Genomic DNA, 113,715 nt, shown 5'->3' with positions numbered 1-113,715 from the left:
CGACCTCGCGGGCCACGCGGGTGACCTCGTCGGCGAAGGCGGAGAGCTGGTCGACCATGGTGTTGATCGTCGACTTCAGCTCCAGGATCTCGCCCTGGGCGTCGACGGTGATCTTCTGGCTCAGGTCGCCGTTGGCGACGGCCGTCGTCACCTGGGCGATGTTGCGGACCTGCGAGGTCAGGTTCGACGCCATGAAGTTGACGTTGTCGGTGAGGTCCTTCCAGACCCCGGAGACGCCACGCACCTGGGCCCGGCCGCCGAGGCGGCCCTCCGTGCCGACCTCACGGGCCACCCGCGTCACCTCGTCGGCGAAGGCGGAGAGCTGGTCGACCATCGTGTTCACGGTCAGCTTCAGTTCGAGCAGCTCGCCGGTCGCCTCGACCGTCACCGTGCGGGTCAGGTCGCCGCGCGCCACCGCCGTGGTGACCAGGGCGATGTCACGGACCTGGGCGGTCAGCCGGGACGCCATCGTGTTGACCGCCTCGGTCACGTCCCGCCAGCTTCCCGAAAGGCCCGTCACCTTGGCGCGCCCGCCGAGGCGGCCCTCCGTGCCGACCTCGCGCGCCACCCGGGTCACCTCGCCCGTGAACAGGGACAGCTGGTCGACCATCTTGTTGACGGCCCGGCCCAACCGGCGCAGGTCACCCCGGAGTTGACGGTTCCCGTCGTGCAGGTCGACCCGCTGCGTCAGGTCGCCGCCCGCCACCGCGTCGAGGACGCGCGTCGCGTTGGCGGCCGGTGCCACCAGGGCGTCGAGCAGTTGGTTCACGTCGTTGATCCGGGTCGTCCAGTGGCCCTGGCCGGGGCTCGCGGAGAGCCGCTCGTCCAGCCGGCCGTGGCGCACGATCTCCCGGCGGACCCGCTGGGCCTCCGCGTTGAAGTGCAGACTCCGGTCCAGGATCTGGTTGAAGACCGTGCTCAGTTCGGCCACCATGCCGTGCCCCGTCTCGGGCACCTTGCTGAAGTCACCGTCCCGGGCGGCGGTCATGGCGGCGAGCAGCTGACGCAGATCCGAGGCCCGGATCTGTCCGTCTCCGGGCACATGCGTAGCACTGTTCTCACTCATGGTGGCCCACTTCGGTAACTCGGTGCTTATGGGCGTGGCCAGTCTGTCACTCTGTCCGCATCGCCTGAGGCGTAATCGTCCGAACTGCTCCGGGAGCCGCACAGTGGGCGCCATACCGACGCAACGGGAGTTCCTGCCCCGCGCTCCTGGGGTCGCGGTGCGCCCGCACACGGTGGCGCGCACGTCGTTACCGGGCAATCCTCTCGCGCCGGGCGCGGCCCGCAGGTTCGTCCGCGCCGCGCTGGCGGACTGGACCGAACTGGCCCTGCCTGGCGCCGAGTCGCTCACCGATCGGCTCGTCGGTGACGCCATGGTGGTCGTCAGTGAACTCGTGACGAACGCCGTCGTGCACGCCGGCACGGACGTGGAGCTGCTGTGCCGGCTCGACAACTGCACGGAGGGCTGCCCGGGGGCCGCGCCGGGAGGCACGGCCTCCGCGTTTCCGGGACCGGCGGCCGTCCCGGCGGCCCGGACGGCAGCCTCCCGCAACGGAGCGGGCAGCGCGGACGGTCCGGGCCCCACCAACGGGACGGGCCCGATGAACAAGCCGGGCAGTCCGAACGGACCGGGCACCCCGAGCGGACCGGGCACCGCGAACGGGGCCGGTCCCACCCACACCACAGGCCCCCAGCACAGGCCGGTGTCCGAGGGCGGGCCCGGCGCGGGCGCCCTCGTCATAGAGGTCTCCGACCACCACCCCGCACGCGTCGTCCGCGACGACGGCGCCGAGCCGCCGCACGACACCGTCGAGTACGGCCGAGGCCTGCGCCTCGTCTCCGCGCTCGCCGACGCCTGGGGCATCACCTACCGCACCGGCGTCAAGACCGTGTGGGCGCGGCTGTCCGTCGAGGGGGTCGCGGCCGCCGAGGAGGTGGAGGCCTACGCGGGCGAGCACGCCCTGCGGCGCGGACAGCGGGCCTCCGAGATCCTCGCCCCCGCGCCCCGGCGCAGCGTGCAGGACCAGGAGTGGCTCAACCGCGGCGCCCTGTCCTTCCTCGCCGAGGCCTCCGACCTGCTCGGCGGGCAGCTCGACGAGGACCTGGTCGCCGCGCTCACCGGGCAGCTGCTCGTGCCGCGGCTCGCCGACTGGTGCGCGGTGTGGCTGGAGGACGAGACCCCGGGCCGCTCCGACGGGGGCGCCGCCGGAGCACCGCGGCTCGCCCGCGTCTGGCACGGCAGCGAGAACCGCATGGAGGAACTGCGCCGGTTCCTGGAGAAGGACCCGCCCGAGCTGCCCGAGTCGGCGCGCTCCGGGCCCGTACCCGTGCCGTGGCCCGCCGAGGCGCTGGGTGTGGGCGCGGACGACGGATCGGCCCTCGCCTACCGGCTGGTCGCGGGCGGCAGACCGCTGGGCACCCTCGTCATCGGGCGGGCCGGCCTGGACCGCTTCCCCGACGAGATCACGGGGCTCGTCGAGGACCTCAGCCGCCGGGTCGCGCTCGCCATCGGAGCTGCCCGGCAGTACGCGCGCCAGGCCACCATCAGCCGCGTACTGCAGCGCGGGCTGCTGCCCGGCGCGGTCGCCGAGATCCCCGGTGTGCGCAGCGCCCTCGTCTACGAACCGTGCGACAAGGGCGGACCGAGCGGGGACTTCTACGACCTCTTCCCCGCCGGAGACGGACGCTGGTGCTTCGCCCTCGGCGACGTACAGGGCAAGGGGCCCGAGGCGGCCGTCGTCATCGGCCTCGCCCGGCCCTGGCTGCGGCTGCTGGCCCGTGAGGGCTACGAGGTGCCCGACGTCCTCGACCGGCTCAACCAGCTCCTCCTCGACGACGCCACCGAGACCGCGGACGCGGCGGCCCGCGCCCTGGTCGCGGCGGGCGGCCGGGGGCTCGCCGGCGAGGGACCGCAGACCCGCTTCCTCTCCCTTCTCTACGGCGAGCTCGTACCCGTCGAGGGCGGCGGGGTGCTGTGCACGGTGGCCTCCGCGGGGCACCCGCTGCCCCTGCTCCTGGAGCCCGGCGGGAAGGTCGCCGAGATGGCCCAGCCGCAGACCCTCCTCGGCGTCTTCGAGGACGCCGGCTACCGCTGCGGGACCTTCGAGCTGCGGCCGGGCGACAGCCTCCTCTGCGTCACGGACGGTGTGACGGAGCGGCGCAACGGACACCGGCAGTTCGACGACGACGACGGACTCGCGGTCGCCCTCGCCGGCTGCGCGGGCCTGAGCGCCGAGCTGATCGCCGAGCGCATCCGACGGCTGGTCCACGAGTTCGGCGGAAAGCCGCCCGAGGACGACCTGGCCCTGCTGGTGCTGCAGGCGGAGTAGGCACAGCCGTCCGTACGGGACAATGGAGGACATGCCTTCCGCACTTCCCGACGGCGAGCCCGTCCCCGACGACGGGGCGCTGCCCGCGCACGCCCTGGCCGGCGCGGCCGACCGTCCGCTCGGGTTCTACCTCCATGTCCCGTACTGCGCGACACGCTGCGGCTACTGCGATTTCAACACGTACACGGCGACGGAGCTGCGGAGCTCGGGGGGCGTGCTGGCCTCCCGCGACAACTACGCCTCGATGCTGACCGACGAGGTCCGGCTGGCCCGCAAGACCCTCGGCGACGATCCGCGGCCCGTCCGCACGGTCTTCGTCGGCGGCGGTACGCCTACGCTGCTGGCCGCCGACGATCTCGTACGGATGCTGGGGGCGATCCGGGACGAGTTCGGGCTCGCGGACGACGCGGAGATCACGACCGAGGCGAACCCGGAGTCCGTGGACCCGGCCTACCTGGCCACCCTGAGGGCCGGCGGCTTCAACCGGATCTCCTTCGGCATGCAGAGCGCGCGGCAGCACGTGCTGAAGGTGCTGGACCGCACCCACACCCCCGGCCGGCCCGAGGCCTGCGTCGCCGAGGCCCGCGCGGCCGGCTTCGACCACGTCAACCTCGACCTCATCTACGGCACGCCCGGGGAGAGCGACGACGACTGGCGGGCCTCGCTCGACGCGGCGATCGGTGCCGGGCCCGACCACGTCTCGGCGTACGCGCTGATCGTCGAGGAGGGCACGCAGCTCGCGCGCCGCATCCGGCGCGGCGAGGTTCCGATGACGGACGACGACGTCCACGCGGACCGGTACCTGATCGCGGAGGACCGCCTCTCCGCGGCGGGCTTCTCCTGGTACGAGGTCTCCAACTGGGCCACGTCGCAGAGCGGCCGCTGCCTCCACAACGAGCTGTACTGGCGCGGGGCCGACTGGTGGGGGGCCGGGCCCGGCGCCCACAGCCATGTGGGCGGGGTGCGGTGGTGGAACGTCAAGCACCCGGGGGCGTACGCGGCGGCCCTCGCGGCGGGACGCTCGCCCGGGGCCGGGCGGGAACTCCTGTCGGACGAGGACCGGCGGGTGGAGCGCATCCTGCTGGAGCTCCGGCTCCTTGAGGGGGCGCCGCTGTCGCTGCTCCACGCGGACGGTCTCGCGGCTTCGCGGCGGGCGCTGTCCGACGGCCTGCTCCAGCCGGAGCCGTACGAGCGCGGGAGCGCGGTGCTCACCCTGCGGGGGCGGCTGCTCGCGGACGCGGTGGTGCGGGACCTGGTGGACTGAGTCACACCCCGGAGGGGCTGAAACCAGCCCCTCCAGCGGGTGAGGACGAGGCTGTGCGGGCCGACAGAGGGGTCCGGGGGCGGCAGCCTTCAGGGACGTGTTGCGGATCTCACTCCGGCGCCGTCACGAAGTCGATCAACTCCTCCACCCGGCCCAGCAGTTCCGGCTCCAGGTCCCGGTAGGAGTGGACGGACCCGAGGATCCGCTCCCACGCCGCACCCGTGTTCTCCGGCCAGCGCAGAGCCCGGCAGACGCCCGTCTTCCAGTCCTGCCCGCGCGGCACCCGGGGCCACCCCGGGATGCCCACGGACGCGGGCTTCACGGCCTCCCAGACGTCGATGTACGGATGGCCCACGACCAGCGCGTGCTCGCTCGTCACGGCCTCCGCGATCCGCGACTCCTTCGAGCCGGGGACCAGGTGGTCCACGAGGACCCCCAGCCGTGCGTCCGGCCCCGGACCGAACTCGTCGACGATGGCGGGCAGGTCGTCGACGCCCTCCAGATACTCCACGACGACCCCCTCGATGCGCAGGTCGTCACCCCACACCCGCTCCACCAGTTCGGCGTCGTGGCGGCCCTCGACGTAGATGCGCCCCGCCCGGGCCACCCGGGCCCGCGCCCCCGGCACGGCGACGGACCCCGACGCCGTACGCGTGGGGCGCACCGGCCCGGCGGACGGGCGTACGAGCGTCACCACGCGCCCCTCCAGCAGGAAGCCGCGCGGCTCCAGCGGGAACACCCGGTGCTTGCCGAAGCGGTCCTCCAGCGTGACCGTGCCCGCCTCGCAGCGGATCACGGCACCGCAGAACCCGGTCCCGGGCTCCTCGACCACGAGTCCCGGCTCGGCCGCGACCTCGGGCACGGGCTTGGGCTTCTTCCACGGAGGGGTCAGGTCCGGTGAGTACTGGCGCATTCGGATGACGATAGGAGAAGGCCCCGGCCAGGTGCGCCGACCCCCCTCGCGACACGCCGGAAGGTCGTCTACGACACGCCGAAACGCCGTGCCAGCGCGTCCCGTTGGGCCCGGACGAACGCCGCGTCCACCACCGCCCCGTGCCCGGGCACGTACACCGCGTCCTCGCCCCCGAGGTCGAGCAGCCGGTCCAGGGCCGCCGGCCAGTGCGAGGGCACCGCGTCGGGGCCGGCCTGGGGCTCGCCCGACTCCTCGACCAGGTCACCGCAGAAGACGATCTCGGGGGAGTCCGTGCCGGGCCCCGCTGACACCAGTACGGCCAGGTCATGGGCGGTGTGTCCCGGACCGACGTTCGCCAGCAGCACCTGCCGGCCCCCGCCCAGGTCGAGCGTCCATTCTCCCGAGACGAGGTGCCTCGGCCGGACGAGGAGGTCCGCCGCCCCGGCCGCCTCCTCCGGATCGGCGCCGTTGCGCACCGCGTCCGCGCACAACTCGTCCCGGCCGTCGGCGAGCACCCGCTCAAGACCCACCGCGCCGAACACCTCGACCCCCGCGAACGCCGACGCCCCGAAGACATGGTCGAAGTGCGGGTGCGTGAGCGCGAGATGCGTGATCCGCCCGCCGCCGAGCAGCCGTCGCGCCCGTGCCCGCAGCCGCGCGCCCTCCCGCACACTCGATCCCGCGTCGATCATGAGCGCCGCGTCCTCGCCCACCACGAGCCCGACCGTGCAGTCCCAGACCGGCAGGCGGAACCGGCCGGCGTAGGCGGCCAGCTCCTCCCATCCGGACTCTTCCCGCCCGGCCTCTTCCCAAGTCACCGTCATGCGCCGACGCTAACCCCATGTTCCCGACAGAGCGGGACAGCCCCGTACACGTCGCCGCGACATCGCAGGCCCGCCCTTGCCCGGGTCGTACCAACCGGCCGTACACTGGGCCGGGGATGCTGGCACTCGTGCGCGCTGAGTGCCAGGCGAAGGCGATCGAAGGCCGGTCGACGGCCGCGGGGAAACCATCTGGAGGTGTGCGCGATGCTCAGTGAACGCAGGCTCGAAGTACTGCGCGCCATCGTCCAGGACTACGTGGGCACGGAGGAGCCGGTCGGCTCCAAGGCGCTCACGGAGCGTCACCGGCTGGGTGTCTCACCGGCGACCGTCCGCAACGACATGGCGGTCCTGGAGGACGAGGGCTACATCGCCCAGCCGCACACCAGCGCCGGCCGCATCCCCACGGACAAGGGCTACCGGCTCTTCGTCGACAAGCTCGCGGGTGTCAAGCCGATGACCGCGCCGGAGCGGCGGGCGATCCACCACTTCCTGGACGGCGCCGTCGACCTCGACGACGTCGTGGGGCGGACCGTGCGGCTCCTCGCGCAGCTCACCCGGCAGGTCGCCGTCGTCCAGTACCCCTCGCTCACGCGCTCGACCGTGCGTCATGTGGAGCTGCTGTCGCTGGCCCCGGCCCGCGTCATGCTCGTACTGATCACGGACACCGGCCGCGTCGAGCAGCGCATGGTGGACTGCCCGGCCCCCTTCGGGGAAGCCTCACTGGCGGACCTGCGCGCGCGGCTCAACAGCCGGGTCGCGGGCCGCCGTTTCGCGGACGTCCCGCAACTGGTGCAGGATCTCCCCGATGCTTTCGAGGCGGAGGACCGGGGTACGGTCGCGACGGTGCTCTCGACTCTCCTGGAGACACTCGTCGAGGAGACCGAGGAGCGGCTGATGATCGGCGGCACCGCCAATCTGACCCGCTTCGGACATGATTTTCCCCTCACCATCCGTCCGGTGCTGGAGGCGTTGGAGGAGCAGGTCGTGCTCCTCAAACTCCTGGGTGAGGTCAATGATTCGGGCATGGCCGTACGGATCGGTCACGAGAACGCCCATGAGGGACTCAACTCCACTTCGGTGGTCTCCGTCGGCTACGGTTCGGGCGGCGAAGCAGTGGCAAAACTCGGCGTGGTCGGACCGACGCGCATGGATTACCCCGGAACGATGGGAGCGGTACGAGCGGTGGCACGGTACGTAGGACAGATCCTGGCGGAGTCGTAAGTGGCCACGGACTACTACGCCGTACTCGGCGTGCGCCGCGACGCGTCCCAGGACGAGATCAAGAAGGCATTCCGGCGGCTCGCACGCGAGCTGCACCCGGACGTCAACCCCGATCCGAAGACGCAGGAGCGCTTCAAGGAGATCAACGCCGCGTACGAGGTGTTGTCGGACCCGCAGAAGAAGCAGGTCTACGACCTCGGCGGCGACCCGCTGTCCCAGGCGGGCGGCGGTGGCGCGGGCGGCTTCGGCGCCGGCGGCTTCGGGAACTTCTCGGACATCATGGACGCGTTCTTCGGTACGGCGTCGCAGCGGGGCCCGCGGTCGCGCACGCGGCGCGGCCAGGACGCGATGATCCGGCTGGAGGTCGAGCTCGACGAGGCGGCCTTCGGCACGACGAAGGACATCCAGGTCGACACGGCCGTCGTCTGCACCACCTGCAGTGGTGAGGGCGCCGCTCCCGGCACGTCCGCGCAGACCTGTGACATGTGCCGCGGTCGCGGCGAGGTGTCCCAGGTCACGCGGTCCTTCCTGGGCCAGGTCATGACGTCCCGGCCGTGTCCGCAGTGCCAGGGCTTCGGGACGGTCGTTCCCACGCCGTGCCCCGAGTGCGCGGGCGACGGGCGCGTCCGCTCGCGCCGGACCCTGACCGTGAAGATCCCCGCGGGTGTCGACAACGGCACCCGGATCCAGCTCGCGGGCGAGGGCGAGGTCGGCCCCGGCGGCGGCCCCGCCGGTGACCTGTACGTGGAGATCCACGAGCTGCCGCACAACATGTTCCAGCGGCGCGGCGACGACCTGCACTGCACGGTCACCATCCCGATGACCGCGGCGGCGCTGGGGACGAAGGTCCCGCTGGAGACGCTCGACGGGCTCGAAGAGGTCGACATCCGTCCGGGCACCCAGTCCGGTCAGTCGATCCCGCTGCACGGGCGCGGGGTCACGCACCTGCGCGGCGGCGGGCGGGGCGACCTCATCGTCCACGTCGAGGTCATGACGCCGACGAAGCTCGACCCCGAGCAGGAGCGCGTCCTGCGGGAGCTGGCCATCCTGCGGGGCGAGGAGCGGCCCACGGGGCAGTTCCAGCCGGGGCAGCAGGGATTGTTCTCCCGGCTGAAGGACGCCTTCAACGGCCGTACCTGAGCGGTGACCGCCGGGCTCGCCGCGGGATGATTCCTGTGGCTTATGCCCGGCGGAAGGCCGGATTCGGACTTGTACGGAGGACGTGACAACATGCCGTCATGTCCTCCGCGCTGACCGGTCTTTTCCCTCACCCGATCGTGCAGGCCCCCATGGCGGGCGGCGTCTCCGTGCCGCACCTCGCCGCGGCGGTGTCCGAGGCCGGAGGGCTCGGTTTCCTCGCCGCCGGGTACAAGACGGCCGACGGCATGTACCAGGACATCAAGCAGCTGCGGGGGATCACGAGCCGCCCGTTCGGCGTGAACCTGTTCATGCCACAGCCCGAGTACGCCGACCCGGCCGCCGTCGAGGTCTACGCCCACCAGCTCGCCGGTGAGGCCTCCTGGTACCAGACCGAGCTGGGCGACCCCGACAGCGGACGCGACGACGGCTACGACGCCAAGCTCGCCGTCCTCCTCGACAACCCGGTGCCGGTCGTCTCCTTCCACTTCGGCTGCCCCACGCGCGACGTCCTGGACTCCCTCAGCCGGGCCGGCACCCTGACCCTGGTCACGGCGACCACCGCCGAGGAGGCACAGGCCGTGCAGTGGGCGGGCGCCGACGCGGTGATCGTGCAGGGCGTCGAGGCCGGGGGCCACCAGGGCACCCACCGCGACAACCCGGAGACCGACGGCTCCGGCATCGGACTGCTCTCGCTCGTCGCGCAGGTCCGCGAGACCGTGCAGATCCCGATCGTCGCGGCCGGCGGCATCATGCGCGGCAGCCAGATCGCCGCCGCGCTCGCCGCCGGCGCGGACCTCGCCCAGCTGGGCACCGCCTTCCTCGCCACACCCGAGTCCGGCGCCCACGCCGTGCACAAGCAGGCACTGACCAACCCCCTCTTCGTACGTACGCAGCTGACGCGCGCGTTCTCCGGCCGGCCGGCGCGGGGGCTGATGAACCGTTTCATGCGCGAGCACGGGCCGTACGCGCCCGCCGCCTATCCCGAGATCCACCACCTCACCTCCGAGCTGCGCAAGGCGGCGGCCAAGGCGGGGGACGCGCAAGGGATGGCGCTGTGGGCCGGGCAGGGGCACCGGCTCGCCCGCGAGCTGCCCGCGGGGCAGCTGGTGGAGGTGCTGGCGGCCGAACTCGCCGCCGCCAGGACAGCGTTGTCTTCCCGGCCGGGCGGGGGCGTGGCCCGATGACCGCCCCCGTGTTCGTGGTCGACGCGGTGCCCGGCGGGCCCGAGTTCGTGCTCGACGGCCCCGAGGGACGGCACGCCGTGTCCGTGAAGCGGCTGCGGTCCGGCGAGGACGTGGTGCTCACCGACGGGGACGGCCACTGGGCGGAGGGCGTCGTCAAGGCGGCCGAGGGCAAGGACCGGCTCGTCGTGACCGGCCTCCGGGTGCACGAGGAGCCCGTCCCGGCGCCCCGCATCACCGTCGTGCAGGCCCTGCCCAAGGGCGACCGCGGCGAACTCGCCGTCGAGACCATGACGGAGACCGGCGTCGACGGGATCGTCCCCTGGTCGGCGTCCCGCTGCATCACGCAGTGGCGGGGCGAGCGGGGCCTGAAGGCGCTCGGGAAGTGGCGGGCCACCGCCCGCGAGGCCGGCAAGCAGTCACGGCGCGTGCGTTTCCCGCGGGTCGCGGACGCGATGACGACCCGACAGGTTGCCGCGTTTCTCGCCACAGCGGACTTCGCGGCGGTACTGCACGAGGACAGGGAGTACCCGGGCGAGCCGCTCGCGACGGTCGAACTCCCCTCCACCGGCGAGATCGTGCTCGTCGTCGGCCCCGAAGGCGGCGTGTCCCCCGAGGAGTTGGAGACCTTCACGGCGGCCGGGGCGCGGACCTGCCGGCTGGGCCGCAGCGTGCTGCGCACATCGACCGCGGGGACGGCGGCGGTGGCACTGCTGCTGGGCCGCACGGGCCGCTGGTCCTGAACCTGAGGGGATGCCTTGGAACTCGCACAAGTACGGCTGCTCGTCTCGGACTTCCGCGCGTGCTACCGCTTCTACGCCGAAGTGCTGGGGCTCAAGTCCCAGTCGGGCGCGACGGACGGCCCGTACGAGAAGTTCAGTCCCGTCACGGGGTCGGCGGGCATCGCCCTCCAGGACCGGGCGGCGATGGCCGAAGTCCTCGGAGAGCTGGGGGACTCGGCCACGGGACACCGCTCTCTGGTGGTCCTGCGGGTCGACGACCTCGACGCGTACTGCGCGGCGGTGCTCGCGCGCGGAGCGGTCCTCCAGCGGGAACCCGCCCAGCTGACCGACCGTATGCGGGTGGCGTACCTCAAGGACCCCGAGGGGAACCTGGTGGAGCTGCAGGAGTGGCTGCTGCTGCGCGGCTGAGCATGGCCGCATGCGGTCTACCGCCGGTCGGCGACCGGTGGCACGCTGCCGTCCATGGGGGCAATGAGGCGCAGGCGTGCACGGCACCGCGGACCGGTGATGGCCGCGGCCGCGACGGCGGCCGTGTTCGCGCTGGTCGCGTGCGAACCGGGAAACGGCATGAGCACCGCCGCCGTGGCGATCACCACCGACCAGGCGGGCACCCGGGAGCTGGAGAGACAGGGCGTCGACGTGCAGTGGCTCACCTGCACGGCCTCGTACGGGGAGAAGGGCGCGACGGTGGGTGCCTCTCCGAGCGTGCGGAGCGTCGCGGTCGTCGACTGCCTGGGCGAGACCGGGGACGGGCGGGACATCACCATCAAGGGCAAGGTGACCCAGGAGGTCAACGGCACCTGCGTGCGGGGCGATCTCACCGCCGAGGTCGGCGGCAAGGAGTGGTTCCGCGCGGACGTGCTCGGCAACTGCAGGGCCGGCACGCCGCCCGCCGGCCACCGGACGACTCCGCCTCCTCCGAAGCCGGGGGCGACCGTCACCGTCACCCGGACCGTGACCGAGTACCCGCACCCCTCGTGCTCCTGCTTCCAGGGGAAGTGAACGGCCCGCGGACGAACGGCCCGGGGAACGTGACCAACCCGGCGAAGTGATCGAAAGCTCTGGTCGCGGGAGAGACGGCTGCATAGGGTGATCGGGTGACACAGCCTGCATCCGCCGCATCTTCCGCGTATCTCCGGTACCCGCACCTGCACGGCGACTTGATCGCCTTCACCGCCGAGGACGACGTCTGGGTCGCGCCCCTCGACGGCGGCCGTGCCTGGCGGGTCAGTGCCGACAACGTCCCGGTGAACCATCCACGGATCTCCCCGGACGGGACGGCCGTCGCCTGGACGTCGACCCGCGACGGCGCCCCCGAGGTGCATGTCGCCTCCGTGGACGGCGGACCCGCCAAGCGCCTGACGCACTGGGGCAGTTGGAAGACCCAGGTGCGCGGCTGGACCCCGCAGGGGCAGGTGCTCGCGCTCAGCACGCACGGCGAGGCCAGCCTGCGCCGCAGCTGGGCCCGGGCCCTCCCGCTCGACGGCGGACCCGCGACCACCCTTCCGTACGGACCCGTCGGCGACGTGGCCTTCGGGCCCGCGACCGTACTGCTGTCCGCGCCCATGGGACGCGAGGCCGCCTGGTGGAAGCGCTACCGGGGCGGCACGGCGGGCAAGCTGTGGATCGACCACGAGGGCGACGGGGAGTTCGTACGGCTCCACGCGGACCTCGACGGGAACCTGGAGTACCCGCTGTGGGTGGGGGAGCGGGTCGCTTTCCTCTCCGACCACGAGGGCGTGGGGGCCGTGTACTCGTCCCTCGCCGACGGCTCGGACCTGCGGCGGCACACGGGAGTCGAGGGCTTCTACGCCCGGCACGCCTCGACCGACGGGACGCGCGTCGTGTACGCGTCCGCCGGTGAGCTGTGGATCCTCGACGACCTCGACGGGGCCGAGCCACGGCGGCTCGACGTCCGGCTCGGCGGCCAGCGCGTCGACCTGCAGCCCCATCCGGTGAACGCGGCACGCTGGTTCGGGGCCGCCGCCCCCGACCACACCGGCCGCGGCAGCGCCGTCTCCGTGCGCGGGGCCGTCCACTGGATCACCCACCGCTCCGGGCCGGCCCGCGCGCTCGCCGCCGAACCGGGCGTACGGGCGAGGCTGCCCCGCACCTTCCGCGCCGACGGCGAGGAGCACGTGGTGTGGGCGACGGACGCGGAGGGCGACGACGCACTGGAGTTCGCCCCGGCGACGGGCATGGCACCGGGGGCGACCCCGCGCAGGCTCGCCGCCGGGCAGCTGGGCCGCGTGCTCGGGCTCGCCATGGCGCCCGACGGCAGCCGTGCCGCGGTCGCCTCGCACGACGGACGCGTCCTCCTCGTCGAGCGGGAGACCGGCGAGGTCCGCGAGGTCGACCGCAGCGAGGACGGCGAGGTCTCCGGGCTCGTCTTCTCACCCGACTCGGCCTGGCTCGCCTGGTCGCACCCCGGACCGCGCCCGCTGCGCCAGCTCAAGCTCGCCAACGCCGCCGACCTGTCGGTGACCGAGGCGACCCCGCTGCGGTTCCGCGACTACGCGCCCGCCTTCACCCTCGACGGGAAGCACCTCGCGTTCCTGTCGGCACGGTCCTTCGACCCCGTCTACGACGAGCACGTCTTCGACCTCGCCTTCGTCGGCGGTTCGCGGCCGCATCTCATCACCCTCGCCGCGACCACCCCCTCGCCCTTCGGGCCGCAGCGGCACGGGCGGCCCTTCGAGGCCCCCGACAAGGACGAGACACCCGACAGCGAAGGCTCCCCGGCCACGCGGATCGACCTCGAAGGGCTCGGCGACCGCATCGTGCCCTTCCCCGTGGAGGCCGCCCGCTACACGGGCCTGAAGGCGGCCAAGGACGGCGTCCTGTGGCTGCGGCACCCGGTGCGCGGCGTGCTCGGCTCCTCCCGCGCCACCCCGGACGACCCGGACCCGAAGACCGACCTGGAGCGCTACGACCTCGCCCAGCAGCGCATCGAGCATCTCGCCTCGGACGCCGACGGCTTCATGGTCACCGGCGACGGCAAGCGGATCCTGCTGTGGACCGACGGCAAGCTCAAGGTCGTACCGAGCGACCGGCGCGCCTCGAACGACGACGAGAGCGACACCAACATCAGCGTCGACCTGTCGCGCATCCGCCAGACCGTCGACCCGGCCGCCGAGTGGCGGCAGATGTACGACGAGACCGGCCGCCTCATGCGGGACAACTTCTGGCGCCCCGACCTGGGCGGCACCGACTGGGACGCCGTACTGGACCGCTACCGGCCCGTCCTCGAACGGGTCGCCACCCATGACGACCTGGTCGACCTGCTCTGGGAGGTGCAGGGCGAGCTCGGCACCTCGCACGCCTACGTCATGCCGCGCGGCGGCTACGGCGGCGGCGAGCGGCAGGGCCTGCTCGGGGCCGACCTCTCCCGTCACGAGGACGGCCCCCAGGGGACGGCACTGTGGCGCATCGACCGCATCCTGCCCTCGGAGACGTCCGACCCCGACGCGCAGTCGCCGCTCGCGGCGCCCGGGGTCGCCGTGCGTGCCGGGGACGCCATCGTGGCCGTCTCGGGGCGGCCCGTCGACCCGCTGACCGGTCCCGGACCGCTGCTCGTCGGCACGGCGGGCAAGCCCGTCGAGCTGACCGTCTCCCCGGCGGGCGGCGGCGATCCGCGGCACGCGGTGGTCGTGCCGATGTCCGACGAGGAGCCGCTGCGCTACCACGCGTGGGTCGCCGACCGGCGGGCCTACGTCCACGAGAGGTCCGGCGGACGGCTCGGATACCTCCACGTGCCCGACATGCAGGCGCCCGGCTGGGCGCAGATCCACCGCGACCTGCGGATCGAGGTGGCCCGGGAGGGCCTCGTCGTGGACGTCCGCGAGAACCGCGGCGGCCACACCTCGCAGCTGGTCATCGAGAAGCTCGCCCGTCGCATCGTCGGCTGGGACCTCGCGCGGGGCATGCGGCCCACCAGCTATCCGGAGGACGCGCCGCGCGGGCCCGTCGTCGCCGTCGCCAACGAGTTCTCCGGCTCCGACGGCGACATCGTCAACGCCGCCATCAAGGCGCTCGGCATCGGTCCCGTCGTCGGCACCCGCACCTGGGGCGGTGTCATCGGCATCGACAGCCGCTACCGGCTCGTCGACGGCACGCTCGTCACCCAGCCCAAGTACGCGTTCTGGCTGGAGGGTTACGAGTGGGGCGTGGAGAACCACGGTGTCGATCCGGACGTCGAGGTGGTCCAGGCTCCGCAGGATCACGCCGCCGGGCGGGACGTTCAGCTCGACGAGGCGATCCGGATCGCGCTGGCCGCGCTGGAGGAGAACCCGTCGAAGACGGCTCCCGAGTTGCCGGAGGCGTAGGCACCCGGGGGCGGGTGCCGCCGTCCTCGGGGACTCTGCCCCCAAGCCCTCGTCCCGGTCCGGTACTTGCGGCACTTCGGCTGCGAGTCGGTGGGTGCCGGTCGCGCGGTTCCCCGCGCCCCTGACGGGGCGTGGGTGTGGGCGTGTGTGGAGGGGTCGTGCCGTTCTCCGCGGGCCTTGTGCGGTGCTCGGTACCATGCCGGGGCAACGATCATCCAGCGTGAGGAGGCCGCGCATGGCAGGGGAACCGCAGGACGACTGTCTGTTCTGCAAGATCGTCGGGGGGAAGATCCCGGCGACCGTCGTCCGCGAGACCGACACGACCGTCGCCTTCCGGGACATCAGCCCGCAGGCACCCACCCATGTCCTGGTGATCCCCAGGGCCCACCACCCGGACGCCGCCTCCCTCGCCGTCGCGGAACCCGGGGTCCTCGCCGACGTCGTGCGGGAGGCCGGCGAGGTCGCCGCGGAGGAGCAGCTCGACAGCTACCGCATCGTCTTCAACACCGGCAGCGGAGCGGGCCAGACGGTCTTCCACGCGCACGCCCACGTGCTGGGCGGCCGCGGCATGCAGTGGCCCCCCGGATGACCGCACTACTCGGAAAGCTCGGATAACTCGACGTGTCCGTACGCGAACTGGTGGTCCTCGGCACCGCCAGCCAGGTCCCCACCCGGCACCGCAACCACAACGGCTACCTGCTGCGCTGGGACGGCGAGGGCATCCTCTTCGACCCCGGCGAGGGCACGCAGCGGCAGATGCTGCGTGCCGGGGTCGCCGCGCACGACCTGCACCGGATCTGCGTCACGCACTTCCACGGCGACCACTCCCTCGGACTCGCCGGGGTGATCCAGCGGATCAACCTCGACCGCGTGCCGCACGAGATCAGCGCGCACTACCCGCGCTCCGGGCAGCGCTTCTTCGACCGGCTGCGGTACGCGACCGCCTACCGCGAGACGGTCCCGCTCACCGAGGCGCCGGCCGACTCCGACGGCGTCCTCGCGTCCACGGCGTCGTACACGCTGGAGGCCCGCAAGCTCTCCCACCCCGTCGAGTCGTACGGCTACCGGATCGTCGAGCCCGACGGGCGCCGGATGCTGCCCGAACGGCTCGCCTCGTACGGGATCAGGGGCGCGGACGTGAGGCGGATCCAGCGGGAGGGGGCGCTGGGGGACGTCGTGCTCGACGACGTCAGCGAGGTGCGGCGCGGACAGCGGTTCGCGTTCGTCATGGACACCCGGCTGTGCGACGGGGTGCACGCGCTCGCGGAGGGCTGCGACATGCTCGTCATCGAGTCGACGTTCCTGGACGAGGACGTACAACTCGCCGTCGACCACGGGCACCTGACCGCAGGTCAGGCAGCGGGAGTGGCCCGGGACGCAGGTGTGCGGCACCTCGTGCTCACCCACTTCAGCCAGCGCTACTCCGAGCCCGAGGAGTTCGAGCGGCAGGCGCGGGCCGCCGGCTTCGAGGGGGAGCTGACGGTGGCACACGATCTGCAGAGGGTGCCGGTTCCGAAGCGTCGGTGAAACGCCCGTACCATGCTTCGATGCCCCTCCCCAAAGCTGAACTGCACCTCCATATCGAAGGCACTCTCGAACCCGAGCTGGCTTTCTCGCTGGCCGCCCGCAACGGGATCGCGCTGCCCTACGCCGATACGGAGGAGCTCCGCAAGGCGTACGAGTTCTCCGATCTGCAGTCGTTCCTGAACCTGTACTACGAGCTCATGGCGGTGCTCCGCACCGAGGACGACTTCGCGGACCTCGTCGACGCATATCTCGCGCGCGCCGCCGCGCAGGGCGTGCGGCACGCGGAGATCTTCTTCGACCCCCAGGCGCACGTCTCACGGGGCGTCGCGATCGGGACCGTGGTGGAGGGGCTCGGGCGGGCGCTCGACCGGAGCGAGGCCGTGCACGGGATCTCCACCCGGCTGATCATGTGCTTCCTGCGGGACGAGTCCGCCGAGTCCGCGCTGGAGACCCTGGAGGCCGCGAAGCCGTATCTGGGCCGGATCATCGGCGTCGGACTCGACTCCGCCGAGGTCGGACACCCGCCGGCCAAGTTCCGCGAGGTGTACGAGGCCGCCGCCGCGCTCGGCCTGCGAAGGGTCGCCCACGCGGGCGAGGAGGGGCCGCCCGCGTACATCACCGAGGCGCTCGACGTGCTCGGCGTCGAGCGGATCGACCACGGGCTCCGGTGCATGGAGGACCCCGCGCTGGTGGCCCGGCTGGTGCGTGACCGGGTGCCGCTGACGGTGTGCCCCCTGTCCAACGTGCGGCTGCGGGCCGTCGACGTCCTGGCGGAGCACCCGTTGCCCGCGATGCTCGACGCGGGACTGCTGTGCACGGTCAACTCGGACGACCCCGCCTACTTCGGCGGATACGCCGAGGACAACTTCGCCGCCGTGCGGACGGCGCTGGGGCTGTCGCCGGAGCGGCTGCGTTCGCTGGCCCGCAACTCGTTCCTCGCGTCGTTCCTGGAACACGACGAGGAGCGGCGGGCCCGGTACATCGCCGAGGTCGACGCGTACGAGTTCCCGTAGCCGGGGGCTGGGGCAAAGATTGCGCAGTTCCCCGCGCCCCTGATTCAGGGGCGCGGGGAACCGCGCGAACGCCCACGACGGACCCGCCCGTCCCCGCCGACACGTCACCCTGAGCGCCCCGGCGGAGCGTCTGGTGCACACTGGCCTGAATCCGCACCACCGCATGGGAGCGCACAGTGACCGCGTCCAACGGGAAGGGACCGTACCGCCAGGCCCAGTTCGACCCCCTCGCCGAACTGCGCCGCTCCGACGACCCGCCCTGGGACGTCTACCTCACCGGGACCGTCTTCCTCGACATCATCTTCACCGGACTCGACTCCGCCCCCGTCCGCGGCACCGAGTCCTGGGCCCGCGGAATGGGCTCCAGCCCCGGCGGCGTCGCGAACATGGCGACCGCGCTGGCCAGGCTGGGCCTGCGGACGTCACTCGCGGCGGCCTTCGGGGACGACCACTACGGGGAGTACTGCTGGGACGCCCTGGAGCAGGGTGAGCACATCGATCTGTCCGCGTCCCGCACCGCTCCCGGCTGGCACTCCCCGGTGACGGTCTCGATGGCGTACGAGGGCGAGCGCACCATGGTGAGCCACGGACACGAGCCGCCGCCGGAGGAGCCCGCCCCCGACTGTTCGCCGCGTGCGCAGGCGGCCGTCGCCTCGCTGACGCCCGGCACGCGCGCGCCCTGGATCGCCGACGCCGCGACCAGGGGCACGCGGATCTTCGCCGACGTCGGCTGGGACGACACGGGACGCTGGGACCTCGCGGGACTGCCCGACCTGCGGCACTGCGAGGCCTTCCTGCCGAACGCCGAGGAGGCCATGCGGTACACGGGCGCCTCGTGCCCGCGCGCGGCCGCGCACGCGCTCACCGGACACGTGCCGCTCGCGGTCGTCACTCTCGGTGCCGAGGGCGCGTACGCCGTGGACGGCCGGACCGGCGAGACCGCGGAGGTTCCGGCCATCGAGGTCGAGGCGATGGACCCGACCGGCGCCGGGGACGTCTTCGTCGCCGGGTTCGTCACGGGCACGCTGGCCGGCTGGCCCCTCGCCGACCGCCTGGCCTTCGCGGGCCTCACCGCGGCCCTGTCGGTCCAGGAGTTCGGCGGGTCCCTGTCCGCGCCCGGCTGGTCGGAGATCGCCGCGTGGTGGCGACGGGTGCAGTCCTACCACCACCAGGATCCCGCCGCGCTCGGCCGGTACGCCTTCCTGGAACCCCTGCTTCCGGAAACCACCCGGGCGTGGCCCCTGAGACGGGCCGTACCGACGATCGGATTCCGCAGTTCCGCATGACGTGACGCATGAGGCCACAGGTGCGGCGGAAAAGTCCTACGGCGTTGTCGGTGCCCCGACGTACTCTTGGAAGCACAAGGCTGCCGTAACAGGCAAGCGTGCCTCACGGAGGAGGATGAGCAGGCCTACAGAGCCGGCCCATGACTCAGACACCCACAGCACAGACCCCCGCTCAGGGGCAGGCGCGAGCGCAGTTCACCGTCCCGGCCAAGCACCCCATGGTGACCCTGCTGGGCTCCGGAGACGCCCTCCTGCGCGTGATCGAGAAGGCCTTCCCGGCGGCCGACATCCACGTCCGGGGCAATGAGATCAGCGCCGTCGGCGACGCCCTTGAAGTGGCCCTCGTCCAGCGCCTGTTCGACGAGATGATGCTGGTGCTCCGCACCGGACAGCCGATGACGGAGGACGCTGTGGAACGGTCGATCGCCATGCTGCGGGCGAGCGAGAACGGGGAGGGCGACGGCGAGGAGACCCCGGCCGAGGTCCTGACCCAGAACATCCTGTCCTCGCGCGGCCGCACCATCCGCCCCAAGACGCTCAACCAGAAGCGGTACGTCGACGCCATCGACAAGCACACCATCGTCTTCGGCATCGGTCCGGCCGGTACGGGCAAGACCTACCTCGCCATGGCCAAGGCCGTGCAGGCCCTGCAGTCGAAGCAGGTCAACCGCATCATCCTGACCCGCCCGGCGGTCGAGGCCGGAGAGCGCCTCGGCTTCCTGCCCGGCACGCTCTACGAGAAGATCGACCCGTACCTGCGCCCGCTGTACGACGCGCTGCACGACATGCTGGACCCGGACTCGATTCCGAGGCTGATGGCGGCGGGGACCATTGAGGTGGCGCCGCTCGCATACATGCGGGGCCGCACCCTGAACGACGCCTTCATCATCCTGGACGAGGCCCAGAACACGAGCCCCGAGCAGATGAAGATGTTCCTCACCCGGCTCGGCTTCGAATCGAAGATCGTGATCACCGGTGACGTGACGCAGGTCGACCTGCCGAGCGGCACGAAGTCCGGTCTGCGTCAGGTCCAGGACATCCTGGAGGGCCTCGACGACGTCCACTTCTCCCGGCTCACGTCCCACGATGTCGTACGGCACAAGCTGGTCGGCCGTATCGTCGACGCGTACGAGAAGTACGACAGCGAGAACGGTACGGAGAACGGCACCCACCAGGGCGCCCGTAACAAACGGAAGTAGACCAGCGCGACCATGTCGATCGACGTCAACAACGAGTCCGGAACCGAGGTCGACGAGCAGGCGATCCTCGACATCGCCCGCTACGCGCTCGCGCGGATGCGCATCCACCCGCTCTCCGAACTCTCGGTGATCGTCGTGGACGCCGCCGCCATGGAGCAGCTGCACATCCAGTGGATGGACCTCCCGGGCCCGACGGATGTCATGTCGTTCCCGATGGACGAGCTGCGGCCGCCGACGAAGGACGACGACGAGCCGCCGCAGGGCCTGCTCGGCGACATCGTGCTCTGCCCGGAGGTCGCCGAGCGGCAGGGCAGGGAAGCCGAGACGCAGCACTCCATGGACGAGGAGCTCCACCTCCTCACCGTCCACGGGGTGCTGCATCTGCTCGGCTACGACCACGAGGTGCCGGACGAGAAGGCCGAGATGTTCGGTCTGCAGGCGGCCATCGTGGACGGCTGGCGTGCGGAGAAGGGCCTGACCGGCCCGTCCCCGGCTCCGACCGTCTCATGAGCCCCCAACTCGTGCTGGGCGCCATCGCCCTGGTCGTGATCGCCTGGCTCGCCGCCTGCGCGGAGGCCGGTCTCGCCCGCGTCTCCAGCTTCCGGGCCGAGGAGGCGGTACGGTCCGGCCGCCGCGGCAGCGCCAAGCTCGCCCAGGTCGCCGCCGACCCGACCCGCTACCTGAACGTGGCACTGCTGGTGCGCGTCACCTGCGAGATGGCCGCCGCCGCACTCGTCACGTACGCCTGCCTGAAGGAGTTCGCCGAGACCTGGGAGGCGCTGGCCGTCGCCATCGGGGTGATGGTCCTCGTCTCGTACGTCGCGGTCGGGGTCTCGCCCCGCACCATCGGCCGCCAGCACCCGCTGAACACGGCCACGGCCGCCGCCTACGTGCTGCTGCCGCTGGCCCGGATCATGGGCCCCGTCCCGCCCCTGCTCATCCTCATCGGCAACGCCCTCACGCCCGGCAAGGGCTTCCGGCGCGGCCCGTTCGCCTCCGAGGCGGAGCTGCGGGCGATGGTCGACCTCGCCGAGAAGGAGTCGCTCATCGAGGACGAGGAGCGCCGGATGGTGCACTCCGTCTTCGAGCTGGGCGACACGCTGGTCCGGGAGGTCATGGTCCCGCGTACGGACCTGGTGGTCATCGAGCGCCACAAGACCATCCGGCAGGCGCTGACGCTGGCCCTGCGGTCCGGTTTCTCGCGCGTCCCCGTCACCGGGGAGAGCGAGGACGACGTCGTCGGGATCGTGTACCTGAAGGACCTGGCCCGCAAGACCCACATCAGCCGGGACGCGGAGAGCGAGCTGGTGTCCACGGCGATGCGGCCCGCCGCGTTCGTCCCGGACACGAAGAACGCCGGTGACCTGCTGCGCGAGATGCAGCAGGACCGCAACCACGTCGCCGTCGTCATCGACGAGTACGGCGGCACGGCCGGCATCGTGACCATCGAGGACATCCTCGAGGAGATCGTCGGCGAGATCACCGACGAGTACGACCGCGAGCTGCCGCCGGTGGAGGACCTCGGCGACGACCGCTACCGCGTGACGGCCCGGCTCGACATCGGGGACCTCGGAGAGCTGTACGGCTTCGAGGCCTACGACGACGAGGACGTCGAGACGGTGGGCGGCCTGCTCGCGAAGGCACTGGGGCGTGTGCCCATCGCGGGGGCCTCCTCGGTGGTCGAGCTTCCCGACGGGCGGGAACTGCGGCTGACGGCCGAGGCCTCGGCCGGCCGCCGGAACAAGATCGTCACGGTGCTGGTCGAGCCCGTCGGCCCGGCCGGTTCCCCCCAGGAGGAGAAACCGGAATGACCCCGCAGGAGCTGCGGACGCTCTGTCTCTCCATGAACGCGGCCGTCGAGGACTTCCCGTTCACTCCGCAGACCTCGGTCTTCAAGGTGCTGGGGAAGATGTTCGCGCTCAGTGCCCTGGACGCCCGCCCACTGACGGTCAACCTGAAGTGCGACCCCGAGGACGCGGTGCGCCTGCGCGCCGAGCACGAGGGTCTGATCGCTCCCGGGTACCACATGAACAAGCGGCACTGGAACACGGTCACGGTCGACGGCGGCCTCCCGGACCGTGTCGTCCGGGAGCTCGTAGAGGATTCGTACGACCTGGTGGTGGCCGGTCTGCCGAGGGCCGAGCGGCTGCGCCTGGACCGCCCCTGAGCCGGTCTGCCGACCGGTCGTCGCTGCGGGGCTGTCCGGGACGGGGCGCGACGGGGCGGCCTTCGCGCCGGGACCCGGGCAGCCGAATCGGTGTCCTCGCGGCGGCACGCGTGCGGGCCGCGTCGTGGACCGCCGCGCGCGGTTCGGGTGCGGCTTCGTATGCTCTGGGCATGACCGACAGCACCGCGCTCGATCCCGAGGACCGCAAGATCGTCACCCTGGCCCGTGCCGCCCGGGCCCGCAACGGAGTGCCCGAGGGCGCGGCCGTACGCGACGACAACGGCCGTACGTACGTGGCGGGCACCGTCGACCTGCCGTCGCTGCGGCTCAGCGCGCTGCGGACCGCGGTGGCCATGGCCGTGGCGTCCGGGGCGAAGTCGCTGGAGGCCGCGGCGGTGGTGAGCGAGGGGGAGTCCCTGGGGGACGGTGACCTCGCGGCCGTGCGGGACCTCGGCGGGGCGGGAACGCCCGTGCTGGTCGCTGGAGTGGACGGGGAAGTGCGCGAGCGGCTGACCGCGGGCTGAGGCCCTGGCGGTCCCGGACCCGCCGGCGCCTCGAGGAGCGGGGGCGCGGGCGGATTCCGAGAGGACCCGCACGGCACGGGAACGAGGGGCAGGGCAGGGGCGGCGGGGGCGGGAACGCGAGCCGTCGGCGCCGGTCTCGGCGCGACCCACCGGAAGAATCACTACCGCTTCTCTTGCAATCCCGGGCCGCTCGCGTCTCAATGGACGACAGCTCTTCCGACGGACCGTCAGATTCGTGAGCCACAGCGTGCCGCACACCGCTCGTGGCGAGTCGTCCGTGCGTCAAGAAATCCCGCACCAGCGCCGGCAGGCGTGCTCGTCGGCTGTCCCCACCTGGCAATTCCCGTACAAGGGAAGGGAACCCCCATGAGATGTAACCGACTCGGAATCGGCGCGGCGTTAGCCGCAGGCACCCTCGCCGCAGGCCTGGCGCTCGCGCCGGGCGCCGCAGCCGTCGTCCCCCAGTCCGCCACCATCATCGCCGACTGCGGCACCTACGGCGGCGGTGAAGCCACCCTCACGGCCACCCAGAACGGCACCCAGGCCACCATCACCCTCAGCTCCTCCGAGATCACCTCCCCGCTCGCCCTCGCCCAGGACTCGATCGTGTCCACGCTCACGCTGACCAAGGCGAGCGGTGGCACGACAGCCTTCACGGGCACCAAGAACCCGGCGATGGCCGCGGGTGACGGTGTCTCGGTCGGCCCGCTGAGCGGCACTGTCGCAGCCGGCGACAGCCTTGACGCCTTCGGCGGTTCCCTGAAGATGGTGATCTTCGGGTTCATCACCGTGACCTGTACGGCGGAGGGGCCGCAGTCCCCGGGCCCGTTCGTGTTCGAGTGAGCGCAGTGACGTAGTTCCCCCCCCCACGAACAGAGCCAGGCACGGACCGGTGCCGCCCGCGCGCGGCGGCGCCGGTCCGTGTGCTGTCGTCTTCCGTAACTTCCCTACAGGGAGGGGAAGTTGACAGAAACTGATGGGCCATCAGTTGGCGCGTAATGGTTCCATTGACATTTCACACAACCCGCACATCAATGACCTCCTGTCGGCGCAGAAGAACGCGGAAGAGCCGCTGCGCCCACATCCTCAGGAGGGGCACACATGGGTTCAGGAACCCGAAGACGCCATCGCTGGGCGGCACTTCTCGGAGCGACCGCACTGGCGGTCACCGCGGGAGGCGCACTGGCCTGCCCCGCGAGCGCGGAACCCCAGCAGGTCGACTTCGCCACGCACTGCGTACCGCCGCCCATCGCGGGCATCCCCCCGATCGACGGCACCACCACGGCCAGGATCACGGTGGACAACGCCGCGCCCAAGGTCGGCGACACCGTCACCGTCACGTACACGGTGGTCAAGCCGGCGGCGAGCAACCCGGTCGACATCGCCCTGCCCGCCGACATCATGACGCCCACCGGCAAGGTCACCCTCGGTGGCGCGCAGACCGGTGCCGTCACGGTCACGGGCCCGAAGAAGAACGACCCGGTACCGGGGAAGGGCGCCTTCCCCTCGTTCTCGATGACCGGCACCTTCACGGTCACCGCACCCGGCGCGATCACCCTCTCGCCCGGCGACTACAACATCCACACCAGCTACCTCCTGGAGCTGGACACCCCGTGCACGGTCACCAGCCCGCCCGCCCCGGTCTCCGAGACGATCACCGCGACGGACGGCGGACAGACCAACAACCGTGCCATCAGCCTCGGTTCGGCCTCCGGCAAGCCCGGTGACAGCGTGACCGTCACCGGAACGAACTTCGCACCCGGCGCCACCGTCACCCTCGCGGGACGGGCCGGGGCCGCGCAGACGGCGGACAAGGCCACCGCCACCGCGAACGCCCAGGGCGCCTTCAGCGGCACCCTGGCCGTCAGCGACAAGGCGACCACCGGAGTCGTGGCGTACGAGGGGAGTGCCTGGAGCGACGACAAGGGGGCGGGTCCCGCCGCCTATGTCGTCATCGACGACACGCCTCTCCCCGAGGGCAGCCAGAAGCTCAACTCCTCGGTCAAAGCAGGGACGTTGTCCATGACCCAGGCCGGTGACACCGTCGAACTCGCGGCGGTCGACTACGGCAAGGGCGGGTTCTCCCGCGGATCCCTGCAGACGGTGACCGTCAAGGACTTCCGCGGCGGACCCGCGGGTTGGTCCCTGACCGGCAAGGTCACCGACTTCACCGGTCCCGGCGGCGCGAAGATCGACGCGGGCAAGCTCGGCTGGACCCCGGTCTGCGGCACCAAGGCCGGCAGCCCGAGCACCTGCCAGCCCGGCTCGCCCGGTGCGGTCGGCAGCGCGGGAGCGACTCTGGCATCCGCTCCCAACGGGACGCTCACCGGTGGCGAGTTCACCGTCGACGCCCGGCTCTCGCTGAACGTCCCGGCGTTCACCCCGCCCGGTTCCTACTCCGGCGTGCTGACACTCACGCTCACCTGATCCACCGTCAGCAGGCCCTTTCCCCGGTGGGCAGGGCGCGCACCCGCCCGCCCACCTTGTCCGTCCGACTCGCCATCGGGGGTCCGCACCCATGCGCAAGCCGTTCCTCTTCCTCCTGCTGCTGTTCCTCGCCCTGGCCGGGGCACCCGCGCACGCCGCCGACAACGGCAGCTGGTCCGTCTTCCCCGTGTCCTCGGAACTCGCCTCGCGGCCCTACTTCCATCTCTCCGCCGACCCGGGCGCGACCCTCCGGGACAAGGTCACCGTCGCCAACAAGACCGGCCGGCCGCTGACGTTCCGCCTCTACGCCGCCGACGCCTACAACACCGCGCGGGACGGCGGGTTCGCCGTCCGCACCTCGAAGGAGAAGCAGCGGGGCGTGGGCTCCTGGGCGAAGCCCGCCAAGGACCGGGTCGAGGTGCCCGCGCACGGCAAGGTCACCGTGCCGTTCACGATCCGCGTGCCCGAGACGGCCGAACCGGGCGATCACCCCGGTGCCCTGGTCGCCCTGGACGAGCGGATCGACCCGGGAGAGGGCGCGGTCGAGGTCGGTGTGCAGCGGGCCGTCGGCGCCCGGATCTACCTGCGGGTGGGCGGGCCGACCGTACCCGCCGTCGCCGTGGAGAAGGTCCGCATCAGCCACCACCAGCCCCTGGTCCCCGGCATCGGCGACAGCACGGCCACCGTCTCGTACACCCTCCGCAACACCGGCAACGTCACCCTCGACCCCAAGGTGCGGCTGAGGGCCGAAGGTCTCTTCGGCCGTGAGCTGCTCTCCCGCGACCTGGCCAAGGTCCCCTCGGAGCTGCTCCCCGGGCAGACGGTACGGCTCACCGAGCCCTGGCACGGCGCCCCCCAACTCGACTGGGGCGACGTGACGTTGACGGTCAGCGCACGCGACACCCGCGAGTCGTCGAGCACCTCGTTCTTCGCGCTGCCGTGGCTCATGGCGGTGGTGCTGGGAGCGGGGATCGCGGCCGCGGTGGTCGTGACCCGCGTCAGAGGGCGTCGGGGCCGCGCTCGTCCGTCCGTACCCGAACCACCGTCTCCACCGGCACGGCCCACACCTTTCCGTCGCCGATCTTCCCCGTCTGCGCGGCCTTCACGATCGCCTCGATGACGGGTTCGGCGTCCGCGTCCTCGACGACCACCTCGATACGGACCTTCGGGACGAGGTCGACGCGGTACTCGGCACCGCGGTACACCTCCGTGTGGCCGCGCTGGCGCCCGTACCCGCTGGCCTCCGTGACGGTCAGGCCGTGCACGCCGATCTCCTGCAGGGCGGTCTTGACCTCGTCGAGGCGTTGCGGCTTGATGACCGCGGTGATGAGCTTCATTCCTGGGGCTTGACCTTCTGTGCGGTGGGGACGACGGAAGAAACGGAAGAAGAGGCGGAGACCGGGGCGCCGTGGCCCAGGACCCCGTGATCGTAAGCGGTCTCGGCGTGCACCGTAAGGTCCAGGCCGGTCTGCTCCTGCTCCTCGTCCGCCCGGAATCCCATGACCTTGTCGATCACCCGGGCGATCCCGTACGTGACGGTGTAGGCGTACAGACCGACGGCCACGACCGCGACCAGCTGCCTGCCGAGCTGACCGAAGCCGCCGCCGTACAGGAGGCCCTCCGCCCCGCCGGTCATGGTCCCGGTGGCGAAGACACCGATGAGGACGGTGCCGATGACACCGCCGACCAGGTGGACGCCGACGACGTCCAGCGAGTCGTCGTAGTTCAGCCGGAACTTCCAGCCCACGGCGTACGAGCAGACGACACCGGCGGCGAGTCCGACGACCAGCGCGCCCGGGAGGGAGACCGACCCGCAGGAAGGGGTGATGGCGACCAGGCCCGCGACCACTCCGGACGCCGCGCCCAGCGTGGTGGGGTGGCCGTCGCGCCGCTGCTCCACGAAGAGCCAGCCGAGGAGGCCGGTGCACCCCGCGGCGAGGGTGTTGAGGAAGACGGCGGCCGCGAGACCGTTCGCGCCGAGCGCCGAGCCCGCGTTGAAGCCGAACCAGCCGAACCACAGCAGACCCGCGCCCAGCATCACCATCGGCAGGTTGTGCGGGCGCATCGCGTCCTTCCGGAAACCGAGCCGCGGGCCCAGGACCAGGCACAGCGCGAGCCCGGACGCCCCCGAGGTGATCTCGACCGGCAGGCCGCCCGCGAAGTCCAGGGCGCCCAGATCCTCCAGGATCCAGCCGCCCGGGCCCCATACCCAGTGGGCGACGGGAACGTATACGAGCAGGGCCCACAGCGGGACGAAGACCAGCCAGGCGCCGAACTTCGCGCGGTCCGCGACCGCCCCGCTGATCAGGGCCGCCGTGATGATCGCGAAGGTGAGCTGGAAGGTGGCGAAGAGCAGGGTCGGGATCGTGCCCTGCACGCTGTCCGGCCCGAGGCCCGCCATGCCCGCGTGCTTCAGCCCGCCGATGAGTCCGCCGCCGGCGTCGTCGCCGAACGCGAGCGAGTAGCCGGCGGCCAGCCACACGACGGTGACCAGGGCGATCGACACGAAACTCATCATCAGCATGTTGAGGACGCTCTTCGTGCGGACCATGCCGCCGTAGAACAGGGCGAGGCCCGGAGTCATCAGAAGGACGAGCGCGGTGGCGGCGAGCAGCCAGGCGGTGTCGCCGGTGTCTATGGATGCGGCGGTCAGAGTCACGGTCTCTCCAACGGGGTGGGGGGCTCGGGAGAGCGTCACCGGTACGCGTTTCCGGTCGCGTACAGCTGTGTTTCCGTGACGTTTCGTGTTGCGCGGGGGTTTCCGGAAGCTCACCGGGGGCGGATCGGTGGCGGGCGCCGGAATCCTGGTACGGCAGGGGCCCGACGATCAGGGACAATGGGCGCCATGAGCGTTCGTACCCAGTCATCCGAGCCGCCGGAATCCTCGGGGGCACCCCACCGCGCCGGCTTCGCCTGCTTCGTGGGCCGCCCCAACGCGGGCAAGTCCACCCTCACGAATGCTCTGGTCGGCCAGAAGGTGGCGATCACCGCGAACCAGCCGCAGACCACGCGGCACACGGTACGCGGCATCGTGCACCGGCCCGACGCGCAGCTGATCCTGGTGGACACCCCCGGGCTGCACAAGCCGCGCACGCTGCTGGGCGAGCGGCTCAACGACGTCGTGCGCGCCACGTGGGCCGAGGTCGACGTGATCGGCTTCTGCCTGCCGGCGAACGAGAAGCTCGGTCCCGGTGACCGCTTCATCGCGAAGGAGCTGGCGTCCATCAAGAGGACGCCGAAGATCGCGATCGTCACGAAGACCGACCTCGTGGACAGCAAGGCGCTCGCCGAGCAGCTCATCGCCATCGACCAGCTCGGCAAGGAGCTCGGGTTCGAGTGGGCCGAGATCGTGCCCGTGTCCGCCGTCGGGGACAAGCAGGTGGACCTGCTCGCGGACCTGCTGGTGCCGCTGATCCCCGAGGGGCCGGCGCTCTATCCCGAGGGTGACCTCACGGACGAGCCCGAGCAGGTCATGGTCGCCGAGCTGATCCGCGAGGCGGCGCTGGAGGGGGTGCGGGACGAGCTGCCGCACTCCATCGCCGTCGTCGTGGAGGAGATGCTGCCGCGCGAGGACCGGCCCGCGGACAAGCCGCTCCTCGACATCCACGCCTTCGTCTACATCGAGCGGCCCAGCCAGAAGGGCATCGTCATCGGGCCCAAGGGCAAGCGGTTGAAGGAGGTCGGGATCAAGTCGCGCAAGCAGATCGAGGCGCTGCTGGGGACCCCGGTCTTCCTGGACCTCCATGTGAAGGTGGCGAAGGACTGGCAGCGGGATCCGCGCCAGTTGCGCAAGCTCGGCTTCTGACGGCCTTTCGTGGCCTGTCGCGCTGTTCCCCGCGCCCCCGAGAGGGCGCGGGGAACAGCGCCGGGATGTGTCACCGCTGGGCTCGGAGCACGTCCCGCAGCCAGCCGTACGACGCCTTGGGGGTCCGCTCCAGCGTCTCGAAGTCGACGTGCACCAGACCGAAGCGCCGCGCGTACCCCTCGGCCCACTCGAAGTTGTCGAGGAGCGACCACACGAAGTATCCGCGGACGTCCACGCCCTGCTCCGACGCGCGGTGCAGCGCCCGCAGATGACCGTCCAGGTACGTGATCCGGTCCTGGTCGTCGAGGCCCTCGTACGAGCATCCGTTCTCCGTGATGACGACGGGCGGGAGCCGGTCGCCGTACCGCCCGCGGAAGTCCACCAGCAGTTCCGTGAGGGCCTCCGGGACCACCGGCCAGCCGAAGTCCGTCACCGGATAGCCCTCGATCTCCCTTACGGAGAAGGGGAGTTCGGCGGGCATCGTCAGTCCGCCGAACTCGATCTCCGAGCCCTGCGGCGCGCCCACCCGCGTCGGCGCGTAGTAGTTGATCCCGTACCAGTCGACCGGCTCCCCGATGATCTTCAGGTCCGAGGCGACGTCCTCGGGGTCGCCGGGCATCAACTCGGCGACGCCTTCCGGGTACTGCCCGAGCAGCACCGGGTCCGCGAACAGCCGGTTGAGGAGCAGGTCGTAGAAGCCGGCCGCCTCCAGGTCCGCCGGCTCCTGGGATGCGGGCCAGGTCGGGCCGTGCGAGTTGGCGATGCCGATGTCGAAGGCTCCGGCGGCGCGCAGGGCCTGTACGGCCAGCCCGTGGCCCAGCAGCTGGTGGTGGGCCGCCGGGAGCGAGTCGAACAGGAGCTGCCTGCCCGGCGCGTGGGCGCCGAGCGCGTGGCCCAGCAGGGTGTGCTCGGCGGGCTCGTTGAGGGTGATCCACTTGGTGATCCGGTCCCCGAGCCGGGCCGCCACTTGGGAGGCGTACTCGGCGAACCGCCCGGCCGTGTCCCGCTCCAGCCAGTCCAGCGACACGGGCAGATCCCAGTGGAAGAGGGTCGGCACGGGGCGTATGCCCGCCGCGCACAGCTCGTCGACCAGCCGGTCGTAGAAGTCCAGGCCGCCGGGGGAGTTCACCCTCGGCCAGGACACCGAGAAGCGGTACGCGTCGACGCCGAGGTCGCGCAGCAGCGCCACGTCCTCGGGATAGCGGTGGTAGTGGTCGCAGGCCACCGCCGCCGTCGAGCCGTCCTTCACCCGGCCCGGCTCGGCCGTGAAGGTGTCCCACACGGAGGGTTCGCGCAGGTCGGCCGCGCCCTCGATCTGGTGGGCCGAGGTGGAGACCCCCCAGAGGAAGCCGGCCGGGAACTGGGGTATCGGGTCCGTCGCGTTCGTCGCCATGCGCGCGATCATCTGTACCGCCGGTAACGGAAGTCAACGGGGTGGGGTGAACTGGCTGGTGGGGCCTGTGGTGCGCGGGGCGCGGCCGCGTCTCAGCAACCCTCCTTCAGCACTCGGGAGATCAGCGTGCGCTGCTCCTCCGTCAGGCGCGGATCCGCGCAGTACACCGTCTTCCCGTCCACCGTGATCCGGTAGCCGAAGCCGTCCGGGACGCCGACGGGGGGCGTGCCCCGGCCGGAGGCGATCACCCGCTCGGCCAGGGCGTGCCACTCCTGGGCGTCGGCGCGCCCCGAGGTGTCCACCTCGGCGTGCCGCTCGATGCCCGCGAATCCACCCGTGCGCCTCACCTGAATACGCATGGGGTCCTGTCTAGTACGAAACGGCGGGCCGGGCCACGATCACAGGGTCCGTACCCCGACCTGTTCCCACGCCTTCGTCACGGCCTGCAGCTCGTCACCCTCGCCGTAGGAGGCGCGGGCCTTCGCCACGGTCAGCGTCGCGAAGTCGGTGAAGCCCGCCTGCGAGCCCAGCTCGCCGCCGGTCAGCACGTCGTACCAGACCTGCCCGGCCCGCTCCCAGGCGTGCCCGCCGAGCGCGTTCGCGGCCAGGTAGAAGGCGTGGTTGGGGATGCCGGAGTTGATGTGGACGCCGCCGTTGTCACGACTGGTGCGGACATAGGTGTCCATCGTGGCGGGCTGCGGGTCCTTGCCGAGCACGTCGTCGTCGTACGCCGTGCCGGGAGCCTTCATGGAGCGCAGGGCCGTGCCCGTGACGCGCGGGGCGAGCAGGCCGGCGCCGATCAGCCAGTCGGCCTCGGCGGCGGTCTGGCCGAGCGTGTACTGCTTGATGAGCGCGCCGAAGACGTCGGAGAAGTGCTCGTTGAGTGCGCCGGACTGGCCGAAGTACGTGAGGTTCGCGGTGTACTGCGTGACACCGTGCGCGAGTTCGTGGCCGATGACGTCGACCGGGATCGTGAAGTCGAGGAAGATCTCGCCGTCACCGTCGCCGAAGACCATCTGCTCGCCGTTCCAGAAGGCGTTGTTGTAGTCCTCTTCGAAGTGCACCGTCGCGTTCAGCGGCAGCCCTTCGCCGTTGATCGAGTTCCGCTGGTACGCGTTCAGGAACAGGTCGAACGTCGCGCCCAGGCCCGCGTACGCGCGGTTGACCGTGGCGTCCTTGCCGGGCTTGTCACCCTCGCCGCGCACCTTCCTGCCCGGCAGGTCCTGCTTGTGCCTGGCGTCGTGGATCGTGCGGTTCGGCCTGTCCGCGGCCGCGCCCTTCGGCGGCGCCAGGCCGGGTGCGCCGATGACCGTGGTCAGCCGGCGGTGGGTGCGCTCGAGGGCGTCGCGCTCCAGGGTGCGGCGCGCCTTGCCCGCGAGGGCGGAGTCCTCGGCCTGGGCCAGGGTGTCGAGGACGTGTGGTGGGACGATCGTGCAGAAGACGGGCTCGAAGCCCCCGTTTGTCGTCATGTCCGGCACCATTGCACTGCGTGACCCGACTGTCACCAGAGGCAACCATGATTGGTGAAATGCAGGGATAAGAAGGGCTGCGGGGTGTACGCTGTGTTACGGACGGGCGACCGGTCGTGGCTGATCGCAAGAGTTTCCACACCTGCACGGGGAGCCGTAATGGGCGCGCGTGTGACGTTCTGCACCTTTTGTTCCGCAGGTCCCCGGCGTCCCGCATACTGATACGACCCCTCGCACAGGGCGTGCCTCGGATAGGCTGCCGTGCATCATGCGTATCGGGCTGCTTCTCCTTAGCTGCCGCGGCGAGGGCCTGTAGTCGAGGCCGACCCCCTCCCCGCGGAGTTCGGCGTTGCGCCGTCGGCCGTCCCTCGGAGTCTCTCCGAGGATCAAGCGGACCAAGAGGAGCCCCTCGCATCATGGCGAACCGCCAGCAGTCCACCTCCATGCCGATCCACAAGTACCGCCCGTACGACCAGGTCGACATCGCCGACCGTACGTGGCCGGACAACCGGATCACCGTCGCCCCCCGCTGGCTCTCCACCGACCTGCGTGACGGCAACCAGGCCCTGATCGACCCCATGTCGCCCGCGCGCAAGCGTGAGATGTTCGACCTGCTGGTCAAGATGGGCTACAAGGAGATCGAGGTCGGCTTCCCGGCCTCCGGCCAGACCGACTTCGACTTCGTGCGCTCGATCGTCGAGGAAGAGGGCGCGATCCCGGACGACGTCACGATCTCCGTACTGACCCAGGCCCGCGAGGACCTGATCGAGCGGACCGTCGAGTCGCTGAAGGGCGCCAAGCGCGCCACCGTCCACCTCTACAACGCCACCGCGCCGGTCTTCCGCCGGGTCGTCTTCCGCGGCTCCAAGGACGACATCAAGCAGATCGCCGTCGACGGCACGCGCCTGGTGATGGAGTACGCCGAGAAGCTGCTGGGCCCCGAGACGGTCTTCGGCTACCAGTACAGCCCCGAGATCTTCACCGACACCGAGCTGGACTTCGCCCTGGAGGTCTGCGAGGCCGTCATGGACGTCTGGCAGCCCGGCCCGGACCGCGAGATCATCCTCAACCTGCCCGCCACCGTGGAGCGTTCGACCCCCTCCACGCACGCGGACCGCTTCGAGTGGATGTCCCGCAACCTGTCCCGCCGCGAGTACGTCTGCCTGTCCGTCCACCCGCACAACGACCGCGGGACGGCCGTCGCGGCCGCCGAGCTGGCACTGATGGCCGGCGCCGACCGCATCGAGGGCTGCCTGTTCGGCCAGGGCGAGCGCACCGGCAACGTCGACCTGGTCACCCTGGGAATGAACCTGTTCTCGCAGGGCGTCGACCCGCAGATCGACTTCTCGAACATCGACGACGTCCGGCGCACCGCCGAGTACTGCAACCAGATGGAGGTCCACGCACGCCACCCGTACGTCGGCGACCTCGTCTACACCTCCTTCTCCGGCTCCCACCAGGACGCCATCAAGAAGGGCTTCGACGCCATGGAGGCCGACGCGGCCACCAAGGGCGTCACGGTCGACGACATCGAGTGGGCCGTCCCGTACCTGCCGATCGACCCCAAGGACGTCGGCCGCTCGTACGAGGCCGTCATCCGGGTCAACTCGCAGTCCGGCAAGGGCGGTATCGCGTACGTCCTGAAGAACGACCACAGCCTCGACCTGCCGCGCCGGATGCAGATCGAGTTCTCGAAGATCATCCAGGCCAAGACCGACGCCGAGGGCGGCGAGGTCACCGGGAAGGACATCTGGGCGGCCTTCCAGGACGAGTACCTGCCCAACCCCGGCAACCCGTGGGGCCGTGTCCAGGTCCGCAACGGCCAGTCCATGACGGACAAGGACGGTGTGGACACGCTCACCGTCGAGGCCGAGGTCGACGGAACCGAGACCACTCTGGTGGGTACCGGCAACGGCCCGATCTCCGCCTTCTTCCACGCCCTGCAGGGCATCGGCGTCGACGCCCGGCTGCTGGACTACCAGGAGCACACGATGAGCGAGGGCGCCTCCGCGGTGGCCGCCTCGTACATCGAGGTCGCGATCGACGACAAGGTGCTGTGGGGAATCGGCATCGACGCGAATACGACACGCGCCTCACTGAAGGCCGTCGTCTCCGCCGTCAACCGCGCGACACGATAAGGCCGTTCACCTGCGTTTCTCCGGTCCCGTCCGCCTCACAGGCGGGCGGGACCGCGGCGTTTATCCAGCCATGTCGCCGAGCGGCCTCGCCCTGGGTACTGACTCCGCATCAACAATGTGGCTAACATCACGCCAACGCGGCGATGTTGCCGCGGCATTACGGAGGTGCGAACGTGCTGCCAGGATGGGGACGAAACGGCCGGTTTGTCCGCGCCGGCACCATGGGCGTTTCTCGCATCCTCGGAACCAGGACGGCGTGGACCACCGTCGGCGACGGCGAGTTCTTCTGCCCGGGCTGCGGAGGAGACCGCAACTACCAGCGCCTCACCGGCCGCCGCCGCTTCACCTGCCTCGGCGTCCCGGTCCTCCCGCGCGGCGAGACGGGCCCCGTCGTCGAGTGCGCGGCCTGCGGCAACCACTACAGCGCGGACGTCCTCGACCATCCGACCACGACCCGCTTCTCGGCGATGCTGCGCGACGCCGTCCACACCGTCGCCCTCGCCGTCCTCGCCGCCGGGGGCACCTGCGCCCGTACGTCGCTGGAGACCGCCGCGAGCGCCGTCCGCTCGGCGGGCTTCGACGACTGCACCGAGGAACAGCTCGCCGCCCTCGTCGAGGCCCTCGCCGCCGACACCGGCCGCCTCTTCGGCGAACCCTGTGGGCCGGGGCTGGCCATAGAGCTTCACGAGGCGCTGGACCCGCTGGCCCCGCACCTCGCCCCCACCGGCCGCGAGGCCATCCTTCTGCAGGGCGCCCGCATCGCCCTGGCCGACGGCCCGTACACACCGGCCGAGCGCGAGGCGCTGGCTACGGTGGGCGCTGCGCTGACGATCTGTGCGGATGATGTGACCCGGTTGCTCACGGCGGCGCGGACGCCGTCGTGAACCGGGTGGGTGCCGGGCGGCTGTGCCGGGCGGCCGTCCGACCTGCCGGTCGGGGGCGGCCGTTCTTCTGACCCTGTGCGGCTCTGCCCTCCCGGGGGCTTGATTCCTGCTGCGGGTTGGTTGTGGCTGGGCGCGCAGTTCCCCGCGCCCCTTTGGGGGCGGCGGTGCGGTCCTGCCCGCCCTGGGCCTGCCCCTTCAGGCGGGGAGTGTTTCCTGCTGCGGGTCCGCTGTGGCTGGGCGCGCAGTTCCCCGCGCCCCTTACGGGGCGCGGTGGTTACTCCCGGGGGAGTAATTCGTCCGCGCTGTCGCCCCTGGCAGTACGTCGTACCTCGCTCTCCTGCCTGACGTAAGCCGTGCCCTCCACCGGAAGTCTGGAGAGCGAAGCAGTCGTCATCGGGAGGGAGATCGGGCAATGGGGGCCGGACAGACAAGCGCGACGAGGGCGGGGCGCAGGCGGGCCGTTCCGTGGGCGGTGCTCGGGCTGTGGGTGGCCGTGCTCGCCCTGGTCGGACCGTTCGCGGCGAAACTCGCCGACGTACAGCACGACCGGGTCACCGACTATCTGCCGGCCAGCGCCGACTCGACCCAAGTGGCGAAGGTCCAGGCGGAGTTGCCCGGGGGCGAGAGCACCGAGATGGTGATCGTGTACCACCGGGACAAGGGACTGGGCGCCGCCGACCGGGAGACCGCCGCCCGGCAGGTCGAGGAGATCGCCGGGAAGCACGAGCTGGTCGGCGGCGCCCCCGAGGGCATCCCCTCCGACGACGGCACGACCCTGATGTACCCGGTCGTCAGCAACGAGCCCGGGACCGACGAGAAGCTGCGGGACGCCCTCGTCGGCGACGTACGGGACATCGCCCGGAGCCAGGACGGGCTGAGCGTGGAGGTGGGCGGCACAGGGGCACTGGCCACCGACGCGGGGAAGGTCTACGACTCACTCGGCGGACCGCTCCTCTACACCACCGTCGCCGTCGTCGCCCTCCTGCTGATCCTGATCTACCGCAGCCCGGTGCTGTGGCTCGTGCCGCTCGCCGTCGCCGGGATCGCCGACTATCTGTCGATGGGCGTCGCCTACGGCCTCAACCAGGCCTTCGGGACCACCGTCTCGGGCCAGAGCTCGGGCGTGATGACGATCCTCGTGTTCGGCGCGGGCACCGACTACGCGCTGCTGCTGGTCTCGCGCTACCGGGAGGAACTGCGGCGCATCGAGCGCCCGTACGAGGCCATGGCCGCCGCCCTGCGAGGCTGCGGGCCGGCCGTGCTCGCCTCCTCCGGCACCGTCGCCGCCGGCCTGCTGTGCCTGCTCGCGGCCGACCTCAACAGCAGCCGGGGCATGGGCCCGCTCGGCACGGTCGGGGTGCTCTGCGCCCTCGTCGCGATGCTGACACTGCTTCCCGCGCTCCTCGTCCTGCTGGGACGGCGCGTGTTCTGGCCGCTCGTGCCCGCCTTCGGCAGCGAGCCCAAGGAACGGCGGCGGAGCCTCTTCGCCGCCATGGGCAGCTCCGCCGGACGCAGGCCGCTGACCGTGCTCGCGACCGGAGCCGTCCTGCTCGGCGCCCTCGCCCTCGGCACGCTCAACCTGCCCGGCCCGGTCAAGCAGGAGGACTCCTTCGTCGACAAGCCGGAGGCCGTCGCCGCCATGGAGACCCTCGCCGGGGCCTACCCCGGACGCGGCACCCAGCCCATCGACGTGATCACCCCGGAGGGCCGCGCCGACCGGACGCTCGCGGCGATCCGGGACACGCGCGGGGTCGAGAGCGCCGAGAGGGGCCGTACCGGGGACGGCTGGACCGAGATCTCCGTCATCGCGAAGGACGCGCCCCAGTCGGCGGGGGAGACCGCCACCATCAAGTCCCTGCGCGGAGAACTGAAGGGCTCGTACGTCGGCGGGGCCAGCGCCCAGCAGATCGACCTGGAGGACACCAACCGGCGGGACACGAAGATCGTCGTACCGCTCGTCCTCGTCTCCGTGCTGCTCATCCTGGCCGGACTGCTGCGCAGCCTCGTCGCGCCGCTCATCCTGGTGGCCGCCGTGGTCGCGGTCTGGGGCGCGGCCCTCGGCATCGGCGGTCTGGTCTTCGGGCCGGTCCTCGGCTTCGAGGGAACCGATCCGGGGCTCGGCCTGCTGTCCTTCGTGTTCCTCGTGGCCCTCGGCGTCGACTACGGCATCTTCCTCATGCACCGGATGCGCGAGGAGTCCCTGGCCGGGGCCGAACCGGCGGCCGCCGCGCTGACCGCCCTGCGGACCACCGGCGGCGTCATCGCCTCGGCCGGCCTCGTCCTCGCCGCGACCTTCGCCGTGCTGACGAACATGGGCCTCGTGCCACTCGTCGAACTCGGCTTCGTGATCGCCGTCGGCGTCCTCCTCGACACCTTCCTCGTACGGACGTACCTGGTGACCAGCGCCAGTGTCGCCCTGCGCCGGAAGGTGTGGTGGCCGGGAAGCCTCTCCCGTGAACCGGCGCCGGCCGAACCGCCACGGCGGCCGGAGAGGGTCGGAGCGCCCTGACCCGACCGACGGATTCGACCGGGCGCCTCTCCTGCCGGAGAGGCGCCCCCGTACCGGAAGATGGAACCGTGCTGGAACGGGGAGCGACCACAGCCGTACGCGACGGTACGGCCGCGGACGGGGGCGACCGGCCGGTGACGGCCGTACGCGACAGGGCGGGGGCGGCGATGCGGGACAGGGCGGTGACGGCCGGCGGCGGCACGCGGTTCCGGCGGATCGAGCGCGTCATGGCGGCCGTCAACCGCGACCCGCTCACCGCACCGCACCGCACCCGCAACGACGCGTTCATCGCCGTCGGTCTCGCCGCGCTCGCCGTCACCCTCGCGCTGTTCGTCGATGACGGACGCCCGCTCGGCCCGCCCGGCTGGGCCCTGCTGGCCGGCGCCCATGTGCCGCTCGTGTGGCGGCGCAGCCGTCCGCTGCTCGTGCTGCTCGGGGTGGCGGCCTGCGCCACCCCGTACCACGCCCTCGACTACAACCACGCCGTACCGATCCCCGCGACCCTCCTGGCGCTCTACACGGTCGCGGCGACCGGCACGGTACGCCGCACGCTGCTCATCGCTGTCGTCGTCCTCGGCCCGACGCTGATCGTCAACAGCTTCACCAACCCGGACGGGGCACTGGAGCTCCTGCGGATCTCCGGCTGGATCATCGCGGTGCTGTTCTTCGGCGTCGACGCCCGTTTCTACCGTCAGTACGTCGCCTCCATCGTCGAACGGGCCGAACGCGCCGAACGCACCCGCGAGGAGGAGGCGCGGCGCCGCGTCGCGGAGGAGCGGCTGCGGATCGCACGCGACCTGCACGACCTGCTCGCGCACAGCATCACGCTCATCGGCGTGCAGACGTCCGTGGCGGCCCACGTCCTCACCGCCGACCCGGACCGGCTGGACCGGAAGGCCGTCGCCCAGGCCCTGGACGACATCGCGGGGACCTGCCGGACGGCCCGCGGGGAGTTGCGTACGACGCTGGAGGTGCTGCGGGCGAACGAGGTGAGCGTGAGCGTCGGCGGGGAGCCCATGAATGGCTCCGGCTCCGGTTTCGGCTCCGGCTCCGGCTCCGGGTTCGCGGACGGGCGTGGGCCGCTGCCCGGGCTCGACGGGCTGGCCGGTCTCGTGCAGACGGCCAGGGCCGCCGGGGCCGAGGTCGAACTGTCCGTCCACGCGGACGGCGTACCGCCCTCCGTGGGCGCCGCCGCCTACCGGATCGTGCAGGAGGCGCTCACCAACGCCGTACGGCACGGCGGCCGCGACGACCTCACCGTCCGGGTGGGTCTGCGGACGGCGGAGCGAACCCTGCGGGTGAGCGTCACGGACGACGGGGCGGGGTGCGGGCCGGGGGCCGTCGACGGCTCTTCGGGGTTCGGGCTCGTCGGGATGCGCGAGCGGGCCCGTAGCGTGGGCGGCACACTGGACGCCGGACCGGGCCCCGCCGGGGGCTTCGAGGTGACCGCCGCGCTGCCGCTGCCCCGGGAGGAGCACCGATGACGATCCGCGTCCTGCTCGCCGACGACCAGACCCTCGTACGGGCCTCGTTCGCGATGCTCGTCTCCTCGGCCGGGGACATGGAGGTCGTCGCCGAGGCGGGCACCGGGCGGGAGGCGGTGGAGCTCGCCCGTTCCGCGCGGGCCGACCTCGTCGTGATGGACGTCCGCATGCCCGACCTGGACGGGATCGAGGCGACCCGGCTCATCGCCGCCGAGGAGGACCTCGCCGGTGTGAAAGTGCTCGTCCTGACGACGTACGACACCGACGAGCACATCGTCGAGGCGCTGCGGGCCGGGGCGTCCGGCTTCCTCGTGAAGGACATCCGGCCGGCCGAACTCCTCGACGCCATCCGGACCGTGGCGGCGGGGGAGTCCCTGCTCTCGCCCGGTCCCACCTCGCGCCTCATCGCCCGCTTCCTGCGCACGCCCGACACCGTGACGTCCGCGGTGGGCGGGCCGGACGGGCTGTCCGAGCGGGAGCGGCAGGTGCTCACGCTGGTCGCGCGCGGGCTCAACAACACCGAGATCGCCGAGACGTTGGGGCTCAGCCCGCTCACCGCGAAGACCCACGTCAGCCGGATCATGGGGAAGCTGGGCGCACGCGACCGGGCGCAACTGGTGATCGTGGCCTACGAATCGGGACTCGTGACACCCGGAGCGGTCTGAGCCCTCCCCTCAGGCATCCGTCCGGCACCCCTTCGCCGGACCCCGCGCCGGGCAGGCCGAGGGCGGCGGGGGCGTGACGACTCCTACAGCAGTCCCGCCCCCGCCAGGAACTTCCCCACCACGGCGGTCTCCTCCGCCGACAGCGGGATCTGCGGCTCGGCCGTGGCCGGGCACGCGATGACACCCCGCAGATGCAGTGCCGCCTTGAAGGCCCCGAGCGCCGACGAACCCGCCCCCATCCGGCCCGCGTCCCCTGCCCGCACCATCCCGAACAGGGTGCACAGGCGCTCCTGTTCGGCCCGCGCCCGCTCCCAGTCGCCCGCGCGGCACAGGCGGGTCAGGCGCACGTACCCGTGGGGGTCCACGTTCGCGAGCCCGGGCACGGCCCCGTCCGCCCCCATGGCATAGGCGGTGTCGACGACCAGCTCGGAACCGGTCAGCACACTGAAGCCGGTCACGGCGGGGTGCGCCCGGGCGCCGGTCACGACGTCCCGGAAGGCGCCCTGGTCCCCGCTGGAGTCCTTCAGCCCCGCCAGCACGCCCTCCGCGGCGAGCTCCAGCACCAGGTCCGCGCCCAGCTTGGTGTGGACGGCGACCGGGATGTCGTACGCGAGGACCGGCACCGGCGAGCGGGACGCGACGAGGCGGTAGTGGCGGGCGGTCTCCGCCGGATGCGTGCGCGTGTAGAAGGGCGCCGTGACGACCACGGCGTCGGCGCCCGCCTCCGTGACGGACCGGACGTGGTCGAGCACGCGGGGGGTCGTCATGTCGATGGCGCCGGCGAGGACGGGCAGCCCGCCCGAGACGTGGCCGGTCACCGTCTCGACGACCAGCCTCCGTTGACGGTCCGTCAAGAAGGCGGCCTCCGAGGACGATCCGAGGACGAACAGGCCGTCCACCCCGCCCTCCACCAGGTGGTCGACCAGCCTGGTCAGCGAGGGGGCGTCCACCTCGCCGTCCGGTGTCAGGGGCGTGCAGACGGGCGGGACGACACCGGTCAGCGGGGCGGGAAGGGTCATCTGGGCTCCCTGGGGACGTCGGCCATGGCGGTGGCTTCCGGTACGGCGGCGACGGCCTGTGCGACGAGGTCACGTGTCGGCCGGCCGTCCTCCACAGGATGGTGGCACCTGAAGCGGTGTCCGGCCCCCGACGCTCCGGAGGTCCGGAAGTCCGGCATGGTGTCCGCGCACGCCTGGTCGGCCTTCCAGCACCGGGTCCGGAAGGGGCAGCCGCTCGGCGGACGGGTCGCCGACGGCACGGGGCCCACCAGGGGGATCGGGTCGACGGGGTCCAGCAGTCCGGGGGTCGCCGAGAAGAGGGCGCGCGTGTACGGGTGCCGGGACCGGTCCGTCACCGCGTCGGCCGGGGACTCCTCGACGATCCGGCCGAGGTACATCGTGACGACACGGTCGCTCATCCTGCGCACGGTCTGGATGTCGTGGGAGACGAACACCAGGGCCAGACCCAGCCGCTCCCTCAGGTCCAGCAGGAGGTTGAGGATCTGGGCCCGGACCGACACGTCCAGCGCGCTCGTCGGTTCGTCGGCGACCACCAGGGCCGGGTCGAGGGCCAGTGCCCGCGCGATGGCGACCCGCTGCCGCTGCCCGCCGGACAACTGCCCGGGGAGACCGTCCGCCAGCGCTCCGGGCAGCCCGACCAGGGACATCAACTCCCGTACCCGCTCGTTCCGTTGCGGTCCCGTGCCCCGCCTGTGCACGTCGAGGGGGTCGCGCAGGATCTGCCGGACCGTCAGCCGGCGGTTCAGGGCCGTGGACGGGTCCTGGAAGATCATGCCGATGCCCGCGCCCACCGCTGTCCGGCGCTCGGCCGGAGCCATCGTCCACAGGTCACGGCCCCGGAGCGACACCGTCCCCGACGTCGGCCGCTGCACGCCCACCAGGACCTTGGCGAGGGTCGACTTGCCGCAGCCCGACTCACCGACGACACCCACCGTCTCTCCGGGCGCGACGGTGAGGTCGGCGCCGCTGAGGGCGTACACGCGGTCCCGGGCGAACAGGCCGCCGCTGCGCGCCTTGTGGACGACGTGCGCGCCGGACAACTCCACGAGGGGACTGGCTGGTCGGCTCACTTCACGGCCTCGCTTCCGTCGGCCCGGCCGGGGCCGGAGCCGGCTCGATCGCCGGGTGGTGGCAGGCGACCTCGTGGCGGCGGGGCGGACCCACCAGCCGCGGAGCCGTCTCGCGGCAGACGTCCGTCGCCATCGGGCAGCGGCCGGCGAACCGGCAGCCCGCCGGGAAGTCGGCGGGGGAGGGCACGACCCCCTTGATCTGTGTCATCCGCTCGGCCGCCGACTCCAACGACAGGACGCTGCCGAGGAGTCCGCGCGTGTAGTGGTGGGACGGCGACTCCACCAGGTCCGCCGTGACGCCCGACTCCACGATCTGGCCGCCGTACATCACCACGACCCGGTCGGTGACGTCCGCGACGAGCGCCAGGTCGTGCGAGACGAGGACGAGCGCGAAGTCCAACTCGGCGCGCAGCCGCAGCAGCAGCGCCATGATCTGCGCCTGCACGGTGACGTCGAGAGCGGTCGTCGGCTCGTCTGCGACGATCAGCCGGGGGCTTCGGGAGAGCGCCATCGCGATCAGTACGCGCTGGCGCTGGCCGCCGGACAGCTCGTGCGGATAGCTGCGCAGGGTGCGCTCCGGGTCCAGGCCGACCAGTTCGAGGAGTTCGGCGCCGCCGCGGGTGCCGCCCCTGCGGACCACCTGCTTGAGCTGGGCGCGGACGGTCATCGCCGGGTTGAGGGAGGAGAGGGCGTCCTGATAGACCATCGCCATCTCGTGGCCGAGGAGCCGACGGCGCACGCTCATCGGCTCGCCCACCAACTGCCGCTGGTCGAAGCGGACATGGCCGCGCACCCGGGCGCCCTTCGGCTCCAGGCCCATCACCGCGAGGGCGGTCAGCGACTTGCCGCAGCCCGACTCGCCCACCAGGCCCAGGACTTCACCGGGCCGTACGTCGAAGCTGATGCCGTCCACGATGTCCACGCCCCCGTGGCGGCCGTCGAAGCCGATGGCCAGGTTCTCCACGCTCAACACCGGCCGGCCCTCGCCGAGGGGGCGGGCCCGGGCGCGCAGCCGCCGGGCCGCCTCCGCGAGGCCCGGCAGTTCCAGGACCTCCCCGCTGCCCGGCTCGGGCGCCTCCAGACGGTCCTCCTCGCGCCCCCTCACGTCCCGTGCCGCGGGCGCCGCCCACGCGTCCGAGACGCCCTCGGAGAGGATGTTCAGGGCCAGCACGGTGACCAGCATCAGCAGGCCAGGGAACACGGTCGCCCACCAGCCGCCGGTGAGCACCATGTTCTTGCCGTCGGCGATGACACTGCCCCAGGACGGGTCCGGGGGCCGCACGCCCGCGCCGATGAAGGACAGCGACGCCTCGAAGACGATCGCCTCGGCGACCTGCACCGTGCAGAACACCAGGACCGGGGCGGCACAGTTGACGGCCACGTGCTTCAGCACGATGTGCGGGGTACGCGCCCCCATGACCCGCTCGGCGGTCACGTAGTCCTCGCCGTACTGGGCCATCACGTTGGCCCGTACGACCCGCGCCATGGGCGGCATGTAGAGGAACGCGATCGCGCCGATGAGGATCGGGATGCCCCCGCCGAACACCGCGACGAAGACGGCCGCGAGCGCGATGCCGGGGAAGGCCATGACGATGTCGAGGCAGCGCATCAGCGTCTCGTCGACCGCCTTGCGCGAGGTCGCCGCCACCGCGCCGACGACGGCGCCCACGACCAGTGCGAGCGCGGTCGCGCCGAGGCCGATGGCCAGGGACCAGCGGGCCCCGTACATCAGCCGGCTGAGGATGTCGCGGCCCAGGCTGTCCTGGCCCATCCAGTGACGGCCCGACGGCGCGCCCTCTCCGCGGCCGTCGCCGACCAGCGGGAACTGTTCGAGCGGGTCGTGCGGGGCGACGAGGGGCGCCAGCAGGGCCGTGAGGACGACGATCCCGATGACGACGACGGCGATCCGCGAGATCAGCGGAAGCCGCGTGAAGCCCCTGAGGCGGATGCCGGGCAGGGAAAGCGCGTCGGTGAGCCGCTTCCGGTACATCAGCATCATGCCTCGGCACTCCTCAGACGCGGGTTGACCAGCAGGTAGAGGATGTCGATGGCCAGGTTCACGACGACGAACCCGAAGGCGATGGTGAGGACGCCGCCCTGCACAACGGCGGGGTCACCGTTCTTCACGGCGTCGATCATGAGTTTCCCCATCCCCGGCAGGTTGAAGATCGTCTCGATGACGACCGCGCCGCCGAGCAGATAGCCGACGCGCAGCCCCAGTACGGTCAGCGGGTTCATCAGGGCGTTGCGCAGGACGTTCCGCCCGACGACGACCACCGGGGGCAGGCCGCTGCCGATCGCCGTCCGTACGTAGTCCCTGTCCAACTCCTCGACCACGGCGGTGCGGACGATCCGGGTGAGCTGGGCGGCGACCGGCAGTGCCAGCGCCAGCGCGGGCAGCGTCATGGTCTTCAGCCAGCCGGTGAACGAGTCGGCAGGGTTGACGTATCCGCTGGTCGGGAACCACCCCAGGTCCACGGCGAGGTACTGGATCATCAGCAGCGCCAGCCAGAAGCCCGGCGCCGCGACACCGGTCAGCGAGACGACCCGGATGAGCTGGTCGGGGAGGCGGTCCCGGTGGATCGCGGCGGTGACCCCGCCGACCAGTGCCAGCACCACCGCGATGCCCAGGCCCAGGAAGGTCAGCTGCATGGTGAGCGGCAGGGCCGTGGTCACCTGGTCGACCACCGGGGACCGTGTCAGCGCGCTGACGCCCATGTCACCGCGGAGCAGGTCCCCGACGAAGTCGAAGTACCGCACCGGGAAGGGATCGAGCAGTCCGTTGCGCTCCCGGAAGTCGTGCAGCTGCTGCTCGGTCGGGTTCGCGCCCTGGAAGTACGCGGACGCCGGATCGCTGTCCGAGAACCGCATCACGACGAACACGAACAGAATGATCCCGAGCATCAACGGAACGAGCAGGAGAACGCGCCGAATCAGAATCCTGACGACCGCGACCACTGGCTGGTGTCCCCTCGTTGGTACGGGCCGCTCCCGGCCGGTCGGTCCGGTCCACGACCGGTCCTTCGAAGGCGCGGGGAACCGCGCGACCGGTCACCACCGGCCCCGCGCTTCCGGTGCAACCGTCAGATCCACTTCGCCTGGAGCACGTTTATCCCCGGATAGGGCTGAGCCCGTACGCCCGTGAGATCCCGGGGGTCCCACGCGGTGATCAGCTCGTTGTGCACGACCGGATAGATGACGGCGTTCTCGGCGACGACGTCGATGTAGTCCTGAGTCATCGCTTTCTTCTTCTCGGAATCCGGCTCCCGCGTGGCCGCGTCCATCCGCTTGAAAAGGTCCTTGGCCCCGGAGCTCTCCTCCCAGCGGGCATACCGCATCCAGGTGTTCCCGGGCCCGTAGTTGTAATGCATGATCAGGTCGGCGTCGAGGCCGAACTGGTTCGGATTGGAGGCGGCCGCGACGACCTGGAAGTCCTTCTTCTGGTCGAGTTTCGTGAAGAGCGCGGCGGTCTCCTGGGGTTCCAGGGTCGTCCTGACTCCGATGGCGTCCCAGGAGGCCTTGATCGTCGGCAGGCAGTCCACGATCCAGCTCACGTTGACCGCCATCAGGCTGACCGTCAGCCCGCCGACCCCGGCCTCCTTCAGGAGTGCCTTGGCCTTGTCGGGGTCGTATCCGTAGACGGTCCCGGCCTTCCGGTACGTCGGGTTTCCCTCGTTGAGATACGACGAGGCCGGTGTTCCGTGACCGCGCAGCGCGGCCCGGATCATTTTCTCCCTGTCGATCGCGTAATGCAGCGCCTGCCGTACCCGTACGTCGTCGAACGGCTTGTGGGCGGTGTTGAAGAGCATGAAGAGGTGGTTCATTCCCGCCCCGCCCTCGACCTTGAGGCCGCCCTTTTCCAACTGGGAGATATTTGCGTACGGAATGTTGTCGGAGATCTGCGCGCCCGCGCTCGAACCGGAGATCTTCGCGACACGCGGCGCGGCGTCCACGATGGTCAGCCAGTTCATCTTCTTGAACGTGGCCTTTCGCGGCCCGTTGTAGTCGGCGAACGCCTCGAAGGTGGTGTTGGACTTCGGATGGTGGGCGCTCTGCCGGTACGGGCCCGAACCGACGGCCTTTCCCGTCGTCGCCTCGTCGAGCGCGCCCGCTTTCGAGAACACGTGCTTCGGCATGATCTTCGCGAGGGTGAGCCGCTGGACCCCGTCGGGGAAGGGGAACCGGAGAACGAGTTCGACCGTTTTCCCGTCGATCCTCTTCACCTCCTTCAGCCAGGACGCGAAGAAGTTCTTGGCGAGCGTCGTCGTCCCCGGATCCAGGACGCGCCCGTAGGTGAAGACGACGTCGTCGGCGGTGACGGGCCGCCCGTCGTGCCAGGTCGCGCCCTCCCGCAGCGTGAACCTCCAGGTGGTCGCCCCGAGATCCGCCGGGATACCGGTCGCCAGGGCCGGATACGGCTCACGGCTGATCGGGTCGGTGTCCAGCAGCCCCTCGTACACGTGGTGGTTGGCGGCCATCGAGAACGCCGAGGCCGTCATCAGGGGATCCCAGCTCTGGTCGTTGCCGTAGCCGATCACCGCGGTGAGTGTCCGGTCGGCGCCCTCGCCCTCGTCGCCCGTCTCGTTCGTGGACTCCGGCCCGGCCGAACAGGCGGAGAGGGCGGAGGTGATGGCGGCGGCCGCGCCCAGCGCGCCGGAGTGCTTCAGGAACGACCGGCGGTGCAGCGCCGGTGCGGGGGTCGCGTCGCGCACGGTTCCTCCAGCAGCGAGGGTGGGGGGAGATACGACGTCCTACGTCATAGGTGCAGCGTGACGATAGGAGGGGGCGCGGGGGTGGTCAAGGGAACACGCACGAATCCCGGCATCGTCAAAGGCGCAACCAATGTCGCCCTGAAACACCTGGTGTCGACGGGCCCTCGGACCTCCGGCACCGGTGCCGGGTGACGACCCGCCAGACCCGCCGTACGGGGCGGGGGCCGCCGGTGCCGTGGCATAGTCGGCGCCCTGTGAGCACACGACATCGAGGGGGTGCGGAAGGCCATGGCGGATCACTTCCGGGAGGCCGGGGCAGGGGCCGCGCAGCAGTCACGGGGGCGCGCGTGAGCGAGAGTTGGGACGAGAGGGAACCCGGGGTGCTCCAACTGCCGTCCGGGCGACTGGTACGGGGCCGGGGGCTGCGCAACGGCCTGGACCCGGCGGCGGCCCGCCCGACGTACGGTGTCTATCTCCTCGGCAAGGAACCGCCCGAAGTCCCCTGGGAGGCGCGGTGGTTGAGGTGGCCCGACTTCCGGCTGCCCCGGGACCGGGCGGACGCGCGGAAGGTCCTGACGGAGACCTGGGAGCGGGCCGAGGACCCCGCCGAACGCGTCGAGCTCGCCTGCGGGGGCGGCCGCGGCCGGACGGGCACGGCCCTGGCCTGCCTCGCCGTCCTGGACGGCGTGCCGGCCGCGGAGGCCGTGGAGTTCGTACGGCGGAACTACGACCGCCACGCCGTGGAGACACCGTGGCAGCGGAGTTACGTACGCAGGTTCGGGGAGTGACCGGCCCGCGGGGCGGCCGACGGGCCGACCGCCCCGGGTCGCCCTGAACCGACGGGCGGCGCGCGTCCTGACGGGCCCACTTCGGGTGACCGGAGCTCATCCCTTGGTCGGGGTGCCGTAGACCATCGGCCGACAGCCGGGAGCGCCCCGGGTCAACAGACTTGCGGCATGGAGAAGAACACGGGGAAGACCGAAGGGATCAGCCGGGCACGGTTCATGGGCGCGGCGGCCGCCATGGGGGTGGGAGCCGCGGCCGGTCTCCCGGCGCCGGCCGCCACGGCCGCTCCGGCGGGCACAGCGGGTACGGCGGGCAGGCGCCGGGGGCTCACCCACCGCGGGGTCGTCTACACCGTCGGGGCGGGGGAGACCCCGGGGACGGCGTGGAGCGAGCGCCGGATGCGCAGGGACATCCGGCTGATCGGCCGCGAACTGCACGCGGACTCCGTCGAGGTCACCGGCGACGGGGTGGAGCGGCTCAACGCCACGGCGAGCGAGGTGGCGGAACACGGCCTGCACGTGTGGCTGCAGCCGACACTGGGGGACGTGCCGGAGCGGGACATCCTCGACCATCTCGCGGAGGCGGGCCGCCACGGGGAGCGGCTGCGGAAGCAGGGGGCCGAGGTCACCCTTGCCGTGGGCTGCGAGTTCTGGTTGTTCGTACCGGGGATCGTGCCCGGAGCCGACGTCCTGGAGCGGATCGACAACCTGCAGAAGGGCAACGTCGACTTCGCGAAGATGCAGCAGCGGCTCGCCCGGTTCACCGCGAAGGCCGCGACGGTCGGCCGCTCCGTCTTCCGCGGCAGGCTCAGCTACGCCGCCGCACAGGACGAGTCGTTCGAGCCGGTCGACTGGAACCTCTTCGACATCGTGGGGATCGACTACTACTCGTACTTCCCCCGACGGGAGGACTACGTACGCGAGTTGCGCGGGTACCTGCGCTGGGGCAAGCCGCTCGCCATCACCGAGTTCGGTACCTGCACGTTCGTCGGAGCCCCGGAGCAGGGCGGGATGGGCTGGAGCATCGTCGACTACGAGAAGACGCCGCCGGAGATCAAGGGGAACGTGGTGCGCAGCGAACGCGTACAGGCGGCGTACCTCACCGATCTCCTCGACGTCTTCGAGTCGATGAACCTGCACGCGGCGATGGCATTCGAGTTCGTCACCGCCGACTCCCCGCACCGCCCCGACCATCCGCGGTACGACCTCGACATGGCCTCCTACGCCGTCGTCAAGCCCATCAAGGACCGGCCCGACGACCCGGAGTCGGACTGGCACTGGGAGCCGAAGGAGGCGTACCGCGCGGTGGCCCGGCACTACGGCCGGGCGGCACACCGCTGAGGCGGCGCGAGCCGTACGTACCACTATGATCCGGTCATGTCAGACGGACGAGCGAGAACCGGTGCGCCCGAAGTGGTGCTCGCCGGCGGGGGAACGACCGCCCGGTTCGACGGGCAGCGGCTGAGGATCGTCCGGGGGACCACCACCTGGACGATGCCCGTACGGGCCGTGCGGGCAGCCGAGTCGACGCCGGGCGGGGGCGTCCGCATCGAATTGAGCGGTGATCCGGGAGACGGCCGGGCGGCCCGGCACGGGCTCGGCGCGGGGGTGTCGATCCCGAGCCGCAACGCCCATGCGGCCCGGGCCTTCACCGAGCAGCTCCAGCGGGCTCTGAGCACCACGGCGACCGCGGCCGACGGCCACGCTCTGGTCCTCGTCCACACCCGGCAGCGGGTCCCGAGCCCGCGAGTGCGCCGACTGGCCGCGATCGGCGTGGCCGTCCTCGCGTACGCCGCCGTGCTCGGGGCCGTGGGATGGCGGGGCCCCGAGGGCGCGGGCATCGCACTCGCGGTCACCGGCTGGATGGGGCCCGCGGGTGCGGGCCTGCTCTTTTTCTGCTGGGTCCGGCTGATACGGGACCTCGTCGCCCTGCGCCGCCGGGGTATCACGGTCTCCGGCCGCGGCGAGGGGACGGTACGGGGTTTCGGCGGCAACGTCTTCTACTTCCGGCGGCTCGGCTACCGGACGGTCGACGGCGAGGAGTTCACCCGGGTCGAGTCACGCGGCTCCGTCGGAGTGGGGACGCTCGGGGTGGGACCGGTCGACGTCACCTACGACCCGCTCGACCCGCGCACCGCGACCGGCCCGCTCAGCTTCCACCATGTGGCGGTGACGCTGTTCCTGGTCCTGACGGGCCTGGTCGTCCTGCTGGTGTGGGCGGGAGTGCTTCTCTACGCCCTCGCCGGTTGAAGTCGGCGCCCGATGCCGGTCCTTGACCGGCATTTCGCCATGTCCTCTCGAATGGGCCTCCGGTTCGCGGAGGCTTTTCGATTCTTTGCGGCGCTTTCAACTGCGGCCACCGAATGACCCGTTCGCATTGCCTGATTAAGTCGCCCGACACAAAAGCGCGATAACCCGACTCGGTCCGGGCCGAACCGACTTCCTCTCGGTGCCCCCGCGACTCCGTTCCGGAGAACCCCCAGGTCGTCCGGCGTGAACCGTCCGCCGCGTGGCCGAACACCCCCTGCGCCGCACCGATGTTGATGAGCGTAGAGGTCTTCCAAAGTCTAAGCGGCGAGCGCCCTCGTGGAGACGAAAAGAGTGAAACCCAAAAAGAAGGGGGAACACCGTGAAGTCTGCCCGCCAGGGACACGACGCACGGCACACGACGGCGTGCGTCGAACAAGCGGAGGAAACGGTGAAGGAATTGCGCGAAGCACTCGCGACGGCAGGAATTACACTGCCGACACTCGGGTTCGGCCCGGCAACTTTGGCGCGGCAGGCGCTCAGAGGGTGCTGTGGAAGCCGCTGTGGAAGCCGCTTCGAAAGTCCCGCACTGCGTCCACTGCGTCCACTGCGTCCGGTACGCGTCCTCGGTCCGTTCGGGGCACGGGGTCGGCGTTCCGTCGAGGCGGCGTCCCGGCCCGCGGCGGTGCTCGGATGAAGCCGAAGGTCGGGACGTACGTCGTCGACACGCGGACCGGGCGGGTGGGCGTGGTGATGGGGCACGAGGGTCCGTACGTACAACTGAGGCCGTACGGCGGCGGCAGGGAGTGGGACTGCGCCCCGGACGCCGTCCGGGGCGCCACCGCGGCGGAACGGCTCAGCGCGGCGACCGCCTACACCAACGCACGCAGCCGTGGAGAGGTCCCTTGAAGGAGCCCCCGTTCAGGCCCTTTTGAAGGGGCTTTGTGAAGGGGAGGGGCACCCCGGATCGCCGGGGAACGCTCTGGCATAGGGTGCGGCGCCATGGCGATATGGAGACGTCGCAGGCAGAAGGCCGCGCGCAAGTACCCCGTTCCGCTCACCATGCACCAGCTGTGGATGGTGTCGCTCAGCGCGCCGGTGAGCCGGGACAAGGACGCCTCGCGGACGACCCTGTACCCGTTCACCCGCATCGACGACGACAAGGCCCGGCAGTGGCTGGCCGACCAGTGGGAGATCACCTCCCGTGACGAGCTGGTCGGCCGGCTCGACGGCCTCGCACGGAGCGGATACCGGGCCCGCGCCCGGCTGCGGCTCGGGGTCGAACCGCTCGCGTGGGACGCCGGACTGTACGTGGACATCTCCCGGAGGGGTTTCGCGAGCGGGATGCTCAGCGAGGCCGACACCTGGACCGCGCTCAAGAACATCGTGCCGGCGGTGGTGAGGTCGTACGGCTCCTGGAAGGAGTACGGCGAGCACTATCTGCTGGGACGGATGGTCTGGCGGGACAATCTCCGCACCGCACGGGACGCGGACCTCCCCGCCCCGCACGCCGTGTCCGACGCCCACCTGAAGTCACTCCTGGACCCGGCGAACAGGTCCAGCCCCTGGATCATGGCGCCGTGGGAGGCGATCAGCCACCCCGACCACGCCCGCTGACTCCGTACGCGAGAATGGCCCCATGAGTCTGTTCCGCGACGACGGCATCGTGCTGCGCACCCAGAAACTGGGTGAGGCGGACCGCATCATCACGTTGCTCACCCGCGGTCACGGACGGGTGCGGGCCGTCGCACGGGGAGTGCGCCGGACCAAGTCGAAGTTCGGGGCCCGTCTCGAACCGTTCTCGCACGTGGACGTGCAGTTCTTCGCGCGCGGGAGCGAGCTGATCGGACGCGGCCTGCCGCTGTGCACGCAGAGCGAGACGATCTCTCCCTACGGTGGCGGGATCGTGACCGACTACGCCCGCTACACCGCCGGGACGGCCATGCTGGAGACGGCCGAGCGGTTCACGGACCACGAGGGCGAGCCCGCCGTCCAGCAGTACCTGCTGCTCGTGGGCGGACTGCGCACGCTCGCCCAGGGCGAGCACGAACCGCACCTCATCCTCGACGCCTTCCTCCTGCGCTCGCTCGCCGTGAACGGCTACGCGCCGAGCTTCAGCGACTGCGTGAAATGCGGAATGCCCGGCCCGAACCGGTTCTTCTCCGTCGCCGCGGGAGGTTCCGTCTGCGTGGACTGCCGGGTGCCGGGCAGCGTCGTACCCTCGGCGGGGGCCCTCGAACTGCTCAGCGCGCTGCTGACGGGGGACTGGGCGACCGCGGACGCGTGCGAGCCGCGGTACGTCAGGGAGGGCAGCGGCCTGGTGTCGGCCTACCTGCACTGGCACCTGGAGCGTGGGCTGCGCTCCCTGCGGTACGTGGAGAAGAGCAGCTAGCGAGGAGCACCCGGCGAGGAGGCGCGCGGCGACGAGCCACGCACAAGCCGCACACCAGCGGCACGGCACCACAGCAGCAGCAGTAGCAGGACGACTGACAGTCGTACGAGCCTGAGGGAGACGAGAAGCACATGGTGGTACGCGGGATCCTGGGGCGCCAGCGCCGCGAGTACAAGACGCCGGAGCCGCACCCGTCCGGCGCCCTCGTGCCCAAGCTCCCCGGCGAGCTGGTCCCGGGCCATGTGGCGTGCGTGATGGACGGGAACGGCCGCTGGGCCAAGGAGCGCGGTCTGCCGCGCACCGAGGGGCACCGGGTCGGCGAGGGCGTCGTCATGGACGTCCTCAAGGGCTGTCTGGAGCTGGGCGTCAAGAACCTGTCCCTGTACGCCTTCTCGACGGAGAACTGGAAGCGGTCGCCCGAGGAGGTCCGCTTCCTGATGAACTTCAACAAGGACGTCATCCGGCGCCGCCGCGACGAGATGGACGAGCTCGGCATCCGGATCCGCTGGGTCGGCCGGATGCCCAAGCTGTGGAAGTCGGTCGTCCACGAGCTCCAGATCGCCCAGGAGCAGACGCAGAAGAACGACGCGATGACCCTGTACTTCTGCGTCAACTACGGCGGCCGTGCCGAGCTCGCCGACGCCGCGAAGGCGCTGGCCGCCGATGTCGCCGCCGGGAAGCTCGACCCGGACAAGGTCACCGAGAAGACCATCCAGAAGTACCTGTACTACCCGGACATGCCGGACGTGGACCTGTTCCTGCGCCCGAGCGGTGAGCAGCGGACCTCCAACTACCTGATCTGGCAGTCGAGTTACGCCGAGATGGTGTTCCAGGACGTCCTGTGGCCGGACTTCGACCGCCGCGATCTGTGGCGTGCGTGCGTGGAGTACGCCTCGCGGGACCGCCGCTTCGGTGGCGCCGTCCCGAACGAGGACCTCCTCGCGATGGAGGAGGGCATGCGGGGGCGCCCCGAAGGGGCCTGAGCGGTTCGATCCCGGGTGCCGGCCGGTTCCTGGCTGGTCGCGCAGTTCCCCGCGCCCCTAGCGAGCAGGGGCGCGGGGAACTGCGCGAACAACCCCCACCGGGCCGCACCCGAGAACGACCCGCCGACCGCCTGCTTCTCTACGCCTGGCCGCGCGCAGCGCACTCCGCGCAGGTGCCGAAGATCTCCACGGTGTGGGCGACGCTCACATAACCGTGCTCCGCCGCGATGGCCTCGGCCCACTTCTCCACCGCGGGCCCCTCCACCTCGACGGCCTTGCCGCACACCCGGCACACCAGGTGGTGATGGTGATCACCGCTTGCGCAGCGGCGGTACACGGACTCGCCGTCCGACGTACGCAGGACGTCGACCTCACCGGCGTCCGCGAGGGACTGCAGCGTGCGGTACACCGTGGTGAGTCCGACGGAGTCGCCCTTGTGCTTGAGCATGTCGTGCAGGTCCTGCGCGCTGCGGAACTCGTCGACCTCGTCGAGCGCCGCCGCCACGGCGGCACGCTGCCGGGTGGAACGGCCCCGAACGGGCGGTCCAGCGGTCGTCACCGTTGCCTCCAAACGTCTGCGGCTTGCCGGGCCATTGTGCCAGCTCGGGCAAGGCCGACGAGTTTCCGTCAGACGCCGACCTTCCCGGGGGGCGTCCGGGTGGCCGGAATCGCACATTCCGCCGGGTCGGTGGCCTCCTGCGCCGCGGCCTGCGCGGCGGCCCGGGCCCTGCGGCGGGCCAGCGGAGTCGCCAGCACCGTGAGCAGGACGAACGCGCCGATGGTCAGCAGGACGATCGTCGCGCCGGGCGGTACGTCCTGGTAGTACGAGGTCACCGTGCCGCCGATGGTCACGCTGACGCCGAGGGCCACCGAGATCGCGAAGGTGGCCGCGAAACTGCGGGTGAGCTGCTGCGCGGCGGCCACCGGGACCACCATCAGGGCGGAGACCAGCAGCAGGCCGACGACGCGCATGGCGACCGTCACCGTGACCGCCGCGGTGACGGCCGTGAGGAGGTTGAGGGCGCGCACCGGCAGTCCGGTCACCCGGGCGAACTCCTCGTCCTGGCTCACCGCGAACAGCTGCCGGCGCAGACCGATCGTGACGAGGACCACGAAGGCCGCCAGCAGGCAGATCGCCGTCACGTCCTCCTCGGAGACCGTGGAGAGCGAGCCGAAGAGGTACGAGGTCAGGTTGGCGTTGGAACCGCCCGGCGCGAGGTTGATGAACATCACACCGCCCGCCATGCCTCCGTAGAAGAGCATCGCGAGCGCGATGTCACCGCGCGTCTTCCCGTACCAGCGGATCAGCTCCATCAGCACCGCGCCGAGTACGGAGACGGCGGTCGCCATCCACACCGGGGACCAGGACAGCAGGAAGCCGAGGCCGACGCCGGTCATCGCGACATGGCCGATGCCGTCGCCCAGCAGGGCCTGGCGGCGCTGCACCAGGTAGATGCCGACGGCGGGCGCGGTGATGCCGACGAGGACGGCGGCGAGCAGGGCCCGCTGCATGAAGGCGTAGTCGAGGATTTCGAGGTTCATGGCGATCAGCTCAGCAGTCCCGTCCGGATCGGTTCGGCGTCGTGAGCCGCGTGGGGGTGTACGTGGTCGTGGCCCGGCAGGGCGTGCTGGCCGAGGGCCCGCGGGGGCGGGCCGTCGTGCTGGACGCAGCCGTCACGCAGGACGATCGCGCGGTCGATCAGTGGTTCGAGCGGGCCCAGCTCGTGCAGGACGAGGAGGACGGAGGTGCCCGCCGCGACCTGCTCCCGCAGGGTGCTCGCGAGTACTTCCTGGCTGGCCAGGTCCACGCCGGCCATCGGCTCGTCCATGATCAGCAGTTCGGGCTGGGAGGCGAGGGCGCGGGCGATCAGGACGCGCTGGTGCTGGCCGCCGGACAGCGCGTTCACCGAGTCCTTGGCGCGGTCCGCCAGACCGACGAGCTCCAGGGAGCGTCGTACGGCCTCGCGGTCGGCCTTGCGCAGGATGCCGAAGCGGGCGCGGGACAGCCGCCCGGAGGACACCACCTCGGTCACCGTCGCGGGCACCCCGCCGGCGGCCGTCGTGCGCTGCGGCACGTACCCCACGCGCGCCCAGTCGCGGAAGCGGCGCCGGGCGGTGCCGAACAGCTCGATCTCGCCGCCCGTGACCGGGACCTGGCCGATGATCGTGCGGATGGCGGTCGACTTGCCGGAGCCGTTGGCGCCGAGCAGCGCGACGACCTCACCGTGGTTCACGGTGAGGTCGATGCCGCGCAGGACGGGGCGTGAGCCGAGTTCGGCCGTCACACCGCGCAGGGAGATGACAGGCGGGGTGTCGGGCGATGTGCCGGGCTCGTTCGTCATGCCGGCGTCCTCCGGAAGCTGATCATGTGGCGGTCATTTCGCGGTCATTTCGCGCCCAGTGCCGACTGCAGCGCCTTGAGGTTGGCCTCCATGACCTGGAAGTAGTCGTCACCCCGGGACTTCTCCGTGATGCCCTCGATCGGGTCGAGCACATCCGTCCTGAGGTCCGCGTCCGCGGCGATGGTCTTCGCGGTCTTGTCGCTGACGAGGGTCTCGTAGAAGACCGTGGAGACGCCGTCGGCCTTGGCCATCTTCTCAAGGTCCTTGACGCGGTTGGCACTGGGCTCGCTCTCCGGGTCCAGGCCGTTGATGGCCTCCTCGGTGAGGCCGTAGCGCTCGGCGAGGTAGCCGAAGGCGGCGTGCGTCGTGATGAAGACCTTCGTCTTCGTGTTCTTCAGGCCGTCCTCGAACTGGGTGTTGAGGCCGTCCAGTTCCTTCACCAGGGCCGCGGTGTTCTTCTTGTAGTCCGCCGCGTGGTCCGGGTCGGCCTTCTCGAAGGCCTTGCCCACGCCCTCGGCGACCTCGGCGTACTTCACGGGGTCGAGCCAGATGTGCGGGTCCTCGCCGGAGCCTTCCTCGCCCTCGTGGTCGTCGTGCTCGGCCGCGTGGCCGCCGACCTCGTTGCCGTGCTTCTCCAGGCTGGTGAGGGTGGCCGCGTCGATCTTGGTCTTGATCTCGGACTGGGCGACCGCGTCGTCGACGGAGGGCTGGAGGTTCTTCAGGTACAGGGCGACGTCCGACTCCTGGAGCTGCGCCGTCTGCTTGGCGCTGATCTCCAGGTCGTGCGGCTCCTGGCCGGGCTCGGTCAGGGTGCTCACGTCGACGTGGTTCCCGCCGATCCGCTCGGCGAGGAACTGCAACGGGTAGAACGACGCCACCACGTCGAGCTTCCCGCTGCTGTCGCCGTCGGCCGCGCTGGAGTCGGACGAGCAGGCGGAGAGGGAGCCGAGCGTGAGGGCGGTGGCCGCCGCGACCGCGATCCCGGCTGTGTTTATTCGAGAGGCGGCGAGGCGTCGTCGTACGTTCATGACACTCATTTTCAGCTGGTGTGGAAACGATTGTCAATAAGCTGTCTTGTGATCTGGGCTTCATCCCGGTATGAGAAGGGTGTGACGGTGGGTGGGGGGACGGTGTCCGGCCAGGACCCCAACCGATTTGATCCGGGGGGCGGGGCCGCCGGTAATCTGAGGCATTCGCTCTGAAGCAATCGCTGTGAAGCAACCCTGCTTCGTCGCCCGTCGTCGTAATGAAGAGAGCACCGTGGCCGCCGACAAGATCGACACCATCGTCAGCCTGAGCAAGCGCCGTGGCTTCGTCTACCCGTGCAGTGAGATCTACGGCGGCCAGCGAGCCGCCTGGGACTACGGGCCGCTGGGTGTCGAGCTCAAGGAGAACATCAAGCGTCAGTGGTGGCGCTACATGGTGACGTCGCGCGAGGACGTCGTCGGTATCGACTCGTCCGTGATCCTGGCGACCGAGGTCTGGGTGGCCTCCGGTCACGTCGCCACGTTCTCCGACCCGCTCACCGAGTGCACCTCGTGTCACAAGCGGTACCGCGCCGACCACCTCGAAGAGGCCTACGAGGCCAAGCACGGCCGCGTGCCCGAGAACGGCCTGACCGACCTCAACTGCCCCAACTGCGGCAACAAGGGCACCTTCACCGAGCCCAAGCAGTTCTCCGGCCTGCTCTCCACGCACCTCGGCCCCACGCAGGACAGCGGCTCCGTCGCCTACCTGCGCCCCGAGACCGCGCAGGGCATCTTCACCAACTTCGCCCAGGTCCAGCAGACCTCGCGCCGCAAGCCGCCCTTCGGCATCGGCCAGATGGGCAAGTCCTTCCGCAACGAGATCACGCCCGGCAACTTCATCTTCCGCACCCGCGAGTTCGAGCAGATGGAGATGGAGTTCTTCGTCAAGCCGGGCGAGGACGAGAAGTGGCAGGAGTACTGGATGCAGGAGCGCTGGAACTGGTACACGGGCCTCGGCATGCGCGAGGAGAACATGCGCTGGTACGACCACCCGGCCGAGAAGCTCTCGCACTACTCCAAGCGCACCGCCGACATCGAGTACCGCTTCCAGTTCGGCGGCAACGAGTGGGGTGAGCTGGAGGGCGTCGCGAACCGCACGGACTACGACCTCTCCGCGCACTCCAAGGCCTCCGGCCAGGACCTCTCCTACTTCGACCAGGAGGCCGGCGAGCGCTGGACCCCGTACGTCATCGAGCCGGCGGCCGGTGTCGGCCGCGCGATGCTCGCCTTCCTGCTGGACGCGTACGTCGAGGACGAGGCGCCCAACGCCAAGGGCAAGATGGAGAAGCGGACCGTCCTGCGCCTCGACCCGCGCCTGTCGCCGGTGAAGGTCGCCGTGCTGCCGCTGTCCCGCAACCCGGAGCTGTCCCCGAAGGCCAAGGGTCTCGCCGCCGCTCTGCGGCAGAACTGGAACATCGACTTCGACGACGCCGGTGCCATCGGGCGTCGCTACCGTCGCCAGGACGAGATCGGTACGCCGTTCTGCGTGACCGTCGACTTCGACACGCTCGAGGACAACGCGGTCACCGTCCGCGAGCGTGACTCCATGAAGCAGGAGCGCGTGTCCCTGGACCAGATCGAGGGGTACCTGGCCAGCCGCCTCATCGGTTGCTGACCGCTTCGCGGGGGCGCCGTTCGCAGGTGCGCGACGGTGGGAGCCGGTCGTGCCCCGCGGCGGAGCCGCCATGTGACAAGGCCCCACGCCCCTGAAGGCGCGCAGCCCCTGCAAATGCCCCGGTTCTGTCACGTCCGTAACGGATGTAATGGAACTGGGGCTTTTGCAATCCAGAGGGCCGGGGGTTCCGAAGGAGGGGCGTACGGCTCGCAGGGGGCGGGCCGGCACCTTCTACGGGGGCACTCATGCGTAAGCAGGCAGTTGTTGGCGTACTGGCGATGGCCGTGGCGATCGGGACGGTCGGGGCCGTGGGAGCGGGGGCGCTGGGCGGGTCCTCGGAGAAGGGGGCCGCGGGGGCCAGGGCCGGGATCGAGGCCAAGGGCGGTGCGGGCCGGCTGCCGGAGGCGCTCGCGCCGAGCGGGCTGCGGGCCGTCGGGCTCACGGCGGACCAGCGGCTGGTGTCGTTCCGGGTCGACCGGCCGGGCGCCGCGCTGCCGCTCGGGAAGGTCGACGGACTCAAGGGCGACAGGACGCTGGTCGGGATCGATTACCGCGTCCAGAACAAGAAGCTGTACGCCGTCGGGGACCAGGGCGGCATCTACACGATCCGAGAGGTGGGCGCCCGCGCCACGAAGGTCTCGCAGCTCGGCGTGGCGCTGCAGGGCAAGGCGTTCGGCGTCGACTTCAACCCGGCCGCCAACCGGCTGCGGGTCATCAGCGACACCGGCCAGAACCTCCGTCACAACCTCGACGACCAGGCGGGCGCCCCGGCTCCCGGCACCACCGCCGTCGACGGGACCCTCACCAACCCGCCGGTGCCCCCGAACCCGGGTGCCACCGCGCTCGGCGTGAGCGGGGCCGCGTACACGAACAACGACCTCGACGCGTCGACGGCGACCACCCTCTTCGACCTCGACACCGCACTGGACCAGGTGTCGGTGCAGTCGCCCGCCAACGCGGGCAACCTCGCGCCGACGGGGAAGCTGGGCGTGGACGTGCCGTTGAACTCCGGTTTCGACATCCACAGTTCGACGCGCAACGGCACGAACACCGGCTACGCGGTCACCGGCCGTACGGCGTGGCGGGTCAACCTGCTGACGGGGAAGCTGAGTTCACTGGGCACCTTCGGGCACGGCCGGCAGGTGGCGGACATCGCGCTGCCGCTGAACCAGGGGTGACGACGGTGGCGGGAGCGGCTGCCGGGAACTGACCGAAGGGCGGCGGGCGGCGGGCGGCGGGCAGCGGGCGGTGACATCGCCCTCCGCTGCCGGGCACCTGTTCCTGTCCCGCTCGCCCACGTCCTGGATGCCGCTCCGAACGACAGCGCGGCGCGTCGGGAGTCGTGGGTTCGACTCCCGGCGCGCCGCGTCGTGACGCCGGGCCCGGGCGACCGGTGTGCTCAGCCCTTCGGCGCCGGGTCCACCGTCGCCTGGTGTGCCTCCGCGAGGTGTTCCTCGGCCTTGAGCCAGGGCAGGAACTGGGCGGGCTTGCGCCAGCCGCAGGTGTCGCACCTGATCGTCCGCTGCACACCCGCGCGTTGGACCCGGACGATGTGCTCGCGGCCGTGCTGGTCCCAGCGGCTCACCTTGCTGGTGTTGGCCTGCAGCATGACGCCTCCTGGTGGTCGCGCTCGGCTTGCGCGCGCTAAGGAGTGTGCAGCAAGAACAACATCAACAGGAGTACACGGGTGGTGCGTTGTGTGCGAGTTCCGCGCACGGTGTGGACGTCTCAAGCGATGACGCGCGGCAGTCGCAGGCTCAGGGCCGTCGTCAGGACCACACCGACGAGCTGGACGGCGAGGGTCGTCGCCAGAGCCTCACGCATGCCCAGATCCGGGGTCAGCGTGAGGAAGAGGGTGCCGAGGGTGGCGACGCCCAGGGCCAGTGCGGACTGCTGGGCGGTGATCATGACACCGCTGCCCACACCGGCGCGGGCCGCGGGCACCTCGGAGAGGATCACGCGGAAGAGGACGGGGAGCTGGAGGGCCTGGCCCGCGCCCGCAACGACCATGCCGGGCCAGAGCTGGAGGCCGCCGAGGTCGGGCCAGGAACCCCACACCGTGAGGGCGAGGACGGCGACACCCACCCCCTGGACCAGGCCACCCGCGGTCACCACGCGCGTACCCCAGCGGGCCACCAGCCGGGGGCCCAGGAGCGAGACGACGAAGAAGGACACCGCCATCGGGGCCAGGGTGAGGCCCGCGCGGACCGGGCTCAGCTGCACTCCCTGCTGCAGCGCCACCGCGACGACGAACATGAAGCCGCTGAAGCCGATCGAGAAGGGCAGGATCATCACCAGCCCCCGGCGGAGGGGGAGGTTCGAGAACAGGCTCGGCGGGACCAGCGGGGTGCGCCCCAGCCGCTCCGCCCGCCGCTCGACGCGGTAGAAGGCGGTCGCCGCGAGCGGGAACAGGGCGAGCGACAGCCACGTCCACAGGGGCCAGCCCGCCGCCCGGCCCTCGGTCAGCGGGGCCAGCAGGGACACCAGGGCGATGGCCAGCAGGGCCGTGCCGGGGCCGTCCACCGGCGCCGGGTGCTGCGAGCGGGTCTCGGGGACGGCACGGGCGGCCAGGAACAGGCCCACCAGTACGACCGGCACGTTCACCAGGAACACCGCGCGCCAGCCGGTGCCCGCGATGTCCGCCGCGACCAGGACGCCGCCGAGGATCTGCCCGGCCACCATGGAGAGCCCGGCCGTGGCGCCGTACAGGCCCATCGCGCGGGCGCGGCGCGGGCCCTCGGTCGCCGACTGGATGGTGGCGAGCACCTGCGGCAGCATCGCCGCCGAGGCCGCGCCCTGGGCGACGCGCGCGGCGACGAGCGTCCACGCGGTCGGTGCGAGGCCGCACGCCAGCGAGGTCAGCCCGAAGGCGATCATCCCGCCGAGGAAGAGCCGGCGCCGGCCGAACATGTCGCCGAGCCGGCCGCCGAGGACGAGGAGCACGGCGTAGGCGACTCCGTAGCCGGCCACGACGAGTTCCAGGACCGCTTCGCTCGCGGCAAGGTCGTGGCCGATCGTGGGCAGGGCGACGTTCACGATGAAGAAGTCGATGAGGGGCAGGGCCGCGCCGAGCAGCACGGTGAAGAGCCCGAGCCCGCCGAGCACGGGCGGGGCGACGGGCGAACGGGCGGTGCGGGGAGCAAGGATCTCGGTCACGCTGTCGAGCGTGCGCCTCCTCCCGAGGGTGGTACCAGAGTCTCCTTATCCTGGTAGAAGGAGTACCTGGAAACAGGATCAGCGGGGCGGCAGGCTGGAGGCATGACGACCATGGCAGAGGAGACGGCGGTACGGGCGAACGGATCCCGGGCCCCGGAGGGATCGGAGCGCTCGGGGGTGCCCTCGGGCGAGTCGGAGATCCGGCGGCACGAGCTCGCCGCCTTCCTGCGGCACCGCCGCGAGCACATCACCCCCGAGCAGGTGGGCCTGCCCCGGGGCAGCCGTCGGCGCACCCCCGGCCTGCGCCGGGAGGAGGTCGCGCAGCTCTCCGCGGTCGGCGTCACCTGGTACACGTGGCTCGAACAGGCCAGGGACATCCAGGTGTCGGTGCAGGTCCTCGACGCGCTCGCCCGCACCCTGATGCTGGACGGGAACGAGCGGGCCCATCTCTTCCGGCTGGCCGGTGCCGTCGACCCCACCCCGGCCTCGCGCTGCCCCACCATCACCCCGGCGCTGCTGCGGACGCTGGAGCAGCTGGAGCCCCTCCCGGCCTGCATCCAGAACAGCCGGTACGACATCCTCGCCTACAACCGCACGTACGGCAGGCTGTTGTGCGACCTCGACGACGTGCCGCCGGAGGACCGCAACTGCATGGTCCTCATCACCACGAACGAGCAGTGGCGCTCCTCGATCGTGCTGCTGGACGAGACGGTGCGGCTGATCGCCGCCAAGTTCCGGGCCTCGATGGCGGGGCATCTCGCCGACCCCGCCTGGAAGATGCTGCTCAAGCGGCTGCTCGCGGAGTCCGAGGAGTTCCGTGCGGTGTGGGAGCGGCACGAGGTGGTCGGCTCGCGCAGCAAGACCAAGTTCTTCGACAACAGGTACGTCGGGCGGCTCGACCTGGTCCACACCGACCTGTGGCTCGGTCCCGCGGAGGGGCCGCGCATGGTCACGTACGCGCCCGTCGACGACGAGTCCCGCGAGCGCCTGGAAAAGCTGCACGCGCTGGCGGTGGAGCGGGGCTGAGCCCCGGCGGGTCGGGTCGTCGGGTACGGGCCGGGAGGGGGCTGGTCGCGCAGTTCCCGCGCCCCGGAAAGACGGGCCGCGCCCCTGTCCTGCCGGGGCGCGGCGGACCGCGCCGCCACCGGCCCGCGCTGTCAGACGACGCCCGCCGACTCCTTGAGCTCCGCCGACGAGAGCTGCCGTGCCGTGCGATCGGCGGTCCGCCGGGCCCAGGGGCCGCTGGTCAGGGCGCCGACGGCCAGCACCGCCAGACCGCACGCGGCGATGATCCACCAGGCGGGGCGGGCCGCCGCGACGAAGCTGTCCCGGTACGAGGACGAGCCGACGCCGGACGCGAGCACCGCGCCGATCACGGCGACACCCAGCGTCTGCCCGATCTGGCGGCTGGTGGAGGCGACGGCGGCGGCCACACCGGCCTGGGCGCGCGGCATGCCCGACACCGCGGTGTTGGTGATCGGGGCGTTCACGAAGCCGAAGCCGAGCCCGAACAGGACGTACCCGATGACGAGTGTCGTGTTCGCCGTCTCGGCCTCGAAGGCGGCGAAGAGCACCCCGCTCGCGGTCATCGCGGTGCCGGCGACCAGCAGGGACAGCCGGGGCCCGCGGCTGCCGACCAGCCGGCCGGACAGCGGCGCGCACACGAACGTCATGGCGGCCATGGGGAGCATCCACAGACCCGCGTGGAGGGCGCTCAGGCCCCGCACGTTCTGGAGGTAGAGCGTCGAGAGGAAGAGGAACCCGCCCAGCGCCGCGAACGCGCTGACCGCGATCACCGTGGCACCGCTGAAGGGGGCCGAGCGGAAGAAGCGCAGGTCGATGAGGGGTTCGTCGCGGCGGGGCTCGTACCACAGGAGGGCGGCCAGGGCGACGAACGCGATGCCGCCGAAGGCGAGGGTCTTCACCGCGCCGGAGTCGGGCGCCTCGATGATCGCGTACGTCAGGGAGCCGAGCAGGGCGATCACCAGGAGCTGGCCGACCGGGTCCGGGCGGCGGGCCTTCGGGGCGCGGGACTCGGGCACGTACCGGAGGGTGAGCAGAAGTGCGGCCAGGCCCACCGGAAGGTTGACCCAGAAGATCGAGCGCCAGCCGACCGAGTCCACGAGAAGGCCGCCGACCAGCGGGCCGGCGGCCATGGATATGCCGACCACGCCGCCCCAGACGCCGATCGCGCGGGCGCGCTCGCGCGGGTCGGTGAAGGTGTTCGTGATGATCGACATGGCGACCGGGTTGAGCATGGAGCCGCCGACCGCCTGGATCATGCGGAAGGCGACGAGCGATTCGAGGTTGGGCGCGAGCGAGCAGAGGACCGATCCGATCGTGAAGACGATCAGTCCCGCGAGGAAGACCTTCCTGCGGCCGATGCGGTCGGCGGTCGAACCCGCGAGCATCAGCAGCGCGGCCAGGACCAGGGTGTACGCGTCGATCGTCCACTGCATGCCGGCCAGGCTCGCGTGCAGGTCCTTCTGCATGGAGGGCAGCGCGACGTTCAGGACGGTGTTGTCGAGGCTCACGATCAGCAGGCTCATGCAGCAGATCGCGAGAACCAGCAGTCGCCGGCGGTGGCTGAGCTCGGGCATGCCCATCAGCGTACGCCCGTTTCGGTAGTGTGCCTAACTAACGACCATGGTCATCGGTGGCTTCCGAGGCACCGGTCGGCGTGCGCGACAATGGGGGAATGTCCACGCCCACGTCCACGGTGAAGTCCGCCCTGCGGATCGGCCCCCACACCGTCCAGCCGCCCGTCGTGCTCGCCCCCATGGCGGGCATCACGAATGCGCCCTTCCGCACGCTGTGCAGGGAGTTCAGCGGGGGCAAAGGGCTGTTCGTCAGCGAGATGATCACCACGCGGGCGCTGGTCGAGCGCAACGAGAAGACCATGCAGCTGATCCACTTCGACGCGTCGGAGACCCCGCGTTCGATCCAGCTGTACGGCGTCGACCCCGCGACCGTCGGCAAGGCCGTCCGCATGATCGCGGACGAGGGCCTCGCCGACCACATCGACCTGAACTTCGGCTGCCCGGTCCCGAAGGTGACCCGCAAGGGCGGCGGCTCGGCCCTCCCGTACAAGCGGCACCTGCTGCGGGCGATCCTGCGCGAGGCGGTGTCCGGGGCGGGCGACCTGCCGGTCACCATGAAGATGCGCAAGGGCATCGACGACGACCACATCACCTACCTCGACGCGGGCCGGATCGCCGTCGAGGAGGGCGTGACGGCGATCGCGCTGCACGGCCGCACCGCCGCGCAGCACTACGGCGGGACGGCCGACTGGGACGCCATCGCGCGGCTGAAGGAGCACGTCCCGGAGATCCCCGTCCTCGGCAACGGCGACATCTGGTCGGCCGACGACGCGCTGCGGATGGTGCGCGAGACCGGCTGCGACGGGGTGGTCGTCGGCCGGGGCTGCCTCGGGCGGCCCTGGCTCTTCGGTGACCTGGTGGCGGCCTTCGAGGGCCCGGCCGGCGCGCGGGCCGGGGGCCCCGACGGATACGGCGCCCGTCCGACCCTGCGGGAAGTGGCGGCCGTCATGGTCCGCCACGCGACGCTTCTCGGGGAGTGGATCGGGGACGAGGCGCGCGGAGTCATCGACTTCCGCAAGCACGTGGCCTGGTACCTGAAGGGGTTCGCGGTCGGCTCCGAGATGCGCAAGCGCCTCGCGATCACCTCGTCACTGGCCGAACTCTCCGAGGGGCTTGAGGAGTTGCAGTTGGACCAGCCCTGGCCGCTGGGCGCGGACGGCCCCCGCGGGCGGACGTCCGGCAACAACAGGGTTGTCCTGCCGGACGGTTGGCTCAAGGACCCTTACGACTGCGCCGGCATCAGTGAGGATGCGGAGTTGGACACGTCCGGGGGTTGAGTGTTCCCTGCGGGCCCGGTGCGGGCTTGTCGCGCGGTCCCCGCGCCCCTGAAAGCGGGGCTGCGCCCCTGGCTTTCGTCCTTCAGGGGCGCGGGGAACTGCGCGATCAGCCACGACGGGCCCGCACGATGTCCACCGGCCCAAGGCCCGCAGGATCCCGCAGCCGGCCGCAGGCCTCACGCACCCCCCACGGCCGTGAGCAACGCCAACGGCGCCGCCGCGGAACGGGATTCGCGCACGCACGCATGCGGATACGGCACCGGCTCCGCATGCGTCTCGCGGCCGTAGCCCGCGAGAACCTCCGGCAGCCGGTGCCCCGCCGCCGTCGCCGCGTCCACCAGGCCGTGGGCGACCGTCCGCGCCTCGTCGTGGAGCCCGTACCGGGCGAGCCCCAGTGTGATCAGCGCGTTGTCGTGCGGCCACACCGACCCCCGGTGGTACGACAGCGGATGGTAGGCGGGCTGGCCCGAGGCGACCGTCCGTACGCCCCACCCGGAGAAGAAGTCCGGCTCCAGGAGCCTGCGCCCCACCGCCTCCCCGTACTCCTTGTCCAGCAGACCGGACCACAGGAGGTGACCCGCGTCGGAGGCGAGCGCGTCGACGTGGTTCCCGTCGCTGTCGAGGGCGAGCGCCGGGAAGGAGTGGTCCGGCATCCAGAAGTCCCGCTGGAACCGGTCGCGGAGATCCCCGGCTGCCTGCTCCAGCAACGCCGCGTACACCTCGTCGTCCCACACCGTCCGGGCCAGGTGCGCGGTCCGGCGCAGGGCGTCGTAGGCGTAGCCCTGGGCGCCCGCGGCCATCACCGGGCCGGTCGGCCGGCTGCCGTCGCCGGAGCAGATGGCGCCGGGGGAGTCCTTCCAGTTCTGGTTGGCGAGCCCGCCCTCGTCCGCGCGGTAGACGAGATAGCCGCGCGAGGTCAGCCCGCCGTGGTCCAGCATCCAGCCGATCGCCGCGCGGGCGTGGGGCTCCAGCCTGCGGGCCAGTGCCGTGTCGCCGGTCTGCTCGACGTACGCGCCGAGGAGGACGAGGAACAGCGGGGTCGCGTCGACCGAGCCGTAGTACCGCCCGTACGGGACCTGCCCGAAGTGCGCCAGTTCCCCGTGCCGCATCTCGTGGACGATCTTGCCCGGTTGGGCCACGGTGCCCGCTCCGACCTCCGTCGCCTGGGCCGCGGCGAGCGCGGGCAGGGTGGCGGCGGCCAGCCGGGGGCGGTAGGGGAGCGCGAAGAGCGACGTGAGGAGGGCGTCGCGGCCGAGCAGCGTCAGGAACCAGGGGACTCCGGCGGCGGGGACGCGAAGTTCCTCTCCGTCGGGGCCCGTTGCCGGCACCTGGAGCACGGCCAGGTCGGACAGGCCCCGCGAACAGGCCGCGGCCAGCTCGGGCCAGCCCGTCGGGAAGGGCACGCCTTCCGCGAACTCCTCCTCCAGCGCGAGGAGTCGGGCGTTCGCGGCGGCCGGGGTGGGAGGCACCTCCGGGGGCGGCATACCGTGCGGGCGCGCCGCCACCCGGAGGGCCAGCTCGGCCGAACCGTGCGGTTCGAGGTCGAGCGTCCACACGAGGCGACGCGCGCCCGTGCCCGTCTCCTCGACACCGTCCGGCACGGGGTCGGAGGTGACGGTCGTGAAGGACCGCCACTCACCGCGCCGGTATCCGAACTCCACGCCGTCGTCCAGGATCCGGCGGGAGCGGACGGCGCCGGTCTTCGCGTACGTCCGGTGGTCGGAACGCAGCTCGAACTGGTCCGTGAAGTCGGCGTCCGCGGTGACCGCGATGCGGATCGTCGTCGGCACCGGGCGGTTGCTGGTGACCCGCAGCGACTCGACGAACGACCCGTCCGTGACGGCCTGTTCACGGAAGAGCGTGTGGGCGGGCGGCTCCTGCCGACCGCCGCGCGGCACGAGCACGCAGCGGGCGCTGTCGCCGTCGGCGACCGGTGACAGTGTCTCGGGCACCGCTCCGTCGACGGTCAGCTGCCAGCGGCTCAGGTGCCGGGCGTCTCGCACGAACAGCCCGTCGGGAGTCGAGTGCGAGCTGCCGCCGCGCACTCCGCTGATGTCTCCGCCGTCGTCCACGGCCGCGAACGTCCCGCCGTGTACGAGCAGATGATGCCGGTCCGTCATCGCAGGTCTCCTCCCTCGGCGTCCTCGCCGAACTCTCGCGCCGTGCCGTGCACCGCGTCGGGTGCCTCGTGCAGCAGGTCCAGGGTCAGCGCCGCGGTCCAGCTGAAGCCGAGCGCTCCGCAGGCCCCGCCGGTGTACGGGTCCACGTACTCGGCGAATCCGGACGTGTCCGCCGTCTCCAGCAGGGCGTCGCGCAGTGCGTGCGCGTGGGCGTGCTCGCCGTGCTGCCTGAGCCCGCGCTCCAGCAGCCAGTTGGTGTTGAACCAGGCCGGACCGCGCCAGTACCGGTGCGGATCGAAGGCGTGCCCGGTCAGGTCGTAGCTCGGGACGAGCCGGGTGGTGTCGCCCAGCCCGAAGTGCGGCCCGTGCAGCGTCCGGACGAGCGCCGCGGCCGTTTCGCGGGGGAGGGCCGGCAGGAGCAGCGGGACGAGGCCGGAGACCCCGCGCTCGGGGATCAGCTCGTCCGTGCGCACGTCCCGGCAGAGGAACATGCCCTCCGCGGGAGCCCACAGCCGGTCCACCAGCGCGGCCGTGAGCCGCTCCGCGCGCGCGTGCCGGGCGGTTCCCGTGGCACCCAGTTCGCCTGCGATGCGCGCGAGGGCGTGTTCGGAGGCGATCAGCAGGGCGTTGAACGCCGGGTCCTCCACGGCGAAACCACCGCGGCCGGCCGGGTGTCCGCCGTCCGCGTACCCGCCGTCCCGGTAGTCCGTCGCCAGGCGTACGTACCGGCCGTAGTCCAGGTCGGTGGGCCGGTCCTCGGCGGCGCCGTGGTCGAGGTCGGCGCGGCGGAAGGAGCGGGCCGGGGCGGGCATGACGCGGGAGAGCGGCGCGTCCCAGCTCGGCGCGTTGTCCATGCCCTGTTCCCACGGGTGGACCACCGAGGCGAGACCGCCGCCCCCGAGGTCGCGGCGGTGCAGCAGATAGCGGTGCCAGGCCGCGAGGCGCGGGTACATCCGGGGGAGGAAGGACCGCGCCCGTGACAGACCCGGGTCGGCGGCGTGCACCAGCCACACGGCGAGGGCGTGCACCGGTGGCTGCACGATGCCCGAGGTCTGTACCGTGCGCGGGGCGCCCGCGGCGCGCCCCGCGGTCGAGGAGCGCCAGAAGTCGGGGCTCGGGAAGTACGCGTCGAGGGGGACGGAGGGGTTGAAGACGATGTGCGGGATCCGTCCGTCGTCCCACTGCGCGTCGAGCAGTGTCTCCAGCTCCGTCTGGGCGCGCAGCGGCGACAGATGGCGCAGCCCGATCGCGATGAACGCCGAGTCCCAGGACCACTGGTGCGGATACAGGCTGCGCGAGGGCACCGTGGACGTGCCAGTCCAGTTGCTGTCCAGCACCTGCGCCGCCCGCAGGTGCAGCGGCGCCGAGAGGCGGGCGGGATCGTATACGGCCTCGTGGGTCCGGCTCTTCCCGGCGTGGCCGGACGAGGGCGGCGGGGTCTGGGTGCGTACGGGATCCGGGTGCGTGGCGCGGCGGGCGGTGAGCTGGGTTGTGCGGTCCACTCAGGTCTCCCCGAAGACATGCGGCCGACCAGTTCGGCAGTAGCTACCGTAGGGTTACGTCTATTTAACACGCAAAACTCAATATGTAATGCAGAGTTGGTGAATGCAAGAGGTTCGCACGACCGGAACCACAGGGAGCAGAGGAATGGCCACAAGGGCCCAGAGGACCGGGAGTCAGGCGAGCTCCGGCGACCTGCTGGAGCTGGTGCGCAGTGGGCGGGCCACCACGCGAGGGGCGTTGCAGCAGGCCACGGGGCTGTCCCGGGCCACGGTCGGGCAGCGGCTCGACCGGCTCTTCCGGGCCGGCTGGCTGCGCGAGGGCGCCGCGGGTCCGGTGGACTCGCCGCTCGGCGGCCGCCCTTCGGTTCGGCTGGAGTTCGACGACTCCCACGCCGTCGTCCTCGCCGCCGACCTCGACACCCGGCACGCGCGCGCCGCCGTGCTGTCCCTGACGGGCGAGCTGCTGGCCGAGCACGCGGGATCACTGCTCGTCGAGGACGGCCCGGACGCGGTGCTCGGCGAACTGGGCCGCTGGTTCGGCGAACTGCTGGAGAAGGCCGGGCACCGGCCGGGGGAGGTGTGCGGCATCGGGCTCGCCGTGCCGGGCCCCGTCGACCTCGACACCGGGCGGGTCGTCCAGCCGCCGATCATGCCCGGCTGGGACGGCTACGACATAAGAGGGCGCCTCACCCGGGCCTTCACCGAGCACACGGGCGCCGGGGCCGTCCCGGTCCTGGTGGACAACGACGCCAACCTCATGGCGTACGGGGAGCAGCGCACCGGCCACCCCGACTGCTCGGCCTTCGTCCTGGTGAAGGTCTCCACCGGTATCGGCGCGGGGGTGGTCGTAGGGGGCACGATCTACCGGGGCATCGACGGAGGCGCCGGCGACATCGGGCACATCCGGGTGCCGGAGGGCGCCGACGCGCTGTGCAGGTGCGGGTCTTACGGCTGTCTCGCCGCCGTCGCCAGCGGAGGTGCCGTGGCGCGCAGACTGGCCCGGACCGGGGTCCCGGCGGCGTCGGGCTCGGACGTGCGCGACCTGCTCACCTCCGGGCACCCGGGCGCGGCGGCGTTCGCGCGGGAGGCCGGGCGGCACGTCGGCGACGTCCTGGCGACCGTGGTGACCCTGCTCAATCCGGGCGTCCTCATGATCGCCGGGGATCTGGCCGGAACGCCGTTCCTCACCGGTGTCCGCGAACTGCTCTACCAGCGCGCCCTGCCCCGCTCCACCGCCCGGCTGGAGGTGGTCACGTCCCGGCTCGGCGAACGAGCGGGCCTGGTCGGAGCGGGTGCGCTGGTCGTGGAGCACCTCTACGCGCCCGAGCGGGTCGAGGAGCGACTCCTCGCCATGGGTGTCTGAAATCGGTGTGCTCGGATGTCCGGGCGCGTGTGACGGCGGCGTTTCCTTCCGGGGACGGGTCCGCATGGTGAAATCCGGGCGCCGGCACGGGCGTGATTCTCGCCACGCCTGATCGGGGTTTCGCTCAGATGAGCGGATCTTGGGCGACTGCACTTCTCCAAAGGGTGGCACTCAGTGCCACCCTTTGATCGTTTACGATCTGAACTCAGGCGTGCTGGCAGCCGCTCAGGTGAGCGCTATTCGGCATCTACGGGCGTTGACTCCTTCAAGAAGTGAAGGCTGTAGGCCCCGGCGGCTTACCTGTTGTTGACTTTCGATCTGCTGGCGGACGACTGGTTACGGCCGTATGACACGCAAGTGGACGTACCCAGACGCCTTCGATCTGGGTATGTTCCCCGTCGTCAGGGCAGCCACCGCGTCGTCGAGGAGTCGAGACCCGTGTCGGAAAACAAAGATCCCCACGTAGCTGAGACCGGCGACAGCGGCCTCGAGGGCGTGAAGTTCGTCTATGACTTCACCGAGGGCAACAAGGACCTCAAGGATCTCCTCGGCGGCAAGGGTGCCAACCTCGCCGAGATGACCAACCTGGGCCTTCCCGTCCCTCCGGGCTTCACCATCTCCACCGAGGCCTGCAAGACCTACCTCGACAGTGGCGAGGAGCCCGCGGCACTGCGTGACGAGGTGAGTGCACACCTCGACGCGCTCGAAGCGAAGATGGGCAAGAAGCTCGGCCAGGCCGACGACCCGCTGCTGGTCTCCGTCCGTTCCGGGGCGAAGTTCTCCATGCCGGGCATGATGGACACGGTCCTGAACATCGGCCTCTCCGACAAGTCCGTGCAGGGCCTGGCCAAGCAGGCCGGAGACGACCGCTTCGCGTGGGACTCGTACCGCCGTCTCATCCAGATGTTCGGCAAGACGGTCCTCGGCGTCGACGGCGACCTCTTCGAGGAGGCTCTGGAGGCGGCCAAGCACACCAAGAAGGTCGCGGTGGACACCGACCTCGAAGCGGCCGACCTGAAGAAGCTCGTCACCAAGTTCAAGAAGATCGTCAAGACCGAGGCCGGGCGGGACTTCCCGCAGGACCCGCGCGAGCAGATGGACCTCGCCATCCACGCGGTCTTCGACTCCTGGAACACGGACCGCGCGAAGCTCTACCGCCGCCAGGAGCGCATCCCTGGCGACCTGGGCACGGCCGTCAACGTCTGTTCCATGGTCTTCGGCAACCTCGGCCCCGACTCGGGCACCGGCGTCGCCTTCACCCGCGACCCGGCCTCCGGCCACCAGGGCGTGTACGGCGACTACCTGCAGAACGCCCAAGGCGAGGACGTGGTCGCGGGCATCCGCAACACCGTCCCGCTCGCCGAGCTGGAGCAGATCGACAAGAAGTCGTACGACCAGCTGATGCAGATCATGGCGACCCTGGAGAACCACTACAAGGACCTCTGCGACATCGAGTTCACCATCGAGCGCGGGCAGCTGTGGATGCTCCAGACCCGCGTCGGCAAGCGGACGGCCGGTGCCGCCTTCCGTATCGCCACGCAGCTCGTGGACCAGGGACTCATCGACGAGGCCGAGGCGCTCCAGCGTGTCAGCGGCGCGCAGCTCGCGCAGCTGATGTTCCCGCGCTTCGACGACGAGGCGAAGGTCCAGCAGGTCGGCCGGGGCATCGCCGCCTCGCCGGGCGCCGCCGTGGGCAAGGCGGTCTTCGACTCGTACACGGCCGTGAAGTGGTCCCGGTCCGGCGAGAAGGTCATCCTGGTCCGCCGCGAGACGAACCCCGACGACCTCGACGGCATGATCGCGGCCGAGGGCATCCTCACCTCGCGCGGCGGCAAGACCTCCCACGCGGCCGTCGTGGCGCGCGGCATGGGCAAGACCTGCGTGTGCGGCGCGGAGGAGCTGGAGGTCGACACCAAGCGCCGCCGGATGACGGTCCCCGGCGGTCACGTCGTCGAGGAGGGCGACGTCATCTCCATCGACGGCTCCAGCGGCAAGGTGTACCTGGGCGAGGTGCCCGTCGTGCCCTCCCCGGTCGTGGAGTACTTCGAGGGCCGGATGCACGCCGGCGCCAACGACGCCGACGAGCTGGTCGAGGCGGTGCACCGGATCATGGCGTTCGCCGACCGCAAGCGCCGCCTGCGGGTGCGCGCCAACGCGGACAACGCCGAGGACGCGCTGCGCGCCCGCCGCTTCGGCGCCCAGGGCATCGGTCTGTGCCGTACGGAGCACATGTTCCTCGGCGACCGCCGTGAGCTGGTCGAGCGCCTGATCCTCGCGGACACGGAGGCCGAGCGCGAGGAGTCGCTGAAGGCGCTCCTGCCGCTCCAGAAGCAGGACTTCGTGGAGCTGTTCTCGGCGATGGACGGCCTCCCGGTCACCGTCCGCCTCCTGGACCCGCCCCTGCACGAGTTCCTGCCCGACATCACCGAACTGTCGGTCCGCGTGGCGCTGGCGGAGTCCCGCCAGGAGCCCCACGAGAACGAACTGCGCCTCCTCCAGGCCGTCCACCGCCTGCACGAGCAGAACCCGATGCTGGGTCTGCGCGGCGTACGCCTCGGCCTGGTCATCCCCGGCCTGTTCACCATGCAGGTACGGGCCATCGCCGAGGCCGCGGCCGAGCGCAAGACCGCCAAGGGCGACCCGCGCGCGGAGATCATGATCCCGCTCGTCGGCACGGTCCAGGAGCTGGAGATCGTCCGCGAGGAGGCCGACGAGGTCATCGCGGAGGTCGAGGCCGCCACGGGCGTCCAGCTGAAGCTCTCCATCGGCACGATGATCGAGCTGCCGCGCGCCGCGCTGACCGCCGGTCAGATCGCCGAGGCGGCGCAGTTCTTCTCCTTCGGCACGAACGACCTGACCCAGACGGTGTGGGGCTTCAGCCGCGACGACGTGGAGGCCTCGTTCTTCACGGCCTACCTGGAGAAGGGCATCTTCGGCGTCAGCCCGTTCGAGACGATCGACCGCGACGGCGTCGGTTCCCTGGTGAAGCTGGCGGTGGAGGCCGGCCGCGCCACCCGCCCCGACCTGAAGCTCGGCGTCTGCGGGGAGCACGGCGGCGACCCGGAGTCGGTCCACTTCTTCCACGAGGTGGGACTCGACTACGTCTCCTGCTCGCCGTTCCGTATCCCGGTGGCGCGCCTGGAAGCGGGCCGTGCGGCCTCCTCCTCGCAGGGGAGCGACCACCGGTAGTCCACCGGACTCCGGGCCCCGAATCCGTCACCCACCCTCACCGACGGACGACGGATCCGGCGTACGAAAGCGAAGGGGCGGCACCTGTGCGGAGGTGCCGCCCCTTCGCCGCTCTCCCCGCGTTCCGCGGTGCCTCCCCCGTCCTGGGGTGAGGCGGGTGAGGCGGGTGTGCCCGGCGGGTCAGCCGGAGTTGCCTCGCCTGCGGGCCGCGAGCAGCACGCCGCCGCCCGCGAGGAGGACGACCGCCCCGCCGCCCGCGAGGTACGGCGTGACGGCGCTGCCGCCGGTCTCGGCCAGGTCCTTGCCCTGCTGCTCGGCGGGGGCGGAGGAACTGTCGTCGGTGTCGTCCGCGCCCTCGTCCTGCGCGGCGACGAATCCGGCGGGCGGCTTGTCGCAGCCGACGCCGTCCTGGTCCCGGTCCAGGTGGTCGCCGTAGTGCTTGTCGCCCCTGGCGATGTTGGCGTGCCCGGCCTCGTACGCCTCGGTGCAGTTCTTGAACGCCCCCTCGCCGTCGTGGGCCTCGGCGGTGGCCGGCAGGACGGCCAGGGCCAGTGCGGCGAGGGCCACGGCGGCGGGCTTGCGGATCAGGTTCACGAGGAGCCCCTCAGATTGTGCTGATATCCGTAGGCATGATCACGGAGAGGCGATCAGTCGGATTTGAGGTGACGAAAGTACGAGAGGGGTGATTGATGCCGCGGCGGAACGGCGGACCCGTGATGCGAACGTGACGTGACCGGGTGGTAGCTCTCCGCTCACGGGCCCGTGATCCGTACACCCGGTCGGCGTGCTCTCCGGGGTCGCGAAGGAGCGGCTACGAGCGGAACGGCCCCTTCACCTCGTACGTGATGCCGCCGGACGAACTGCCGCTGGTGCCGCGCTGGCTGGAGAAGTAGAGGCGGGTGCCGTCGGGGGAGAAGGCGGGGCCGGTGATCTCGGAGCCGGACTGGCCGTCGAGGCGGAGGAACGGGGCGACCACGTCGGCGGGCGTGATCACGCAGATCTCCATGGTGCCGCCGTCCTCGGCGACGAACAGGTCGCCCGAGGAGCTGCCGGTGATGTTGTCGACGCCGGTCAGCGGGGCCGAGCCGGAGGTCACGAGCGAGTCGTCGTACGCGAGTTCGTAGGTGTTGGCGGCCAGGTTGAGCTGCCAGACGCGGTTGTCGCCCTTGGTGGTGAACCAGACGGTGTCGTCGGCGTAGTGGCAGCCCTCGCCGCCGTTGAACTTCTTCGAACCGGACACCTGGGTGCGGGTCGTGGTGGGGGAGCCGTCCGGGTCGGGCACGTTCGCCCAGGTGAAGGAGCCGGAGGTGGCCGACCCGGCGACCATGACCTGGAGGGTGCCGGAGGCGAGGCTGCCCCAGGTCGTCGGCACGAAGCGGTAGAGGCAGCCGTTCGACTCGTCCTCCGTCAGGTAGACCACCTTGCGCACCGGGTCGGCGGCGGCCGCCTCGTGCTTGAAGCGGCCCATGGCGTCCCGGCGCACGGCCGCGTTCACACCCCACGGGTCGGTCTCGTAGACGTATCCGAGGGACACCTCCTCGCAGGACAGCCAGGTGTTCCACGGAGTTCTGCCGCCCGCGCAGTTCTGCCGGGTACCGGACAGGACGCGGTACGCGCCGGTGACCGTCCCCGTCGAGGAGAACCTGACCGCGCTCGCGCCGCCCGACGGGTTGATCTCCGAGTTGGACACGTAGATCCAGCCGGATCCGTCGGCGTAACAGGCCCCGCCGTCAGGGGCGTTGTGCCAGGTGTACGAGGTGCCGGAGACCGTCTGGCCCGATCTGGCGATCACCCGGCTGGTGAAACCGCTCGGAAGTCTGACGCCGTTCGCGTCCGCCGCGCCGAGTGCCCCGTACGGGCCCGGGCCGGGCTGGGCGGGCGCGGCGTACGCGGCGCCGCGCCACAGGGTTCCGCCGAGGACGGCCGACGAACCGCCGAGGACGGCCGCGCGCAGGAGGGTACGACGTTCCACTGTCGCTCCAAGGGGGTGCCGGGGACGCCCCGTCCGCCGGTCGGGGACGGGGTCGCGCACCGTCGGAGCCTAGGAGTGCGGGGTGGACGCGCCATGGACAGGCGATGACGTGTACGCGTCATACGGGTTGTGCCCCGTACGCCCGTGCGTCACGCCTTCAGCGCGTCGTACGTGACTCCTGTCAGCCGCTCCGACTCCTCCCAGAGCCGTTGCCCCGCCGTGTCGTTGAGCGTCCACTTCGCGCGCCACGACTTCGCGGGGGAACCGCGCCAGCCCAGGAACGAGGGGCCGGTGAAGGAGTCCGGGCGTATACCGGGAGCGGTCGCCGCGTACAGCGTGGGGAGGGCGCCCGCCTCCGCGGACTGCGCGAAGAAGCGGTTGCCCGTCTCCATGAACCGCTGGGAGACCCGGCGGCCCTCCATCCTCGGGCTCGCGGTCTGGAGGTTGGTGGCGGCGTAACCGGGATGCGCGGCCGCCGCCACGACGTCGGAGCCGGTGGCGGCGAGCCGACGGGCCAGCTCGTGCACGAACAGCAGGTTGGCCGTCTTGGACCGGCTGTACGCGGTCCAACGCCCGTACTTCTGCTCGCTGTTGAGGTCGTTGATGTCGATGTTCGCCGTCGCGTGCATGGTGCTGGACACACTCACCACGCGTGCGCCGGGCGTGGTGAGCAGGGTCGGCAGCAGCAGTCCGGTGAGCGCGAAGTGGCCGAGGTGGTTGACCCCGAACTGCGTCTCGAAACCGTCCACCGTGCGGCCCTGCGGAAGCGCCATCACGCCCGCGTTGTTGACGAGCACGTCGAGTCGCTCGTGCGCGCTGCCGTACACCGCCGCGAACTCCCGTACGGAGCCCAGGTCCCCGAGATCCAGACGTACGAACTCCACTTCCGCGCCCGGCACTTCGTCGGCCAGGCGGTCGGCGGCCTCGGTGCCGCGGCTCTCGCTGCGGCAGGCGAGGACGACCCGGGCGCCCCGCCGGGCCAGTTCACGGGCGGTGCCGTACCCGATCCCGCTGTTCGCCCCGGTGACGACGGCGGTACGGCCGCTCTGGTCGGGAATGTCACGCGCGTTCCAGCCGCTCATGGCTTCTGCTCCCTCCGCGTGCGGGTGGCTTCACAGCGTAAGCGCGCCCGAAGGGTAGTGCCCCATCAAGGGCGCGGGGAACTGCGCGGCAAGCCACGACGAACCCGCAGGTACGAACGGCCCGAGAGGCGCTCAACGAGAGGCGTACTCCTCGGGCATGGGCCGGGTGTCGAGATAGAACCATTCGGCGGTGGGGCTCGGGCCCGGGGCCGAGTCCGTGGCCGGGGACGTGTACGGCTGCCTGGGTGGCGCGTTGCCGGCCGGGTGAGCCGGTGAGGGCACACGCTCACCAACCGCCGTGTCCGCCACGCCCGTCGGCGTGCCCGCCGGCTTCGCCGGACCCGGCATCAGCAGCTCCACGCGCAGCCCGAGCCCCCGTTGCTGTGCGACGAACTCCTCGACCTGGCTGCGGCAGGCGTGGTCGAGGTGGGTCACTCCCGTCAGGTCGAGCCGGATACGCGGCCTGCCCGCCTCGGCGGCGGCCTCCAGGGCCTCGATCAGCTGGGGCAGCCGCAGGAACGTGGCGTTGCCCGCCATGACGACCTTGGCGGTGTCCTCCTCCAGGTGCTGTCTGATGACGGTCTGGGACATCCGCAGCGCGGCCAGGACGATCCCCGCGGCGAGGCCGAAGAGGACACCTTCGAGCAGCGCGGTCGCCACGATGACCAGGGTGGTGAGCGTCATCACGGCGAACTCGCCCCGGTCCTGGCGCCACATCTTCGGGAACTCCGCGGGCGCGAAGAGCTTCCAGCCGCTGTGGACGAGGACGCCTGCGAGGACGGAGATCGGGATCAGGGCCAGCACCTGGGGCAGGAGCAGCGCGAAGGCGAGCAGCCACAGGCCGTGGAGCGTGCGGGAGAGGCGGGTCTTGGCGCCTGCCTGGACGTTCGCCGAACTGCGGGCCACCACCGCCGTGATGGGCAGCGCGCCGAGGAGGCCCGCCACCGTGTTCCCGGCGCCCTGGGCGATGAGTTCCGCGTTGTAGCGGGTGCGTGGCCCGCTGTGCATGCGGTCCACGGCGGCGGCGGTGAAGAGGCTCTCCGCCGAGGCGATCACCGTGAAGGTGAGGATCGCGGTGATGATCCCGACGTCGGCGAGGCCGGCGAACTCCTTCGGGCCGGGTACGTCGATGGACGCGAGCAGGTTGCCCACCTGGAGCGTCTTCACGTCCACGCCCGGCAGGGAGGCGACGCCGATGCCGATCCCGACGGCCACGAGCGCGGCCGGGACCTTCTTCACCGGGCCGGGCATCCCCTTCCACAGGAAGCTCAGGGCGATGGTGACCGCACCGAGTCCCGCGGCGACGAGCGCGTCGGGGTTCGTCACCGTGTCGGCGATCAGCCCGGGGAGACCGGCCATGTTGTCGACCGGGGTGCCGGGGGCCTTGGAGTCGGACATCGGATAGAGCTGGCTGAACATCAGCGGCAGTCCGATGCCGGCGAGCATGCCCTGGACGACGGCCAGGGAGATCGCCTGGAAGATCCGGCCGAGCCGGACCAGGCCGAGAACGATCTGCAGGATGCCGGCGCCGAGGACGATCACACCGAGCATGGCCACGCCGTACTCGAGGACGGTCTCCGCGACGAGGGCCGCCAGCCCGGCCGCGGGACCGCTGACCTGGAGGGTGCTGCCACGGGCCGCGCCGACGACCAGACCGCCGATGACACCGGAGATGATGCCCAGTTCGGCGGGGACTCCGGAGGCCACGGCGACGCCGATGCACAGAGGGAGGGCGACCAGGAAGACGACGAGCGAGGCGGTGATCTCGGTGGCCAGGTCGGCCCTGGGGCCCTTGCTGCCCTCACCGCTCTTGCCGAACCAACTGCCGCCCTTGCCGCCCTTGTTGCTTCCGCCGGTGTCGGTGCCGGTGCCGCCGGGCTCGGCGGTGCCGGAAGTGCCGGCGGCGTGGGAGGCAGCCGCGTGGCTTGCGTGGTGCTCGAAGCCGCCGACGCTGCCGAACCCGTCGAAGTCGTCGTACGCCCGGCGGGCGTCGGGAGCGGGAGGCGGGTCCGGTGGCTGCGGCGGGATCCTGGAGTGGGCCGGTACGCGCCCGCGTGCGTGCAGGCCGCTCATACGGCGTGCACCCGGAAGCGGCCGTCCTCGTCCAGCTCGTGCACCTGGCCGGTGTCGACCTCGTAGTACCAGCCGTGCAGCCGCAGCCTTCCCGAGTCGATCCGCTGCCGCGCGACCGGATAACTCCCCAGTACCGCGAGCTGGTTGACGACGTTGAGTTGCGCCATGGCCGGCATCGACGGGTCTTCGAGGGCCCCGTCGAGCAGGGGTGCCAGCTCGGGGCGGGCCAGGTCCAGCCAGGCGTCCACGCCGGGCAGCGCCGACAGGTCGTCGCCGGACTTCAGCGCGCCCATCGCACCGCAGTGGGAGTGGCCGCACACGATGATGTCCTGAACGCCGAGCACCTCCAGTGCGTACTCGATGGTGGCGGCCTCGCCCGAGGCGCCCGGCCGCCCGTGCGGCGGGACGATATTCCCCGCGTTCCGCAGCTCGAATATCTCTCCGGGTCGTGCGCCCGTGATCAGGGCGGGTATGACCCGCGAGTCCGAGCAGGTAATGAACAATGCCTCCGGATATTGGCCCTCTGCCAGCTTCCGGTATTCGCCGCTCTCGAAATCGACACGTCGAGCGAACGAGCGGGCGCGGTCCAGCAATGCCTTCACGGTACCTCCAGGTATGGGGTCCGACCAGGTATTTCCCGTCGTTCCACCACCGTAGAGGGGGGACTGCCAGGCGAAGGTTAACGGAACACTAGAGCGGGACCAGGAACGGCCCATATTTCGTCCTGTCGGCTTGCTCCGGCGTCAACCGGACGTCCGTGGACGGTTTTTGAGCGACCCGTCACATTACCCGGGGTTAATGCGGTGTGCCATTGTGGGCTCTTGTAGCGTGACTCCTTCACGGCACGGAATTCGTGCTGTCCGGGTTCATGGGGAGACGGGACGTATGGGCGTACGAGTGCTGCTCATCGAGGACGACGACACGATCGCCGAACCTCTCGCCGAGGGGCTGGGCCACTTCGGGCTGACGGTCGACCGCGTCTCCACCGGGACCGACGGGCTGAGAGGGCCCTACGGCGATGCCGTCCTGCTCGACCTGGGTCTGCCCGACATGGACGGCATCGACGTCTGCCGTGGCATCCGGCAGGTCTCCGACGTGCCGATCATCATCCTCAGTGCACGCGGTGAGGAGACCGACCGGGTGCTGGGCCTGGAACTCGGCGCGGACGACTACTTGGCGAAACCTTTCAGCCTGCGTGAGCTGGTGGCCCGGTTGCGGGCGGTCACGCGGCGCACGCAACTGGGGCGGGGCGTGCGGCAGGGCCACCCCGAGGGGGACTTCGGGACTCCTCCGGCCGGGGTGCCCCTGGTGGGGGCGCCCGTCACGGGGACGCCTCCCCGGGGGACACCGTTCGTGCGCCCGCCGGGTGCGGGGGCGCAGGGGGCCGAACCGTACGGGTCCGGCGCCCCGGAGAGCGGACGGCCGTACACGCCGGAGGCTCCGGACGCCGGGCCGTCCGGTGCGCGCCCCTTCGCCCCGGGCACACGCGGCACGGAACCCTTTCCGGACGAGGTGCGCGGCAGAGAGGCGTTCACCAGCGGGTCGGACGGCGCGGAGCTGTTCTCCCGTGGGCCGAACGGCCCGGAGTCGTTCACCCGTGGGTCGGGCGGCGCGGAGTCGTTCTCCGGTGAGGCGCGTGGCGCAGAGTCGTTCTCCGGTGGGTCGGGCGGCGGGGAGACGTTCCCCGGTGGGTCGGGTGGCCGGGAGTCGTTCTCCCGTGCGTCCGGCGGCCGGGAACCGTTGCCGAGCGAGGCGCGCGGCTCGGAAGCGTCTCCGGGCGGGGCGCGTGGCGCGGAGCCGTCCCTGGGCGGGCCGCGTGGTGCGAAGCCGTTCTCCGGTGAGTCGTTCGGGGAAGAGCCGTTCGGCGGGGAGCCCTTCTCGGCCCGGCGGGAGGCACCACGGCACTTCGAACCCGTACCTCTGCCCGACGCGGATCCCGACCCGGACGCGGATGCCGAGAGGCCGCCCCCGGGGCCCCTCGTGGTCGACCGCCGGACCCGGCAGGTCTGGGTCGGCGAGACCTCCGTCGCGCTGACGCCGAAGGAGTTCGAACTGCTCGCGCTGCTCACCGAGGACCCCGGGGCGGTCTACTCGCGGCAGCAGATCCTCGACCGGGTCTGGGACCCGCACTACCAGGGCCCGACCAAGACGCTGGACGTCCATGTCGCCACGCTGCGAAGGAAGTTGGGGCACTCGGCGTGGATCCAGACCCTGCGCGGGGTCGGCTTCCGGCTGGCGGTCCACACCCAGCCGCCCGTCCCGTACCCGGCACCGGGTCAGCCGGCGGCGTACCGATGACCCGACGGCTGCTCCTCAGCTACCTCGTCCTCACCGCCCTTGTCCTGCTCTGCCTGGAGATTCCACTGGGGTTCGTGTACTCGCGGGGTGAACTGGAGCGGGTGATGAACACGGCGAAGGACGAGGCGGAGTCGGTCTCGGCGTTCGCCTCGCTGTCCATCGACGCCGGACGCGCGACGCAGGACCTGCCCGGCCGGGCGGCCCACTGCGCCGAGCGCATCGGCGGCAGGGTGCTGATCGTGGATCGCTCCGGCGACCTGCTGGCCACCTCGCACGAACTGTCCGACGCCGAGTCGGGCAACCCGGCCTCCTGGCCCGGCATCGCGGCCGCGCTCCGGGGCGACTCCACCGCGGACGTGCGCACGTCCACCATCGGCGGCGTGGAGTACATCGCGGTCGCGGCCCCGGTGACGCACGGCGCGGAGAGGTTGGGCGCCGTGCGGATCACGGTGCCCAGCCGGATGGTGGCGGAGCGCGTGCAGCACGTGTGGCTGCTGCTCATCCTCGGCGGGCTCGCGGTCCTCGCGGCCGTCGCCGTCATCGGCTTCGCCATCGCGCGCTGGACCGGCCGCCCCATCCGCGAACTGGAGCGAGCCACCCACAAGTTGGCGGACGGCGGCCCCGCCACTCCCGTGGCGATCACGAACGGACCGCCGGAGGTACGCAGCCTCGCCGCCACCTTCAACCGCACCGCCGCCCGCCTCGAACACCTCCTCGCCTCCCAGCGCGCCTTCGCGGGCGAGGCCTCGCACCAGCTCAAGACGCCCCTCGCCGCGCTGCGGCTGCGTCTGGAGAACCTGGAGTCCGACATCGCGCTGCACGCCCGGGGCAACCTCGACGCCGCGGTGACCGAGACCGACCGGCTGGCCAGAATGGTCGAAGGACTGCTGGCCATGGCGCGGCTCGACGAGAGCGCCGCCGTCCGCGAACAGGTGGACCTGGACCGGGTCTGCGCCGAACGGCACCGGGCCTGGGCGCCGATGTTCGAGCAGCACGGCGTACAGCTCGTGCTGCTCGGCGACTACGGCGGGCCCGTCCTGGCCGTGCCCGGCGCGGTGGAGCAGATCCTGGACAACCTGCTCTCCAACGCCCTGAAGGTGTCGCCGCCCCACTCCACCGTCTCCGTGGACCTGCGCCGGCCGTCGACCCACGAACGCCGCTTCCACCACCGTCCGGCAGGCCCCGCCCGCGTCGAACTGCATGTCACGGACGAGGGGCCGGGGATGACCGAGGAGCAGCGCCGCCGGGCCTTCGACCGTTTCTGGCGGGCCCCCGGCGCACCCAAGGGCGGTACGGGTCTGGGACTGGCCCTCGTCCAGCGCCTCACCCACGCGAGCGGCGGTGACATCAGCCTGCGTCCCGCCGTCCACGGCGGGCTCGACGCGGTGGTCCGGCTGCCCGCGGCGGGCGACCCCACCACTCCGGTGGCCAGACCGCTGGAGACCACCGCCTCACCCTGAGGACCGAGGAAGAGGAGGGTGCCGGGACCTCAGCTCGCCCGCACCTCGTACGTCGTCACCCTCACCGAGTCCTCGTCCAGGCACTGCCCCGACTCCAGGTCGAAGCGCTGCTTGAGAAGGGGCGAGGCGACGAACGGGCGCCCCTGGTGGGAGCCGGTCAGACCGCGGGAGAGGACGGCCGCGCCGGTGAACGGGTCACGGTTGTCGATCGCGTACATCCGGCCCGTACGGTCCAGGAAGAGCGCCACCTGGCGTCCGTCCGGGAGCAGGGCCGCGACGCCGCGGCCGGGGATCAGCACGGACAGGTCGCAGACCGTGAACCAGTCGTCGGCGGCCGGGCCGTCCAGCCGGAGCTGGATCTTGAGCGTCGTGGTCTCGGGGGCGAGCGTCATCGCTGGGCGCTTCCTTCCAGGGGTCGCGTGCCGATGGTCAGCAGCGGCAGGTCGGGCTTGATCTGGTCGCGCTCGGGGACGAAGCCGACGACCGGGTCCGGGGTGTCCGGGGCGTTCACGAAGGAGACGAAGCGGGACAGCTTCTCCGGGTCGTTGATGGTCTCGGCCCATTCGTCGCGGTAGCCCGCGACATGCGCGGTCATCAGGGACTCCAGCTCCTCGCAGATGCCGAGCGAGTCCTCGACCACCACGTCGCGCACGTGGTCCAGGCCGCCGTCGATCCGCTCCAGCCAGGTCGAGGTGCGCTCCAGACGGTCGGCCGTGCGGATGTAGAACATCAGGAAGCGGTCGATCAGGCGGATGAGTTCGGCGTCGGAGAGGTCCTGGGCGAGCAGGTCCGCGTGGCGCGGGGTGGCGCCTCCGTTGCCGCCGACGTACAGGTTCCAGCCGTTGGCGGTGGCGATGATGCCGAAGTCCTTCGACTGGGCCTCGGCGCACTCGCGGGCGCAGCCCGAGACCGCCGACTTGAGCTTGTGCGGGGACCTGAGACCCCGGTAGCGCAGCTCCAGGTCGATGGCCATGCGTACCGAGTCCTGGACGCCGTAGCGGCACCAGGTCTGCCCGACGCACGACTTGACGGTCCGCAGCGACTTTCCGTACGCGTGCCCGGACTCGAAACCGGCGTCCACCAACCGGGCCCAGATCAGCGGCAGTTGCTCGACGCGCGCGCCGAACAGGTCGATCCGCTGACCGCCCGTGATCTTCGTGTAGAGGCCGAAGTCCCGGGCCACCTCGCCGATCACGATGAGCTTCTCGGGAGTGATCTCGCCGCCGGGGATGCGCGGCACGATCGAGTACGAGCCGTTCTTCTGCAGGTTCGCGAGGAAGTGGTCGTTGGTGTCCTGGAGGGAGGCCTGCTCGCCGTCCAGGACATAGCCGTCCGCGCCGATGGTGGGCGCGAGCGAGGCGATGATGGAGCCGACCGTGGGCTTGCAGACCTCGCAGCCGTCACCGCCACGCGCGGTGTCACGGCCGTAGCGGTCCAGGAGCTGCTGGTACGAGGTGATGCGCAGGGCGAGGACGATCTCGTACAGCTCCTCGCGGGTCTGCGAGAAGCAGCCGCACAGGCCCTTGTCGACCTCGACGCCGCTCGCCTCCAGTTCGGAGGTGACCAACTGGCCGAGGACCTTGACGCAACTGCCGCAGCCCGTACCGGCCTTGGTGCACTTCTTCACCTCGGGCACCGTCGTACAGCGGTGCTCGGTGACGGCGCCGCGGACCGCGCCCTTGGTGACGTTGTGGCAGGAACAGATGATCGCCTCGTCCGGCAGTGCGGACGGGCCGAGCTGGACGGCCGCGCCCGCGCCGGCCGGAAGGACGAGCTGTTCCGGGGAGACCGGCGGTACCGAGCCGGTGAACGCCCGCAGCGTGCCGTACGCCTCGGCGTCGCCGACCAGGATGCCGCCGAGCAGCGTCCCGTCGCGGCCGATGACCAGCTTCTTGTACAGGCCCGCGCGGGAGTCGGAGTAGACGACGTCGAGGCAGTCCTCGGACGTGCCGTGCGCGTCACCGAACGAGGCCACGTCCACGCCGAGCAGCTTCAGCTTGGTGGAGAGGTCGGCGCCGGTGAACTCCGCCTCGTCCTCGGCGATGGTCGCGGCGACCGTCTCCGCCTGCTCGTAGCCGGGGGCGACCAGCCCGTACACCCGGCCGTCGGAGGCCAGCGCGCACTCGCCGATCGCGAAGACGTGCGGGTCGTTCACCGTGCGGCACTGCTCGTCGACCGTGATGCCGCCGCGCTCGCCGACCGTCAGGCCGCAGTCGCGGGCCAGCTGGTCGCGGGGGCGGACACCGGCGGAGAACACCACCAGCTCGGTGGCGAGTTCGGAGCCGTCGGACAGCTTCATGCCGGTGACCGCGCCGGCCTCGTCGACCAGGATCTCCTGCGTGCCCACACCCGTGTGGACGGACAGGCCCATGTCCGAGATGGTCCGCAGGAGCGCGGCGCCGCCGCCCTCGTCGACCTGGACCGGCATCAGGCGCGGTGCGAACTCCACGATGTGGGAGGTGAGCCCGAGGCCCTTGAGCGCGCCCGCGGCCTCCAGCCCGAGCAGACCGCCGCCGACCACCGCGCCCGTCGTCCTCGACCTGGCGTACTCCTCGATGGCGAGGAGGTCCTCGATCGTGCGGTAGACGAAGCAGCCCTCGGCGTCCTTGTTGGGCACGGGAGGAACGAAGGGGAACGATCCGGTGGCGAGGACCAGCGTGTCGTAGCCGAAGACCAGGCCGGAGCGGGCCGTCACCGTCCTCGCGGACCGGTCGACCGTCTCGGCGGGGTCGCCGATGTGCAGCTCGATCCCGTGGTCCTTGATGAACTCCATGTCCGTCATGGACAGTTCCTCGGGCGAGGTGCCCGAGAAGTACGAGGTCAGCTGCACGCGGTCGTAGGCGGGGCGTGGCTCCTCGCACAGCACGACCACGCGGTGCGTGGCGGTCAGGCCGCGTTCGGCGAGCGCTTCGAGGAAGCGCTGGCCGACCATGCCGTGGCCGACGAGCACGATCGTGGGGGTGGCCTCCAGGCTGGCGGACATTCAGGAGCCTCCATCGTTGGTGAGCAGGTGGAGCAGCGGTGCGCCGTCCGTGGGGAGCGGCTCTGCTCCCTCCCAGGCGCGGGCGAGCGCGCCGACGGTGCCGAGCTCCCCGACGAGGACCCCGCCGACCAGCCGGTCGTCGCGGACGACGACCTTGCGGTAGGTGCCGCGGGTCGCGTCGGTGAGCTGGATGACGTCGTCGCCGGGAAGCGGTGTGTGCTCCCCGAAGGCGGCGAGGTCCAGGGGGCTGCCCGAGGAGAGGGTCAGCCGGGTCAGGGCGCGGGTGCCGCTGTAACCGGCGGCACCTGAGGCGGGTGCGGTCCGGGCGAGCAGCCCGGCCAGGACCTCGGCCTGTTCGAGCGCGGGAGCGGCGAGGCCGTAGACCTGGCCGTCGTGCTGGGCGCAGTCGCCGATCGCCCGGATGTGCGGGTCGGAGGTGCGCAGTTCGTCGTCGACGATGACGCCCTTGTGCACGGCGAGGCCCGCGTCCTGGGCGAGGCCCACCCGCGGATGCACTCCGCAGGCCAGCACCACCAGGTCGGCGTCGAGGGCGTAGCCGTCGGCCATCTCGACCGAGCGGACCGCGCCGCCGGCGCAGCGCACGCCGCGCACCCGGCTCTCGATGTGCACCTCGACGCCGAGGTCCTTGAGGTGCCGGAGCACCAGCTTGGACGCCGACGGGTCGAGCTGACGTTCCATCAGCCGCTCGCCCTGCTGGGCGAGTACGACCTGCGCTCCGCGTTCGGCGAGCGCGCGGGCCGCCGAGACGCCCAGCAGGCCGCCGCCGATGACGACGGCCCGGGTGTCCTGCCGTACGGCTTCGGACAGGCCCAGGCAGTCGTCCATCGTGCGGAACGCGTGCACCCCGTCGGGCAGTTCGTGCCGGTCGGGCGCGAACAGGCCGCGCAGGGGCGGCAGGACCGGGTTCGAGCCGGTGGCCAGGACGAGCGTGTCGTATGCGATCACCGAACCGTCGGCGAAGTGCACCTCCCGCTCCGCGCGGTCGATGCGGACGGCCCGGCCACGGGTCAGCCGCTCGGGCGTCGGGAGCGCGATGACCTCGGGGGCGTAGCGCCCGGCCAGGACCTCCGCGAGCAGAACCCGGTTGTACGGGGTGTGCTCCTCGTCGCCGACGAGCACGGCGGGCACGCCGAGCTCTCCGAGCCTGCGGGCGAGACGTACGCCCGCGAGGCCGGCGCCGATCACCACCACACGCGTATTCGAGGTCATGTACGGCAGCGTGCGGTGCCGGTGTTACCCGGCCGCATCACGACTGTTTCCCGCGGGGAACGCTGCCCTCAGCGGAGCCCGGAGGGGGATGTGAGGGTTCTCGGCGGGCGGGGAGAGGGCCTGGTGAGGGCGGCCCGTACCCGGCCGGAACACGGTCCGGGGTGAGGTCGACCGAACCCCCGAAATCCGTGCGGGCACCATCGGTCTCGGGGCCGGAACGCGGAAACTCTGCGGTGCCGGGCCACCCGCGAGGCGGTCCGCGCCGCCACGGAACACCCGGACCCGGCCCCCGCGCACCCGCGTACACACAGGGAGCGAGCATGGACACCGCCCGGAAGCTCAGAAGACTCTCAAGCTTCCCAGGATTCATGGACGGCACATCTACCTCGTCCATAGAGTCGCGATCATGCCCGACATATCCCTGACCATGGTCGTCGTCCTGTGCCTCGCCGCGCTCGCGGCCGGATGGATCGACGCGGTCGTGGGCGGCGGCGGACTGCTCCTCCTGCCGATGCTGCTGCTCGGGCTGCCCAACTCGGGATCGGCGGCCCAGTACGCGCTCGGCACCAACAAGGCCGTGGCGATCGTCGGGACGACGGGCGCGGCGGTGACGTACGCGCGCAGGGCGCCCGTGGACGTCCGCACGGCGGTACGGATCGGTCTGGCGGCGCTCGCCGGGTCCACGGGCGGGGCGTTCGTCGCCGCCGGGATGAGCACCGACGTGCTGAAACCGGTGGTCATGGTCGTCCTGCTCGGCGTCGGCACCTTCGTGATCATGCGGCCCGCCTTCGGCACGGCCCCCTCGACCGAGCCCGTCACACCGCGCCGCGTCCTCGCCGCGATCGGGCTCGCGGGCCTCGGCATCGGCTTCTACGACGGGCTCGTCGGGCCCGGCACCGGTACGTTCCTGGTGCTCGCCCTGACCGCGCTGCTCCACCTCGACCTGGTGACCGCCTCCGCCACCGCGAAGATCGTCAACTGCTGCACCAACGCGGGAGCGCTCGCGATGTTCGCCTGGCAGGGCACGGTGTACTGGCAGCTGGCCGCCCTGATGGCCGTCTTCAACCTCGTCGGCGGAACGGTCGGAGCGCACACCGCGCTCAAGAAGGGCAGCGGGTTCGTACGGGGCGTGCTGCTGACGGTGGTGTTCGCGCTGGTGGCGAAGCTCGCGTACGACTTCTGGCTCTGACGGTCGCCGCCGTGTCTAGCGGCTGCCGGTGAGGTGCGCGAAGACGACCACGTTGCCCCGGTAGCCGGTGGCAGGGGAGTAGCCGCCCCCGCAGGTGATCACGCGCAGCTCCGGGCGCCGCGCGGCCCCGTAGACCTTCTCGTCGGGGAAGGCGCGGGCGTCGTACACCTCGACCGCGTCGACGGAGAAGAGGGCGACCCTGCCGTCCCGGCGCCGGACCTCGATGGTGCTGCCCTTCTCCAGGGCGCCGAGGCGGAAGAAGACGGCGGGGCCCTCGGTGTTGTCGACATGGCCGGCGACGATCGCGGTGCCCCTCGCGCCGGGTGCGGTACCGGCCTCGTACCAGCCGGCGAGGTTCTTCCTGGCGGCGGGCGGCACGTCGAGGCTGCCCCGCGGGGAGAGGCCCAGGCCCATCACGGGGGCGTCCACCCCGATGGAGGGGATGCGGATCCGCTCGGGCGGCGAGGACGGCAGCGCGGCGGCCGCGGGCCGGTCCACATGGGCGCCCGCGCGGGCCTGCGCGGGCGACGGCTGGGGCGGCGCCTGCGTCTGCGCGCCGCGGTGCAGCAGCAGGGCCCCGCACAGGAGGGCGACGAGGGTGACGGCGGCTATGGAGACGGTGCTGAACGGGCGCACGCCGGCCCTCCTCTCTCGGGTCGTTCGTTCACGGACTTCTCGGTGCTCCGGGTGTCCCGGGATGTTGCTCCGGGCGTTCTGGAGGTTCTGGAGGTTCTGCGGGTTATGGGGGGCTTGGTTCGCGCGGCGTTCCGGTGCTCGCGGAGCGCCCGGCTCCCGGGGCTCCCGCGGCTCCCGGACCGGCCGGATCGGCTCTGTGGGTCCCGCGTCCCCCTCCGGGCCGCGAGGGGCGTCGGGCCCGGAGAGGGAGGGGACGGCGGTACCGGTGGACAGCGGAGGGTGTCCGTCAGATCCCGTCGCCTCTCGCCCGGCGATGCAGGAGCCAGGTACCGCCCGCGGCGGCGACGGCCAGGGCCGCCACTCCCGCCGCGGTCTGCACGGGGTCGGGGCCGAGTGCGCCGCCGACCCCCGTCTTCACACTTCCTCGCGGGTGGACCTGCTGCCCGCGCTCCTCGGTGGACGTGAGGGTGACCACCAGGTCGCTCGTCATCCGCAAGCCGCTCGAACAGCGCGCGACGATCTCGTACGTGCCCGGCTGGGCGGACGGCGGCACGGTGAACTGCCCGACCGCGTCACCCTCGTGCGCGCTGGGAATCAGCGTGAAGGCACCCGCGCCGACGGCCCCGGCGTCACCCGACACCGCGTCGCTCGCCCCGCACGCCGCCGTGTTCACCGTGACCTCGGCGCCGGGCGCGACCGTGGCCGGGTACAACTCGATGGACCCCGCGCCGACGCCGTGAGCGGGCGCCGCACCGAGGCCCGCCGCGGCGACGGCGAGCGCGGTACCGGTCAGCAGACGGGCTGTGCGCATCGTGCTCGCTCCTCCGAGGGGGCACGGCCCGCGGCACCTCCGAGTGCCGCTGCGTCGGTCACGCCCCTGCCTTACCGAGGTAAGTGGCAGTCGAGGCGCCACGCCTCCTGATGGCATGTCAGAAACGATGTGAACGGGTGTCAGACGAGGGAGCCCCGTGTCGCAGCCCGCGGTGTTTCGGCTGGTCACCGGCGTGTCGTCGGCGCGTGGGCAAAAAGAACCCGAAGGGAGCGGACAGCGCGTGTGAACGGGTGACCGGCTCGCCGCGACGCGCGCTTGACCTCAACTTTGGTCGAGGTATGAGGCTGGACCCATGAACCCCACCACGGACGTATCCGTCGCCCCTCCCGTCCAGCACCCCGCGCCCCTCAAGGTCGCCGTCATCGTCGGCAGCAACCGGGAGGGCCGCTTCGGCCCCGTGGTCGCGGACTGGCTGCTGGGCCGCTTCCTCGACCGGGCCGACCTCTCGGTCGACGTCGTCGACACCGCCGACCTGCGCCTGCCGACGGCCCTGTCCTACTCCCCGTCCCCCGAGGTGGCCGCGGAGCTGGCGAAGGTAACCCCCAGGCTGGCCGAGGCGGACGCCTTCGTCGTCCTGACCCCCGAGTACAACCATTCCTTCCCCGCCTCGCTGAAGTCCCTCATCGACTGGCACTACGAGGAGTGGCGCGCCAAGCCCGTCGGCTTCGTCTCGTACGGCGGTGTCTCGGGCGGCCTGCGCGCCGTCGAGCAGCTCCGCCAGGTCTTCGCCGAGCTGCACGCCGTCACGGTCCGCGACACGGTGTCCTTCCACAACGCGGGCGCGTCCTTCGACGACCGGGGCCGCCACACGGACCCCGCGGCGCCGAACGCCGCCGCGAAGGTGATGCTGGACCAGCTGGCATGGTGGGGATCGGTCCTGAAGGAGGCCAAGGCGGTGCGCCCGTACGGGAGTTGATGGGGGCCGGGCGGCGGCTCGGCCCGGACTCAGGCTCCGGCCCCCTGGTCGGTGAGGACCTCGGCCACCGCCCGCCGTCCCACCGCCGCGAGTACGGGATTGGTGACCCGGTAGTGGTGATCCGCCACCAGACCGAAGTGCAGGGCCCAGCCCCGCCCGCGGGCCCAGGTCGCGTCGTCGACCTCGGCCGCCTCACGGAACAGGGGCCGGGTCCCGGCGGTGAACACGGCCCAGCCGGCGAGCACGTCGGCCGCGGGGTCGCCGGTACCGAGGCCCCCGAAGTCGATGACCGCGCTGAGCCGGCCCTCCTTGGCCAGCAGATTGCCCGGCAGGAGGTCGCCGTGCAGCCAGACGGGGTCGCCGGCCCACTGCGGAAGCCGCAGGGCGTCCTCCCAGACGGCGGCCACGGTGTCCCCGTCCACCGTGCCGTCCGCGCTCAGGTCGCGGATCGCCGCGCGCATCTCGTCGTCGTCGGTGAGCGGACCGCCGCGCCACGACGGGGGCCCGCCGGCCGCGTCGGCCTTCCGCAGTGCCGCGACGAAACGGCCCAGCGCGACCGCCGCGTCCGCGAGAGCGGCCCGGCCGCCGAGGGGCGCGTCGTGGACGGTGTCGCCGTCCAGCCAGCGGAACACGCCCCACGGCAGCGCGTACCCCTGTCCGGGTGCCCCCTTCGCGAGCGGCACGGGCACGGCGAGCGGGAGGTGTGGAGCGAGCCGTGGCAGCCACCGCTGTTCCTTGTCCACCTCCCGCGCCCCGCGGGGCAGCCGCGGCAGCCGTACGACCATGTCGTCGCCGAGCCGGTACATGGCGTTCTCCGTCCCGGCGGACACCACCTGCTTCACCGGCAGCCCGGCCCACTCGGGGAACTGCTCCGCGACCAGCCGCCCGACGAGCGCCTCGTCGATGTCGAGTTCGTCGGGATGCATCTTCGGGTTCGGGCCGGACGGCATGGTTCTCCAGTGGTCAGGGGCGGGCGTAGGGACGGGTCATGATCTCCATGTTGTGGCCGTCCGGGTCGTCGAAGTAGGCGCCCCGGCCGCCGAACAGGTCGTTGGTCCGCCCTGGTTGGGTGTGACTCGGGTCCGCGTAGTACGTGACCCCGACCGCCTCCAGGCGGGCCACCATGGCGTCGAACCGGGCCTCGGGCACGAGGAACGCGTAGTGCTGGGGCTGGACCGGCCCGTCCCTGAACTCGTAGAAGTCGAGGGTGACGCCGTTGCCGAGGTCGATGGGCAGGAAGGGGCCGAAGGGAGCGCCCACCTTCAGCTCCAGGATCGCGGCGAGGAACTCCGCCGACAGGAGCCGGTCCGTCGCGTAGACGGCGATGTGGTTCAACTGGACCGTGGTCGTGGGAGGTTCGGCGGGGTTCGGGTGCTGCTGGTCGTACGGCATGGGTGATCTGTCTCCGGGTCTGCGGGGCCTGCTGGGGCAAGGCGCCACGGACGGGCGCCTGTCACACAACACGGAGAAGGGGGCGGGCCTCTCGCCCGCCTCGGCCTCACGCCGAGGCCGGGCGACCCGTTCGTGTATGGCCCAAGGCCGACCCGGCAGTCACCTGACGGACTTTAGTGGCCGACACGGGCAGGGGCAACGCGGTTTCCGGCAGCGTGCCCCCGCCCTCGCCGTCGGGCGGCCTCAGTTCACGGACACCGCGGACCAGGCCGCGCCCACCGCCGCGTACTCGATGCTTTCGGCCCCGTACAGGTCCTTCGCCGCGCTCAGCGTGGCCGTGCGCGCGCCCGCGTACTTCGTCGACGAGGTCATGTGGACCGTCAGCGCCCGGTACCAGATCGCGCCCAGCTTGGCCCTGCCGATGCCCGTCACCTTCGTCCCGTCGCAGGTCGTGCCGTTGTGGGCGACGCCGCCGATGGTCTTTGGCCCGCTGCCCTCGGCGAGGAGGTACGCGAAGTGGTTGGCGACGCCCGAGGAGTAGTGGACGTCGAGGTCGCCGACCTTGGAGGTCCAGCAGTCCGCGGAGCTGCCGTCCTTGGAGGGCCGGTCCATGTAGCGCAGGGCGGAGCGGCCGAAGCCGGACTTCACGATCTTCTCGCCGATCAGCCAGTCGCCGGGATCGGCGGGGTTCTTCGCGTAGAACTCCACCAGGGCGCCGAAGATGTCGGAGGTCGCCTCGTTCAGGCCGCCGGGCTCGCCGGAGTACGTCAGGGCCGCCGTCTTCGAGGTCACGCCGTGGGACATCTCGTGGCCGGTCACGTCCAGGGACACCAGCGGTCCGAACGTCGTCCCGTCACCGTCGCCGTACGTCATGCAGAAGCAGCCGTCGTCCCAGAAGGCGTTGTTGTAGGCGCTGCCGTAGTGCACGCGGTTGAACGAGCCCTTGCCGTCGCCCGCGATACCGCTGCGACCGTGGACGTTCTTGTAGTAGTCCCAGGTGGTGTCGGTGCCGTACTGCGCGTCGACCGCCGCCGAGGCACGGTCGGAAGCGGCCCCGGTTCCCCAGTGGTTGTCGGCGTCCGTGAGGACGGGCGCGGCGGCACGCTTGTAACAGAGCACCAGGATGCAGGAGTCGGTCTTGTTCCCGGTGTCGCCCGTGTAGGTGTTTCCCCTGGTGGGGTCGGACAGTTGGTACGTCGAACCGGACCGGGTCGTCCGCAGCGGGACCTTGCCGCCGTAGAGGGACCGTCCGTCGCCGGTCGCCGTCTCGAGGCTGTCCCAGGCGTCGATCTCGGCGCCGGTGACGGCGTCCGTGAGGACGACCCGGGCCATCGGGTTGCCCAGCGAGTCCTTGCCGGCGGCCTCGGTGCGCCAGGCCAGCCGGGGCTTTCCGTGCAGTGCGTCGACGACCAGCCGGGGCTTGGCGGATATCCCGCGGAGCGTCTCACCGACGTTCGCGAGACGCAGGGCCGCGGCGGCGAGATCGGCGGCCTTCGGGGCGGGCACCGACGGTTCGACGCTCGTGAGGGAGAGCGGACGCGTGGTGGCCCGGTCGGCACCGCGGTAGTCACCGCCGGAGGTCAGGTGGACCACGAAGTCGCCGCCCAGGACCGGGAGCTGACGGTACGTCCGGTCGTACCGCACGTGCTTCGTGCCGTCCGCGTCGACGATCACGTCGCGGGCCTTCGTCCCCTGCGCGGAGGTGAGGCCCAGGCGCGCGGCCTGGTCGGCGATCACCGCCGCCGCTTCGCCCAGTACGGTGTCCCGGACCGGCTCGTCGGCCGCTCCCGCGCCGGGGGACAGTGCGCCCGCCAACAAGGTGGTGGCCGCCGCGGATATGCCGACGGTGGCGAGGCGTGAGCCTCGGATGTGCCGTGTCCGACTCATCGAACTCCTTGCGAAGGCACGCGAAACGCGTGGTGGGGGGAGTGTGGGGGGTGGGGGGACGCGGATGTCCGCTCAGTTCTAGGCGGCCGGACGGTGTCATGTCCATAGCTGATCACCGGGGGGCGTGTGAGGGGTGAGAATCGTTTCTGCAAAGGATTGGGAACGCCCCGCGAACCTCCGGGAGGAGACCGTCGGATGAGCCGGCTGCCCTTCTTCGTCTACGGGACCCTGCTTCCCGGCGAGGAGAACCACGACGTCTTCCTGCGGGGCCGCACGCTCTCCGAGGCCCCGGCACGGCTCACGGGTGCGGTGCTGTACGAGGGGCCCGGCTACCCGTACGCGGTCGAGGAGCCCGCCGGTGTGGTGTGCGGGGAACTCGTCACCGCCGAGCCCCGTCTGTACGCCCAACTCCTGGGCGCCCTCGACCGGTTGGAGGAGTACGCGCCGGGCGACCCCGCCAACCTCTACGAGCGCGTGGCCAGAGAGGTGACCCGCGCGGACGGGACGCGGGCGTGGGCCTGGGTGTACGTGGCGGCGCCCGCTGTGGCGGCGGGGCTGCGGGCGGGCGGCAAGCTCATCGAGGGGGGCGACTGGCGGGCCAGGTGAGGGCGCCGCGAAGGGACGCGGGGCGGTGAGAGGCCGCGAGAGGGGGTGCGGGCGCTGCCGGCAGGGCGTGGGGCCGTGGGGCGTGCGGTCAGCCAACTACGGCCCGCAGCGTCCGGTCAGGCCACGACGGCCCGCCGCGTCCGCCCCACCTCATCCCGTCCGCTCGGGCGCGGCCGGCTCGGCCCGCTCGTCCTGCTCCACCCGCTCCAGCCGCACCGCGCAGGCCTTGAACTCCGGCATCCGCGAGGTGGGGTCGAGGGCCGGATTGGTCAGCGTGTTGGCGCGCCCCGCGCCCGGCCAGTGGAACGGCATGAACACGGTGTCGGGCCGGATCGAGGTGGTGATCCGCGCGGGCGCGACCGCCCGCCCCCGCCGGGACACGACAGCCAGCGGCTCCCCCTCCACCGCCCCCAGCCGCTCGGCCAGCCGGGGATGCAGCTCCACGAAGGGGCCGGGCGCGGCGGCGTTCAGCTCGTCGACGCGGCGGGTCTGGGCACCCGACTGGTACTGGGAGACCACCCGCCCCGTGGTGAGCAGCACCGGGTACTCGTCGTCGGGTTCCTCCGCCAGCGGCCGATGGCTCACGGCGACGAAACGGGCGCGGCCGTCAGGGGTCGCGAAGCGGTCGAGGAAGAGACGCGGCGTACCGGGGTGCGCACCCGCGGGAGCGGCCCCGGAACCGGTGGGCCCCGTGTCGGTCCCGGCGGGTCCCGCACCGGCCACCACGTCGGCCACGCCGTCCGTCCCGGTGGCCGACCGGCCGCCGGAAGCAGCGCCGCCCGCCGGGCGGCCGGTCGCGACAGCGCCCGGCGTGCCCCCCTCGCCCGCTTCTCCCGCTCGCTCCGCTTCCTGCGCGGCGGAGCCGTCCGGCTCCAGCGGGCACGGCCAGAACACCCCGTTCTCCTCCGCGAGGCGGCGATACGTGATGCCCGAGTAGTCGGCGGGCCCGCCCGCGCTGGCCCGGCGCAGCTCCTCGAAGACCTCTTCCGGATCCGTGGGGAAGCCCTTCTCCACGCCCAGGCGCGCCGCCAGTTCGTGCATCACGTGCAGATCGCTGCGGATGCCGTCCGGAGGCGTGATCGCCTGCCTGCGCAGCAGCACACGGCCCTCCAGGTTGGTCGTCGTGCCCGTCTCCTCGGCCCACTGGGTGACGGGGAGGACGACGTCCGCGAGCTCCGCCGTCTCGGACAGCACCACGTCGGCGACGGCCAGGAAGTCGAGCGAACGCAGACGCTCCTCGATGTGGGCGGCCCGGGGCGCGGACACCACCGGGTTCGAGGCCATCAGCAGCAGCGCGCGGATGTCCGTGCCCATGGCGTCGAGCAGCTCGTACGCGCTGCGGCCGGGCCTCGGCAGCGAATCGGGGTCGACGCCCCAGACCTCGGCGACGTGACGCCGGGCTGCGGGATCGTCGAGCTTGCGGTATCCGGGCAACTGGTCGGCCTTCTGGCCGTGTTCCCGCCCGCCCTGCCCGTTGCCCTGTCCGGTGAGACAGCCGTACCCCGAGAAGGGCCGCCCCGCACGCCCGGTCGCCAGACAGAGGTTGATCCACGCCCCGACGGTGTCCGTGCCCTTGGACTGCTGCTCGGGGCCGCGCGCGGTGAGCACCATCGCCGACTCCGGCTCGCAGAACAGCCGCACGGTCTCCCGGAGTTGGGGAACGGACACCCCCGTGATCCGTTCCACGTACTCCGGCCAGTGCGCCATCGCCGCGGCCCGCGCCTCCTCCCAGCCGCTCGTCCGCTCCTGGATGTACGCCTCGTCCGTACGCCCTTCCGCCACCACCAGGTGCAACAGCCCGAGGGCCAGGGCGAGATCGGTGCCGGGGCGCGGCGCCAGGTGCAGGTCCGCCTGCTCGGCCGTGCGCGTGCGGCGCGGGTCGACGACGATCAGCTTTCCGCCGTTCTCCCGGAGTTCGGTGAGATAGCGGAGGGCGGGCGGCATGGTCTCGACGAGGTTGGAGCCGACGAGGATCACGCAGCCCGTCCTCGGGATGTCCTCCAGGGGGAAGGGCAGACCGCGGTCCAGGCCGAAGGCCTTGATGCCGCCCGCCGCCGCGGACGACATGCAGAAGCGACCGTTGTAGTCGATCTGTGAGGTGCCGAGCGCGACCCGGGCGAATTTGCCGAGCGTGTACGCCTTCTCGTTGGTCAGCCCGCCCCCGCCGAAGACCCCGCACGCGTCCGGGCCATGCTCCGTACGCGTGCGGGACAGCCCTTCGGCGATCCGGTCGAGCGCCTCGTCCCAGCCCGCCGGCTCCAGCACGCCCGCCCTGCGGACCAGGGGCGAGGTCAGCCGCACCGCGGGCGAGAGCAGCGCGGGCGCGGTCCGGCCCTTGCCGCACAGGGCGCCCCGGTTCACCGGGAAGTCCGCGCGTTCCGTCACCTCGACCACACTGCCGCCGCCGTCCGGCACCGGCGTCAGGTTCATGCCGCACTGCAGTGCGCAGTACGGGCAGTGGGTGGGCGTCACGGAGGTCTGCATACCGTTCAGCGTGCGTCGGACGTGTTACGCGGTGGAACGCACCCCGTTACGCGGCAGGCACGGGGACCTCCCCGCGCACCCCGGACGGCCGTGAGGGCGGCCCCGCGCACCCTCGGGGCGGGGCCGTCGTCTACCGGCCGGCCGCCAGCGCCCGCTCCACGCCCGGTTCCCGGGGGCCGAGGAAGACCGGGTCCGGCTCGAACACGGCGTCCAGGAGCGCCTTCCCCGCCGCGACCACCTCGCGCGCCCCGCCGTAGTACCAGGTCGCGTCGTGCACGGCGTCCACCCCGACCCCGTACGACTCGACGCCCGCCTCCTGGCACAGGGCGACCGCGCGCCGGATGTGGAAGCCCTGGCTGATCAGTACCGCCTCGTCCACGCCGAAGATCTTCTTGGCCCGCACGCAGGAGTCCCAGGTGTCGAAACCGGCGTAGTCGCTGACGATCCGCCCGTCGGGCACGCCCCGCTTCGTGAGGTAGGTGCGCATGGCGTCCGGCTCGTCGTAGTCCTCGCGGCTGTTGTCGCCGGTGACCAGGACCACCTGGATACGGCCGGACCGGTACAGCCCGGCCGCCGCGTCCAGCCGGTGCGCCAGATACGGGGACGGCTCGCCCTGCCACAGTCCGGCCCCGAAGACGACCGCGACCTCGGTGCGCGGCACGTCCGCCGCCGTCCGCAGCCGGTCGTCCGCGACCGTGAACATCCAGGTCGACGGAAGCAGCGCGAGCACACAGCCTGCCATCACGGCCTGCACGGCCCGGCGCTGTCCGGTACGCGTGCGCGGCAGGCGCGGTCTCGGCAGCTTCGGCGGTTTCGGCAGTTTCGGACGACGCATGGGACGGTCCCTCCGGGGGTGGCCTTGACCCTCAAGGACGCCGGGCACGGTGGTCCGGTTCACCCCGCACCACGTGACCAGCTTCACTCGAAGTGACGTAATCCCAGGTCACGACACCTCACAGACCCCCTGTGCCCCACCGTGAACCCCCGGAAAACACCCGTCATTCCCGCGCAACGGGGTGGCAACCTCCGACCGGCACCATCGGTGCATGACGGCGTCGAACCCTCTTCGCGACGAGCCCAGGACCCGCCCCGGCGGCCAGCCGCTCCATGGCGGTCACCTCGACAGTACGGCGCAACTCATGAACCGGATCAGCAGTCAGCTCGGCAGTCGGCTCGCCCTCGTGTCCCTCGACGGCACCCGGCGCCCCGCCCCGCCCGCGCTCGTCCTCGTGGGCCACGGCAGCCGTGACCCGCGCGCCCTGAGCACCATCCGGACCCTCATGGACCGGGTCCGCGAGCTGCGCCCCGGTCTGCCCGTGCACCTCGGGCACATCGAACTGAACGAGCCCCTGCTGTCCGACACGCTCGCGGACCTCGGCACCGGCGACGCGGTCCTCGTACCGCTGCTGCTGAGCCGCGGCTACCACGTCAAGCAGGACATCCCCGAGGCGGCGGCCGCCTCGTCGGCGCGCACCCGGACCGCCGGCCCGCTCGGCCCGCACCCGCTGCTCGTGGAGACGCTCCACGAGCGCCTCGCGGAAGCCGGCTGGCGGGCTCCCCTGGACGACGCGGAGCGCCGGGCGAGCGGGGTCGTGCTCGCCGCCGCAGGCTCCCGCGACCCCGACGCGGCCGTCGACACCCGCCGCACCGCGGCGCTTCTCGCCGAGCGGCTCGGCGTCCCCGTCGTACCCGCGTACGCCTCCGCCGCCGCGCCCACCGTCCCCGACGCCGTACGCGCCCTCGCCGCCCGCGGCCGCCACCGCGTCGCCGTCGCCTCGTACTTCACCGCTCCCGGCCGCTTCTCCACCGAGTGCGCGGCGGCCGCCCCCTGGATCGCCGCGGCCCCGCTCGGCGCCCACCCGGCGATGGCCCGCCTGGTTCTGCACCGCTACGACCAGGCATGCGCAAGGTCACTGAGCACGGAACCCGTACTGGCCTCGGCGTAGACGCTCCGCTGGGGCCCTGTGTTCGACTGCGGGTCCGTCGTGGCTGGTCGCGCAGTCCCCCGCGTCCCTTCGGGGCGCGGCCGAAGCGCGTCGGACTTCACCGGGCCCGCTGGGACCCGCCCGACGGCAGCGCCGGCGCTTTCAGGGGCGCGGGGAACTGCGCGACCAGCCACAGCGCACCCGCACGCGCGTCACAACCGCACCCGGCGGACGTGTAGGCGCGCCATCACTCACGCCCAATTGTCTGCCGCTCCGCTTACTGTCAAGACATGGAAGGCACCAGCACAGACACCACCCCTCAGGCACACGAGCACCACGTCCCACTCCCCGGCTACGACCCCGCGTCGGTGGACCGCTGGGCCGCGGAGCCCGACAAACGCCCGGGGCGTACCGCCTTCCAGCGCGACCGTGCCCGCGTGCTGCACTCCTCGGCCCTGCGCCGCCTCGCCGGCAAGACGCAGGTCGTCACACCCGGCACCCGCAGCCAGGTCTGGGACGCCAGCCCCCGCACCCGCCTGACCCACTCCCTGGAGTGCGCCCAGGTCGGCCGTGAGCTGGGGGCCGCCCTCGGCTGCGACCCCGACCTCGTCGAGGCGGCCTGTCTCTCCCACGACCTCGGCCACCCGCCCTTCGGGCACAACGGAGAGCAGGCACTGAACGAGTTCGCCGAGGACTGCGGCGGCTTCGAGGGCAACGCCCAGTCGCTCAGACTGCTGACCCGCATCGAGCCCAAGCGCTTCGTGCGGAGCCGGGAGAGCGGCGACCTCGTCAGCGTCGGCCTGAACCTCACCCGTGCCACCCTCGACGCCGCCACCAAGTACCCCTGGCCGCGCGGCGCCCACCCGACCGACCCCGGGTCCCCGAAGTTCGGGGTCTACGAGGACGACCTCCCCGTCTTCGAATGGGTCCGCAAGGGCGCCCCCGGCACCCGCACCACCTTCGAGGCCCAGGTCATGGACTGGGCCGACGACGTGGCGTACTCGGTGCACGACGTCGAGGACGGCCTCCACGCGGGCCACATCGACCCCAACTGCCTGCACGCGGAGCCCGAGCGGCAGGAGATCTTCCAGGTCGCCGTCGGGCGGTACGTCCCCGTGGACACCGACCCCGCCGAGCTGGCCGAGGCACTCGACCGGCTCCTCGCCCAGGAGTGGTGGCCGCACGGCTATGACGGCTCGGCCGTCGCCCAGGCCCGACTGAAGGACGCCACGAGCCAGCTCATCGGCCGGTTCTGCCTCGCCGCGGAGAGCGCCACCCGCGCGACGTACGGCAGGGGACGGCTCACGCGCTACGAGGCCGAGCTGGTCGTCCCGCGCGCGGCGCGCCTGGAGTGCGCGGTGCTCAAGGCCGTCGCCGACCGGTACGTCATGCAGCGCGCCGAGCAGGAGCGGCTCCGCGCGGACCAGCGGATCGTCGTCGCCGAGCTGGCCGAGGCGCTCACCGCGCGGGCGCCGGACGGTCTCGACCCGCAGTTTCGAGCCTTGTTCGACCGGGCGACGGGCGACCGCGCCCGCAAGCGGGTGATCGTCGACCAGATCAGTTCACTGACGGACGCCGCCGCGCGATCACTGCACGCGAGGTTCAGGGGGCAGGTGTGACGCCGGGACCCCACAAGCGTGACCCTGCGTGGCCTGATCGGGCCACTCCCTCTTCCCCCATCACGCTGCGTGCGGGACGCTCGCATGTGGCGACATCCGTACGAGGAGGCATCAAGTGGTCGACGCAGATCAGACATTCGTCATCGTCGGAGGAGGCCTGTCCGGCGCCAAGGCGGCCGAGACGCTCCGGGCGGAGGGCTTCACCGGCCGCGTGATACTGATCTGCGACGAGCGCGACCACCCCTACGAACGCCCTCCGCTGTCCAAGGGCTACCTGCTCGGCAAGGAGGAGCGCGACAGCGTCTTCGTCCACGAGCCCGCCTGGTACGCGCGCAACGACGTCGAGCTGCACCTCGGCCAGACCGTCGACGCGATCGACCGCACCGCGAAGACCGTCCGCTTCGGCGACGACGGCACGCTCGTCCACTACGACAAGCTGCTGCTCGTCACCGGCGCCGAACCGCGCCGCCTGGACATCCCGGGCACCGACCTCGCCGGAGTCCACCACCTGCGGCGCCTCGCCCACGCGGAGCGCCTCAAGCACGTCCTGGCCGCCCTCGGCCGGGACAACGGCCATCTGGTCATCGCCGGCGCCGGCTGGATCGGGCTGGAGATCGCCGCGGCCGCCCGCGAGTACGGCGCCGAGGTCACCGTCGTCGAGCCCGAGGCGACCCCGCTGCACTCGGTCCTCGGCCCCGAGCTCGGCGAGCTCTTCGCCGAACTGCACCGCGAGCACGGCGTCCGCTTCCACTTCGGCGCCCGGCTCACCGAGATCACCGGCCAGGACGGCATGGTCCTGGCGGCCCGCACCGACGACGGCGAGGAGCACCCGGCGCACGACGTCCTCGCCGCGATCGGCGCCGCACCGCGCACCGCGCTCGCCGAGGCGGCGGGCCTGGAGATCGCCGACCGTGCGCACGGCGGCGGTATCGCGGTCGACGAGCAGCTGCGCACCTCCGACCCGGACATCTACGCCGCCGGTGACGTGGCCGCCTTCCCGCACACCCTGTTCGGCACCCGGCTGCGCGTCGAGCACTGGGCGAACGCCCTCAACGGCGGCCCGGCGGCGGCCCGGGCGATGCTGGGCCGCGAAACGACGTACGACAGGGTGCCCTATTTCTTCTCCGACCAGTACGACGTGGGGCTCGAGTACTCGGGCTGGGCGCCCCCGGGGACGTACGACCAAGTGGTGATCCGGGGAGACGCGGCCAAGCGTGAGTTCATCGCCTTCTGGGTGAAGGAGGGCCGCGTGCTGGCCGGGATGAACGTGAATGTGTGGGACGTCACAGAACCGATCCAACAGCTGATCCGGTCGGGGGCACAGGTGGACACGGAGGCACTCGCGGACCCGCACGTCGCGCTCGACAGTCTGGTCCCGTGACCGACGGCGGCACTCGACTGTCACACCGTCCCCGTAGACTCGGCGCGTGGCTGGAAGGATCAACGACGAGGACGTGAAGGCTGTTCGGGACGGGGTCCCGATCGACGCCGTGGTGTCCGAGTACCTCCAGCTGCGCAGCGCGGGCGGCGGAAACCTCAAGGGTCTGTGCCCGTTCCACGACGAGAAGTCGCCCTCCTTCCAGGTCAGCCCGAGCAAGGGGCTCTTCCACTGCTTCGGCTGCCAGGAGGGCGGCGACACCATCACGTTCGTGATGAAGGTCGACCACCTCTCCTTCTCGGAGGCGGTCGAGCGCCTCGCCGGCCAGGCGGGCATCACCCTCCGCTACGAGGAGGGCGGGTACAACCCCTCCCACCAGCGCGGCGAGCGCATCCGGCTGGTCGAGGCCCACAAGGCCGCCGCCCACTACTACATCGAGCAGCTGGACAACGGCTCCGAGGCGGACACCGGCCGCAAGTTCCTCGCCGAGCGCGGCTTCGACCAGTCGGCCGCCACGCACTTCGGCGTCGGCTACAGCCCCCAGGGCTGGGACCACCTCGTCCGCCACCTCCGCGGCAAGGGCTTCACCGACAAGGAGCTGCTGCTCTCCGGCCTCGCCCAGGAGGGCCGCCGCGGCCCCATCGACCGCTTCCGCGGCCGCCTGATGTGGCCGATCCGCGACATCGGCGGCGAGGTCGTCGGCTTCGGCGCCCGCAAGCTGTACGAGTCGGACAACGGCCCGAAGTACCTGAACACCCCGGACACGCCGATCTACCGCAAGTCCCAGGTGCTGTACGGCATCGACCTCGCCAAGAAGGACATCGCCAAGAGCAGCCGGGCGGTGGTGGTCGAGGGCTACACCGACGTCATGGCCTGCCATCTCGCCGGCATCACCACCGCCATCGCGACCTGCGGCACGGCCTTCGGCGGCGACCACATCAAGATTTTGCGCCGGCTCCTGATGGACAACGGCTCGGCGCGGGTGATCTTCACGTTCGACGGCGACGCGGCCGGTCAGAAGGCCGCCCTGCGCGCCTTCGAGGACGACCAGAAGTTCGCCGCCGAGACGTACATCGCGATCGCCCCGGACGGCATGGACCCCTGCGAGCTGCGCCTCGCCAAGGGCGACGCGGCCGTCGCCGACCTGGTCGAACCGCGCACACCGCTCTTCGAGTTCGCCCTGCGCCAGATCGTCGCCCGCTACGACCTGGAGACCCCCGCGGGCCGCGCCGCCGCGCTCGACGAGTCCGCGCCGGTCGTGGCCCGTATCAAGAACACCGGCGCCCAGCACGAGGTGGCCGTCCAGCTCGCGGGCATGCTCGGCATCCTCGACACGCAGTTCGTCGTCAAGCGGGTCGCCCAGCTCGCCCGCTGGGCCCGCGACCGCGGCGGCAAGGGCCCCGCCCCGACGAGCACCGGCCGCCCACCGCAGCAGTACGAGAACAGCGGTCCCCGGCCCTCCTCGGGCCCCGCCCTGACCCTGCGCAACCCGGTGTTCGCCACCGAGCGCGAGCTCCTCAAACTGGCCCTACAGCGCCCCGACCTGGTCTCCCCGGCCTTCGACGCGTACGGGGTGGACGAGTTCACCGCCCCGCCGTACGCGGCCGTCCGCGAGACGATCATCGAGGCGGGCGGCGCGGAGAACGGCACACAGGACCCGCAGGAGTACCTGGTCCGTGTTCGCGAGGCCGCCCCGGACGACGTGGTCCGCGCCATGGTCACGGAGCTGGCCGTCGAGGCCATCATGCGCAAGACGGTCGACGAGCACTACGCGGGCGAGCAGCTGGTCACCGTCCGCCGCCGCGCCGTCGAGCGCCGGGTCCGCGACGTCCAGGGCGCCCTCGCCCGCGCCAGCGCCCAAGGGGACCCGGCCCAGCTGGCCGCCGTGCAGAACGAGTTGTGGGTGCTCCAGCAGTACGACCAGGCCCTGCGCGAGAAGGGCCCTTCCGCGCTCTGAGCCGGGCCGGGTCAGCCGCGGTTCCGCGGGCCGGGCCGCCGCCCCTCGAACGTCGGCGCCATCGCCCGTACCAGCCGGTCGACGAACTCCCGCTCAAGATCCGCGAACCGCGGATACTCCGTGACGAAGTGCTCCCACTCCACGTACCGCAGGGATTGCACCAGGTCTTCGAGGAAGACCCCCTCGCGGTCCTGGCGGGGCCACTCGGCCGACAGCCGGAAGACCTCGTGCAACAGCTCGTACGGCAGTGGATGCCGCTCCGCCAGCAGCACGGCGTCGTACAGGTCCTTGCCCTGCGAGTGCATGTCGTTGATCAGCCACATCAGCTTCCAGGCCAGCGACAGTCCGGGAGTGGCGGCCCACAGGACCGAGTCGCCCGGCAGTTCGACCGGCTCGGGCTCCTCGGGCAGCCGCTCGTTGAAGACGAAGTCGAGCTGCACGTGCCCGCCGGGCAGGCCGGGGGCGTCCCAGGGCAGCACCATACGGCGGCCCGGCACCCGGTCGTACGTCCAGATGTCCTCGACGACCGCGCCCCGCGCCGAGACACCGACGTCCGGCCCGTGCTCTTGGCGGCGCTCGTCGGCCAGCGCCTGCGCGGCCGCTGCGATCCCATCGAGCATCCGGCCGGTGCGCTCCTGGTCGATCCGCCAGGCGCGCGGAACCACGACGAAGTCCAGGTCACCGGGCTCACGAGCGGCGTCCCCGAACCACACCGACATCAGCACGCTGCCGCGCAGCACCAGCGAGTCCACCCACTCGGATCCGGCGATCGCGGCGAGTACCAGATCCAGGGCGCGGCGCCGGGCGGTCCGCCAGGCCGCACCCCTGGCCGGGTCGGCGAAGCCGGGGTCGGTGGCGCGGTAGGCGTTGTGATGGTGCTTCATGGAGGGATCGAAGACCGGGTACTGCACCGCGTCGTCCGCCTCCACCCAGGTCAGCGTCCGTGGCAGGTCCCGCGCCCGGCGGGTGGCGTCGTCGAGCGCCTCGCGGGGTATCTCGGCGCTTCCCCATCCGAAGTCCTGCCAGGTCCCGCTCATGTCCGCACCTCCTGGGGAGCTCCCGGCACGAGTGACCCGCGCCGCCGTGCGTCCGCGTCTTCGTCGACGCCTTCCTCGGCGCCCTCCTCGGCGACTTCCTCGATCCAGCCGTCGTCGAGGGAGACGTCACTGTCGTGGAGCACGAACTCCCGCTCCACACCGACCACTTCGAACCCGTTCAGCTCCGACAGCAGCCGCTCCAGTCTCCGCCCGGCGCCCTGCGCGTCCACACCCCGGCACCGCTGGGTCACGAACCGCTCGTGCCGTCCGCCCGCGCCCTGACCGTCACGCGTCCGCCGGGCGTTCCACGAGAGGTGGGCGCCGTGCGGGACGACCCTCGCGGCCAGGGCGTCGAGGTCGTTGCCGGAGTCCAGCAGGAGCTTCACATGGTGCTCGAAGTACTGCTGTTCTTCGTGTGGTTGGCCTTCGCGTGGCACCTCCGGGGCCCACGGGGACGACTCGATCTTGACGCGCAGGGGCACGAAACCGTCCGCCCGCAGAAGAGCGGTCACTTCCTGTGCCCGGGCCGATTCGGCGGCGTAGGACGGGGAACCCGCCAAGGTGACCATCGGCTGCGACGGCACACGGCCGCGGGCCAGCACGATGTGCGTCAGCTTGAGACCCGCCCCGGCCGCCCAGCACCGCAGCCGTTCCGATTCGGCGGCGCCCGCGCAGCGGACCGTCACATGAGTTTCGTAAAGGGAACCGGACACTCGGGGATCGTGCCAGATCAGGATACGAACGGGCACGCGAGTTTTCCTGGACGGTAACCACGCGGTCACGGACCGGACTCAAAAAGTCACCGCACGCCCCTCGTGGCGGTGATGTGTCGTACTCCACACTGGGTTCCGGTGCCTGAGTCCTCGGAGCGCGGCCGACCCGAACGCGACGGGTCCGAAGTCCCCGCGGTTCCGCTCAATGACTTCGGGATGGACAGCGGCAAGGCCGCCGACCCCATCCCCGACGTACCGCTGCCGCACGCCTCAGCAGCGACATTCATGGAGGTCGCCCCCGTGCAGACCCAGACCCTGACCCAGAACCAGACGCAAGCCCACAACACGACGGACGCGGACACGGACAGCGACACGGCCCCGGACGCAGACGTCCTTGCGGCCGTACCGGCGCAGAACCGTGCCGCGCACCACCCCGAGACGACGGCCGAGCCCCAGGATCCGCCCGAGCGGCCCGCCGTCCTCGTGGAGAGCGAGACCGAGGCGCCGGAGCCGGTGGAACTGCCCCGCGGGCGGGCGGACACCGGCGGACCCTCGTCCGACCTGTTCCGCCAGTACCTGCGGGAGATCGGCCGGATCCCCCTCCTGACCGCGGCGGAGGAGGTGGAGCTCGCCCGGCGGGTCGAGGCGGGCCTCTTCGCCGAGGAGAAGCTGCGGCGGACCCCCGACCTCGACAGTCAACTCGCCCTTGACCTCGACAAGTTGGTGGTCATGGGCCGGATGGCCAAGCGCCGCCTCATCGAGGCGAACCTGCGGCTGGTCGTGTCCGTCGCCAAGCGGTACGTGGGGCGCGGGCTGACCATGCTGGACCTGGTCCAGGAAGGGAACCTGGGCCTGATCAGGGCGGTCGAGAAGTTCGACTACGCCCGCGGGTACAAGTTCTCGACGTACGCGACCTGGTGGATCCGCCAGGCCATGTCCCGGGCCCTTGCCGACCAGGCCCGCACGATCCGGGTCCCCGTCCACGTGGTCGAGCTGATCAACCGGGTCGTGCGCGTCCAGCGCCGCATGCTGCAGGAACGGGGGTACGAGCCGACGCCCGAGGAGGTCGCCGCCCACCTCGACCTGACGGGTGAGCGGGTCAGCGAGGTCCTGCGGCTGGCCCAGGAGCCGGTGTCCCTCCACGCCCCGGTGGGGGAGGAGGACGACGTGGCCCTCGGCGACCTGATCGAGGACGGCGACGCGACGAGCCCCGTCGAGTCGGCGGCCTTCCTGCTGCTGCGCGAGCACCTGGAGGCGGTCCTGTCCACGCTCGGCGAGCGCGAGCGCAAGGTGGTGCAGCTGCGGTACGGGCTGGCGGACGGCCGCCCCCGCACGCTGGAGGAGATAGGGCGGATCTTCGGCGTGACACGCGAACGCATCCGCCAGATCGAGTCCAAGACCCTCAACAAACTCCGCGACCACGCGTTCGCGGACCAGCTGCGGGGTTACCTGGACTAGCAGTGGACTAGCAGGCGTTCTCGGGGGCCTCCGCCCCCGAACCCCCGGTCCTCGAACGCCGGACGGGCCGAGAAATCAGCCCGTGCGGCGTTCGAGGCCGAAAAACCCCCTCAGTCCACCTCCACCGCCGCCTGGGCGAACTGCGCCTGGTAGAGGCGCGCGTACGCACCGCCCGCCGCCAGCAGCTCCCCGTGCGCCCCCTGCTCCACGATCGCCCCGTCCTCCATCACCAGAATCGTGTCGGCATCCCGGATCGTCGACAGACGATGCGCGATGACGAACGACGTCCGCCCGTGCGCGAGTTTCGCCATCGCCTTCTGGATGAGCACCTCGGTCCGGGTGTCCACGGAACTCGTCGCCTCGTCCAGCACCAGGATCACCGGATCGGACAGGAACGCCCGGGCGATCGTGATGAGCTGCTTCTCACCCGCGCTGACCCCCGACCCCTCGTCGTCGATGACGGTGTCGTACCCGTCCGGCAGCGTACGGACGAACCGGTCGGCGTGAGCGGCCCGAGCCGCCTCCTCGATCTCCCCCCGGGTGACCTCCCGGGAGGCCCCGTATGCGATGTTCTCCGCGATCGTCCCCCCGAACAGCCACGTGTCCTGCAACACCATGCCGATACCGGCCCGCAGTTCGTCCCGGGACATCCCGGCGACGTCGACGCCGTCGAGGGTGATCCGCCCGCCCGTCGTCTCGTAGAACCGCATCAGCAGGTTCACCAGCGTCGTCTTGCCGGCGCCCGTCGGCCCCACGATCGCCACGGTGTGCCCCGGCTCCACCTTCAGCGAGAGGTCCTCGATGAGCGGCTTCTCCGGGTCGTACCGGAAGGAGACCCCCTCCAGCGCCACCCGGCCCCGAAGCTCCTCGGGACGCACCCCGCTCACCGGGTCGGCCTTCTGCTCCTCCGCGTCCAGCAGCTCGAAGACCCGCTCCGCCGACGCGACCCCGGACTGCACGAGGTTCGCCATGGACGCGACCTGCGTGAGCGGCATGGAGAACTGCCGGGAGTACTGGATGAAGGCCTGCACGTCACCGATGGACAGCGAGCCGGACGCGACCCGCAGACCGCCGACCACCGCCACCAGCACGTAGTTGAGATTCGACACGAACATCATCAGCGGCTGCATGACCCCGCTGTTGAACTGCGCCCGGAACCCGGCCTCGTAGAGCTGGTCGTTCTCCTCGGCGAACCGCGCCGCCGACTCGTCCTGCCGCCCGAAGACCTTCACCAGGGTGTGCCCGGTGTACATCTCCTCGATGTGGGCGTTCAGTTTGCCGGTGGTTCGCCACTGCTGCACGAAGTGCGGCTGCGACCGCTTGCCCACCCGGGTGGCGACGAAGAACGACAGCGGCACGGTGACCAGCGCGACCAGCGCGAGGAGCGGCGAGACCCAGAACATCATCGCGAGCACCCCGATGATGGTCAGCAGCGAGTTGATCAGCTGACCCATCGACTGCTGGAGGGTCTGCCCGATGTTGTCGATGTCGTTCGTGGCGCGGCTGAGCACCTCACCGCGCTGCCGCTTGTCGAAGTACGACAGCGGCAGCCGCGACAGCTTGGTCTGGACGTCCTCGCGCATCTTGTACATGGTCAGGTTGACGGCCCGGTTCACCAGCCGCGTCGCCACGGTCATCAGCAGCCCGGCCGCCAGGAACGCCACGAGCGCGATTCCCAGCACCTCGCCGACCGCCCCGAAGTCGATGCCCTCGCCCGGTGTGAAGTCGGTCCCGGAGAGCATGTCGGCCGTACCGCCGTCGCCGCGCTCCCGCATCGCCGCGAGAGCCTCGGCCTTCGTCTGCCCGGCGGGCATGTCCCGCCCGACGATCCCCGCGAAGACCAGGTCGGTGGCCCGGCCCAAAATCTTCGGGCCCACGACCGACAGGCCCACGCTGAGGACCACGGCGGCCAGCATCACGTACAGCGTGGTGCGCTCGGGCCTGAACTGCGCCAGCAGCCGCTTCCCGGACCCCTTGAAATCCATCGAGTGCTGGTCGGGACCGCCGCCGGCCATCATCCGCCCCATGGGCCCGGCCATCAGGCTGCCTCCGCTTCCGTCAGCTGGGAGAGCACGATCTCCCGGTAGGTCTCGTTGTCCGCCATCAGCTCGTGATGGCGGCCGGTCCCGACGACCCGGCCCTCGTCGAGGACCACGATCCGGTCGGCGTCCCTGATGGTCGACACCCGCTGGGCGACGATCACGACGGTCGCCTCCGCGGTCTCCCGCGCGAGCGCCGTGCGCAGCGCCGCGTCCGTCGCGTAGTCGAGCGCGGAGAAGGAGTCGTCGAACAGATAGATCTCGGGACGCTGCACGAGGGTCCGGGCGATGGCGAGCCGCTGCCGCTGACCGCCCGACACGTTCGTCCCGCCCTGCGCGATCGGGGCGTCCAGACCGTTCTCCAGCCCTTCGACGAACCCCTTGGCCTGCGCGACCTCCAGCGCGTGCCACAGCTCCTCGTCCGTCGCGTCCGGATTCCCGTACCGCAGGTTGGTGGCGACGGTGCCCGCGAACAGATACGGCTTCTGCGGTACGAGGCCCACCGTGCGCGCCAGCAGCCGCGGCTCGACCGTCCGTACGTCGACGCCGTCCACCAGCACCTGACCGTCGGTGGCGTCGAACAGCCGGGGGACCAGCCCGAGCAGGGTCGACTTGCCGCTGCCCGTCGAACCGATGACGGCGGTCGTCTCGCCCGGCAGCGCCACCAGGTCGACGGCCCTCAGCACGGGCTCCTCGGCGCCCGGGAAGCGGAACCCGGCCCCGCGGACCTCCAGATGACCGTGCCGCCGCAGCTCCAGCACGGGCGCCTTCGGCGGCACCACACTGCTGGAGGTGTCCAGGACCTCCTGGATGCGCTCGGCGCAGACCTCCGCGCGCGGCACCATCATGAACATGAAGGTGGCCATCATCACGGACATCACGATCTGCATGAGATAGGCGAGGAACGCGGTCAGCGCGCCGATCTCCATCCCGCCGCTGTCGATCCGGTGGGCACCGAACCACACCACCGCGATCGACGAGACGTTCACCACCGTCATGACGATCGGGAACATCAACGCCAGCATCCGCCCGGTCCCCAGCGACACCTCGGTGAGGTCGGCGTTCGCCTTCCGGAAGCGCTCCTCCTCGTACGCGTCCCGCACGAAGGCCCGGATGACGCGGTTGCCGGTGATCTGCTCGCGCAGCACCCGGTTCACCGTGTCGAGCCGCACCTGCATGGTGCGGAACAGCGGCCGCAGCCGGCGCACGATGAGACTGACGGAGATCCCGAGCACCGGCACCACGGCCAGCAGCACCCCGGACAGCGGTACGTCCAGGCCGAGCGCCAGCACGATCCCGCCCACGCACATGATCGGCGCCGACACCAGCAGGGTGAACGTCATCAGCGCGAGCATCTGCACCTGCTGCACGTCGTTCGTCGTGCGGGTGATCAGGGACGGCGCCCCGAAGTGGCCGACCTCACGCGCGGAGAACGACTGCACCCGGTCGAAGACCCCGGCCCGGATGTCCCGGCCGACCGCCGCGGCCGTGCGGGCGCCGTAGTAGACGGCACCGATGTTGCAGACGACCTGCGCCAGCGAGATGCCGATCATCAGGGCGCCGAAGGACAGGATGTAGCCCGTGTCCCCCGTCACGACACCGTTGTCGATGATGTCGGCGTTCAGCGTGGGCAGGTAGAGCGTGGCGCAGGTCTGCAGGAACTGCAGCAGTACGAGCAGGCCGATGGGTTTCTTGTAGGGCGTGAGATAGGTACGCAGAAGTCGTATGAGCACGCTGGGTCTCTCGGGGTCGGCGGCGGGGCGGTTGGTTGCCCTTGGCCCCTATCGTCGAACACTCCACCCGCGTTACCTCAACTGATTAACCCAAGAGAGGTCCAAGAGAGGACCACATGCCGGCCCCGAGCCGTAGGCCGTCCGGGTGGCCGGGACCCTCGGAGGCTCAGGACCGGAAGGCCCCCGGGTGGGTCTGGTCCCGCACCGAGACGTACTGCTGCCGCACGGCCTGCCCCACCGCCAGCTCCTCGCCGGGCTCCAGGACCTGCGCGGCCGCCCCCTGCCAGACCGGAGGCAGCCCCGGCTGGATCGTGCCCTGCTGGACGCCGAGCGCCCAGGCCGCCTGCCGGGCCGCGCCGATCGCCGCGTAGTCCGCGGGCTGCGGCACCACGATCTGCGTACCGAGCAGCGCCGGCGCGCACGCCTGCACCGCGCTCAGCTCGGCGGCCTGGCCCAGCAGGAAGATCCGCCGCACCTCCACACCCCGCTTGCGCAGCACGTCCAGGGCGTCCGCGAGCCCGCACAGCATGCCCTCGAAGGCGGCCCGCGCCAGATGCTCGGGCTTCATCGACTCCCGCCGCAGCCCGGCCAGCGTCCCCGCGGTGTGCGGCAGGTTCGGCGTCCGCTCGCCCTCCAGGTACGGCAGCATCACGAGCCCGTGGGAGCCCGGGGTGGACTTCATCGCGAGGTCCGACAGGGCCTCCAGATCGGGTACGCCGAGCAGTTCCGCGGCCCCGCGCAGTGCCCGTACGGCGTTGAGGGTGGTGACGACCGGCAGGTGCATCCCGGTCGCGTCCGCGAGCGAGGTGATCATCCCGGAGGAGTCCACCAGCGCCTCCTGGTGGACGGCCATCACGGAACCGGAGGCGCCGAGCGACACCACCGCGTCCCCGAGCCCGATGCCCAGGCCGAAGGCCGCCGCCATCGTCTCGCCCGTGCCGGCGGAGATCAGCAGCCCCTCGGGCGTCGTCCCCGCGGCCTCCCACGGTCCGAGCACATCGGGCAGCAACGCCTGGTGGCCGAGCGCCAGCTCCACGAGATCGGGCCGGTACGCGCCGGTCGCCGCCGACCAGTAGCCGGTGCCGGAGGCTCCGCCCCGGTCCGTGGTCCGGCGCGCCGGACGGCCGAGCAGCTGCCACACCAGCCAGTCGTGCGCCTGGAGCAGCATGGCGGTGCGCAGGGCCGCCTCGGGTTCGTTCTTCGCGAGCCAGCGCAGCTTCGTCACGGGCTGCGCCGCCTGCGGCACGCACCCCACGGCCTGCGCCCAGGCCTCCCGCCCGCCGAGCGCGTCGACGAGGTCGGCGGCGGCGACCTGCGCCCGCTTGTCCCCGCCGACCATCGCCGGACGGATCGTGTTGCCCTGGGCGTCCACCGGGACGAGCCCGTTCTGCTGGGCGGACACACCGATGGCCTGCACGCCCTCCAGGAGCCCGCCGCCCGCGGCCTCGCCCAGGGACAGCAGCCAGGCCTGCGGGTCGACGTCCGAGGGCCGCCCACCGTCCGCCGAGCCGTCCATCGGATGCGGGGCATACCCCTGCCTGAGCACGGCTCCGCTGTCCGCGTCACAGACGACGATGCGTGTGAAATCGGGCGAACTGTCCAGCCCGGCGACTATCCCCATGGCGGAAATTCTGCCGTACGACCGGAGCTGGCCGTACCGGTGCGGCGGAGGCTCTCGTACCGGTTACGTGTTGCTGGTGCCCCAGTCGTCCTCGCTACGGGTGCCGTTCGGGCTGCGCTCGCGCAGGGAGCGGACCCTGTCGGTGACCGAGTCGGGGACCTTGTCACCGACTTTCTCACTCACCACGTGGTACGCCTTCCCGGCGAACTGCCGCCCCTGCTGGGCCGCGGACTCGGCGGTGTTGCGCACCGCCGGGTTCTGCGCGACCTGCCGGGCGGTCTTCCTCAGCTGCTCGTACCGCTCGCGCCCGGCACGTGAGCCGAGCACGTATCCCAGGGTCAGTCCGACGACGAACGTGAGCCGGTAGCGCATGGGGGCCACCCTTCCTCTTGTGGGTCGGTCATTGCGGCGGCGTCGGTCGCAGGCGGGTTACCGATTGGCGGAGCACCCCCCTGCTTGCGCTAATGTATGTGTCGCAGCGAGCGCACGCCCCCTGGCGAATACCCAGGGAGGTACGTTCGATGCAAGCGAGGCAATCCCCTGTAGCTCAATTGGCAGAGCAGCCGGCTGTTAACCGGCAGGTTACTGGTTCGAGTCCAGTCGGGGGAGCTTCGATCTTCCGTAGCTCAATTGGCAGAGCAGCCGGCTGTTAACCGGCAGGTTACTGGTTCGAGTCCAGTCGGGAGAGCAACCGGAACGAGGACCCCGATGGGGTCCTTTTTCATGTCCGCGGGAACCGCTGCGCCCCAGGTGAGGTCCTTGAGGGCAGGCGAAGTCGACCATCCGAAGCAGGAGATCGTATGAGCGGCTATGCTGCGGCAGACGGCGCGCACAAATGTGCGCGACGCGCCGTAATGGGGCGGTAGCTCAGCCGGTTAGAGCAGCGGACTCATAATCCGCCGGCCGTGGGTTCGAGTCCCACCCGCCCCACTGTGCACGTCTGTAACCTGCGGAAACGTCTCAGCAGGAGTGCGTATTCAGGACCTTGGGCGAACGGGCCGAATCCGCTGCGCATGAGTTCAACCTCGTTGCCGGGGTTGCTGGTTCAAGAGGCTTCGAGCTGCGCGGATGTGCCCGTTCGTGGGCGCTGGGCCGACCGTACGGGCTCCCTTCGATCCCGGCGCTGGATGCTGATCCAGGCAGCCCGGACCGACGCCGCCTCGCCGCACCGACTCACGAATCCGGTCGCCCCGTGCGGCCCGCGGTGGCGGGCTCCGTGGTGGTTTCCGCGGGTAGGCTTGGCCGGTCGGGCGAAGTCGGCGGGGACGGTGCATGGGCGGGGTCGAGAAGACGCGGGGCGGCGGAGCCGAGCGTGCGACCTCGAAGGATGTCGCCCGGCTCGCCGGGGTCTCGCACACGGCCGTGTCCTTCGTCTTCAACGGGCGTGCCCAGGGCAACCTCTCCGCCGAGACGCAGGAGAAGATCCGCAAGGCGGCAGCACAGCTCGGCTACCGGCCGCACGCCGTCGCCCGTGGACTGCGCCGGCGTCGTACCGCCGTGATCGGTCTGGTCACGGACGAGATCGCCACCTCCCCGTTCGCCGGGCGGCTGCTGCGCGGGGCCATGGACATGGCGTGGAACAGCGAGCACCTGGTGCTCACCGTCGATTCAGGGCAGGACCCGGTCGCCGAGGACGCGGCCGTCGCCGAACTGCTCGACCGGAGGGTCGACGGGATCATCTACGCCGCGCTGTCGCTGCGCCGCGCCCGGGTGCCGGAAGGGCTGCACCACACGTTCGCCGTGCTCGCCAACTGTCTCCCCGAGGACGGTTCCCTCGCGGCCGTCATCCCCGCCGAGCGGGCCGGTGGCCGCAGCGCCGCACGCGTCCTCCTCGACGCGGGCCACCGCCGGGTCGCCCTGGTGGGCGGTCTGGACGACATCGCGACCGCGGAACGGCTGCGCGGCTTCCGGGACGCGCTGCGGACGGTGGGGCTGACGGCTGGGAAGGACTGGGTCGTGCGGACGGGAGGGGAGATCGACGCCGGGTACCAGGGCGCGCTGCGGCTGCTGGACGGTGTTCCGGCCCACCGGCGGCCCACGGGGATCGTCTGTTACAACGACCGGGTCGCCGCGGGCGTCCTCCACGCCGCCGCGCGCCTGGGCCTCGACGTGCCCGCCGACCTGTCCGTCGTCGGCTACGACGACCAGGAGCACATGGCGGCCTTCCTCAGCCCGCCCCTCACCACGGTCGCCCTGCCCCATCGCGCGATGGGAGAGACGGCCGTCCGCCTGCTCCTGGACGCCATCGGCAGCGGGACCGCGCCGCCGGTCACCACCCGGCGGCTGGAGTGCCCCGTCGTCATGCGGGGTTCGGTGGGACCAGCTCCCAGCCCGTGACCTCGACGTCCGCGCCCGACACGGC

General features: G+C 71.6%; 94 protein-coding genes, 3 tRNA genes and 1 pseudogene (1 of these 98 cut by a window edge). 54 read left to right on the top strand and 44 right to left on the bottom strand.

Features of this window, described 5'->3' with window-relative positions:
• Nucleotides 1-1,066 (bottom strand): HAMP domain-containing protein (locus KUF83_RS11410; protein ID WP_217454504.1); only part of this gene is annotated, 1,066 nt, incomplete at its 3' end.
• A 103-nt stretch (nucleotides 1,067-1,169) separates the two neighbouring features.
• Between KUF83_RS11410 and KUF83_RS11405 the strand changes: the two genes are divergently transcribed.
• Nucleotides 1,170-3,332 (top strand): SpoIIE family protein phosphatase, encoded by a 2,163-nt coding sequence (locus KUF83_RS11405; RefSeq protein ID WP_217454503.1) that lies wholly within the window; start codon nucleotides 1,170-1,172, stop codon nucleotides 3,330-3,332.
• 31 nt (nucleotides 3,333-3,363) lie between these two features.
• The gene (gene hemW, locus KUF83_RS11400; RefSeq protein ID WP_217454502.1) at nucleotides 3,364-4,596 is read left to right on the top strand and encodes a radical SAM family heme chaperone HemW; all 1,233 of its coding nucleotides are present in this window, start codon (nucleotides 3,364-3,366) and stop codon (nucleotides 4,594-4,596) included.
• A 109-nt stretch (nucleotides 4,597-4,705) separates the two neighbouring features.
• Here hemW and KUF83_RS11395 read toward each other — a convergent pair whose 3' ends face one another.
• Together KUF83_RS11395 and KUF83_RS11390 are read right to left on the bottom strand one after the other, a co-directional pair.
• Nucleotides 4,706-5,509 carry a DUF3097 domain-containing protein gene (locus KUF83_RS11395; RefSeq protein WP_217454501.1) on the bottom strand — a complete coding sequence of 268 codons (804 nt, stop codon included), beginning with the start codon at nucleotides 5,507-5,509 and terminating at the stop codon, nucleotides 4,706-4,708.
• A gap of 68 nt (nucleotides 5,510-5,577) precedes the next feature.
• Nucleotides 5,578-6,333 (bottom strand): MBL fold metallo-hydrolase, encoded by a 756-nt coding sequence (locus KUF83_RS11390; RefSeq protein WP_217454500.1) that lies wholly within the window; start codon nucleotides 6,331-6,333, stop codon nucleotides 5,578-5,580.
• 204 nt (nucleotides 6,334-6,537) lie between these two features.
• Between KUF83_RS11390 and hrcA the strand changes: the two genes are divergently transcribed.
• The 19 genes and pseudogenes from hrcA to KUF83_RS11295 all read left to right on the top strand — a co-directional run.
• Nucleotides 6,538-7,554, top strand: coding sequence for a heat-inducible transcriptional repressor HrcA (gene hrcA / locus KUF83_RS11385; RefSeq protein ID WP_217454499.1), 1,017 nt, complete (start codon nucleotides 6,538-6,540; stop codon nucleotides 7,552-7,554).
• Nucleotides 7,555-8,694, top strand: a complete 1,140-nt coding sequence (gene dnaJ, locus KUF83_RS11380) for a molecular chaperone DnaJ (protein ID WP_217454498.1) — start codon at nucleotides 7,555-7,557, stop codon at nucleotides 8,692-8,694. It begins immediately after the preceding gene.
• A gap of 98 nt (nucleotides 8,695-8,792) precedes the next feature.
• Nucleotides 8,793-9,878, top strand: coding sequence for a nitronate monooxygenase (locus KUF83_RS11375; protein WP_217454497.1), 1,086 nt, complete (start codon nucleotides 8,793-8,795; stop codon nucleotides 9,876-9,878).
• Complete coding sequence (locus KUF83_RS11370; RefSeq protein ID WP_217454496.1) at nucleotides 9,875-10,618, top strand: 16S rRNA (uracil(1498)-N(3))-methyltransferase; 744 nt, start codon at nucleotides 9,875-9,877, stop codon at nucleotides 10,616-10,618. The genes KUF83_RS11375 and KUF83_RS11370 overlap by 4 nt, the downstream gene beginning before the upstream one ends.
• A 15-nt stretch (nucleotides 10,619-10,633) precedes the next feature.
• Nucleotides 10,634-11,026, top strand: a complete 393-nt coding sequence (locus KUF83_RS11365) for a VOC family protein (protein ID WP_217454495.1) — start codon at nucleotides 10,634-10,636, stop codon at nucleotides 11,024-11,026.
• Nucleotides 11,027-11,080: 54 nt separating this feature from the next.
• Entirely contained in the window at nucleotides 11,081-11,620 is a 540-nt protein-coding gene (locus KUF83_RS11360) for a hypothetical protein (protein ID WP_254643673.1), read from the top strand.
• Nucleotides 11,621-11,715: 95 nt separating this feature from the next.
• Nucleotides 11,716-14,943: a S41 family peptidase gene (locus KUF83_RS11355; protein ID WP_217454494.1), complete on the top strand. Its 3,228-nt coding sequence runs from the start codon at nucleotides 11,716-11,718 to the stop codon at nucleotides 14,941-14,943.
• Nucleotides 14,944-15,178: 235 nt separating this feature from the next.
• On the top strand, nucleotides 15,179-15,532 hold the full coding sequence (locus KUF83_RS11350) for a histidine triad nucleotide-binding protein (protein ID WP_217454493.1): 354 nt from the start codon (nucleotides 15,179-15,181) through the stop codon (nucleotides 15,530-15,532).
• A gap of 32 nt (nucleotides 15,533-15,564) precedes the next feature.
• Entirely contained in the window at nucleotides 15,565-16,470 is a 906-nt protein-coding gene (locus KUF83_RS11345; RefSeq protein ID WP_217454492.1) for a ribonuclease Z, read from the top strand.
• A 20-nt stretch (nucleotides 16,471-16,490) separates the two neighbouring features.
• Nucleotides 16,491-17,483, top strand: a complete 993-nt coding sequence (locus KUF83_RS11340) for an adenosine deaminase (protein WP_217454491.1) — start codon at nucleotides 16,491-16,493, stop codon at nucleotides 17,481-17,483.
• Nucleotides 17,484-17,659: 176 nt separating this feature from the next.
• Complete coding sequence (locus KUF83_RS11335; protein WP_217454490.1) at nucleotides 17,660-18,769, top strand: PfkB family carbohydrate kinase; 1,110 nt, start codon at nucleotides 17,660-17,662, stop codon at nucleotides 18,767-18,769.
• 140 nt (nucleotides 18,770-18,909) lie between these two features.
• Nucleotides 18,910-19,968 carry a PhoH family protein gene (locus KUF83_RS11330; RefSeq protein ID WP_217454489.1) on the top strand — a complete coding sequence of 353 codons (1,059 nt, stop codon included), beginning with the start codon at nucleotides 18,910-18,912 and terminating at the stop codon, nucleotides 19,966-19,968.
• Nucleotides 19,969-19,980: 12 nt separating this feature from the next.
• Nucleotides 19,981-20,478 (top strand): rRNA maturation RNase YbeY, encoded by a 498-nt coding sequence (gene ybeY, locus KUF83_RS11325; protein ID WP_217454488.1) that lies wholly within the window; start codon nucleotides 19,981-19,983, stop codon nucleotides 20,476-20,478.
• Complete coding sequence (locus tag KUF83_RS11320) at nucleotides 20,475-21,779, top strand: hemolysin family protein (RefSeq protein WP_217454487.1); 1,305 nt, start codon at nucleotides 20,475-20,477, stop codon at nucleotides 21,777-21,779. The genes ybeY and KUF83_RS11320 overlap by 4 nt, the downstream gene beginning before the upstream one ends.
• Complete coding sequence (locus KUF83_RS11315) at nucleotides 21,776-22,135, top strand: MmcQ/YjbR family DNA-binding protein (RefSeq protein WP_217454486.1); 360 nt, start codon at nucleotides 21,776-21,778, stop codon at nucleotides 22,133-22,135. Before KUF83_RS11320 ends, KUF83_RS11315 begins: the two co-directional genes overlap by 4 nt.
• 170 nt (nucleotides 22,136-22,305) lie before the next feature.
• The gene (locus KUF83_RS11310; protein ID WP_217454485.1) at nucleotides 22,306-22,659 is read left to right on the top strand and encodes a cytidine deaminase; all 354 of its coding nucleotides are present in this window, start codon (nucleotides 22,306-22,308) and stop codon (nucleotides 22,657-22,659) included.
• Between the two features lie 366 nt (nucleotides 22,660-23,025).
• Nucleotides 23,026-23,502 carry a hypothetical protein gene (locus KUF83_RS11305; RefSeq protein WP_217454484.1) on the top strand — a complete coding sequence of 159 codons (477 nt, stop codon included), beginning with the start codon at nucleotides 23,026-23,028 and terminating at the stop codon, nucleotides 23,500-23,502.
• Between the two features lie 258 nt (nucleotides 23,503-23,760).
• Nucleotides 23,761-25,086, top strand: coding sequence for a beta-xylosidase (locus KUF83_RS11300; protein WP_217454483.1), 1,326 nt, complete (start codon nucleotides 23,761-23,763; stop codon nucleotides 25,084-25,086).
• Between the two features lie 91 nt (nucleotides 25,087-25,177).
• A pseudogene (locus tag KUF83_RS11295) lies at nucleotides 25,178-26,188 on the top strand (WxL protein peptidoglycan domain-containing protein); the annotation flags it as partial.
• On the opposite strand, the gene KUF83_RS11290 reads toward KUF83_RS11295, so the two are convergent.
• Nucleotides 26,085-26,423 carry a P-II family nitrogen regulator gene (locus KUF83_RS11290; protein ID WP_217454482.1) on the bottom strand — a complete coding sequence of 113 codons (339 nt, stop codon included), beginning with the start codon at nucleotides 26,421-26,423 and terminating at the stop codon, nucleotides 26,085-26,087. The pseudogene KUF83_RS11295 and the gene KUF83_RS11290 sit on opposite strands and share 104 nt — an antisense overlap.
• The gene (locus KUF83_RS11285; protein WP_217454481.1) at nucleotides 26,420-27,745 is read right to left on the bottom strand and encodes an ammonium transporter; all 1,326 of its coding nucleotides are present in this window, start codon (nucleotides 27,743-27,745) and stop codon (nucleotides 26,420-26,422) included. The genes KUF83_RS11290 and KUF83_RS11285 overlap by 4 nt, the downstream gene beginning before the upstream one ends.
• Before the next feature lie 177 nt (nucleotides 27,746-27,922).
• Between KUF83_RS11285 and era the strand changes: the two genes are divergently transcribed.
• Entirely contained in the window at nucleotides 27,923-28,891 is a 969-nt protein-coding gene (era, locus tag KUF83_RS11280; protein WP_217454480.1) for a GTPase Era, read from the top strand.
• A 70-nt stretch (nucleotides 28,892-28,961) separates the two neighbouring features.
• On the opposite strand, the gene KUF83_RS11275 is transcribed toward era, so the two are convergent.
• The 3 genes from KUF83_RS11275 to KUF83_RS11265 form a co-directional block, all read right to left on the bottom strand.
• On the bottom strand, nucleotides 28,962-30,296 hold the full coding sequence (locus KUF83_RS11275; RefSeq protein ID WP_217454479.1) for a GH1 family beta-glucosidase: 1,335 nt from the start codon (nucleotides 30,294-30,296) through the stop codon (nucleotides 28,962-28,964).
• Nucleotides 30,297-30,376: 80 nt separating this feature from the next.
• Nucleotides 30,377-30,643: a protealysin inhibitor emfourin gene (locus KUF83_RS11270; protein WP_217454478.1), complete on the bottom strand. Its 267-nt coding sequence runs from the start codon at nucleotides 30,641-30,643 to the stop codon at nucleotides 30,377-30,379.
• A 39-nt stretch (nucleotides 30,644-30,682) separates the two neighbouring features.
• Entirely contained in the window at nucleotides 30,683-31,753 is a 1,071-nt protein-coding gene (locus tag KUF83_RS11265) for a M4 family metallopeptidase (RefSeq protein WP_217454477.1), read from the bottom strand.
• Between the two features lie 416 nt (nucleotides 31,754-32,169).
• Between KUF83_RS11265 and leuA the strand changes: the two genes are divergently transcribed.
• From leuA to KUF83_RS11240, 5 genes are all read left to right on the top strand, one after another.
• On the top strand, nucleotides 32,170-33,891 hold the full coding sequence (gene leuA, locus KUF83_RS11260; protein ID WP_217454476.1) for a 2-isopropylmalate synthase: 1,722 nt from the start codon (nucleotides 32,170-32,172) through the stop codon (nucleotides 33,889-33,891).
• A 173-nt stretch (nucleotides 33,892-34,064) separates the two neighbouring features.
• The gene (locus tag KUF83_RS11255; RefSeq protein ID WP_217454475.1) at nucleotides 34,065-34,775 is read left to right on the top strand and encodes a TerB family tellurite resistance protein; all 711 of its coding nucleotides are present in this window, start codon (nucleotides 34,065-34,067) and stop codon (nucleotides 34,773-34,775) included.
• 412 nt (nucleotides 34,776-35,187) lie between these two features.
• On the top strand, nucleotides 35,188-37,284 hold the full coding sequence (locus tag KUF83_RS11250; RefSeq protein ID WP_217454474.1) for an MMPL family transporter: 2,097 nt from the start codon (nucleotides 35,188-35,190) through the stop codon (nucleotides 37,282-37,284).
• Nucleotides 37,285-37,451: 167 nt separating this feature from the next.
• Nucleotides 37,452-38,768, top strand: a complete 1,317-nt coding sequence (locus tag KUF83_RS11245; protein WP_217454515.1) for a sensor histidine kinase — start codon at nucleotides 37,452-37,454, stop codon at nucleotides 38,766-38,768.
• On the top strand, nucleotides 38,765-39,433 hold the full coding sequence (locus tag KUF83_RS11240) for a response regulator transcription factor (protein ID WP_217454473.1): 669 nt from the start codon (nucleotides 38,765-38,767) through the stop codon (nucleotides 39,431-39,433). Before KUF83_RS11245 ends, KUF83_RS11240 begins: the two co-directional genes overlap by 4 nt.
• An 83-nt stretch (nucleotides 39,434-39,516) precedes the next feature.
• Here KUF83_RS11240 and KUF83_RS11235 read toward each other — a convergent pair whose 3' ends face one another.
• The 5 genes from KUF83_RS11235 to KUF83_RS11215 all read right to left on the bottom strand — a co-directional run bounded on the left by KUF83_RS11235 (nucleotide 39,517) and on the right by KUF83_RS11215 (nucleotide 46,234).
• Nucleotides 39,517-40,452 carry a dihydrodipicolinate synthase family protein gene (locus KUF83_RS11235; RefSeq protein ID WP_217454472.1) on the bottom strand — a complete coding sequence of 312 codons (936 nt, stop codon included), beginning with the start codon at nucleotides 40,450-40,452 and terminating at the stop codon, nucleotides 39,517-39,519.
• The gene (locus KUF83_RS11230; RefSeq protein WP_308402971.1) at nucleotides 40,449-41,522 is read right to left on the bottom strand and encodes an ABC transporter ATP-binding protein; all 1,074 of its coding nucleotides are present in this window, start codon (nucleotides 41,520-41,522) and stop codon (nucleotides 40,449-40,451) included. The genes KUF83_RS11235 and KUF83_RS11230 overlap by 4 nt, the downstream gene beginning before the upstream one ends.
• 1 nt (nucleotide 41,523) lies before the next feature.
• Entirely contained in the window at nucleotides 41,524-43,518 is a 1,995-nt protein-coding gene (locus KUF83_RS11225; RefSeq protein ID WP_374106047.1) for a dipeptide/oligopeptide/nickel ABC transporter permease/ATP-binding protein, read from the bottom strand.
• Nucleotides 43,518-44,480: an ABC transporter permease gene (locus KUF83_RS11220; protein WP_217454470.1), complete on the bottom strand. Its 963-nt coding sequence runs from the start codon at nucleotides 44,478-44,480 to the stop codon at nucleotides 43,518-43,520. The genes KUF83_RS11225 and KUF83_RS11220 overlap by 1 nt, the downstream gene beginning before the upstream one ends.
• Before the next feature lie 125 nt (nucleotides 44,481-44,605).
• Nucleotides 44,606-46,234, bottom strand: coding sequence for an ABC transporter substrate-binding protein (locus tag KUF83_RS11215; RefSeq protein ID WP_217454469.1), 1,629 nt, complete (start codon nucleotides 46,232-46,234; stop codon nucleotides 44,606-44,608).
• A 347-nt stretch (nucleotides 46,235-46,581) separates the two neighbouring features.
• Here KUF83_RS11215 and KUF83_RS11210 point away from each other — a divergent pair, with 347 nt between their 5' ends.
• The 7 genes from KUF83_RS11210 (at nucleotide 46,582) to KUF83_RS11180 (ending at nucleotide 52,641) form a co-directional block, all read left to right on the top strand.
• On the top strand, nucleotides 46,582-47,022 hold the full coding sequence (locus tag KUF83_RS11210) for a protein-tyrosine phosphatase family protein (protein ID WP_217454468.1): 441 nt from the start codon (nucleotides 46,582-46,584) through the stop codon (nucleotides 47,020-47,022).
• A 168-nt stretch (nucleotides 47,023-47,190) separates the two neighbouring features.
• Entirely contained in the window at nucleotides 47,191-48,360 is a 1,170-nt protein-coding gene (locus KUF83_RS11205; RefSeq protein ID WP_217454467.1) for an abortive phage infection protein, read from the top strand.
• A 36-nt stretch (nucleotides 48,361-48,396) separates the two neighbouring features.
• Nucleotides 48,397-49,269, top strand: a complete 873-nt coding sequence (locus KUF83_RS11200) for a hypothetical protein (RefSeq protein WP_217454466.1) — start codon at nucleotides 48,397-48,399, stop codon at nucleotides 49,267-49,269.
• Between the two features lie 690 nt (nucleotides 49,270-49,959).
• The gene (locus KUF83_RS11195) at nucleotides 49,960-50,175 is read left to right on the top strand and encodes a hypothetical protein (protein ID WP_217454465.1); all 216 of its coding nucleotides are present in this window, start codon (nucleotides 49,960-49,962) and stop codon (nucleotides 50,173-50,175) included.
• A 93-nt stretch (nucleotides 50,176-50,268) separates the two neighbouring features.
• Nucleotides 50,269-50,883 carry a DUF1266 domain-containing protein gene (locus KUF83_RS11190; protein ID WP_254643670.1) on the top strand — a complete coding sequence of 205 codons (615 nt, stop codon included), beginning with the start codon at nucleotides 50,269-50,271 and terminating at the stop codon, nucleotides 50,881-50,883.
• Between the two features lie 22 nt (nucleotides 50,884-50,905).
• Nucleotides 50,906-51,658 carry a DNA repair protein RecO gene (recO, locus tag KUF83_RS11185; RefSeq protein ID WP_217454464.1) on the top strand — a complete coding sequence of 251 codons (753 nt, stop codon included), beginning with the start codon at nucleotides 50,906-50,908 and terminating at the stop codon, nucleotides 51,656-51,658.
• Nucleotides 51,659-51,789: 131 nt separating this feature from the next.
• The gene (locus KUF83_RS11180) at nucleotides 51,790-52,641 is read left to right on the top strand and encodes an isoprenyl transferase (RefSeq protein ID WP_217454463.1); all 852 of its coding nucleotides are present in this window, start codon (nucleotides 51,790-51,792) and stop codon (nucleotides 52,639-52,641) included.
• Nucleotides 52,642-52,780: 139 nt separating this feature from the next.
• On the opposite strand, the gene KUF83_RS11175 is transcribed toward KUF83_RS11180, so the two are convergent.
• The 4 genes from KUF83_RS11175 to KUF83_RS11160 form a co-directional block, all read right to left on the bottom strand.
• Nucleotides 52,781-53,200 (bottom strand): Fur family transcriptional regulator, encoded by a 420-nt coding sequence (locus KUF83_RS11175; RefSeq protein ID WP_217454462.1) that lies wholly within the window; start codon nucleotides 53,198-53,200, stop codon nucleotides 52,781-52,783.
• 68 nt (nucleotides 53,201-53,268) lie between these two features.
• Nucleotides 53,269-54,183 (bottom strand): metal ABC transporter permease, encoded by a 915-nt coding sequence (locus KUF83_RS11170; protein WP_217454461.1) that lies wholly within the window; start codon nucleotides 54,181-54,183, stop codon nucleotides 53,269-53,271.
• A gap of 5 nt (nucleotides 54,184-54,188) precedes the next feature.
• Entirely contained in the window at nucleotides 54,189-54,983 is a 795-nt protein-coding gene (locus tag KUF83_RS11165; RefSeq protein ID WP_217454460.1) for a metal ABC transporter ATP-binding protein, read from the bottom strand.
• A gap of 44 nt (nucleotides 54,984-55,027) precedes the next feature.
• Nucleotides 55,028-56,011: a metal ABC transporter substrate-binding protein gene (locus KUF83_RS11160; protein ID WP_217454459.1), complete on the bottom strand. Its 984-nt coding sequence runs from the start codon at nucleotides 56,009-56,011 to the stop codon at nucleotides 55,028-55,030.
• A 232-nt stretch (nucleotides 56,012-56,243) separates the two neighbouring features.
• On the opposite strand from KUF83_RS11160, the gene KUF83_RS11155 reads away from it, so the two are divergent.
• Together KUF83_RS11155 and KUF83_RS11150 are read left to right on the top strand one after the other, a co-directional pair.
• A complete protein-coding gene (locus tag KUF83_RS11155) occupies nucleotides 56,244-57,626 on the top strand; it encodes a glycine--tRNA ligase (RefSeq protein WP_217454458.1) in 1,383 nt (460 codons plus the stop codon).
• Between the two features lie 245 nt (nucleotides 57,627-57,871).
• Nucleotides 57,872-58,804 (top strand): DUF4394 domain-containing protein, encoded by a 933-nt coding sequence (locus KUF83_RS11150; protein ID WP_217454457.1) that lies wholly within the window; start codon nucleotides 57,872-57,874, stop codon nucleotides 58,802-58,804.
• Nucleotides 58,805-59,025: 221 nt separating this feature from the next.
• Here the strand turns inward: KUF83_RS11150 and KUF83_RS11145 are convergent, their stop codons facing one another.
• A complete protein-coding gene (locus tag KUF83_RS11145) occupies nucleotides 59,026-59,235 on the bottom strand; it encodes a hypothetical protein (protein WP_217454456.1) in 210 nt (69 codons plus the stop codon).
• Nucleotides 59,236-59,354: 119 nt separating this feature from the next.
• Nucleotides 59,355-60,782: an MFS transporter gene (locus tag KUF83_RS11140; RefSeq protein ID WP_217454455.1), complete on the bottom strand. Its 1,428-nt coding sequence runs from the start codon at nucleotides 60,780-60,782 to the stop codon at nucleotides 59,355-59,357.
• A gap of 102 nt (nucleotides 60,783-60,884) precedes the next feature.
• Between KUF83_RS11140 and KUF83_RS11135 the strand changes: the two genes are divergently transcribed.
• The gene (locus KUF83_RS11135; RefSeq protein WP_217454454.1) at nucleotides 60,885-61,808 is read left to right on the top strand and encodes a helix-turn-helix transcriptional regulator; all 924 of its coding nucleotides are present in this window, start codon (nucleotides 60,885-60,887) and stop codon (nucleotides 61,806-61,808) included.
• Between the two features lie 131 nt (nucleotides 61,809-61,939).
• Here KUF83_RS11135 and KUF83_RS11130 read toward each other — a convergent pair whose 3' ends face one another.
• On the bottom strand, nucleotides 61,940-63,382 hold the full coding sequence (locus tag KUF83_RS11130) for an MFS transporter (RefSeq protein ID WP_217454453.1): 1,443 nt from the start codon (nucleotides 63,380-63,382) through the stop codon (nucleotides 61,940-61,942).
• A gap of 98 nt (nucleotides 63,383-63,480) precedes the next feature.
• Here KUF83_RS11130 and dusB point away from each other — a divergent pair, with 98 nt between their 5' ends.
• The gene (gene dusB / locus KUF83_RS11125; protein WP_217454452.1) at nucleotides 63,481-64,659 is read left to right on the top strand and encodes a tRNA dihydrouridine synthase DusB; all 1,179 of its coding nucleotides are present in this window, start codon (nucleotides 63,481-63,483) and stop codon (nucleotides 64,657-64,659) included.
• A gap of 176 nt (nucleotides 64,660-64,835) precedes the next feature.
• On the opposite strand, the gene KUF83_RS11120 is transcribed toward dusB, so the two are convergent.
• The gene (locus tag KUF83_RS11120; protein WP_217454451.1) at nucleotides 64,836-66,779 is read right to left on the bottom strand and encodes a glycogen debranching N-terminal domain-containing protein; all 1,944 of its coding nucleotides are present in this window, start codon (nucleotides 66,777-66,779) and stop codon (nucleotides 64,836-64,838) included.
• Nucleotides 66,776-68,281, bottom strand: coding sequence for a trehalase family glycosidase (locus KUF83_RS11115; protein WP_217454450.1), 1,506 nt, complete (start codon nucleotides 68,279-68,281; stop codon nucleotides 66,776-66,778). The genes KUF83_RS11120 and KUF83_RS11115 overlap by 4 nt, the downstream gene beginning before the upstream one ends.
• 145 nt (nucleotides 68,282-68,426) lie before the next feature.
• Here KUF83_RS11115 and KUF83_RS11110 point away from each other — a divergent pair, with 145 nt between their 5' ends.
• Together KUF83_RS11110 and ppdK are read left to right on the top strand one after the other, a co-directional pair.
• Nucleotides 68,427-69,644: an ROK family protein gene (locus KUF83_RS11110; RefSeq protein ID WP_217454449.1), complete on the top strand. Its 1,218-nt coding sequence runs from the start codon at nucleotides 68,427-68,429 to the stop codon at nucleotides 69,642-69,644.
• A gap of 438 nt (nucleotides 69,645-70,082) precedes the next feature.
• Nucleotides 70,083-72,833 (top strand): pyruvate, phosphate dikinase, encoded by a 2,751-nt coding sequence (ppdK, locus tag KUF83_RS11105; RefSeq protein WP_374106044.1) that lies wholly within the window; start codon nucleotides 70,083-70,085, stop codon nucleotides 72,831-72,833.
• A 180-nt stretch (nucleotides 72,834-73,013) separates the two neighbouring features.
• Here ppdK and KUF83_RS11100 read toward each other — a convergent pair whose 3' ends face one another.
• From KUF83_RS11100 to KUF83_RS11080, 5 genes are all read right to left on the bottom strand, one after another.
• Nucleotides 73,014-73,427, bottom strand: coding sequence for an excalibur calcium-binding domain-containing protein (locus KUF83_RS11100; RefSeq protein WP_217454448.1), 414 nt, complete (start codon nucleotides 73,425-73,427; stop codon nucleotides 73,014-73,016).
• Nucleotides 73,428-73,644: 217 nt separating this feature from the next.
• Nucleotides 73,645-74,805: an alkaline phosphatase PhoX gene (locus KUF83_RS11095; RefSeq protein WP_217454447.1), complete on the bottom strand. Its 1,161-nt coding sequence runs from the start codon at nucleotides 74,803-74,805 to the stop codon at nucleotides 73,645-73,647.
• Nucleotides 74,806-74,954: 149 nt separating this feature from the next.
• Nucleotides 74,955-75,887, bottom strand: a complete 933-nt coding sequence (locus tag KUF83_RS11090; RefSeq protein ID WP_217454446.1) for an oxidoreductase — start codon at nucleotides 75,885-75,887, stop codon at nucleotides 74,955-74,957.
• A 132-nt stretch (nucleotides 75,888-76,019) separates the two neighbouring features.
• Nucleotides 76,020-77,960 (bottom strand): SulP family inorganic anion transporter, encoded by a 1,941-nt coding sequence (locus tag KUF83_RS11085; RefSeq protein WP_254643668.1) that lies wholly within the window; start codon nucleotides 77,958-77,960, stop codon nucleotides 76,020-76,022.
• A complete protein-coding gene (locus KUF83_RS11080) occupies nucleotides 77,957-78,562 on the bottom strand; it encodes a carbonic anhydrase (RefSeq protein ID WP_217454445.1) in 606 nt (201 codons plus the stop codon). Before KUF83_RS11080 ends, KUF83_RS11085 begins: the two co-directional genes overlap by 4 nt.
• Nucleotides 78,563-78,845: 283 nt before the next feature.
• On the opposite strand from KUF83_RS11080, the gene KUF83_RS42965 reads away from it, so the two are divergent.
• Together KUF83_RS42965 and KUF83_RS11070 are read left to right on the top strand one after the other, a co-directional pair.
• Entirely contained in the window at nucleotides 78,846-80,258 is a 1,413-nt protein-coding gene (locus tag KUF83_RS42965; RefSeq protein WP_217454444.1) for a winged helix-turn-helix domain-containing protein, read from the top strand.
• Nucleotides 80,255-81,718, top strand: a complete 1,464-nt coding sequence (locus tag KUF83_RS11070; RefSeq protein ID WP_217454443.1) for a HAMP domain-containing sensor histidine kinase — start codon at nucleotides 80,255-80,257, stop codon at nucleotides 81,716-81,718. Before KUF83_RS42965 ends, KUF83_RS11070 begins: the two co-directional genes overlap by 4 nt.
• A gap of 29 nt (nucleotides 81,719-81,747) precedes the next feature.
• Here the strand turns inward: KUF83_RS11070 and nirD are convergent, their stop codons facing one another.
• The 3 genes from nirD to KUF83_RS11055 are packed head-to-tail and all read right to left on the bottom strand — an operon-like array spanning nucleotide 81,748 to nucleotide 85,931.
• Nucleotides 81,748-82,110 (bottom strand): nitrite reductase small subunit NirD, encoded by a 363-nt coding sequence (gene nirD, locus KUF83_RS11065; RefSeq protein WP_217454442.1) that lies wholly within the window; start codon nucleotides 82,108-82,110, stop codon nucleotides 81,748-81,750.
• A complete protein-coding gene (nirB, locus tag KUF83_RS11060; protein WP_217454441.1) occupies nucleotides 82,107-84,701 on the bottom strand; it encodes a nitrite reductase large subunit NirB in 2,595 nt (864 codons plus the stop codon). Before nirB ends, nirD begins: the two co-directional genes overlap by 4 nt.
• Nucleotides 84,702-85,931, bottom strand: a complete 1,230-nt coding sequence (locus tag KUF83_RS11055; protein WP_217454440.1) for an NAD(P)/FAD-dependent oxidoreductase — start codon at nucleotides 85,929-85,931, stop codon at nucleotides 84,702-84,704.
• Between the two features lie 406 nt (nucleotides 85,932-86,337).
• Here KUF83_RS11055 and KUF83_RS11050 point away from each other — a divergent pair, with 406 nt between their 5' ends.
• Complete coding sequence (locus KUF83_RS11050) at nucleotides 86,338-87,120, top strand: TSUP family transporter (RefSeq protein ID WP_217454439.1); 783 nt, start codon at nucleotides 86,338-86,340, stop codon at nucleotides 87,118-87,120.
• A gap of 15 nt (nucleotides 87,121-87,135) precedes the next feature.
• On the opposite strand, the gene KUF83_RS11045 is transcribed toward KUF83_RS11050, so the two are convergent.
• Nucleotides 87,136-87,756: a class F sortase gene (locus KUF83_RS11045; RefSeq protein WP_217454438.1), complete on the bottom strand. Its 621-nt coding sequence runs from the start codon at nucleotides 87,754-87,756 to the stop codon at nucleotides 87,136-87,138.
• Between the two features lie 286 nt (nucleotides 87,757-88,042).
• Nucleotides 88,043-88,567, bottom strand: a complete 525-nt coding sequence (locus KUF83_RS11040; RefSeq protein ID WP_217454437.1) for a hypothetical protein — start codon at nucleotides 88,565-88,567, stop codon at nucleotides 88,043-88,045.
• Nucleotides 88,568-88,880: 313 nt separating this feature from the next.
• On the opposite strand from KUF83_RS11040, the gene KUF83_RS11035 reads away from it, so the two are divergent.
• Nucleotides 88,881-89,504, top strand: a complete 624-nt coding sequence (locus KUF83_RS11035) for an NADPH-dependent FMN reductase (protein WP_217454436.1) — start codon at nucleotides 88,881-88,883, stop codon at nucleotides 89,502-89,504.
• A gap of 29 nt (nucleotides 89,505-89,533) precedes the next feature.
• Here the strand turns inward: KUF83_RS11035 and KUF83_RS11030 are convergent, their stop codons facing one another.
• From KUF83_RS11030 to KUF83_RS11020, 3 genes are all read right to left on the bottom strand, one after another.
• Nucleotides 89,534-90,454: an aminoglycoside phosphotransferase family protein gene (locus KUF83_RS11030; RefSeq protein ID WP_217454435.1), complete on the bottom strand. Its 921-nt coding sequence runs from the start codon at nucleotides 90,452-90,454 to the stop codon at nucleotides 89,534-89,536.
• Between the two features lie 13 nt (nucleotides 90,455-90,467).
• A complete protein-coding gene (locus tag KUF83_RS11025) occupies nucleotides 90,468-90,896 on the bottom strand; it encodes a VOC family protein (protein ID WP_217454434.1) in 429 nt (142 codons plus the stop codon).
• A 243-nt stretch (nucleotides 90,897-91,139) separates the two neighbouring features.
• Nucleotides 91,140-92,783 (bottom strand): M4 family metallopeptidase, encoded by a 1,644-nt coding sequence (locus KUF83_RS11020; RefSeq protein ID WP_217454433.1) that lies wholly within the window; start codon nucleotides 92,781-92,783, stop codon nucleotides 91,140-91,142.
• Nucleotides 92,784-92,978: 195 nt separating this feature from the next.
• Here KUF83_RS11020 and KUF83_RS11015 point away from each other — a divergent pair, with 195 nt between their 5' ends.
• Nucleotides 92,979-93,389 carry a gamma-glutamylcyclotransferase family protein gene (locus tag KUF83_RS11015; protein ID WP_217454432.1) on the top strand — a complete coding sequence of 137 codons (411 nt, stop codon included), beginning with the start codon at nucleotides 92,979-92,981 and terminating at the stop codon, nucleotides 93,387-93,389.
• A gap of 150 nt (nucleotides 93,390-93,539) precedes the next feature.
• On the opposite strand, the gene KUF83_RS11010 is transcribed toward KUF83_RS11015, so the two are convergent.
• Together KUF83_RS11010 and KUF83_RS11005 are read right to left on the bottom strand one after the other, a co-directional pair.
• Nucleotides 93,540-95,873 carry a molybdopterin oxidoreductase family protein gene (locus KUF83_RS11010; RefSeq protein ID WP_217454431.1) on the bottom strand — a complete coding sequence of 778 codons (2,334 nt, stop codon included), beginning with the start codon at nucleotides 95,871-95,873 and terminating at the stop codon, nucleotides 93,540-93,542.
• 130 nt (nucleotides 95,874-96,003) lie between these two features.
• Complete coding sequence (locus KUF83_RS11005) at nucleotides 96,004-96,708, bottom strand: vancomycin high temperature exclusion protein (RefSeq protein WP_217454430.1); 705 nt, start codon at nucleotides 96,706-96,708, stop codon at nucleotides 96,004-96,006.
• 211 nt (nucleotides 96,709-96,919) lie between these two features.
• Here KUF83_RS11005 and KUF83_RS11000 point away from each other — a divergent pair, with 211 nt between their 5' ends.
• The 4 genes from KUF83_RS11000 (at nucleotide 96,920) to dnaG (ending at nucleotide 102,752) form a co-directional block, all read left to right on the top strand.
• Nucleotides 96,920-97,819 carry a sirohydrochlorin chelatase gene (locus tag KUF83_RS11000; protein ID WP_217454429.1) on the top strand — a complete coding sequence of 300 codons (900 nt, stop codon included), beginning with the start codon at nucleotides 96,920-96,922 and terminating at the stop codon, nucleotides 97,817-97,819.
• 269 nt (nucleotides 97,820-98,088) lie between these two features.
• A complete protein-coding gene (locus KUF83_RS10995; RefSeq protein WP_217454428.1) occupies nucleotides 98,089-99,417 on the top strand; it encodes a deoxyguanosinetriphosphate triphosphohydrolase in 1,329 nt (442 codons plus the stop codon).
• A gap of 115 nt (nucleotides 99,418-99,532) precedes the next feature.
• Nucleotides 99,533-100,798 (top strand): FAD-dependent oxidoreductase, encoded by a 1,266-nt coding sequence (locus KUF83_RS10990; RefSeq protein ID WP_217454427.1) that lies wholly within the window; start codon nucleotides 99,533-99,535, stop codon nucleotides 100,796-100,798.
• Nucleotides 100,799-100,844: 46 nt separating this feature from the next.
• Entirely contained in the window at nucleotides 100,845-102,752 is a 1,908-nt protein-coding gene (dnaG, locus tag KUF83_RS10985) for a DNA primase (protein WP_217454426.1), read from the top strand.
• Nucleotides 102,753-102,763: 11 nt separating this feature from the next.
• Here dnaG and KUF83_RS10980 read toward each other — a convergent pair whose 3' ends face one another.
• Nucleotides 102,764-103,789, bottom strand: coding sequence for a nucleotidyl transferase AbiEii/AbiGii toxin family protein (locus tag KUF83_RS10980; RefSeq protein ID WP_217454425.1), 1,026 nt, complete (start codon nucleotides 103,787-103,789; stop codon nucleotides 102,764-102,766).
• Nucleotides 103,786-104,502: a hypothetical protein gene (locus tag KUF83_RS10975; RefSeq protein WP_308402970.1), complete on the bottom strand. Its 717-nt coding sequence runs from the start codon at nucleotides 104,500-104,502 to the stop codon at nucleotides 103,786-103,788. The genes KUF83_RS10980 and KUF83_RS10975 overlap by 4 nt, the downstream gene beginning before the upstream one ends.
• Nucleotides 104,503-104,640: 138 nt before the next feature.
• Between KUF83_RS10975 and KUF83_RS10970 the strand changes: the two genes are divergently transcribed.
• Nucleotides 104,641-105,960 carry an RNA polymerase sigma factor gene (locus KUF83_RS10970; RefSeq protein WP_217454424.1) on the top strand — a complete coding sequence of 440 codons (1,320 nt, stop codon included), beginning with the start codon at nucleotides 104,641-104,643 and terminating at the stop codon, nucleotides 105,958-105,960.
• Nucleotides 105,961-106,070: 110 nt separating this feature from the next.
• Here the strand turns inward: KUF83_RS10970 and KUF83_RS10965 are convergent, their stop codons facing one another.
• From KUF83_RS10965 to KUF83_RS10950, 4 genes are all read right to left on the bottom strand, one after another.
• Complete coding sequence (locus tag KUF83_RS10965) at nucleotides 106,071-107,999, bottom strand: ABC transporter ATP-binding protein (RefSeq protein ID WP_217454423.1); 1,929 nt, start codon at nucleotides 107,997-107,999, stop codon at nucleotides 106,071-106,073.
• Nucleotides 107,999-109,732, bottom strand: a complete 1,734-nt coding sequence (locus KUF83_RS10960) for an ABC transporter ATP-binding protein (protein ID WP_217454422.1) — start codon at nucleotides 109,730-109,732, stop codon at nucleotides 107,999-108,001. Before KUF83_RS10960 ends, KUF83_RS10965 begins: the two co-directional genes overlap by 1 nt.
• A gap of 166 nt (nucleotides 109,733-109,898) precedes the next feature.
• Nucleotides 109,899-111,353 carry an FGGY family carbohydrate kinase gene (locus tag KUF83_RS10955; protein ID WP_217454421.1) on the bottom strand — a complete coding sequence of 485 codons (1,455 nt, stop codon included), beginning with the start codon at nucleotides 111,351-111,353 and terminating at the stop codon, nucleotides 109,899-109,901.
• Nucleotides 111,354-111,416: 63 nt separating this feature from the next.
• A complete protein-coding gene (locus tag KUF83_RS10950) occupies nucleotides 111,417-111,725 on the bottom strand; it encodes a YtxH domain-containing protein (protein ID WP_217454420.1) in 309 nt (102 codons plus the stop codon).
• A 164-nt stretch (nucleotides 111,726-111,889) separates the two neighbouring features.
• On the opposite strand from KUF83_RS10950, the gene KUF83_RS10945 reads away from it, so the two are divergent.
• From KUF83_RS10945 to KUF83_RS10930, 4 genes are all read left to right on the top strand, one after another.
• Nucleotides 111,890-111,962, top strand: a tRNA-Asn gene (locus KUF83_RS10945).
• 6 nt (nucleotides 111,963-111,968) lie between these two features.
• A tRNA-Asn gene (locus KUF83_RS10940) sits at nucleotides 111,969-112,041 on the top strand.
• Between the two features lie 168 nt (nucleotides 112,042-112,209).
• Nucleotides 112,210-112,283 (top strand) — tRNA-Ile (locus tag KUF83_RS10935).
• A 342-nt stretch (nucleotides 112,284-112,625) separates the two neighbouring features.
• A complete protein-coding gene (locus tag KUF83_RS10930; RefSeq protein WP_217454419.1) occupies nucleotides 112,626-113,690 on the top strand; it encodes a LacI family DNA-binding transcriptional regulator in 1,065 nt (354 codons plus the stop codon).
• Here KUF83_RS10930 and KUF83_RS10925 read toward each other — a convergent pair.
• Nucleotides 113,653-113,715 carry the final stretch of a glycoside hydrolase family 32 protein gene (locus KUF83_RS10925; protein WP_217454510.1) on the bottom strand. 1,338 nt of this gene lie beyond the right edge of the window, so only the last 63 of its 1,401 coding nucleotides appear in the window; the start codon falls outside the window, past its right edge — the gene reads right to left on this strand; it ends in the stop codon at nucleotides 113,653-113,655. The genes KUF83_RS10930 and KUF83_RS10925 overlap by 38 nt on opposite strands.

Source organism: Streptomyces sp. BV286 (assembly GCF_019090165.1).
Taxonomy (GTDB): Bacteria; Actinomycetota; Actinomycetes; order Streptomycetales; family Streptomycetaceae; genus Streptomyces.
Note: the sequence above shows the minus strand (reverse complement) of the source record. Positions and strands in the feature narration are given on the sequence as shown.

Excerpts from the sequence above, each read along its gene's own strand:
- hemW (WP_217454502.1), top strand. The coding sequence starts at position 3,364 with ATGCCTTCCGCACTTCCCGACGGCGAGCCCGTCCCCGACGACGGGGCG.
- KUF83_RS11395 (WP_217454501.1), bottom strand. The coding sequence starts at position 5,509 with ATGCGCCAGTACTCACCGGACCTGACCCCTCCGTGGAAGAAGCCCAAG.
- KUF83_RS11390 (WP_217454500.1), bottom strand. The coding sequence starts at position 6,333 with ATGACGGTGACTTGGGAAGAGGCCGGGCGGGAAGAGTCCGGATGGGAG.
- hrcA (WP_217454499.1), top strand. The coding sequence starts at position 6,538 with ATGCTCAGTGAACGCAGGCTCGAAGTACTGCGCGCCATCGTCCAGGAC.
- KUF83_RS11375 (WP_217454497.1), top strand. The coding sequence starts at position 8,793 with ATGTCCTCCGCGCTGACCGGTCTTTTCCCTCACCCGATCGTGCAGGCC.
- KUF83_RS11370 (WP_217454496.1), top strand. The coding sequence starts at position 9,875 with ATGACCGCCCCCGTGTTCGTGGTCGACGCGGTGCCCGGCGGGCCCGAG.
- KUF83_RS11360 (WP_254643673.1), top strand. The coding sequence starts at position 11,081 with ATGGGGGCAATGAGGCGCAGGCGTGCACGGCACCGCGGACCGGTGATG.
- KUF83_RS11350 (WP_217454493.1), top strand. The coding sequence starts at position 15,179 with ATGGCAGGGGAACCGCAGGACGACTGTCTGTTCTGCAAGATCGTCGGG.
- KUF83_RS11340 (WP_217454491.1), top strand. The coding sequence starts at position 16,491 with ATGCCCCTCCCCAAAGCTGAACTGCACCTCCATATCGAAGGCACTCTC.
- KUF83_RS11330 (WP_217454489.1), top strand. The coding sequence starts at position 18,910 with ATGACTCAGACACCCACAGCACAGACCCCCGCTCAGGGGCAGGCGCGA.
- ybeY (WP_217454488.1), top strand. The coding sequence starts at position 19,981 with ATGTCGATCGACGTCAACAACGAGTCCGGAACCGAGGTCGACGAGCAG.
- KUF83_RS11320 (WP_217454487.1), top strand. The coding sequence starts at position 20,475 with ATGAGCCCCCAACTCGTGCTGGGCGCCATCGCCCTGGTCGTGATCGCC.
- KUF83_RS11315 (WP_217454486.1), top strand. The coding sequence starts at position 21,776 with ATGACCCCGCAGGAGCTGCGGACGCTCTGTCTCTCCATGAACGCGGCC.
- KUF83_RS11310 (WP_217454485.1), top strand. The coding sequence starts at position 22,306 with ATGACCGACAGCACCGCGCTCGATCCCGAGGACCGCAAGATCGTCACC.
- KUF83_RS11305 (WP_217454484.1), top strand. The coding sequence starts at position 23,026 with ATGAGATGTAACCGACTCGGAATCGGCGCGGCGTTAGCCGCAGGCACC.
- KUF83_RS11300 (WP_217454483.1), top strand. The coding sequence starts at position 23,761 with ATGGGTTCAGGAACCCGAAGACGCCATCGCTGGGCGGCACTTCTCGGA.
- KUF83_RS11290 (WP_217454482.1), bottom strand. The coding sequence starts at position 26,423 with ATGAAGCTCATCACCGCGGTCATCAAGCCGCAACGCCTCGACGAGGTC.
- era (WP_217454480.1), top strand. The coding sequence starts at position 27,923 with ATGGGCGCCATGAGCGTTCGTACCCAGTCATCCGAGCCGCCGGAATCC.
- KUF83_RS11275 (WP_217454479.1), bottom strand. The coding sequence starts at position 30,296 with ATGATCGCGCGCATGGCGACGAACGCGACGGACCCGATACCCCAGTTC.
- KUF83_RS11270 (WP_217454478.1), bottom strand. The coding sequence starts at position 30,643 with ATGCGTATTCAGGTGAGGCGCACGGGTGGATTCGCGGGCATCGAGCGG.
- KUF83_RS11265 (WP_217454477.1), bottom strand. The coding sequence starts at position 31,753 with ATGACGACAAACGGGGGCTTCGAGCCCGTCTTCTGCACGATCGTCCCA.
- leuA (WP_217454476.1), top strand. The coding sequence starts at position 32,170 with ATGGCGAACCGCCAGCAGTCCACCTCCATGCCGATCCACAAGTACCGC.
- KUF83_RS11250 (WP_217454474.1), top strand. The coding sequence starts at position 35,188 with ATGGGGGCCGGACAGACAAGCGCGACGAGGGCGGGGCGCAGGCGGGCC.
- KUF83_RS11245 (WP_217454515.1), top strand. The coding sequence starts at position 37,452 with ATGCGGGACAGGGCGGTGACGGCCGGCGGCGGCACGCGGTTCCGGCGG.
- KUF83_RS11240 (WP_217454473.1), top strand. The coding sequence starts at position 38,765 with ATGACGATCCGCGTCCTGCTCGCCGACGACCAGACCCTCGTACGGGCC.
- KUF83_RS11235 (WP_217454472.1), bottom strand. The coding sequence starts at position 40,452 with ATGACCCTTCCCGCCCCGCTGACCGGTGTCGTCCCGCCCGTCTGCACG.
- KUF83_RS11225 (WP_374106047.1), bottom strand. The coding sequence starts at position 43,518 with ATGCTGATGTACCGGAAGCGGCTCACCGACGCGCTTTCCCTGCCCGGC.
- KUF83_RS11205 (WP_217454467.1), top strand. The coding sequence starts at position 47,191 with ATGGAGAAGAACACGGGGAAGACCGAAGGGATCAGCCGGGCACGGTTC.
- KUF83_RS11200 (WP_217454466.1), top strand. The coding sequence starts at position 48,397 with ATGTCAGACGGACGAGCGAGAACCGGTGCGCCCGAAGTGGTGCTCGCC.
- KUF83_RS11195 (WP_217454465.1), top strand. The coding sequence starts at position 49,960 with ATGAAGCCGAAGGTCGGGACGTACGTCGTCGACACGCGGACCGGGCGG.
- KUF83_RS11190 (WP_254643670.1), top strand. The coding sequence starts at position 50,269 with ATGGCGATATGGAGACGTCGCAGGCAGAAGGCCGCGCGCAAGTACCCC.
- recO (WP_217454464.1), top strand. The coding sequence starts at position 50,906 with ATGAGTCTGTTCCGCGACGACGGCATCGTGCTGCGCACCCAGAAACTG.
- KUF83_RS11180 (WP_217454463.1), top strand. The coding sequence starts at position 51,790 with ATGGTGGTACGCGGGATCCTGGGGCGCCAGCGCCGCGAGTACAAGACG.
- KUF83_RS11170 (WP_217454461.1), bottom strand. The coding sequence starts at position 54,183 with ATGAACCTCGAAATCCTCGACTACGCCTTCATGCAGCGGGCCCTGCTC.
- KUF83_RS11165 (WP_217454460.1), bottom strand. The coding sequence starts at position 54,983 with ATGACGAACGAGCCCGGCACATCGCCCGACACCCCGCCTGTCATCTCC.
- KUF83_RS11160 (WP_217454459.1), bottom strand. The coding sequence starts at position 56,011 with ATGAACGTACGACGACGCCTCGCCGCCTCTCGAATAAACACAGCCGGG.
- KUF83_RS11150 (WP_217454457.1), top strand. The coding sequence starts at position 57,872 with ATGCGTAAGCAGGCAGTTGTTGGCGTACTGGCGATGGCCGTGGCGATC.
- KUF83_RS11145 (WP_217454456.1), bottom strand. The coding sequence starts at position 59,235 with ATGCTGCAGGCCAACACCAGCAAGGTGAGCCGCTGGGACCAGCACGGC.
- KUF83_RS11135 (WP_217454454.1), top strand. The coding sequence starts at position 60,885 with ATGACGACCATGGCAGAGGAGACGGCGGTACGGGCGAACGGATCCCGG.
- KUF83_RS11130 (WP_217454453.1), bottom strand. The coding sequence starts at position 63,382 with ATGCCCGAGCTCAGCCACCGCCGGCGACTGCTGGTTCTCGCGATCTGC.
- dusB (WP_217454452.1), top strand. The coding sequence starts at position 63,481 with ATGTCCACGCCCACGTCCACGGTGAAGTCCGCCCTGCGGATCGGCCCC.
- KUF83_RS11120 (WP_217454451.1), bottom strand. The coding sequence starts at position 66,779 with ATGACGGACCGGCATCATCTGCTCGTACACGGCGGGACGTTCGCGGCC.
- KUF83_RS11110 (WP_217454449.1), top strand. The coding sequence starts at position 68,427 with ATGGCCACAAGGGCCCAGAGGACCGGGAGTCAGGCGAGCTCCGGCGAC.
- KUF83_RS11090 (WP_217454446.1), bottom strand. The coding sequence starts at position 75,887 with ATGAGCGGCTGGAACGCGCGTGACATTCCCGACCAGAGCGGCCGTACC.
- KUF83_RS11085 (WP_254643668.1), bottom strand. The coding sequence starts at position 77,960 with ATGAGCGGCCTGCACGCACGCGGGCGCGTACCGGCCCACTCCAGGATC.
- KUF83_RS42965 (WP_217454444.1), top strand. The coding sequence starts at position 78,846 with ATGGGCGTACGAGTGCTGCTCATCGAGGACGACGACACGATCGCCGAA.
- KUF83_RS11070 (WP_217454443.1), top strand. The coding sequence starts at position 80,255 with ATGACCCGACGGCTGCTCCTCAGCTACCTCGTCCTCACCGCCCTTGTC.
- nirD (WP_217454442.1), bottom strand. The coding sequence starts at position 82,110 with ATGACGCTCGCCCCCGAGACCACGACGCTCAAGATCCAGCTCCGGCTG.
- nirB (WP_217454441.1), bottom strand. The coding sequence starts at position 84,701 with ATGTCCGCCAGCCTGGAGGCCACCCCCACGATCGTGCTCGTCGGCCAC.
- KUF83_RS11055 (WP_217454440.1), bottom strand. The coding sequence starts at position 85,931 with ATGACCTCGAATACGCGTGTGGTGGTGATCGGCGCCGGCCTCGCGGGC.
- KUF83_RS11050 (WP_217454439.1), top strand. The coding sequence starts at position 86,338 with ATGCCCGACATATCCCTGACCATGGTCGTCGTCCTGTGCCTCGCCGCG.
- KUF83_RS11040 (WP_217454437.1), bottom strand. The coding sequence starts at position 88,567 with ATGCGCACAGCCCGTCTGCTGACCGGTACCGCGCTCGCCGTCGCCGCG.
- KUF83_RS11035 (WP_217454436.1), top strand. The coding sequence starts at position 88,881 with ATGAACCCCACCACGGACGTATCCGTCGCCCCTCCCGTCCAGCACCCC.
- KUF83_RS11030 (WP_217454435.1), bottom strand. The coding sequence starts at position 90,454 with ATGCCGTCCGGCCCGAACCCGAAGATGCATCCCGACGAACTCGACATC.
- KUF83_RS11025 (WP_217454434.1), bottom strand. The coding sequence starts at position 90,896 with ATGCCGTACGACCAGCAGCACCCGAACCCCGCCGAACCTCCCACGACC.
- KUF83_RS11020 (WP_217454433.1), bottom strand. The coding sequence starts at position 92,783 with ATGAGTCGGACACGGCACATCCGAGGCTCACGCCTCGCCACCGTCGGC.
- KUF83_RS11015 (WP_217454432.1), top strand. The coding sequence starts at position 92,979 with ATGAGCCGGCTGCCCTTCTTCGTCTACGGGACCCTGCTTCCCGGCGAG.
- KUF83_RS11010 (WP_217454431.1), bottom strand. The coding sequence starts at position 95,873 with ATGCAGACCTCCGTGACGCCCACCCACTGCCCGTACTGCGCACTGCAG.
- KUF83_RS11005 (WP_217454430.1), bottom strand. The coding sequence starts at position 96,708 with ATGCGTCGTCCGAAACTGCCGAAACCGCCGAAGCTGCCGAGACCGCGC.
- KUF83_RS11000 (WP_217454429.1), top strand. The coding sequence starts at position 96,920 with ATGACGGCGTCGAACCCTCTTCGCGACGAGCCCAGGACCCGCCCCGGC.
- KUF83_RS10995 (WP_217454428.1), top strand. The coding sequence starts at position 98,089 with ATGGAAGGCACCAGCACAGACACCACCCCTCAGGCACACGAGCACCAC.
- KUF83_RS10980 (WP_217454425.1), bottom strand. The coding sequence starts at position 103,789 with ATGAGCGGGACCTGGCAGGACTTCGGATGGGGAAGCGCCGAGATACCC.
- KUF83_RS10965 (WP_217454423.1), bottom strand. The coding sequence starts at position 107,999 with ATGGCCGGGCCCATGGGGCGGATGATGGCCGGCGGCGGTCCCGACCAG.
- KUF83_RS10955 (WP_217454421.1), bottom strand. The coding sequence starts at position 111,353 with ATGGGGATAGTCGCCGGGCTGGACAGTTCGCCCGATTTCACACGCATC.
- KUF83_RS10950 (WP_217454420.1), bottom strand. The coding sequence starts at position 111,725 with ATGCGCTACCGGCTCACGTTCGTCGTCGGACTGACCCTGGGATACGTG.
- KUF83_RS10930 (WP_217454419.1), top strand. The coding sequence starts at position 112,626 with ATGGGCGGGGTCGAGAAGACGCGGGGCGGCGGAGCCGAGCGTGCGACC.